This is a genomic window from Kitasatospora sp. NBC_01539, assembly GCF_045040525.1.
Taxonomy (GTDB): Bacteria; Actinomycetota; Actinomycetes; order Streptomycetales; family Streptomycetaceae; genus Kitasatospora.
This window is the reverse complement of sequence record NZ_CP109390.1, coordinates 1,716,936-1,830,890: the sequence shown is the minus strand read 5'-3', so window position 1 is coordinate 1,830,890 and position 113,955 is coordinate 1,716,936. Positions and strand designations below refer to the sequence as shown.

101 protein-coding genes, 1 pseudogene and 1 riboswitch (2 of these 103 running past the window's edge) are annotated in these 113,955 nt (G+C 75.4%); of the genes and pseudogenes, 40 read left to right on the top strand and 62 right to left on the bottom strand.

Annotated elements, in window-relative coordinates:
* The 18 genes from OG335_RS07735 to OG335_RS07650 all read right to left on the bottom strand — a co-directional run.
* Positions 1–294, bottom strand: the 5' end (the start) of a protein-coding gene (locus OG335_RS07735) for an SDR family NAD(P)-dependent oxidoreductase (protein ID WP_405010281.1). The gene continues 561 nt to the left of window position 1, outside the view; the window shows 294 of its 855 coding nt (coding positions 1–294); it begins with the start codon at positions 292–294; the stop codon falls past the left edge of the window.
* Between the two features lie 172 nt (positions 295–466).
* Positions 467–2,017 carry a PP2C family protein-serine/threonine phosphatase gene (locus OG335_RS07730; protein WP_405010280.1) on the bottom strand — a complete coding sequence of 517 codons (1,551 nt, stop codon included), beginning with the start codon at positions 2,015–2,017 and terminating at the stop codon, positions 467–469.
* A gap of 193 nt (positions 2,018–2,210) precedes the next feature.
* Entirely contained in the window at positions 2,211–3,584 is a 1,374-nt protein-coding gene (locus OG335_RS07725; RefSeq protein ID WP_405010279.1) for a diacylglycerol/lipid kinase family protein, read from the bottom strand.
* A 129-nt stretch (positions 3,585–3,713) separates the two neighbouring features.
* Positions 3,714–4,985, bottom strand: coding sequence for an MFS transporter (locus OG335_RS07720; RefSeq protein WP_405010278.1), 1,272 nt, complete (start codon positions 4,983–4,985; stop codon positions 3,714–3,716).
* A 154-nt stretch (positions 4,986–5,139) separates the two neighbouring features.
* The gene (locus OG335_RS07715; protein WP_405010277.1) at positions 5,140–5,967 is read right to left on the bottom strand and encodes an isocitrate lyase/phosphoenolpyruvate mutase family protein; all 828 of its coding nucleotides are present in this window, start codon (positions 5,965–5,967) and stop codon (positions 5,140–5,142) included.
* A gap of 125 nt (positions 5,968–6,092) precedes the next feature.
* A complete protein-coding gene (locus OG335_RS07710) occupies positions 6,093–7,346 on the bottom strand; it encodes an ATP-grasp domain-containing protein (RefSeq protein WP_405010276.1) in 1,254 nt (417 codons plus the stop codon).
* Positions 7,347–7,370: 24 nt separating this feature from the next.
* Positions 7,371–8,234, bottom strand: a complete 864-nt coding sequence (gene ddaH / locus OG335_RS07705; protein WP_405010275.1) for a dimethylargininase — start codon at positions 8,232–8,234, stop codon at positions 7,371–7,373.
* Positions 8,235–8,303: 69 nt separating this feature from the next.
* The gene (locus tag OG335_RS07700; protein ID WP_405010274.1) at positions 8,304–9,464 is read right to left on the bottom strand and encodes an acyl-CoA dehydrogenase family protein; all 1,161 of its coding nucleotides are present in this window, start codon (positions 9,462–9,464) and stop codon (positions 8,304–8,306) included.
* 92 nt (positions 9,465–9,556) lie between these two features.
* Positions 9,557–10,924 (bottom strand): FAD-binding oxidoreductase, encoded by a 1,368-nt coding sequence (locus OG335_RS07695; RefSeq protein ID WP_405010273.1) that lies wholly within the window; start codon positions 10,922–10,924, stop codon positions 9,557–9,559.
* Position 10,925: 1 nt separating this feature from the next.
* Entirely contained in the window at positions 10,926–11,252 is a 327-nt protein-coding gene (locus OG335_RS07690) for a hypothetical protein (protein ID WP_405010272.1), read from the bottom strand.
* Entirely contained in the window at positions 11,249–12,547 is a 1,299-nt protein-coding gene (locus OG335_RS07685; protein WP_405010271.1) for an ATP-grasp domain-containing protein, read from the bottom strand. Before OG335_RS07685 ends, OG335_RS07690 begins: the two co-directional genes overlap by 4 nt.
* 28 nt (positions 12,548–12,575) lie before the next feature.
* Complete coding sequence (locus OG335_RS07680; RefSeq protein ID WP_405010270.1) at positions 12,576–13,637, bottom strand: NAD(P)/FAD-dependent oxidoreductase; 1,062 nt, start codon at positions 13,635–13,637, stop codon at positions 12,576–12,578.
* 1 nt (position 13,638) lies between these two features.
* Entirely contained in the window at positions 13,639–15,174 is a 1,536-nt protein-coding gene (locus OG335_RS07675) for a class I tRNA ligase family protein (protein ID WP_405010269.1), read from the bottom strand.
* Entirely contained in the window at positions 15,171–15,539 is a 369-nt protein-coding gene (locus OG335_RS07670; protein ID WP_405010268.1) for a cupin domain-containing protein, read from the bottom strand. The genes OG335_RS07675 and OG335_RS07670 overlap by 4 nt, the downstream gene beginning before the upstream one ends.
* The gene (locus OG335_RS07665; RefSeq protein WP_405010267.1) at positions 15,539–16,822 is read right to left on the bottom strand and encodes a lysine N(6)-hydroxylase/L-ornithine N(5)-oxygenase family protein; all 1,284 of its coding nucleotides are present in this window, start codon (positions 16,820–16,822) and stop codon (positions 15,539–15,541) included. Before OG335_RS07665 ends, OG335_RS07670 begins: the two co-directional genes overlap by 1 nt.
* A 96-nt stretch (positions 16,823–16,918) precedes the next feature.
* Entirely contained in the window at positions 16,919–18,271 is a 1,353-nt protein-coding gene (locus OG335_RS07660; RefSeq protein WP_405010266.1) for an XRE family transcriptional regulator, read from the bottom strand.
* 90 nt (positions 18,272–18,361) lie between these two features.
* Positions 18,362–18,673 carry a hypothetical protein gene (locus tag OG335_RS07655; RefSeq protein ID WP_405010265.1) on the bottom strand — a complete coding sequence of 104 codons (312 nt, stop codon included), beginning with the start codon at positions 18,671–18,673 and terminating at the stop codon, positions 18,362–18,364.
* A gap of 49 nt (positions 18,674–18,722) precedes the next feature.
* Positions 18,723–18,920 (bottom strand): hypothetical protein, encoded by a 198-nt coding sequence (locus tag OG335_RS07650; RefSeq protein WP_405010264.1) that lies wholly within the window; start codon positions 18,918–18,920, stop codon positions 18,723–18,725.
* A gap of 409 nt (positions 18,921–19,329) precedes the next feature.
* On the opposite strand from OG335_RS07650, the gene OG335_RS07645 reads away from it, so the two are divergent.
* Complete coding sequence (locus OG335_RS07645) at positions 19,330–20,310, top strand: LuxR C-terminal-related transcriptional regulator (RefSeq protein ID WP_405010263.1); 981 nt, start codon at positions 19,330–19,332, stop codon at positions 20,308–20,310.
* A gap of 149 nt (positions 20,311–20,459) precedes the next feature.
* Here OG335_RS07645 and OG335_RS07640 read toward each other — a convergent pair whose 3' ends face one another.
* The 5 genes from OG335_RS07640 to OG335_RS07620 all read right to left on the bottom strand — a co-directional run bounded on the left by OG335_RS07640 (position 20,460) and on the right by OG335_RS07620 (position 23,739).
* Complete coding sequence (locus OG335_RS07640) at positions 20,460–20,762, bottom strand: XRE family transcriptional regulator (protein ID WP_380328109.1); 303 nt, start codon at positions 20,760–20,762, stop codon at positions 20,460–20,462.
* Positions 20,759–21,166: a type II toxin-antitoxin system RelE/ParE family toxin gene (locus tag OG335_RS07635; RefSeq protein WP_405010262.1), complete on the bottom strand. Its 408-nt coding sequence runs from the start codon at positions 21,164–21,166 to the stop codon at positions 20,759–20,761. Before OG335_RS07635 ends, OG335_RS07640 begins: the two co-directional genes overlap by 4 nt.
* Positions 21,167–21,570: 404 nt before the next feature.
* Positions 21,571–22,164 (bottom strand): vitamin K epoxide reductase family protein, encoded by a 594-nt coding sequence (locus OG335_RS07630; RefSeq protein WP_405010261.1) that lies wholly within the window; start codon positions 22,162–22,164, stop codon positions 21,571–21,573.
* Between the two features lie 3 nt (positions 22,165–22,167).
* A complete protein-coding gene (locus OG335_RS07625; protein ID WP_405010260.1) occupies positions 22,168–22,977 on the bottom strand; it encodes a DsbA family protein in 810 nt (269 codons plus the stop codon).
* Between the two features lie 108 nt (positions 22,978–23,085).
* Entirely contained in the window at positions 23,086–23,739 is a 654-nt protein-coding gene (locus OG335_RS07620) for a hypothetical protein (protein ID WP_405010259.1), read from the bottom strand.
* Positions 23,740–23,881: 142 nt separating this feature from the next.
* Here OG335_RS07620 and OG335_RS07615 point away from each other — a divergent pair, with 142 nt between their 5' ends.
* Positions 23,882–24,853, top strand: coding sequence for a CHAD domain-containing protein (locus tag OG335_RS07615; protein ID WP_405010258.1), 972 nt, complete (start codon positions 23,882–23,884; stop codon positions 24,851–24,853).
* Here OG335_RS07615 and OG335_RS07610 read toward each other — a convergent pair.
* Entirely contained in the window at positions 24,792–25,577 is a 786-nt protein-coding gene (locus OG335_RS07610; protein ID WP_405010257.1) for a uracil-DNA glycosylase, read from the bottom strand. The two genes, OG335_RS07615 and OG335_RS07610, sit on opposite strands and share 62 nt — an antisense overlap.
* Positions 25,578–25,644: 67 nt before the next feature.
* On the opposite strand from OG335_RS07610, the gene OG335_RS07605 reads away from it, so the two are divergent.
* On the top strand, positions 25,645–26,583 hold the full coding sequence (locus tag OG335_RS07605; RefSeq protein ID WP_405010256.1) for an SPFH domain-containing protein: 939 nt from the start codon (positions 25,645–25,647) through the stop codon (positions 26,581–26,583).
* Between the two features lie 21 nt (positions 26,584–26,604).
* Positions 26,605–27,033 carry a CBS domain-containing protein gene (locus tag OG335_RS07600; RefSeq protein WP_405010255.1) on the top strand — a complete coding sequence of 143 codons (429 nt, stop codon included), beginning with the start codon at positions 26,605–26,607 and terminating at the stop codon, positions 27,031–27,033.
* Positions 27,034–27,187: 154 nt separating this feature from the next.
* On the opposite strand, the gene OG335_RS07595 is transcribed toward OG335_RS07600, so the two are convergent.
* From OG335_RS07595 to OG335_RS07575, 5 genes are all read right to left on the bottom strand, one after another.
* A complete protein-coding gene (locus tag OG335_RS07595; RefSeq protein WP_405010254.1) occupies positions 27,188–28,072 on the bottom strand; it encodes an SGNH/GDSL hydrolase family protein in 885 nt (294 codons plus the stop codon).
* A gap of 178 nt (positions 28,073–28,250) precedes the next feature.
* Complete coding sequence (locus tag OG335_RS07590; RefSeq protein ID WP_405010253.1) at positions 28,251–28,673, bottom strand: PaaI family thioesterase; 423 nt, start codon at positions 28,671–28,673, stop codon at positions 28,251–28,253.
* Between the two features lie 146 nt (positions 28,674–28,819).
* Positions 28,820–29,812, bottom strand: coding sequence for a glycosyltransferase family 2 protein (locus OG335_RS07585; protein WP_405010252.1), 993 nt, complete (start codon positions 29,810–29,812; stop codon positions 28,820–28,822).
* 234 nt (positions 29,813–30,046) lie between these two features.
* Positions 30,047–30,805, bottom strand: coding sequence for a transglycosylase SLT domain-containing protein (locus OG335_RS07580; RefSeq protein ID WP_405010251.1), 759 nt, complete (start codon positions 30,803–30,805; stop codon positions 30,047–30,049).
* Between the two features lie 551 nt (positions 30,806–31,356).
* Positions 31,357–32,697, bottom strand: a complete 1,341-nt coding sequence (locus OG335_RS07575; RefSeq protein ID WP_405010250.1) for a polysaccharide lyase family 1 protein — start codon at positions 32,695–32,697, stop codon at positions 31,357–31,359.
* A 235-nt stretch (positions 32,698–32,932) separates the two neighbouring features.
* On the opposite strand from OG335_RS07575, the gene OG335_RS07570 reads away from it, so the two are divergent.
* Together OG335_RS07570 and OG335_RS07565 are read left to right on the top strand one after the other, a co-directional pair.
* The gene (locus OG335_RS07570) at positions 32,933–34,183 is read left to right on the top strand and encodes a metallophosphoesterase (protein ID WP_405010249.1); all 1,251 of its coding nucleotides are present in this window, start codon (positions 32,933–32,935) and stop codon (positions 34,181–34,183) included.
* 97 nt (positions 34,184–34,280) lie between these two features.
* Entirely contained in the window at positions 34,281–35,528 is a 1,248-nt protein-coding gene (locus OG335_RS07565; RefSeq protein WP_405010248.1) for an MFS transporter, read from the top strand.
* A 27-nt stretch (positions 35,529–35,555) separates the two neighbouring features.
* On the opposite strand, the gene OG335_RS07560 is transcribed toward OG335_RS07565, so the two are convergent.
* Both OG335_RS07560 and OG335_RS07555 read right to left on the bottom strand, forming a co-directional pair.
* Positions 35,556–36,341: a leucyl/phenylalanyl-tRNA--protein transferase gene (locus OG335_RS07560; protein ID WP_405010247.1), complete on the bottom strand. Its 786-nt coding sequence runs from the start codon at positions 36,339–36,341 to the stop codon at positions 35,556–35,558.
* On the bottom strand, positions 36,338–39,547 hold the full coding sequence (locus tag OG335_RS07555) for an amino acid adenylation domain-containing protein (protein WP_405010246.1): 3,210 nt from the start codon (positions 39,545–39,547) through the stop codon (positions 36,338–36,340). The genes OG335_RS07560 and OG335_RS07555 overlap by 4 nt, the downstream gene beginning before the upstream one ends.
* A 199-nt stretch (positions 39,548–39,746) precedes the next feature.
* Between OG335_RS07555 and OG335_RS07550 the strand changes: the two genes are divergently transcribed.
* Positions 39,747–42,848 carry a putative bifunctional diguanylate cyclase/phosphodiesterase gene (locus tag OG335_RS07550; RefSeq protein ID WP_405010245.1) on the top strand — a complete coding sequence of 1,034 codons (3,102 nt, stop codon included), beginning with the start codon at positions 39,747–39,749 and terminating at the stop codon, positions 42,846–42,848.
* Positions 42,849–42,929: 81 nt separating this feature from the next.
* Here OG335_RS07550 and OG335_RS07545 read toward each other — a convergent pair whose 3' ends face one another.
* Positions 42,930–44,417, bottom strand: coding sequence for a M1 family metallopeptidase (locus tag OG335_RS07545; RefSeq protein ID WP_405010244.1), 1,488 nt, complete (start codon positions 44,415–44,417; stop codon positions 42,930–42,932).
* 263 nt (positions 44,418–44,680) lie between these two features.
* A complete protein-coding gene (locus OG335_RS07540; RefSeq protein ID WP_405010243.1) occupies positions 44,681–45,028 on the bottom strand; it encodes a tetratricopeptide repeat protein in 348 nt (115 codons plus the stop codon).
* A gap of 224 nt (positions 45,029–45,252) precedes the next feature.
* On the opposite strand from OG335_RS07540, the gene OG335_RS07535 reads away from it, so the two are divergent.
* Positions 45,253–45,516, top strand: coding sequence for a dsRBD fold-containing protein (locus OG335_RS07535; protein ID WP_405010242.1), 264 nt, complete (start codon positions 45,253–45,255; stop codon positions 45,514–45,516).
* Between the two features lie 252 nt (positions 45,517–45,768).
* Positions 45,769–48,378: a SpoIIE family protein phosphatase gene (locus OG335_RS07530; protein WP_405010241.1), complete on the top strand. Its 2,610-nt coding sequence runs from the start codon at positions 45,769–45,771 to the stop codon at positions 48,376–48,378.
* 81 nt (positions 48,379–48,459) lie between these two features.
* Here OG335_RS07530 and OG335_RS07525 read toward each other — a convergent pair whose 3' ends face one another.
* From OG335_RS07525 to OG335_RS07495, 7 genes and pseudogenes are all read right to left on the bottom strand, one after another.
* Positions 48,460–48,897 carry an SRPBCC family protein gene (locus tag OG335_RS07525; protein WP_405010240.1) on the bottom strand — a complete coding sequence of 146 codons (438 nt, stop codon included), beginning with the start codon at positions 48,895–48,897 and terminating at the stop codon, positions 48,460–48,462.
* A gap of 227 nt (positions 48,898–49,124) precedes the next feature.
* Positions 49,125–49,676: a hypothetical protein gene (locus OG335_RS07520; protein ID WP_405010239.1), complete on the bottom strand. Its 552-nt coding sequence runs from the start codon at positions 49,674–49,676 to the stop codon at positions 49,125–49,127.
* 158 nt (positions 49,677–49,834) lie between these two features.
* Positions 49,835–51,235 (bottom strand): ABC transporter substrate-binding protein, encoded by a 1,401-nt coding sequence (locus OG335_RS07515; protein WP_405010238.1) that lies wholly within the window; start codon positions 51,233–51,235, stop codon positions 49,835–49,837.
* 349 nt (positions 51,236–51,584) lie between these two features.
* Positions 51,585–52,745, bottom strand: a complete 1,161-nt coding sequence (locus tag OG335_RS07510) for a GNAT family N-acetyltransferase (protein WP_405010237.1) — start codon at positions 52,743–52,745, stop codon at positions 51,585–51,587.
* A gap of 29 nt (positions 52,746–52,774) precedes the next feature.
* A complete protein-coding gene (locus OG335_RS07505; protein WP_405010236.1) occupies positions 52,775–53,740 on the bottom strand; it encodes a polysaccharide deacetylase family protein in 966 nt (321 codons plus the stop codon).
* 426 nt (positions 53,741–54,166) lie between these two features.
* Positions 54,167–54,577, bottom strand: coding sequence for a gamma-glutamylcyclotransferase family protein (locus OG335_RS07500; RefSeq protein ID WP_405010235.1), 411 nt, complete (start codon positions 54,575–54,577; stop codon positions 54,167–54,169).
* Positions 54,578–54,631: 54 nt separating this feature from the next.
* Positions 54,632–54,880, bottom strand: a pseudogene (locus OG335_RS07495) (alpha-ketoglutarate-dependent dioxygenase AlkB); the annotation flags it as partial.
* A gap of 95 nt (positions 54,881–54,975) precedes the next feature.
* Here OG335_RS07495 and OG335_RS07490 point away from each other — a divergent pair.
* From OG335_RS07490 to OG335_RS07480, 3 genes are read left to right on the top strand one after another with little or no spacing between them, the layout of a single operon-like run.
* Positions 54,976–55,941, top strand: coding sequence for a pseudouridine-5'-phosphate glycosidase (locus tag OG335_RS07490; protein ID WP_405010234.1), 966 nt, complete (start codon positions 54,976–54,978; stop codon positions 55,939–55,941).
* On the top strand, positions 55,938–56,885 hold the full coding sequence (locus tag OG335_RS07485) for a carbohydrate kinase family protein (protein WP_405010233.1): 948 nt from the start codon (positions 55,938–55,940) through the stop codon (positions 56,883–56,885). The genes OG335_RS07490 and OG335_RS07485 overlap by 4 nt, the downstream gene beginning before the upstream one ends.
* A 37-nt stretch (positions 56,886–56,922) precedes the next feature.
* Positions 56,923–57,918 (top strand): hypothetical protein, encoded by a 996-nt coding sequence (locus OG335_RS07480; protein WP_405015329.1) that lies wholly within the window; start codon positions 56,923–56,925, stop codon positions 57,916–57,918.
* Positions 57,919–57,962: 44 nt separating this feature from the next.
* On the opposite strand, the gene OG335_RS07475 is transcribed toward OG335_RS07480, so the two are convergent.
* Positions 57,963–58,742, bottom strand: a complete 780-nt coding sequence (locus OG335_RS07475; protein ID WP_405010232.1) for a helix-turn-helix domain-containing protein — start codon at positions 58,740–58,742, stop codon at positions 57,963–57,965.
* A gap of 226 nt (positions 58,743–58,968) precedes the next feature.
* On the opposite strand from OG335_RS07475, the gene OG335_RS07470 reads away from it, so the two are divergent.
* Genes OG335_RS07470 through OG335_RS07460 form a run of 3 tightly spaced genes read left to right on the top strand, consistent with a single transcriptional unit; the run spans position 58,969 to position 61,427 of the window.
* Positions 58,969–59,637 carry a DUF4097 family beta strand repeat-containing protein gene (locus tag OG335_RS07470; RefSeq protein ID WP_405010231.1) on the top strand — a complete coding sequence of 223 codons (669 nt, stop codon included), beginning with the start codon at positions 58,969–58,971 and terminating at the stop codon, positions 59,635–59,637.
* A gap of 12 nt (positions 59,638–59,649) precedes the next feature.
* Positions 59,650–60,642, top strand: coding sequence for an ATP-binding cassette domain-containing protein (locus tag OG335_RS07465; protein ID WP_405010230.1), 993 nt, complete (start codon positions 59,650–59,652; stop codon positions 60,640–60,642).
* Positions 60,639–61,427, top strand: coding sequence for an ABC transporter permease (locus OG335_RS07460; protein WP_405010229.1), 789 nt, complete (start codon positions 60,639–60,641; stop codon positions 61,425–61,427). Before OG335_RS07465 ends, OG335_RS07460 begins: the two co-directional genes overlap by 4 nt.
* A 236-nt stretch (positions 61,428–61,663) precedes the next feature.
* Here OG335_RS07460 and OG335_RS07455 read toward each other — a convergent pair whose 3' ends face one another.
* From OG335_RS07455 to OG335_RS07440, 4 genes are all read right to left on the bottom strand, one after another.
* Entirely contained in the window at positions 61,664–62,893 is a 1,230-nt protein-coding gene (locus OG335_RS07455; protein ID WP_405010228.1) for a saccharopine dehydrogenase family protein, read from the bottom strand.
* A 98-nt stretch (positions 62,894–62,991) separates the two neighbouring features.
* The gene (gene hemC / locus OG335_RS07450) at positions 62,992–63,921 is read right to left on the bottom strand and encodes a hydroxymethylbilane synthase (protein ID WP_405010227.1); all 930 of its coding nucleotides are present in this window, start codon (positions 63,919–63,921) and stop codon (positions 62,992–62,994) included.
* 17 nt (positions 63,922–63,938) lie between these two features.
* Positions 63,939–64,595, bottom strand: coding sequence for a DUF6629 family protein (locus OG335_RS07445; protein WP_405010226.1), 657 nt, complete (start codon positions 64,593–64,595; stop codon positions 63,939–63,941).
* A gap of 147 nt (positions 64,596–64,742) precedes the next feature.
* Entirely contained in the window at positions 64,743–65,402 is a 660-nt protein-coding gene (locus OG335_RS07440) for a transcriptional regulator (RefSeq protein ID WP_405010225.1), read from the bottom strand.
* Between the two features lie 498 nt (positions 65,403–65,900).
* On the opposite strand from OG335_RS07440, the gene OG335_RS07435 reads away from it, so the two are divergent.
* The 3 genes from OG335_RS07435 to OG335_RS07425 all read left to right on the top strand — a co-directional run bounded on the left by OG335_RS07435 (position 65,901) and on the right by OG335_RS07425 (position 69,005).
* A complete protein-coding gene (locus tag OG335_RS07435) occupies positions 65,901–67,748 on the top strand; it encodes a cellulase family glycosylhydrolase (RefSeq protein WP_405010224.1) in 1,848 nt (615 codons plus the stop codon).
* Between the two features lie 255 nt (positions 67,749–68,003).
* Entirely contained in the window at positions 68,004–68,312 is a 309-nt protein-coding gene (locus tag OG335_RS07430) for a cupin domain-containing protein (protein WP_405010223.1), read from the top strand.
* Positions 68,313–68,483: 171 nt separating this feature from the next.
* Positions 68,484–69,005, top strand: a complete 522-nt coding sequence (locus OG335_RS07425) for a hypothetical protein (RefSeq protein WP_405010222.1) — start codon at positions 68,484–68,486, stop codon at positions 69,003–69,005.
* Between the two features lie 200 nt (positions 69,006–69,205).
* Here OG335_RS07425 and OG335_RS07420 read toward each other — a convergent pair whose 3' ends face one another.
* The 3 genes from OG335_RS07420 to OG335_RS07410 form a co-directional block, all read right to left on the bottom strand.
* The gene (locus OG335_RS07420) at positions 69,206–70,414 is read right to left on the bottom strand and encodes a glycoside hydrolase family 6 protein (RefSeq protein WP_405010221.1); all 1,209 of its coding nucleotides are present in this window, start codon (positions 70,412–70,414) and stop codon (positions 69,206–69,208) included.
* Positions 70,415–70,912: 498 nt separating this feature from the next.
* A complete protein-coding gene (locus OG335_RS07415; protein ID WP_405010220.1) occupies positions 70,913–71,971 on the bottom strand; it encodes a transglycosylase family protein in 1,059 nt (352 codons plus the stop codon).
* Between the two features lies 1 nt (position 71,972).
* Positions 71,973–72,128, bottom strand: a riboswitch (cyclic di-AMP (ydaO/yuaA leader).
* Positions 72,129–72,758: 630 nt separating this feature from the next.
* The gene (locus tag OG335_RS07410; RefSeq protein ID WP_405010219.1) at positions 72,759–74,231 is read right to left on the bottom strand and encodes an MFS transporter; all 1,473 of its coding nucleotides are present in this window, start codon (positions 74,229–74,231) and stop codon (positions 72,759–72,761) included.
* A gap of 97 nt (positions 74,232–74,328) precedes the next feature.
* Between OG335_RS07410 and OG335_RS07405 the strand changes: the two genes are divergently transcribed.
* On the top strand, positions 74,329–75,237 hold the full coding sequence (locus OG335_RS07405; protein WP_405010218.1) for a LysR family transcriptional regulator: 909 nt from the start codon (positions 74,329–74,331) through the stop codon (positions 75,235–75,237).
* 71 nt (positions 75,238–75,308) lie between these two features.
* Here OG335_RS07405 and OG335_RS07400 read toward each other — a convergent pair whose 3' ends face one another.
* The gene (locus OG335_RS07400) at positions 75,309–76,817 is read right to left on the bottom strand and encodes a glutamate synthase subunit beta (RefSeq protein WP_405010217.1); all 1,509 of its coding nucleotides are present in this window, start codon (positions 76,815–76,817) and stop codon (positions 75,309–75,311) included.
* A gap of 334 nt (positions 76,818–77,151) precedes the next feature.
* On the opposite strand from OG335_RS07400, the gene OG335_RS07395 reads away from it, so the two are divergent.
* The 5 genes from OG335_RS07395 to OG335_RS07375 all read left to right on the top strand — a co-directional run bounded on the left by OG335_RS07395 (position 77,152) and on the right by OG335_RS07375 (position 81,055).
* A complete protein-coding gene (locus OG335_RS07395) occupies positions 77,152–77,823 on the top strand; it encodes a MarR family winged helix-turn-helix transcriptional regulator (RefSeq protein ID WP_405010216.1) in 672 nt (223 codons plus the stop codon).
* Between the two features lie 77 nt (positions 77,824–77,900).
* On the top strand, positions 77,901–78,551 hold the full coding sequence (locus OG335_RS07390) for a beta-glucanase (protein ID WP_405010215.1): 651 nt from the start codon (positions 77,901–77,903) through the stop codon (positions 78,549–78,551).
* Positions 78,552–78,855: 304 nt separating this feature from the next.
* Positions 78,856–79,899, top strand: a complete 1,044-nt coding sequence (locus tag OG335_RS07385; RefSeq protein ID WP_405010214.1) for a LacI family DNA-binding transcriptional regulator — start codon at positions 78,856–78,858, stop codon at positions 79,897–79,899.
* A 121-nt stretch (positions 79,900–80,020) separates the two neighbouring features.
* On the top strand, positions 80,021–80,563 hold the full coding sequence (locus OG335_RS07380) for a flavodoxin domain-containing protein (RefSeq protein ID WP_405010213.1): 543 nt from the start codon (positions 80,021–80,023) through the stop codon (positions 80,561–80,563).
* A gap of 21 nt (positions 80,564–80,584) precedes the next feature.
* Positions 80,585–81,055 carry a DUF3093 family protein gene (locus OG335_RS07375; protein ID WP_405010212.1) on the top strand — a complete coding sequence of 157 codons (471 nt, stop codon included), beginning with the start codon at positions 80,585–80,587 and terminating at the stop codon, positions 81,053–81,055.
* Between the two features lie 76 nt (positions 81,056–81,131).
* Here the strand turns inward: OG335_RS07375 and OG335_RS07370 are convergent, their stop codons facing one another.
* The gene (locus OG335_RS07370; RefSeq protein ID WP_405010211.1) at positions 81,132–83,372 is read right to left on the bottom strand and encodes a cellulose binding domain-containing protein; all 2,241 of its coding nucleotides are present in this window, start codon (positions 83,370–83,372) and stop codon (positions 81,132–81,134) included.
* 440 nt (positions 83,373–83,812) lie between these two features.
* Entirely contained in the window at positions 83,813–85,084 is a 1,272-nt protein-coding gene (locus OG335_RS07365) for an MFS transporter (RefSeq protein WP_405010210.1), read from the bottom strand.
* A 489-nt stretch (positions 85,085–85,573) separates the two neighbouring features.
* On the opposite strand from OG335_RS07365, the gene OG335_RS07360 reads away from it, so the two are divergent.
* The 6 genes from OG335_RS07360 (at position 85,574) to OG335_RS07335 (ending at position 90,501) form a co-directional block, all read left to right on the top strand.
* Complete coding sequence (locus OG335_RS07360; protein ID WP_405010209.1) at positions 85,574–86,242, top strand: helix-turn-helix domain-containing protein; 669 nt, start codon at positions 85,574–85,576, stop codon at positions 86,240–86,242.
* A 190-nt stretch (positions 86,243–86,432) separates the two neighbouring features.
* Entirely contained in the window at positions 86,433–87,764 is a 1,332-nt protein-coding gene (locus OG335_RS07355; RefSeq protein ID WP_405010208.1) for a cryptochrome/photolyase family protein, read from the top strand.
* A 125-nt stretch (positions 87,765–87,889) separates the two neighbouring features.
* Positions 87,890–88,276 carry a hypothetical protein gene (locus OG335_RS07350; RefSeq protein ID WP_405010207.1) on the top strand — a complete coding sequence of 129 codons (387 nt, stop codon included), beginning with the start codon at positions 87,890–87,892 and terminating at the stop codon, positions 88,274–88,276.
* 359 nt (positions 88,277–88,635) lie between these two features.
* Positions 88,636–89,592, top strand: a complete 957-nt coding sequence (locus tag OG335_RS07345) for a SigB/SigF/SigG family RNA polymerase sigma factor (protein WP_405010206.1) — start codon at positions 88,636–88,638, stop codon at positions 89,590–89,592.
* Between the two features lie 52 nt (positions 89,593–89,644).
* Positions 89,645–90,055: an STAS domain-containing protein gene (locus OG335_RS07340; RefSeq protein WP_405010205.1), complete on the top strand. Its 411-nt coding sequence runs from the start codon at positions 89,645–89,647 to the stop codon at positions 90,053–90,055.
* Complete coding sequence (locus OG335_RS07335; RefSeq protein WP_405010204.1) at positions 90,052–90,501, top strand: ATP-binding protein; 450 nt, start codon at positions 90,052–90,054, stop codon at positions 90,499–90,501. The genes OG335_RS07340 and OG335_RS07335 overlap by 4 nt, the downstream gene beginning before the upstream one ends.
* 48 nt (positions 90,502–90,549) lie before the next feature.
* Here the strand turns inward: OG335_RS07335 and OG335_RS07330 are convergent, their stop codons facing one another.
* Together OG335_RS07330 and OG335_RS07325 are read right to left on the bottom strand one after the other, a co-directional pair.
* Positions 90,550–91,695, bottom strand: coding sequence for a glutamate--cysteine ligase (locus OG335_RS07330; RefSeq protein ID WP_405010203.1), 1,146 nt, complete (start codon positions 91,693–91,695; stop codon positions 90,550–90,552).
* An 875-nt stretch (positions 91,696–92,570) separates the two neighbouring features.
* Positions 92,571–93,065, bottom strand: a complete 495-nt coding sequence (locus tag OG335_RS07325; protein WP_405010202.1) for a DUF6328 family protein — start codon at positions 93,063–93,065, stop codon at positions 92,571–92,573.
* Between the two features lie 259 nt (positions 93,066–93,324).
* Here OG335_RS07325 and OG335_RS07320 point away from each other — a divergent pair, with 259 nt between their 5' ends.
* The 3 genes from OG335_RS07320 to OG335_RS07310 are packed head-to-tail and all read left to right on the top strand — an operon-like array spanning position 93,325 to position 96,031.
* Positions 93,325–94,374, top strand: a complete 1,050-nt coding sequence (locus OG335_RS07320; RefSeq protein ID WP_405010201.1) for an ABC transporter ATP-binding protein — start codon at positions 93,325–93,327, stop codon at positions 94,372–94,374.
* A gap of 1 nt (position 94,375) precedes the next feature.
* A complete protein-coding gene (locus tag OG335_RS07315) occupies positions 94,376–95,227 on the top strand; it encodes an ABC transporter permease (protein ID WP_405010200.1) in 852 nt (283 codons plus the stop codon).
* Between the two features lie 12 nt (positions 95,228–95,239).
* Positions 95,240–96,031, top strand: coding sequence for an ABC transporter permease (locus OG335_RS07310; protein WP_405010199.1), 792 nt, complete (start codon positions 95,240–95,242; stop codon positions 96,029–96,031).
* A 57-nt stretch (positions 96,032–96,088) separates the two neighbouring features.
* Here the strand turns inward: OG335_RS07310 and OG335_RS07305 are convergent, their stop codons facing one another.
* The 4 genes from OG335_RS07305 to OG335_RS07290 all read right to left on the bottom strand — a co-directional run bounded on the left by OG335_RS07305 (position 96,089) and on the right by OG335_RS07290 (position 99,360).
* Positions 96,089–96,544, bottom strand: a complete 456-nt coding sequence (locus OG335_RS07305; protein ID WP_405010198.1) for a MarR family winged helix-turn-helix transcriptional regulator — start codon at positions 96,542–96,544, stop codon at positions 96,089–96,091.
* A gap of 56 nt (positions 96,545–96,600) precedes the next feature.
* On the bottom strand, positions 96,601–97,116 hold the full coding sequence (locus OG335_RS07300) for a hypothetical protein (RefSeq protein ID WP_405010197.1): 516 nt from the start codon (positions 97,114–97,116) through the stop codon (positions 96,601–96,603).
* Between the two features lie 66 nt (positions 97,117–97,182).
* Positions 97,183–98,382, bottom strand: a complete 1,200-nt coding sequence (locus OG335_RS07295; protein ID WP_405010196.1) for a flavin-containing monooxygenase — start codon at positions 98,380–98,382, stop codon at positions 97,183–97,185.
* 294 nt (positions 98,383–98,676) lie between these two features.
* The gene (locus OG335_RS07290) at positions 98,677–99,360 is read right to left on the bottom strand and encodes an HAD family hydrolase (protein ID WP_405010195.1); all 684 of its coding nucleotides are present in this window, start codon (positions 99,358–99,360) and stop codon (positions 98,677–98,679) included.
* A gap of 280 nt (positions 99,361–99,640) precedes the next feature.
* Between OG335_RS07290 and OG335_RS07285 the strand changes: the two genes are divergently transcribed.
* From OG335_RS07285 to OG335_RS07270, 4 genes are read left to right on the top strand one after another with little or no spacing between them, the layout of a single operon-like run.
* Positions 99,641–100,549 (top strand): hypothetical protein, encoded by a 909-nt coding sequence (locus tag OG335_RS07285; RefSeq protein WP_405010194.1) that lies wholly within the window; start codon positions 99,641–99,643, stop codon positions 100,547–100,549.
* An 18-nt stretch (positions 100,550–100,567) separates the two neighbouring features.
* On the top strand, positions 100,568–101,662 hold the full coding sequence (locus tag OG335_RS07280; RefSeq protein ID WP_405010193.1) for an effector-associated domain EAD1-containing protein: 1,095 nt from the start codon (positions 100,568–100,570) through the stop codon (positions 101,660–101,662).
* A gap of 12 nt (positions 101,663–101,674) precedes the next feature.
* The gene (locus tag OG335_RS07275; RefSeq protein ID WP_405010192.1) at positions 101,675–102,745 is read left to right on the top strand and encodes an effector-associated domain EAD1-containing protein; all 1,071 of its coding nucleotides are present in this window, start codon (positions 101,675–101,677) and stop codon (positions 102,743–102,745) included.
* Positions 102,742–105,540 carry an AAA family ATPase gene (locus tag OG335_RS07270; RefSeq protein WP_405010191.1) on the top strand — a complete coding sequence of 933 codons (2,799 nt, stop codon included), beginning with the start codon at positions 102,742–102,744 and terminating at the stop codon, positions 105,538–105,540. The genes OG335_RS07275 and OG335_RS07270 overlap by 4 nt, the downstream gene beginning before the upstream one ends.
* A gap of 3 nt (positions 105,541–105,543) precedes the next feature.
* On the opposite strand, the gene OG335_RS07265 is transcribed toward OG335_RS07270, so the two are convergent.
* The 5 genes from OG335_RS07265 to OG335_RS07245 form a co-directional block, all read right to left on the bottom strand.
* Positions 105,544–105,927, bottom strand: coding sequence for a hypothetical protein (locus OG335_RS07265; RefSeq protein WP_405010190.1), 384 nt, complete (start codon positions 105,925–105,927; stop codon positions 105,544–105,546).
* Between the two features lie 110 nt (positions 105,928–106,037).
* A complete protein-coding gene (locus OG335_RS07260) occupies positions 106,038–106,691 on the bottom strand; it encodes a fasciclin domain-containing protein (protein WP_405010189.1) in 654 nt (217 codons plus the stop codon).
* A gap of 100 nt (positions 106,692–106,791) precedes the next feature.
* Positions 106,792–108,396, bottom strand: a complete 1,605-nt coding sequence (locus tag OG335_RS07255; RefSeq protein WP_405010188.1) for a molybdopterin-dependent oxidoreductase — start codon at positions 108,394–108,396, stop codon at positions 106,792–106,794.
* 99 nt (positions 108,397–108,495) lie between these two features.
* Complete coding sequence (locus OG335_RS07250; RefSeq protein ID WP_405010187.1) at positions 108,496–110,034, bottom strand: SDR family oxidoreductase; 1,539 nt, start codon at positions 110,032–110,034, stop codon at positions 108,496–108,498.
* Positions 110,035–110,056: 22 nt separating this feature from the next.
* Positions 110,057–111,181 (bottom strand): spore photoproduct lyase family protein, encoded by a 1,125-nt coding sequence (locus OG335_RS07245; protein ID WP_405015328.1) that lies wholly within the window; start codon positions 111,179–111,181, stop codon positions 110,057–110,059.
* Between the two features lie 269 nt (positions 111,182–111,450).
* On the opposite strand from OG335_RS07245, the gene sigK reads away from it, so the two are divergent.
* From sigK to OG335_RS07230, 3 genes are all read left to right on the top strand, one after another.
* Positions 111,451–112,035, top strand: coding sequence for an ECF RNA polymerase sigma factor SigK (sigK, locus tag OG335_RS07240; RefSeq protein WP_405010186.1), 585 nt, complete (start codon positions 111,451–111,453; stop codon positions 112,033–112,035).
* Positions 112,032–112,778, top strand: coding sequence for an anti-sigma factor domain-containing protein (locus tag OG335_RS07235; RefSeq protein WP_405010185.1), 747 nt, complete (start codon positions 112,032–112,034; stop codon positions 112,776–112,778). Before sigK ends, OG335_RS07235 begins: the two co-directional genes overlap by 4 nt.
* Before the next feature lie 180 nt (positions 112,779–112,958).
* Positions 112,959–113,955 carry the 5' portion of an NAD(P)/FAD-dependent oxidoreductase gene (locus OG335_RS07230; RefSeq protein ID WP_405015327.1) on the top strand. It continues 359 nt past the right edge of the window, so the window shows 997 of its 1,356 coding nt (coding positions 1–997); its start codon is at positions 112,959–112,961; its stop codon lies beyond the right edge, outside the window.

The window sequence follows — 113,955 nt, the reverse complement described above, 5'->3', positions numbered from 1 at the left end:
GCCGACCCGGCCGGCGCCGGCGTTGTTGACGACGGCGTCGAGCCGTCCGTGGTCGGCGGCGACGGCCGCGACGCACGCCTGCGCCGACGCCGCGTCGGTGACGTCCAGCGGCCGGACCTCGATCCGTCCGGCCACCCCGGCCTCCTCCGCGGCGCGGCGCAGTGCCGTGCCGCGGCCGGTGTCGCGCATCGTCGCGACGACGTGCAGGCCGGCGCGGGCGGTGCCGATCGCGGTCTCCAGGCCGATGCCGCTGGAGGTGCCGGTGATCAGGACGACAGGGAGGTCGGTGGTCATGGGTGTGCCGCTCCGTACGGTCGGCGCGGGCCGGTCCGCCGGGGGCGGCCCGCGGGTTTCGGGGTGCCCCCATCGTCGGTGCCGGAGCGCACTCCAGGGCAAGTCGCCGTGCCGTGCGGGCTGCGGTGCAACCGTTCGGAGGCGCCCGCGGCGGACGGGACGGCCCGGGGGCCTACGGCGTGAGCCGGGCGGCGAGGACGGTGACGTCGTCGCGCTGCCAGTCGATGCCGTGCCGGTCGACGGCGAGGTAGAGGCCGGTGATGGCGCTCGCAGGGTCGCCGGCCGCGGGCTCCCGCAGCACCCGCGCCACCCGGTCGGCGCCGAACTCCTCGCCGCGCGGGCTGCGCGCCTCGGTCAGGCCGTCGGTGGCGAGCACCAGCAGGTCGCCGGCGCCGAGCGGGGTCCGGGCACTGTGCCACGGGCGGTCCGCGGGGTCGACCACCGCGCCGACCAGCGGCCCGGTGCTCCCCAGGTGCTCCACCGTGCCGTCGGCCCGCCGCAGCACCGGCGGCTCGTGGCCGGCGTTGACCCACTCGACCGTGCCCGCGGCCGGGTCGACCACGACGACGGCGAGCGTGACGAACCGCTCGTCCTCCGCCGCCACCGCTCCCCACGCGGACTCCACCGCGACCCGGGGCCCGTGGCCGAGGCGCAGCGCCGAGGAGGCCCTCGCCTTGGCGGCCGCCCCGAGCAGCCCCGCCTGCACGCCGTGTCCGGAGACGTCGCCCTGGACGAGGCCGGTGGCGCCGCCCGGCAGCGGCAGGATGTCCCAGAAGTCGCCGGCGACGAGGCCCTCCGCCGCGACGAGGTGCCCGGCGGCGTCGACCCCGGGGCCGGGGCCGGTGTGCGAGACGAGGAACTCGAAGACGCCGAGCGCCGCCTCGCCGTGCTGCACGAGCGCCTCGCGGTGGCGGCGGGCGTCCCACCGCAGCTCCTTCATCCGGGTGTGGACCTGCTCCACCTCGGCGAAGACCCCGCCGAACCAGCCCGCGTGGGCGTGCGACCCGCCGCCGGCGTCACCGCGCGCCGCCTCCTGCACCCGCCGCTCCAGGGCGGTCAGCGGCGTCACGAACCGCCGGGAGCCCAGCACGAACAGCAGGGCCACCGCGGTCAGCAGGACGGCCGTCAGCAGGGTGACGACCAGCAGCATGCTGCGGTGCTCCGACGACGTGGCCGACTGCAGCGACTGCTGCTCCTCGATCAGCCGTTCGGTCATGTGCCCGGTGGTCGCGAGGAGCCGGTGCGGGTCGCTCGCGTGGACGGCGGCCGCGCTCACCCGGTCCGGTCCGGCGTACGCCGCCGGTGCGCCGGCCGGGTCCAGGCCGCTCAGCCAGGTGGCCAGCTCGTGCTCCAGCCGCGCGAGGTCGAGGTGCAGGCCGGGTACGGAGGTGGCCCGGCCGTTGAGCTCGGCGAACGTCTCGGCGGCGTCGGCGGTGCCGGCGTTCAGCTCGGCGAGGTAGCGCGGGTCGCCGGTCAGCAGGTAGCCGCGCTGCGAGGCGGCCTGCCCGTTGACCAGGGTGCCGAGGTGCCGGGCCGCGGTGGCGGCCGGATCCAGGCGTTCCCGGATCACCCCCACCGTCCGGGCGCTGCTGGCGTGCAGGTCGGCGAAGACGAGGCTGCCCACGGCGGGCGGGACGGCCAGCACGGCTGCGCCGAGCACGATCGCGGCCCGTGGCGAGAGGCCCGCCGAGGGGTTTCCCGACGGGCTGCGGCCGATCCGCATGGCACTGCTCCTGTCCTGACCGGCCGGAGCTGCGTCCCCTGTGCTCCGCCGGTGTGTCGATGCTCCTTCGTCCCTCCGCGTCCCGGCGGGGCCCCTCCCTCCACCATGCGGGGTGTCGTCGCGGCGGTGTAGGGGCCGAAGGTCACCTGTGCCCCGGACACCACCCGTGGCCGCGGGCCGGGCCGGGCGTCGTTCAGCCGGCGGACGCCGGTGCGGGACGGCCGAGGGCCAGGTCGACGACGGCGCGCCAGCCCGCGGCCGGGGCGGCCGCCCGGGTGCCCGGCCGGTGCACCGGGACGAGGACCCGCAGGGCCCCCGGCCGGACGGTGCACGTGACGGGCGTGGGCAGGTGCAGGGCCTCGCCGTCGACGGCCACCGGGATGGTGGGCGCGGCCGAGCCGACGGTGACCTCCGGGGCGGTGAGCACGTGCAGGCCGTCCGCGCGGGTGCCGAGCACGGCGAGCTCGGCGGCCTGGGCGGCGTTGCCGACGCGTACGCCCACGACGCCCAGGGTGCCCAGGTCGAGCCGGGGCCGCCGCCCGCCCGCGCCGGTCGGGCCCGGCAGGGCGTACGGGTTGTTGCTGATCAGCAGCGCCTGCTGCGACTCCAGCCGGGCGGTGCCCGCCGAGGCGTCGAGCGGGTGGCCGGTGTAGCCGAGCAGGAGGTCGGGCAGGGCGGCCAGGATCGTCCCGGTCTTGGCCCCGCGGTACTCCGGGCGCTGCACGATCTGCGCGTAGACGCCGAACGAGACGGTGTTGACGAAGGCCCGGCCGCCGACCGCGCCCAGGTCGACCCGGAGCTCCTCGCCCCCGGCCAGCGCCTTCAGGGCGCGGGAGGGGTCGTCCCGGTCGAGGCCGAGGTCCATGGCGAAGTGGTTCCGGGTGCCGGCCGGGAGGGCGAGGAACAGCAGGCCGTGCTCGGCCGCGACCTCGGCCACCTGCGCGATCGTGCCGTCGCCGCCCGCGACGCCGAGCAGGTCGGCGCCCTCGGCCACCGCCCGGCGGGCGAGTCCGGCGACGTCCGTCTCGACGGTGGTGTCCAGCAGGACCACCCGGGCGCCCAGCGCCTCGGCCCTGGCGACCAGGCCGAAGCGGCCGACCTTGCCGCCGCCGGACTTCGGGTTCATGATCAGCACCGGATGCCGCGGCGGGGTGCACGCCCGTGCGGGCATGCCGGGCGGCGCCTGCACCCGGCGCACGGCGGCCTGCCCGCAGGCGGTCGCCGCCGCCAGGAGGAGCAGCGCCGCCAGCGAGACCGGCCACAGCCCCGCGCGGGCGTAGAGCAGCACGACGGCCACCGGCGCGCCCACCGCGAGCACCCCGCCGGCCACGCGGACGGCGCCGCGGTGCGCGAGCGCCCACCAGGCCCCGGCCCCGGCGAGGGCCAGCGCCGCCAGGCCGAGGACCGCGATCAGCAGGCCGGCCGCACCGGACTCCACGGCCAGCACCACCACGGCGGCGGCCGCGCAGAGCAGGGCCAGCCGGGCGAGCCGCCGGGCTGAGGCCGGTGCAGGGACGGGTGCCGGCGCAGGGACGGGTGCCGGTGCACGGGAGGGGGACGGTGCCATCGCGCTCCTTCGCTCCACCCGATGATGACCCCTCGCGCGGCTCCCGCGCGTGTCCACCACGCGGGCGACACGCCGCGGCACCCCGCACCGGTCCGGTGCGGGGTGCCGCGGCGGGCCTGCCGGCGCCGGTCAGGAGTCCGCCGGGACGTGACCGCGCATGCCGAGCTGCGCGCACAGGGCGGCGACCAGGCCGACCACGCCGCACAGCAGCCAGATGCCGTTGTGGAACGCGCCCCAGGCGAGCACTCCCAGGGTCGGGCCGAGGGCCATCCCGAGACCGAAGGTGGCCTGGTGCGCGGCGACGTACCGGGCCCGGACCGGGGCCGGGTGGGTGGACGGGTGGGCGAACATCGTCGGGCCGCTGACCATGACCCCGGACACGAAGACGGCGGTGCAGAGGACGAGCACCACGCCGGAGCCCGCCTCCAGCCCGTACCCGGCCGCGCCGAGCGCCATCAGCGCGGTGCCGACCGCACCGGCCAGGTACGGCTTCCAGTGCCGCACGTAGCTGGTGATCTTCAGCTCGCAGGTGATGAGGATCAGGGAGGAGGCGGTGAGCACCATGCTGTACAGGCCGGTGGAGTGGCCGTCGGCGGTGATCTTCAGCGGCAGGGCCACGGTGCACTGCACGTAGATCACCGAACCCAGCAGCACCGACGCCAGGAAGAGCAGGTACTTGTGGTCCCGGGCGAGCACCGCGTACGCGGAGCCCCGGGACGGTGCGGGCCGGGCGTCGGCCTCCTCGACGGCGCCGTCGGCCGTGGCGGCTGCCGCGGGCGGCTCGGCGGGCAGGCGGGGCAGCAGGGCGAACGCCAGTGCGGCGTAAGCGATCGCGGTCGCCGCGTCCAGCCAGAACAGCAGGTCCCAGTCGACGAGGATCAGCCCGGCGGCGATCAGCGGGCTGATCGCCGCACCGATGTTGAGCGCGATCCGCAGCATGGAGAACGCCATCACCCGGAACTCCTGCGGCATCAGCTCGCTCAGCATGAGTGCCGCCGCCGGGCGGTACGCCTGGGTGGCCAGGCCCGCGGCGGCGACCGCGGCCAGCAGCAGCCCGAACCTCCCGGGCCCGCTCAGGAAGGGGATGAGGCCGAGGATGGCCGCGGAGGCCGCCATCGCCCCGCCGATGGTGGTCCGCGGGCCCAGCCGGTGCGTCAGCTCGCCACCGAGCAGCGTGCCGAGCACCGCGCCCGCGCTGTACGCCGTGAGGGCCAGGCCGGCCCGCCCGAACGACATGCCGCGCGCCGTCAGGTACAGCACCAGGAAGGTCTGGACGAAGGCGCCCATCTGGTTCACCAGCACGCCGCCCAGCAGGTACCGGACCGGCGCGGGCGTCGCCCGGAGCGCCGCGAGGACGCCGGGCGGGCGGGCCTCCGGCTCGGTCTTCGTCGCAGTCGTCACGCTCACTGTTCTGCCCTCGTCTCCTCGGATCCCGTATGCGGCCTCGCCTCTGACGGAGCGGCGCGGAGTGCCACCGGGCACCCCGCGCCGCCGTCCGTCCCATTGCAGCCCGCCGGCCGATTGATCGACACCGTCGGGCGGAACCGCCGATCAATCAGTCCGCGAACGTGCCGTTGAGGGTGCCGAAGTCCAGCGCGCCCTCCAGCGGGCCGTAGCCGCCCCCGGTGAGGAGTTCGACGGCGGCCCGGTGCACTGCGGAGTACGCGGCCTGGGTGACGGCCGTGCCCACGCTGACCCGGCGCACGCCGGCCGCGGCGAGCGCGGCGACGCCGGGCGCGCCCGGCCCCGCCATCGCGTTGACCGGCAGCGGCGACCGCCCGGTCAGCTCGGTGAGGGTGTCGAGGTCGAGCAGGCCGGGCACGAACAGCGAGTCGGCGCCCGCCTCGGCGTACACCTTCGCCCGGGCCAGCACGTCGTCCAGCCGGCCCTCGGGCGCACCGATCCCGAACAGGAACACGTCGGTCCGCACGTTGACCACCAGCTCCGGCAGGCCCGCACGGCCCGCGGCCTCGCGGGCGGCCCGCAGCCTGGCCGCCTGCTCCTCCGGGCCGAACAGCCCGCCACCGGGGGCCCCGGAGTCCTCCAGGTTCACCCCGACCGCGCCCGCGGCCACGACCGCCTCCACGGTCGCCGCGACGTCCTCCGGCGCGGGGCCGTACCCGCCCTCGACGTCGGCGGTCACCGGCACGTCGACGGCGGCGGCGATCCGCCGCACCTGCTCGACCATCTCGTCCCGGGTCAGCCGCTCCCCGTCGGGGCGGCCGAGCGACCAGGAGACACCGCCGCTGGTCGTGGCGACGGCCCTGGCACCGGCCCGGGCGATCAGCACGGCGCTGCCCGCGTCCCACGCGTTGGGGAGGACGAGCACCCCGTCGGCGTGCAGGGCGCGGAGGGTGTCCGCCTTGGCCTTCTGGTTCTGCATTGCGTCAGCTCTCTCTTCTCGGTGTCGTGTCCGCGCGGGGCCCGCGCCGACCCGGGGCGGGCCGCGTCCTGCGGACGATGGCATGCACAACGGCCCGGCACGGCGTCACGTATCTGTCGGTTCGGTCATTCCGATGGGAGCTCGGCGGTCACCACCTTGATGGCGTCCAATGCCTCCTCGGCGACCGCCATCGCCGCACCGGAGGTCGCACCGCGGGCCGTCACCGAGCCGACCCTGTCCCAGGAACTGCGGAACTCGCCCACGGTGTCGCCGGGCCCGTAGCCGACCGAGGCGTGCAGGACGCCCGGCAGCGCCTCGGCGTCCTCCACCCCCTCGACGCGGATCACCACACCGGGGTCGGTCCGCAGGAAGCGCACCGCCGCGCCGCCCTCCGCCCGCTGCGGCAGCGGCGGAGGCTGCTCGCCCCGCATCACCGTGTAGTAGTGCGTCGCCAGGTCGACCGGGTAGGCCTCCTCGATCAGCATCGGGATGCCGTCGCCGGGGAAGCGCCCGGCGCACTCGACCAGGTAGGGCAGGCCGTCGCTGACGATCCACTCGCAGTGCACGATGCCGCTGCCGAACCCGACCGCCCGCAGTACGGCGGCGGTGCCGTCGGTCAGCAGACCGCCCAGCTCCTCGGACACCTCGGCCGGGACGAGGTGCCCGAGCTCGATCGGCCGGGGACCGGGGAACAGCACCTTGGCGGTGATGTTGGTGAACAGCGGGACGCCGTCGCGGACGAGCATCTCGACGCTGTACTCGTCGCCCCGCACGTACCGTTCGACCAGCATCCGCAGCTGGATGTCGCGGTCCGGCACGAGGTAGCCCTCGTCCTGGGCCACGCACTCCGCCCAGGCCAGGTCGGTCCCGGCCGGGTCGTGCAGCACCTTCGTGCCCACCGAGGCCTGCCGGTTGGCGGGCTTGAGCACGACGCCGCCGGGGTGCTCGGCCATGAACGCCCGGACCTCCGCCGGGCCGTCGACCGCACGGGACTCCGGGTTGCGGACGCCGGCGGCGGCGGTGACCCTGCGCAGCAGGGCCTTGTCGCGCAGGATCCGGGCGGCCCCGGCACCCGCGCCCGGCACGCCGTACCGCTCGGCGAGGCGCGCCGCGAACGGTGTCGCGTACTCGAGCAGCGGGACGACCGAGAGCGGGTCGAGGTCGGGGTGGGTGTTGAAGAACTCGTCGGCCGAGCCGTCGAGCTGGTACTCCCAGGCGATGAGCTCGCGCAGCAGCGGGGCGCCCTCCAGGGCGTCCGCGAGGTGACGCTTGCGGATCACGTCGGGCTCGTCGACGAGGATCACCGAACCGGGCTCGAAGTGCGGCACCGAGCGCAGCACGTTCACGTACCCGACGATGATCAGTGGTCGTTGCGTCATGTCGTCACTCCGGTCGCGGGGGTGTCACGGGCGGTCGGCGGGCGCCGGACGCAGTTCGAGCGTGCAGCACTTGGCGCTGCCGCCGGCCTTCAGCAGCTCCGAGAGGTCGACGCCGACCGGTTCGAAGCCGCGCTCGCGCAGCTCGGCGGCCAGGCCGGTGGCGGCCTCCGGGAGCACGACGTGCAGGCCGTCCGAGACGGCGTTGAGGCCGAAGACCGCGGCGTCCCGGTCGTCGGCGAGGATCGCGTCGGGGAACAGGCCGAGCAGTACGTTCCGGCTCTCCGGCGTGAACGCCGCCGGGTAGTACATGATCTCGTCGTCGTCGAGCACGGCGAGCGCGGTGTCGAGGTGGTAGTAGCGGGGATCGACCAGGTCGAGGCGGATCACCGGCCGGTCGAACAGCTCCTCGGCCTCGGCGTGCGCGCGCGGGTCGGAGCGGAAGCCGGTGCCGGCCAGGATCGCCCGGCGGGTGGTCAGGTAGTCGCCCTCGCCCTCGTTGGGCCAGGTGGCCTGGACGGCGGAGTCGAAGCCGTTCGCGCGGAACCAGTCGAGGTAGTGCGCGGATTCGCCGTCCCGCTGCGGGTGGCGGAACCGGGCGACGAGCGCCCTGCCGTCGATCACGGTGGCGCCGTTGGCGGCGAAGACCATGTCGGGCAGGCCGGGGCCGGGCGTGATGACGTCGACCCGGTGGCCGAACGAGACCAGCAGGTCGTGCAGCACCTCCCACTGGGCCAGCGCGAGGGCGGTGGACGTCGGCTTGGCCGGGTCCATCCAGGGGTTGATGGAGTACCGCACGTCGTAGTGCGCGGGCGCGCACATCAGGTAGTGGCGGAGCCGGACCCGGCGCCGGGCTGCGACGGGGACGACCGGGGCGAGGAGGTCGGTCACGGGGTTTCTCCCTCTTCGGTGTGGTCTGGCTTCGGGGTGGTCGGGCTTCGGTGTGGCGGACGGGACGGGTCAGCCGGTGATGCCGAGGCTCAGCGCGAACTGGGGCCTGCCGCCGAGGAGATGGGCGCCGGCGGACTGCAGGATGCGGTCCTGGGCGACGATGTGCTGGCACATGGTGGTGGTGTCGCGCAGCCAGCGGTCCAGCGGCGACGGGCGGTAGACGGAGGCGGTCTGCATCAGGTCGTACAGGCGGGTGACGATCGAGCGGGCGGTGCGGAAGGCGTGCAGGCGCGACAGCGGCAGGGCGGCCCGCTCGTCCGGGGTCAGGTCGGCGAGGGTGCCGCCGGCGGCGAGCACCTCCCACTGGCGCTGCAGCGCCCCGTAGACCGCGGCGCGGGTGGCGTTGAAGTCCGCCTCGCACGCGGCGACGGTGGTCTGGGCGCGCCAGTCGTCGGTCCACCGGCCGCCCTCGGCGATGGCCGTGCGGACGTGGTCGAGGGCCGCGCGGGCCACGCCGAGCGGCACGCCCGGCATGTTGCGCATGTGCACCTCGGGCTGCGCGAGCGGCCCGGCGGCGCCGTGCACGGTGTCGAAGGTGAGCGCGTGCTCCTCGGGGACGAACACGTCGGTGATCCGGTAGTCGCAACTTCCGCTGCCGGCCAGGCCGGTGGTGTGCCAGGTGTCGAGGATCTCCACCTCGCTGCGGGGCACCATCAGCAACCGGGAGTCCTGCGGGCCCTCGGCGGGCTCCGGCAGACCGTCGGCGAAGATGAACGCGCCGGAGATGACCCAGTCGCTGTGGGTGATGCCGCTGCCGAACTGCCAGTGCCCGGTGAGCCGGTAGCCGCCGGGGACGCGGTCGGCCCGGCCGGACGGGAAGAGCAGCCCCGCCGTGATCATGTCGAGGTGAGGGAACATCTCCTTGGCGGCGGTCTCGTCCAGGAACGAGGCGTACAGCCCGGTGTCCATGCCGATCATCGCGCACCAGCCGGCCGAGGTGTCCCCGTACGCCAGGGCCTCGACCACGGCGGTCTGCTCCATCGAGGTGAGCTCGGGACCGCCCCAACTGCGGCCGAAGCCCATCCGGAACACCCCGGTGGCGCGCAGGAGTTCGACCACGTCGGCGGGCAGCCGGCGCGCGCGTTCGATCTCCTCGGAGCGCTCGCGCAGCGCGGGGGCGAGCGCCCTGGCCCGGGCGAGGATCCCGGCTCCGTCCGGCGTACTGGTCATGTCGCTGTCCCTCTCTAGGGTTCGGGCGTACGGGGCGGCCGGTCGGGTCCGGTCAGGTCGGGCAAGGTCAGGCAGGGTCGGGCCGGGCCGGGTCAGAGGGCCTGCGGGAAGTCGAAGAAGCGGTCCGGGTCGTAGCGCTGCTTGATCTCGCGCAGCCGCCGGAGGTTGGGGCCGTGGTAGGCCGGGCCCCAGTCCTCCAGGTCCGGGTCGGCGAAGTTGAGGTAGGCGCCGTCTCCGGCGAAGTCGCCCATGGAGTCGTGGAGTCCGGTCAGCCAGTCGAGGTTCGCGCGGATCGTCGAGGGGCTGTCGCCGACACCCCAGGACGTGTCCATGGAGACCAGGAAGAGCACGTCCCGGTGCGGGAAGGCCGTCGCGGTGGCGGGCACGCGGTTCATCGCCCCGCCCCAGGTGAACAGCGCCACGCCGGCACCGTCCGGGTTGCTGCTGCCGGGCCACTTGTCGAGGGCCGTGAGGAACGCGGTGACCGCCTCGGCGCCGAGCGGTTCGGCGACCGTCCTGGTGCGGACCGCGAACGGGTCGCCGGAGGTGTTGTGGTGCAGGTAGTCCTTGGCCTCCCAGTACGTGCGGTCCTCGATGTCCGCCCGGTACGGGACGGCGACGGCCAGGGCGGGGGCCAGCATCCGGCGCAGTTCGTCGGCCGGCCCGAGGTGCTGGCCGATCACCGAGACGACGGTGGGCCCGTCGGTGGTCCGGTTGACGCCGATCCGGGCGGAGAAGGCGTCCGGGGCGTCGCGCATGACCTCCTGCATCCGGGCGAGCACCGGGGCGGCGTCCTCGCCGTGCCACAGCAGCAGGCAGGTGGAGCTCGGCCGGGTCGGGCGGGTGCGGAAGGTGAAGGAGGTGTTGACGCCGAAGACACCGCCGCCGCCGCCCCGGCAGGCCCAGAACAGGTCGGCGTTGCGCTCCTCGTCGCAGGTGAGCACGGTGCCGTCGGCGAGTACGATCTCGGTCTCCACCAGGGAGTCGCAGGTCACGCCGAAGGCGCGGGAGACGGCCGCGACGCCGCCGCCGAGCGTCAGCCCGGCCACCGACACGTCGTCGGAGTTGCCCAGCGGGATCGCCAGGTCGTGTTCCTGGAGCACGGCGTACAGCGCGTTCATCCGGGTGCCGCCGCCGGCGGTGACCAGCCCGGTGGCGGGGTCGACCGTGATCGTGTCGAGCGCCCGCAGGTCCAGGACCAGGCCGGTGGTGACGGAGGTCCCGGCGTAGCCGTGCCCGCCGCCGCGGGCGACCAGCGGCACGCCGTGGGTACGGGCCCAGCCGATCGCGGCGACGACGTCCGCGGTGTCGGCGGCGGAGACGACGAGGGCCGGGGTGGTGGTGGCGAAGCGCTTGTTGAAGGGGGCGCTGGCCTCGGCGAAGCCGTCCTCGCCGGGACGGCGGACGCGGCCGCGGACACGGCTCTCCAGGTCGGCGGTCTGCCGGTCGGTCGGTGACATCTCAGCGCACCTCTTCGAGGTAGGAGACCCCGCTGGCCGTGTGGCGGCCGTAGCGCTCCCACTCCTCGCGGAGCACCAGCCGCCCGTCGGGAGCGGGTTCGGGGGTGTTGACCGTCGCGCCGGAGATCACCGCGCCGTCGGTCATGACCAGGGTGTAGGCGAGGTGGAGGCGGCCCTCGGGGTCGACGGTGCCGTTGACGGTGCCCCGGCGCACCGGTCCGCCGGTGAAGTCCGCCCAGACGAGGTCGCCCTGCTGGTGGTAGCGGGCGACGACGCCGTCGCCGCCGCCGGCCTTGCGGAAGCGCCGGCCGTCGTAGTCGATGCTCATGCGTCCACGTCCAGGAGTCCGGCGGGCATCTCCAGGGCCGTGCCGGCCTGCTTGGCGGTCAGCGGCTCGGCGTCGAGGACGACGAGTGCGGCGGCGGCCTCCAACTGCTCCGCGCACTGCTCCCGGGTGTCGGCCGCGCAGACGACGTACGAGTGGCGGGCGATGTAGCCGCCGGGCGGCAGCCGGAGCTCGGTGCCGGGCTCGGCCATGGCGGCCGCGTGGACCAGCCCTGGCGCCTCGTCGGGCAGGGTGACCGAGCGGACGGTGGAGTCCTGGGCCGGGTAGCCGAAGCGGATGCCCGCGACGGTCTGCCGGAGCTGCGCGACCTCGGGCCGGCGGCCGAGCGCGAGGTCGACGAGGACCTCGCCGGGGTCGATGCCGGTGGCGGTGCGGCCGAGGAGGGGGATGAGGTCACCGCCGAGGCGGCCGTTGATCTCGATGACGACCGGTCCGCGGTCGGTGAGCTTCACCTCGGTGTGGGTGATGCCGTTCTCCACCCCGATCACCTGGTGGGCGCGGGTGAGGGTGTCGATCAGCACGTCGTCGGTGAGCAGCGGGTCCGCGGCGTCGACGATGTGGCCGACCTCCTCGAAGTACGGGTGGTGGCCGGTCCGTTTGCGGGCGACGAACATCGGCAGGTACTCGCCCTTGAAGACGGCGGCGTCGACGCTGATCTCCGGCCCGTCGGCGAAGCCCTCCACGATGGCGCCGCCCCGGTAGGGCTCGTCGCCGATGAGGCTGGCGCCGGACGCCGTCCGGTAGGCCGCGTCGAGTGCGGCCGCGTCGGCGGCGAGGACGACGCCCATGCTGGCGCCGAGCGCCCGGGGCTTGACCACCACGGGGTAGCCGATCCGGGCGGCGGCGGCGCGCGCCTCGTCCGGGGTGGCGGTCATCGCGAACCCGGGCTGCGGGAGGCCGGCGCCGGTGAGCAGCGAGCGGGTCCGGTACTTGTCGCGGCAGCCCTGCACACCGGCGGTGCCGAGGCCCGGTACGCCGAACTCGGCGGCGAGGTCGGCGGCGGGCATGACCAGCGGCTCGTCCCAGCAGAGCACGCCCGCGACGGTGCTGCGGGCGGCGATCTCCCGGGCGGTCGCGGCCAGCAGGCCGTGGTCGAAGACGTTGACCACGGTGATCTCGTCGAAGTACTGCTGCTGCCAGGTCGGTCTGATGTTGTTGATCAGCACCGGGCGCAGCCCGGCCGCCCTGGCCCGGGCCGAGACCGATCTGACGAGGTACTCGCGGTAGACCCTCAGCCCACTGCCGATGACCAGCAGCACGTTGTCGCCGTCGCTCATGGTGGATCTCCTCTCCGGTTGCAGGTGTTCAGTCGGGCAGTCCGTCGGCGGCCCGGACGATCCGGTCGGCGACCAGCGGTGCGGTGCGGAAGCCGTCGCCGCCGCTGGCGGACCGGGCCCACACGGCGGGGCCGATCTGCTTGAGGTGGGCCTCGCCGGTGCCGGCGTCCACCAGGTAGTGGCAGCGCCTGACGTCCATCACGCGGTAGCGCTCGGGGTCGGTGACCATGGACTCCGCCATGATCCGGTCGGCGAACGGCGCCTCCTCCTCGTCGGGCCGGTCGGTGAGCCCGTCGACCTCCCGGCAGACCGTGTGGGTGCTGACCTTCAGCAGGGCGCCCCCGCCGGGCGGGAGCAGCCAGCCGCGGCCCACGGTGCCCATCTGGCCCGCGCTGGGCGCGTCGTTCCACCAGGAGGCCAGGTCGGGCGGCGGTTTGAGGTAGAGCATGGTCTGCCGGAGCATCACCATGGGCAGTTCGACGAGCTCCTTCGACCACGGTCCGGCGGCGACGAGCACCAGGTCGCCGCCCAGCACCTCGCCGTCGGCCAGCACCACCTTGGCGGCGTCGGCCTGGACCTCGGTCACCTCCTGCCAGGGCCGCAGGGTGACCCCGGGCTGGCGGACCAGCCACTGGGCGACCGCCCACAGCACGTGGTCGGCCAGCAGGACGCCCGCGTCGTGCTCCAGCACGCCCACCGAGTCGGCGGGGAACCGGATGTGCGGGAAGTCGGCCGGATCGACCACGGTGATCGGCAGGTTGGCGGTCGCGGCCATCCGGGTGACCGTCTCGGCGCGGGCGGCCGGCCACGCGGTGAGCGCGCCCACCCGGCGGTAGATGGTGCTGCCGAGCAGCTCCTCCAGTTCGAGCCAGCGCCAGTGGGCGCCGGCGAGCCGGCGGCTGGTGTCGAGGTCGTCCGGGTCGAGGGAGCGGATCGCCCGGTGCTGGTCGTACGAGGTGGACTCCGGGTTGGGGACGGCCCCGCGGTCCACCACCGTCACCCGGTGCCCGGCCCGGGCGCACCGGACCGCGGTGAGCAGTCCGGTGACGCCGGCGCCGACGATCAGAACGTGCCGTGGGTCGGCCCTCATGTCATCCTGCCCGGCCGACCAGTCGGGGCAGGCGGCGGGGGACGATCGTGGCGGCCTCCGCCGCGGCCCGGAACGCGGTGTCGGGCAGGGCCAGTTCTGCGAGGTCGGGCAGGATCGGGGCGGCGCAGCGCAGGACGGCCTCCACCTGGTGGCAGTAGTCGCCGGCCTGGTCCGGCAGGGGCTCCCACCCGGCGAGCCGGGCGAGTTGGTCGGCGAGCGTCTCGGTGGCCCGGACGAGGCTGAAGGTGCGCAGCTCGTACGTGGCGGCGAACCGTTCGGCGATCCGGGCGGCGGCCTTGCGGGAGCGGTCGGAGACCGGCAGTTCGCCGGTGTCCGCCCAGCGGTCGACGCGGGCGGCGATGCGGTTCCAGGGTTCGACGAGGCGGGTACCGGTGACGCGTTCGAGTGCGCCGCGGCTGAAGTCGCTGCGCTGGAACTCCGGGCTGGTCGCGGCGAGATGGAAACGGATGAGGTCGCGGGGCACCTCGGTGGCGAGTTCCCGGCCGCCGATCGTGTGGCCGCGGCTGGTGGAGAACTTGCTGTTGTCGAGTTCGTAGAACTCGTTGGTGACGAACCGGTCGGGCAGCCGGTAGCGCCCGTCGTACGCCAGCAGCATCGCGACCCCGGCCACCGCGAACGGGAAGGTGTTGTCGAAGCCGAGGAAGTAGACCACCTCTGATTCGGCCTCGGGCAGCCAGAGTTCGTCGATCGAGCCGAGCACCGCCCCGCGGGCCTCCGCGGAGCGGGCGGTGACGTAGATGCTCCAGGCCATCGTCTCGGCGTTGGAGTTGACGGTCTGTCCCGGCATGGCGGGGAAGGGGATTCCCCAGGCGATCGGGTAGGTGATCTGGAAGTCCGGCAGCGGCCGGGAGAGCAGGTCCTCGACGGCCTGCGCCATGTGCGGGCGCATCGCCGCCGCGTGCTGCGTGTAGTAGGCCCGCAGTTGGTCGCGGTACTCCTCCAGCGGCAGCACCAGGACGGTGGCCGCGCGCAGCTCCAGCACGTCGTCGGGGTGCAGGGTGGAGCGCGGGTCGATGAGTTCGCCGGCGGCGATGGGGTGGCCGCAGCTCTCGCACAGGCCGGCGCAGCCGTCGGCCAGGCAGTGCGGGCAGCCGCCGCGGACGTGGCCGTCGACGAGGTACTCGCCGGTGCGCGGTGAGTACGGCAGCCGTACGGTGCGTTCGGTGAGCCGGCCGGCCTCGTACAGCCCGGTCATGAAGTCCACCACGAAGCCGGTGAACCGCGGTTCGTCGCCGGTGTACCCGTCGACGGCGATGCCGAGCGCCGCCAGCGACTTGTCGACGTCGCCCGCCGAACGCGCCGCCAGCTCCTGCGGGGTGATGCCCAGCCGGTGCGCGGTGGTGACCACGTACGTCTGGGTGTCCTGGACTCCGGTGCCGAAGAGCACCTCCCGGCCGACGGCGCGGGCGTAGCGGGTGTGCACGTCGGCGGCGAGGAACGGGCCGGCCAGGTGGCCCAGGTGGAGGTCGCCGTTGGCGGTGGGGGCCGGCGAGATCACGACGGTGCGCCTGCTCATGTCGTCTCCTCCTCGTGGCGGGCCAGGAACCGCTGCGACATGTCGGTGTCCCACCAGACGGAGTAGAACTCGAAGTCCTCGGCGGACTCGTTGACCACCTTGTGGTGGCTGCCGGGGAACAGGTGGGCGATGTCGCCGGCGGCGAACGGGCGGGTCTCCCCGTCGCTGACGAGGACCGAGGTGCCCGCCATGGCGACGAAGATCTCGTACTCGTGGTGGGAGTGCGCGGTGGACTCCTCGCCGGGCGCCACCACGCACCACGCCCCCTCGAAGGGCGCGTTGAGGGCCGGCCAGGGCAGCAGCCGCTCCGAGGCGAGGCCGTACGCGCGGGTCAGCCCGGCGCGGTCGAGACGGCGGATCTCCATCAGGCGGCCCTCGCTACGGTGAGGGCGGTCCGGCGGTCGAGCATGTCGGCGAGGATGTCGCCGGAGCGGTGCGCGAGGACGCTGAGCAGGGAGTCCGCGATGCCGTGGGTCGCCTCGTTGACGCCCTGGAGGTAGAGCGCGGCGTGCGCGGACTCGCCGAGGTCCACCCGGTAACGGCGGTCGACGGCGATGTCGTCGAGGCCGAGGCGCCAGGCGAGGTCGCGCACCAGGGCGGGCATCGCCGGCTCGTAGCCGGTGCCGAGCAGGACGAGGTCGCAGCGGAGCGGCTCGGTCTTGCCCGTCCGCCGGTCGCGGAGCTCCAGCACGATCTCGTCGCCGTCGACGGTCGCCGCGAGGATCTCGGTCATCGGACGGACGGAGGACCGGGTGACGCCGTCCAGGCGCTGGCGGTAGAGCATGGAGTACAGCTCGTCGAGGAACGGCGCGGCCAGGCCCGCGTAGTTGGTCTGCCGCATCTCCTCCAGGATCTGCGCCCGCTCCTCGGGTGCCGTGGAGTAGAACTCGTCGATGAAGGACGGGAAGAACAGCTCGTTGGTGAACTTGCTGGTCTGGTAGTTCTGCAGGCCGATGGAGCGGACCAGCAGGGTCGGCCGGCTGCGCGGCAGGTCGTGGTGGACGGCCATGAACATCTCGGCCGCGCTCTGCGCCCCGCCGATCACGACGACCCGGGTGTCCCGGTCGGTGGGCAGGCGGGCGATGCGCGAGGCGTACTGGGTGCTGTGGATCACCTTGTCGGCGGGCAGGCCCCGGAAGACCTCCGGCACCCGGGCGTCGCGTCCGGCGCCGACGACCAGGTCGCGGCAGCTGACGGTGTCGCCACCGGCCAGGGTGACCGTCCAGCCGGTGAGGGTGCCGTCGGCGGCGCGCCGGGGCTCGATCCGCTCGCTGCGGGCGTTGCACCGCACTCCGACGTGCTCCAGGGAGGCGGCCACCCAGGCGAGGTAGTCGGAGATCTCCTGCCGGTACGGATTGAAGGTGCCCTGGTTGACGAATTCGTCGAGCCGGCCCTTGCTGCCGAGATAGCTCAGGAAGGAGAAACGGCTCTGCGGGTTCCGCAGTGTCACCAGGTCCTTGAGGAAGGAGACCTGGCTGCGTGCCCAGGGCAGCAGCAGGTTGCGCTGCCATCTGATGTCCTCGTGCTGCTCCAGCACCAGCGTGTTCCTGGCCATCCCGTAGGGGCCCGACTCCTCGATCGCCACCGCCAGCGCCAGATTCGACGGGCCGGCCCCGATCGCCAGGACCTCGACCTCGTGGTCGGTCATATCCACCCCGATTCTCGCGAACTGCTCCGGTATTTCCTATGACGAGAAGTCAATCCGACGGGATTGTTGATCGACAGGACCGGTCAACGGAGACAATCAAATGACCGGCACCATCTGGTCGGCGTAGCGCGTCCGGTGGTCCGCGGTGTTCCGCCGCCCGGTCCAGGACGGTCCGTCGGGTGAAGCGGCCACCAGCCGGTACGGCGCCGGGTCCGCCACCAGCGCCCGGACCAGCGGATCCAGCCGGTACGTCCCGGACCCCCGGCCCCGGCGCAGCATCCCGGCGTCGGCGAGCTCCTCCAGCAGCCCGTCCTCGACCAGCACCGCCGAACCGCCCGCCTGCGGCCCCGGACGCTCGGGGGCGGGCCCGGCCAGCCGGTCGAGCAGGTCCCTCGCCCGGTCGTCCAGCCCGAGGTACGCCGAGAACAGCGAGTCACGGACCGACAGGTCGCCGATCCGCAGCCAGTCCAGCGCCGCGCCCGGCTCGCGCAGCCACCCGGTGACCAGGCGCAGCGGCAGGTCGGGCCGGGCGGCGAGCCGGCGCGTCGCGATGTCCAGGGCCAGCGGGAGGTCGCCGCAGAGGGCCGCGAGCCGGTCGCACTCCTCGGGCTCGGCCTCCGCCCGGTCCGGCACCCCCGCGGTGATCATGGCGATCGAGTCGACCCTGGGCAGCACGTCCAGCCGCAGCCGCCGGACCCCGCGCAGCCCCAGCAGCGAGGCCCGGCCCACCACGACGGTCACACTGCTCCGCGCGTCGGCCAGCAGCGGCCGCACCTGCTGCTCACAGCTCACGTTCTCCAGCAGCACCACCAGCCGGCGCTCCGCGAGCAGCGAGCGGTACAGCCCCGCCCGCTGGTCGGCGCCGAACGGCAGCTGCCCGTCGGGCACCCCGAGCGCCCGCAGGAATCCGTCGATCACCGTCCGGGCGGCCGAACCGTCCGGCCCGAGCAGCCCGAAGTCCGCGTACAGCTGCCCGTCGGCCGCCGCCACGTCGTGCGCGTGGTGCAGGGCGAGTTCGCTCTTGCCGACCCCCGCAGGCCCGCTGATCACCACCGGCGCGGTCGACGCGGCACCCAGCCGGCGCAGCTCCCCGGTACGGCTCACGAACCCGGACGGCCGGATCGGCAACTGCGCGGGCCGCGGCAGCGCCGGCCGGACCATCGCCAACGGCTTCGCCGTGTCCGGCTGTTCGCCGGCCACCTGCCGCCACCGCCGCTGCCAGCCCTCGCGGTCGCCGCCGCAGGCCGCCACGTAGGCGAGGGCCACCTGCAGGGTCGGCAGCCGGTGGCCGCTCGCCGCACTCGACAGCACCGAGGCGGAGTACATCGCGGCCCTGGCCATGTCACGGTAGGTGGGATTGCCCGCCTGCACCCTGAGCCGGCGGAGCTCGCTCGCGAATTCGGCGACCGCCCCGCCGGAGGCGTCGACAGGTCTCTCCGGTCTTCCCATGATGGGCCCCTCGAATCGATCGTCCGGGAACTGGGATGAAAGGCATCGGCACCACCGCGGGACTACCGGCGGAGGGCGGGTGGAGCCGGGTCACGCACCCGGCGGACGGTCGTCCTGGGGGTCGAAGGGTGTGCACGCCGCGACCGTCCAGCCGGCCAGCAACGGCGCCGTGCGGCTCACGCGTTCGCAGAGGCCGCGGGTCGCCCTCAGCGCCTGCCGGCCGTCCGGCGAGGCCACGAACAGGACCAGCCCGATGCCCCGCGGGCCGACCCGTGCCCGCAGGTGCTCCAACCGGTCCTCGCCGCGGGCCAGCGGCCAGAAGACCTCCTGGACGAGCGTGGCGGTGGGCCACGGCTCCGTGACCCCGGCCGTCGGCAGCAACTCGGCCTCGATGATGTACAACGCTCGTCCTCCCCGTGCGGCTCGGTCCTCCGGCGGTCGCCCGGGCCGGTCAGCCCCAGGAGAAGCCGTCGTTCGACGAGGGCGACGCCGAGACCGCCGGGGCGGCGGTCGCCGGGGCCTGCACGGGCACCGCGTCGCCGGCGTGCAGGGTGTGCGCCGGGCCGCCCGTGCCGACGAGCACCGCGCCGAAGGTCAGGACGGCTGCGGCGAGACCGACGGCCGGGGCGATGCGAAAGGCACGGCTCATGACAGACTCCTTCTGCGGAACGGAATGCAAGGAATTCGGATGGCATTCTGCGGGGAATTCCCGGGACTTTCTCCGCCGGGTTCCCCGTGCATCCCCATAATCGGTCCGGCCGGCATCGGGTGTCACCACGTCACGGGTGGCGCGAACCGTCCTGGCGCGATGGTGCACCGCCCCCGGGCCCGCGGCAGGCCCACGGCCTGCACGGACGCCGGGCTGGCACGGAGTGTCCAGGCACCCTCAGGCCAGCTCCGGCCGCGGCGCCGCCGCAGCATGCACATCCGCGACCCGGTTATGGAAGGCCCGCGCCCGGACGTCCCCGGCCGCTTGTGGCGCCCTCGCGCCGTCCGGCAAGCTTTTCGGAGCGTGAGGCATCACCCGCTCATCCCGTCGCAGCCCCTGGAGGGACTCGGTGCTCGAAGCTCTGGGCCTGCAGCCCTCGACCGAGACCGTCTACCGTCTCGTGCTCGACGAACCGACCTGGGGCGTCGGGCAGCTGGCCGCCCACCTGTCCTGGACCGAAGAGGCCGTCCGCGGGGCGCTCGACGAACTGGCCGACCTGCGCCTGCTCCGGCCCGGCCGGGAGAACCCGCCCCAACTCCGGCCGGTCAGACCCGAGCTGGCACTCTCCGCACTGCTCTCGCGGAGCGAGACCGAACTCCTCAGGCAGCAGCGGCAGATCGAGGCCACCCGCGCCGCCGTCGCCGAGTTCGCCGCCCGCTACGCCCCGCGCCGCGAGTACGTCGCCGACCTCGTCGAACGCCACGAGGGCCTGGAGGCCGTCCGCCGCCGACTGGAGGAACTCGCCCAGTCGGCCTGCCGGGAGTGCCTCTCCTTCCTGCCCGGCGGCGCCCAGAGCCCCGACACCATGGACGCCAGCAAACCGCTCGACCAGCAGGCCCTCGAACGCGGCGTCGTCCTGCGCAGCATCTACCAGGACAGCTTCCGCAACGACCCGTCCACCATGCAGTACGTGCAGTGGCTCGCCGGCCTCGGTGGCGAGACCCGCACGGTGCCGTCCCTGCCCATGCTGATGGTCGTCGTCGACCGCGAGGCCGCGCTGATCCCCCTCGACCCCGCCGACGGCCGCGCGGGCGCGCTGGAGATGCGCAGCCCGGGCGCCGTCGCCGCGATGACCGCACTCTTCGAACAGTTCTGGTCGATCGGCGTGCCCTGGGGCCGCACCATGCCCCGCAACGACCGCGGCCTCTCCCCGCAGGAACAGGAACTCCTGCGCCTGCTGGCCGCCGGCAACACCGACGAGATCGCCAGCCGGCGGCTCGGGGTGTCGCTGCGTACTGTCCGCCGGATGGCCTCCGACCTGATGGCCCGACTCGGCGCCCGCAGCCGCTTCGAGGCCGGCGTCCGCGCGGCCCGGCAGGGCTGGCTCTGAGCCCGTGCGGCGCGCACCCCGCCCGACGACGGACCGCCTTGGGCGAAGCTTGCCGCCGCCGTGCGGGAGTCCTGTGGGGCGCGACCGAGCGTAGGGGTTTGTGGGTCGGTTGAATGACCTCCGGCGGCGGAGTGGGGGGCGTGAGCGCGTCAGCTGATTGTCAGGGTGCGATCGCCGAAGTCGGCGACCATCCGGAGCTGGCCGCCGAGGGCTTCGACGTAGGCGCGGATCGTTGAGAGCGCTGCGGTGTCGAGCGCGCCGCTCTCGAGCCGGGAGACGTTGGGCTGGGTGATGCCGATGATCTCGGCGACCTCGGCCTGGGTGAGGTCCTGCTCGCGGCGGATCTCGGCGAGGCGGTAGGCCCGTACCTCGGCGTCGAGCTTCTCCCGGTGGGCGGATACGCGCTGCGGGTCGGTGACGACGCCGGGTCGTACGTCCTTCCAGGACTTCATGGCTTGCCCTCCTCGATGGCCTTCAGGTGTCTGCTGAACCGTTCGTCGGCGATGGGGACGTTGATCTCGTACCACTGCCGCCATGCCCCGGCCTTGTCCCCCGCCACCAGGACGATGGCCTGGCGCTCCGGGTCGAAGGCGAACAGGATCCGGATCTCGCCGGGCCCGGTTGTCCGGGGGCGGAGTTCCTTCATGTTGTGGTGCTTGGAGCTGTGGATGCGGTCCACCAGGGGCCGGCCGAGGGTCGGGCCGTCCTGTTCGAGCTTGTCGATGGCGGCCGCGACCTCGTCGGCGGTTCGCGGATCGTGCTGTGCGAGGTCCAGGAGCCATTCCTCGACCTCGCTCTCCAGTGAGACTTCCCATGCCGCACCTACAGTATGCGCTTCAGCGAATATGCGCTGCAAGTTATTCCGGAGGGCCGTCCGGAGAGCCGTCGGCAGGAGCGCCCGACTGACGATGAGATCCAGCCGTTGGCTGCTGCGAGACACTGCGCGGCACGGCCGGGGCCGAGGTCCCGTTGAAGGGCGTAGGTGATCAGGCTGTTCAGCTGCAGGAAGTCGTCTGTCGGCCGACCTGTGCCGCCTTGGGTCACCTCGGCCACGCCGACGGGCCTTCACCCTGCGGACCTATGTCCACCTGATGCCCAAGAGTGACGAGCGGGCACGGGCCGCGATCAGCGCCGCCCTGCGTGGACTGCGTTCCGCGCCCGCCCGTGAGCATCTCGGATTGTGTGCGACCTATGGGCTCGATGTGCCCCCTATGCGCCCTCCAGGGGTCGTCAGCCTGGGTGGTCGCAGGTCGGAGCGGTTCACAGGAGCGTTTGCCAGTAGTACCAGAAGCGGTTCAGCACCAGCAGGGCGATGCCGAGGTACCAGAGGGCCGGGCCCACCCAGTGGAAGCGGGTGGGGGCGGTCCAGGCGCGTGGGGCGGGCAGGATGCCGGTGCGCAGGTTGTGCAGGGTGACGTACCAGGTCAGCGGTCCGATGACGGCCCACACCACCATGCAGTAGGGGCAGAGCGCGCCGATCACGTACAGGGCCTGGGCGATCAGCCACACCACGAAGGCGAGCCCGGCGAGGGTGCCGGCCTGCAGGCCGAGCCAGTACCAGCGGCGGTGGCGGGCCCCGGCCAGCAGTCCCGCGCCGACGGCGGTCAGGGCACCGAAGGCGACGAGCCCGATCAGCGGGTTCGGGAAGCCGAACACCGCGGCCTGGCCGGTGCGCATCACCGAGCCGCAGCTGATCACCGGGTTGATGCTGCAACTCGGCCGGTAGGCCGGGTCTTCCAGCAGGCGCAGCCGTTCGAAGGTCAGGGCGGCGGACGCGGCGAGGCCGGTCAGGCCGCCGACGAGGAGCAGCCGGGCGAGGCCGCGCCCGGCGCCGACGGTGGTGGTCGTGGTCACGGGTCAGCCTCCCGTGGCCTGGCGGACGAGGGCGGTGAAGCGGTCGCCCGTCACGGGGCCGCCGTCGCCGATGACGTTCAGCGCCTTGCCGTCGAGCAGCACCGTCGGGGTGCCGTGTGCGCCGGAGGCGGAGAACGCCGCGTCGACCGCGGCCGCCCACGGCCGGTAGGTGCCCTCGGTGACGGCCTTGGTGAAGGCGGCGGTCCGCAGGCCGGGCACCTGGCCGGCGAGGTCGAGGATGCGGTTGACGTCGCCGAAGCCGTCCGTGCTCTCCGCGGGCTGTTCGGCGTAGAGCACGTCGTGGAACTTCTTGAAGGCCGCAGGGCCGCCCTGGTCGAGCGCGGCGCCGGCGGCGGCCAGCGCGGTGCGCGAGCCGCTGCCGCTGCCGCCGAGGTTGCGGTCGAGGAACGCCGCGAGGTGGTACTCGATGCGGTACGTGCCGTCGTCGGCGAGTTGCTGCACGGCCCGGCCCGCCGAGGTCTCGAACGCCTTGCAGACCGGGCAGCGGAAGTCCTCGTAGACCTGCAGGGTGTGCGGGGCGTCGGCCCGGCCGTACACGACGACGGTGCCGTCGCCGCCCGAGGCGTGCGCCGGGGTGACGACCGCGGCGCCGGCCGCCGGGTCGGAGCCGGGCGCCGTGGCGATCGCCACGGCGGTGCCCGCCACCACGGCGAGTGCGGCGACGACCGCCACTGCGACGGTGGTGCGCCGCCGGGTGACGGCGGTCTTCTGCTCGCGCCGGTGCGCCTCGCGCAGGCGCTCGCGGGCCGAGCCGGCGGACGGTCGGGGGGACTGCTGGTGCGGAGTGGTCATGGTGGGGTGCGTCCTCGCATGTGGGCACGCCACCGGGCCGAGGGCCGCGCGGTGGCACACCGGAGGGAACGGGGGTCCGTGCTCGGGCCCGCCGACCGTCCGGAGGCGTCAGCGGGCGAGGGCGTACCCGGGCGGGCCCCGGCGCGGCGCGGGCGTGGGCACCACGGACACCGGCCGGGGCGGCACGCCCACCGCACCCGGCGACGGCGCCAGCACGGCCGGGCAGGCCGGCAGCGGCGCGAGGAGCAGCAGGAGGCGGCGGCACGCATGGCCCGCTGCCGCACGGGCGGTGCGCAGCACCGCGGCGGCGCCGCCGACCGCGGCCTCGCCGAGCCGCAGCCAGAGTGCCGCGGCGAGGGCCAGGCCGAGGTGGACGAGCAGCACGGTCAGGCGTACCGCGCCGCCGCCGGGCCCGACCGGGCCGGAGAGCAGCGGGCCGGACGGTACCGAGCCGCCCCCGCAGACCAGCAGGTCCATGCCGTGCGCGCGGGCGGAGGCCGGGGCGCAGCCCGCCTGCCCGAGGTTGAACGCGGTGGTGAGGAGGAGTTGCACGGGCAGCATGACGGCGGCGGCACGCCACGGGCCGGGTCGGCCGTCGCACAGGGCGAGGCCGAGCAGCAGTACGGCGACGGTGCAGCCGAGCAGCAGGGAGGCCGGCAGCGGACGCCCGGTCAGCACGACCTGGCCCAGGGCGGCGAGCGGCACGGCGAGCGCGGTGAACACCGCGGCCCGCAGGGCCCTCGTCGCCGGACTGCCGATCATGGGCACCGAGTATGGCAGGGCGCCGGTCGGCGCCGCATAAGCGCCGGGCGCGGGCTGACGGGCCGTCGGGCGCGCCGCGACGGGCCGCCCCGGCCTACCCTGGGACACCCGGGGGGACGTGCACCGGAGGAGGCTGGTCACCGTGCCGCACACCGCCGTGCCGCCAGGCCCCGCCCCGTCCGGCCCGACCGCGGCGGAGGTGCTGGGCGCGTGGATCGCCGTGCAGACCGACACCCTCGCCGGGCTCGCCGCCGACGTCCGCGCGGACCGGCCCGACGCGGTGCACCGGATGCGGGTCACCTGCCGGCGGCTGCGTAGCACCCTGCAGGCGTACCGGCCGCTGATCGGCGCCGACACCACCGCGTTGACCTCCGCCCTCCGGGCGCTGGCCGCCGCCCTCGGCGCCGCCCGCGACACCGAGGTGATCGCCGAGCGGCTCACCGCCGCGGCGCGCACCCTGCCGCCCGAGTGCGGGCCGCGGGAGGTCGTCGCGGCGATGGAGCACTGGGCGGCCGGGCGGACGGTGCGGGCCCGGCCCGAGGCGCTCGCCGCGCTGGACGGACCGGCCTTCCCGGCCCTGCTGGCGGCCCTGCGCTCCCTCGCCGGGCAGCCGCGGTTCACCGCGCGTGCCGAGCGGCCGGCCCTCCCCGTGCTCGCCCGGACGGCCCGTCGGCAGCAGCGGCGGGTGGGGCGCCGGCTCGACGCGGCGGGCGCGGCCGAGCCGGGGGAGGCCGTCGCGGCGGCCCTGCACGAGGCACGGAAGGCCGCCAAGCGGGCCCGGTACGCGGGCGAGCCGGCGGGCGCCGCCGCGGAGCGCTTCACCCGGGGCATGAAGGAGCTGCAGGACCTCCTCGGCGCGCACCAGGACGCGGTCGTGGCCTGCGGCACGCTGCGCGGCCTGGCCGCGGACGACCCGGCGCACGCCTTCGCGTACGGCGTGCTCTACCGGGGGCAGCTCGACGCGGCGGCGCGGGAGCGGGCCCGGCTGCCGGAGGTGTGGCGGGAGGCGGACCGGAAGCCCCGGTTCCGGGGGCCGGCGCCGGCCGTGCCGGTCACCGCAGGCCCGCGGACTCCGCGGCGGCCGCGAGGAGGTCGCGCAGCATCGCCGGGGTGAGCCGACCGGTGTACGTGTTGCGGGGGCTCACGTGGTAGCAGCCGAGGAGCTCCAGCGGGGCACCGCCGTCGGCGGCCGACAGGGTCACCCGGGCGCCGTGCCCGAAGACCGGCCGGGGACGCGGGATCCGCCAGTGGGCGGCCAGCACGGGCAGCGCGGCCTGCCAGGCGAAGCCGCCGAGCGCGACGACGGTGCGCACGGTGGGGCGCAGGTGGTCGAACTCGCGGGCGATCCACGGGCCGCAGGTGTCGCGCTCCTCCGGGGTGGGCCGGTTCTCCGGCGGGCAGCAGCGCACCGGGTCGGTGATGCGGACGCCGTGCAGCACCATGCCGTCGTCGCGCCACGTCGCCCGCGGCTGGGAGGCGAGGCCGAGCTCGTGCAGGGCGGCGTAGAGCAGGTCGCCGGAGGGGTCGCCGGTGAAGATCCGTCCGGTGCGGTTCGCGCCGTGCGCGGCGGGCGCGAGGCCGAGCAGGACGAGCGGGGCGTCGGCGGGGCCGAACCCGGGGATCGGCCGGGCCCAGTAGTCGTCGGCGAGGAACGCGCGGCGTTTGGTGCGTGCCGCCTCCTCGCGCCAGGCGACCAGGCGCGGGCACGCCCGGCAGTGGGTGACGCGTTCGTCGAGGGCGGCGAGCGTGGTGCAGGCGGCCGCCGCGGCGGCTGGGTGGCCGGGGTGCTGCGGGTCGGTCCGGGCGGTGTCGTCGGCGTGCGGCTGGCGCGGCTCCATTCCGCAGATCGTAGGGGCCGGAGTAGCGTGGGCGGTGGGGGTCACTGGGTGTGCCCGAGGTGACGAGATGATCCTTCTCGACGTGGTACTGGGGGCGCTGGTCGTCCTGGCGGTGTGGGCCGGGCTGAGCGCGCGGGTGGTGCAGCAGTTCCAGCGCGGCGTGGTGTTCCGGTTCGGCCGGGTGCGCGACGAGGTGCGCGGCCCCGGGCTGGCGATGATCCTGCCGGTGGCCGACCGGATGAAACGGGTCAACGTGCAGATCGTGACGATGCCGATCCCCGCGCAGGAGGGCATCACGCGGGACAACGTGACCGTGCGGGTCGACGCCGTCGTGTACTACCGGGTGGTCGACCCGGTGCGCGCCACCGTCAACGTCCAGGACTACAACTTCGCGATCTCGCAGGTCGCGCAGACCTCGCTGCGGTCGATCATCGGCAAGAGCGAGCTCGACGACCTGCTGGCCAACCGCGAGCCGATCAACCAGGGGCTGGAACTCATGCTCGACAGCCCGGCGTTGGGCTGGGGCGTCGAGATCGACCGGGTGGAGATCAAGGACGTGGCGCTGCCCGAGTCGATGAAGCGCTCGATGTCGCGGCAGGCGGAGGCCGAGCGCGAGCGCCGGGCGCGGATCATCACCGCGGACGGCGAGTACCAGGCGTCGTCCCGGCTCTCCGAGGCCGCCGCGATCATGAGCACGACCCCGGCCGCCCTCCAACTGCGGCTGCTGCAGACGGTGGTGGAGGTGGCGGCGGAGAAGAACTCGACCCTGGTGCTGCCGTTCCCGGTGGAGCTGCTGCGCTTCCTGGAGAGTGCCACGGAGAAGGCGCAGGGCGCCGCCCCGCCGGAGCCGACCGCCGCCACCCCGGTCGAACCGGCTGATCTCCCGCCGCTGGACGAGGTGTTGGCGCAGTCGCCGCTCGCGCCGCTGGACGACGCGCCGGACGGCGAGCGGCCCGAGGTGGCGTCGCCGCGCGCCGGGGACCACGATGGAGGGGCGGGGGTCTGAGGCACGGCGGGAGGCCTGACCATGACCACAGCCAGAGAGATCATGCACCCGGGGGCGGAGTGCGTCGGCGAGTTCGAGACCCTGGCCGACGCGGCCCGCATCATGAAGGACCGCGGGGTGGGCGCCCTGCCGATCTGCGGGGAGAACCAGAAGCTGCTGGGCATCCTCACCGACCGCGACATCGTCCTGAAGTGCGTCGCCGAGGGCCTCGACCCGTCCACGGTCAAAGCCGTCGACCTGGCCGTCGGGCGTCCGATGGTCATCGAGGAGGACGAGGACGCCGAGCAGGTGCTGCGCATCATGGAGCAGCACCTGGTCCGGCGGCTGCCGGTGATCAACCATCCCGACCACAAGCTGGTGGGGATGATCAGCGAGGCGGACATCGCCCGCGGCATGCCGCAGGAACGGGTCGCCGAGTTCGTCTCGGCGATCTGCGCCGACGACGAGTAGCCGGTTCCGCGCCGGCCACGCCGTGCCGGGTCCTTCGCGCCCGGTCGCGCCACGCCGGGTCCTTCGAGCCGGGTCCTTCGCGGCGGGTCGGTCCGGCCCGGCGCGGGTCCGGCCGGGCGGGTGCCACCGCCCGGCCGGACCCGCCGCCGCGGGGTCAGATCAGTGCGAGGAAGGTGTCGGCGATGACCTGGTAGCCGGTGTCGTTCGCGTGGATGTCGCCGCGCGCCATGGCCGTCCACTGCAGGATGCGGGCGACGTTCGCGGGCACCTTCGTGTCGCCGAGGGGCACCATCGGCAGGAAGGTGTTGGTGCCGAAGGCCCGGGCGACATCCGCGGTCGGCACGCCGTGCGCGGCGTCGGCCAGGGCGATGACGGCGTTCAGCGCGTTGGAGAGCGGCACCGAGGCGAGGGCCGTGGCGCGGCCCTGCTCGCCGGTCGGCCAGGCGGCGAGGAACGGATCGTAGAGGTTCATGCCGATGATCCGGGTGCGCGGCCCGGCGGCCTCCCGCAGCCGGTCGAGGATCCCGGAGAGGCCGCGGCCGGCGGTGGCGATGCCGGCGAGGGTGCAGGGGACGTCGATCGAGCCGCCGGCCGCGCAGCGGTTCACGTCGTTCGCGCCGATGTCCAGGGTGACCAGCACGCGTTCGTCGCGGTGCTCGCGCAGGAAGCGGACAGCGGCGGCGAGTTGGGAGTCGGCGTACGGGTGCGGGTAGGGGCATCCGCCGCCGGCCATGGTGCCGGTGGTCTCGCCGGGGCAGCCGAGGTCGGTGAAGTCGAAGGCCCGGCCGCGGGCCGCGGCGCGGTCGGCGAGGGTCCTCGCGATGTCCTGGGCGTAGCCGCGGCCGACCACGTGACCGCCGTCGGGGGTGGACTGGTAGCCGGCGGCGAGCGAGTCGCCGAGGGCGAGGTAGTGCCGTGGGACGTCGTCGCGTCCGGTGCTCGCGGCCGTGGCGGGGGCGGTGCCCAGGCCGAGCACGGTGACGGCCAACAGGGCTGCGGCGACGGCGAGTCGGCTGCGTCCGGGCATGAGGGTGCGCATCGGGCCTCCGGTGGTGGGGGGCCGCACGTGGGGGTGCGGCCCGGCGAGGCTACTGCGCGGTAGGACCGGTGGGTAGGGGTCGGACGCGACCAACCGCTCGGCGGGCGGGACCGGTTGGACCGGGCGGCCGAGGCACGGGCGTGCGAGGCGCGGGCGTGCGAGGTGCGGGCACGCGGGGTCAGCCGGGGAAGGCGTACACCGCGGTCGCGTGGGCGGCGGGCTCCGTCTCGCCCTCGGCCGTCAGGTCGACGTCGACGAAGGCGATGCGGCGGCCGAGTTTGGTGACGCGGGCCGTCACCAGCACGTCCTTCCCGGTCACCGCCCGCTGGAAGGAGGTGGACTGCTGCACGGTCGTCATCGGGCCGTAGCCGCCGCGGACGGCCGACACGGCCACCGCGGCCGCGGTGTCGGCCGCGGCCATCAGCGCCTGCCCGCTCATCCCGCCGCCCTCCCTGGAGAGCCGGTCCGACCAGGGCAGGCGCAGGACGGCGTGGCGGTCGCCGGTGGCGGCGGTCGAGAGCCCGAGCGCCTGCACCCACGGCGCGAAGTTGTCGGCGAGGATGGTGTCCGCCTCGGCGGGGGAGATCGTCACGCCCGCCATTGTGCGGGCGGCCCGCCCCCGGCGTCATCACCCCGACGGGTGGCCGTGCCTGACGGCCGTGCAGAGCCCGGGCCGGGCCGGTCCGAGTGGGGCCGGGCCACCGGTCGGCGGCCCGGTCCGGCGTAGCGGCTCGGCGGCGTACGGGCTCAGCGGCGGCCGGTCACCGCGCCGCGGGCGATGTGGGAGAGCTTGGCGACCTCGAAGGCCGCGTAGGCCCCGCTCGCGAGCAGTGAGAACTTCACGCCCTCACGGCCGTCGGGCCGGCGGTAGCCCTCCGGGAAGTAGCCGCGGTAGTAGTCGGAGGCCCGCTGGAAGAACTGCGGGCGCTCGGCACGGTCGACGCACCCGGCGAGGTCGAAGACGAAGAGCAGGTGCCGGATCATCCGGGTGAAGAGGTGGGGGCGCAGCGCGTCGGCGGCCGGTGCGGCGCCGAGGAGTTCGAAGCTGCGGGCGTACTGGTCGAAGAGGTCGAAGTGGCTGGCGCCCGGGGAGCCCGTCGGGTGCAGGGTGTGGCGGCGGCGGATCGTCACGCAGGACCGCGGCAGCACGGCGACGCGGTCGGCGGCGGCGAGGGTGCCGTGCGCCACGGGGATCTCGTCGTAGTGGCCGTCCGGGAACGGCGGCACCGTGCCGCGGCGCAGCAGGCGGTCCCAGATCAGTGGCGGGGTGCCGATCAGGGCGGGGCGGTCGGCGGCCGGGCCGACCTGCGGGCCGGCCTCGGCGAGGACGGCGGTGCCGGCGCCGGGCCAGAGCCGGTCGCGGTGGAGCCGCTCGTGGCCGAAGAGCAGGACGTCGACCGCGCCGGTCTCGTCGAGGCGCTCGGCGAGGGCGCCGAAGGCGTCGGGGTCGACGAGGTGGTCGCTGTCGAGGAACAGCAGGTAGTCGCCGCGAGCCCGGGCGGCCCCGGCGTTGCGGGCCCGGCCGATGCCGACGGCGGCGCTGAGGCTCAGCACGGTGATCCGCGGGTCGCGCATGCCGTACGCCTCGGCGGTGCGCTCGGGGCAGTCGGGCGAGGGGTCGACGACCAGGACGACCTCGAAGTCGCGGAACGACTGGGCGAGCAGTGCGTCGAGGCACTCCTTCAGCTGGCCGTTCCGATCGTGGGAGGGGAGCACGACGGAGATCAGGGGTGGAGCCATGGCGGGAGGCTAAAGGTGTGTACAGGCGCACGCAACGGCCTGAACAGCAGTAAATCGGAAGATTATCGGACCAAAGCTTCGGATCGTACGCGGAACCTTCACGCCTCCGCCGTCGAACACCGACAATCGCTCACTGTCCGCCCACCCGGGGTTACCTGCTGGTACGCGGGCCGGTCGGCCACCGCCGCAGGTGCCCCGGCCCGGCCGCGCGTCGGGCGCGGTGCGCCGGGCCGGTCAGTACCAGTGGTGCGCCTGCCAGAACGACCAGGCGCCGCAGGGGCTGCCGTACCGCTCGTTCATGTAGTTCAGGCCCCAGGTGATCTGGGTGGTCGCGCTGGTCCGCCAGTCGGCACCGGCCGACGCCATCTTGGTGCCCGGCAGGGCCTGCACCAGGCCGTACGCGCCCGACGACGGGTTGACCGCGCGCACGTTCCAACTGCTCTCGTGGGCCACGATGTTGCTGAAGCACTGCAGCTGGTTCGCGGGCACCAGCCGGGCCGCGATCCGGCGCGGGCTGTCGGAGGGCGCGGCCTTGACCGCCTTGCGCTGCTGGGAACGGGAGGCCGCCTCGGCCTTCGCCTTGGCGTCGGCCGCCGCCTGTGCCGCCGCCTGTGCCTGCGCCTCGGCCGCGGCCTTGGCATCCGCGTCCGCCTTCGCCTTGGCCTCCGCGTCGGCCTGCGCCTGGTCGGCGGCCGGCCGGCTCATGGCGTCGGCCCGGGCCTTCGCGGTGGCGAGCTGCTCCGCGACGGTCGTGCCGGCGGCGGCCGCCGCGGGGGCGTCGGCCACGGCCGCCGAGGTGGTGTCCTGCGGGATGGCCAGCGCGAGGGTCGCCGTGCCGGTGATCGCGAGCGTGGCGAGGCCCGTCACGAGGGCGTGGCGGCGGTGTCGCAGCGGCACGCGATTCAGCGGCAGGCCCGCGAACGGCCGGTCGGCGAACGGCAGGGTGGGGCGGGGCAGGTTCGGGCGCGGCAGGGTCTTCGGCAGCTGCGGCATGAAGCGGGACAACCTCTCCGTCGGGCGGGGCCGATTCCGGGCACACGGGTGTCGCGGAGCGTGTTCGGGAGGAACAGCCCGCCGGCCGTGCGGACCGGCCGGGGCGCCCCGGCGACGGCCGGAGCTTGCGGGGATGCGCGGTGGAACCGGACCGCGCTCCGCGGTGACCGGCTCATTCTTCGCAGACGTGCCCGGCGGGGGCAACGACCTCCACTACGACGGGCGATCGTAGACACGGCGGGGCGCGCGGGGCCGGCCCCGGCCCCCCGGAGCCGTCGACCCTGCGCCCGCGGTCCGGGCGGGCGGTGCCGCTGACCGGCCGCGGCACCGGGTCTGACCAGCCCCGCCGCCCGCCCGGGCGGGCGGCGGTCAGCCCGGTCGGGCGCGTACGACAGCGGCCCGGCCGTGGTGGCCGGGCCGCGACGACTACGCGGGGCAGTAGGTCGGTGGATCCGTGTGGGGCGCTTCACAGCCCCTGCGGGGCCGTCGTCGGCGCTCCGCGACGGTGCGGTCACGCGCCGGTGGTCCCGGCGCGGGTGGCGGACCGGATGTCAGAGCCGGCCGGCGCCGGCGCGGGCGCCGACGACCCAGGGGAGGGCGACGGTCGGGGTGACCTCGCGGCGCAGGGTCGGCGTCCAGCCCGCGGAGTCGCCGAGCGGCGTGGCGGGGTTGGCCGTGTTGAAGGCGCCGATCAGGTCGCCCGGGCGGCCGTTGACGAGGTTGTCCGCGGCGGTGAGCCCGGTGCCGCCCCAGTTGTAGAGGACCTTCGAGGCCGGCACGTCGGCGGGCAGCTTGACGTAGTTGTGCTCGGCGACGATCTGCGAGCCCTTGCCGACGCCGATGCTGTACTCGTACGCCCCGGTGCCGACCGCGTACACGTTGTTGTAGACGTCGACCTGGCCGAAGCGGACGCGCGGCGCGCGCTGCCCGGTGTTCTGCCACAGGTTGTGGTGGAAGGTGACGCGCAGGTGCCCGGGGTCCGTGGTGGAGGTGTTGCTGCTGCCGACGAGGTTGGTCTTGTCGTGGTCCTTGAAGACGTTCCACGACGCGGTGACGTAGTCGGAGGCGTTGGTGATGTCGAGCTGGCCGTCGTGCACCTGGTAGGGGCGGTCGAAGTACAGCGGCTGGTCGGCGTCCTGGTTGGCGCCGTCGGTGAAGGTGGTGTGGTCGACCCAGACGTGGGTGGCCGTGTAGAGGGTGATGCTGTCGTACTCGGAGTTCCAGTTGCCGACGGCGGTGTCGGTCGGGTCCCACTGGGGGAAGCAGTCGGCCGCGTCCTCCAGGGTGAGGTTGCGGACGATGACGTTGTCCGCCTTCTTCACCAGGAGGTTGCCGCCGAGCAGGCGGGCGTTGCGGCCGAGGCCGACCAGGGTGGTGTTGGAGCCGACGGCGATCTGGATCTGCCGGGCCTGGGCCTTCTGTGCGGCGACCCGGGCGGTCTCCAGCTCGCCGGTGGGCTCGGCGGTGCGGCCCCAGACCGCGGGGTCGTAGGCGGCGAGGTAGGCGTCCAGGGTGTAGCCGGTGCCGGCGGCGTAGTCGTCGCAGCCGAGTGCGTGGCCGGAGTCGTCGGTGTTGAGGTCGATGGTGCCCGCCACGTAGACGAGTTTGGGGGTGGCGTTGCCGCCGTTGGCCGCGTTGTCGCCGCCGAGGGCCGCGACGAGTTCGGCCCGGGTGCGGACGACCGTGGTGTGCGCGGCGTCGGCGGCGGATCCGCCGGTGGTGCCGGTGGTGGCGGAGCCCCAGCCGTCGGACGCGGGCAGGGCGGCCCGGCCGAAGGGCGTCGGGTGGTGGTCGCCGGCCGGGGTGGCCGCGGCCGGGGCGACGGCGCCGGCGAGGGCGAGCGAGCACAGCACCGGGAGGGCGGCTGCGCGGAGGCGGCGGTGAGGGCGCATGAACGGTCTCCGGATGGTGAGGTTCAGCATGATGAACAACGATCGTGTCCGTGGATGGACCCTAGGGATTTGTTCTTACGTGAGTCAACGGCCGTGCAGCACCTTGTTCCACAAGTGGACCAATATTCATGGATATGAACCATGTGGCCGAGTGGAGTGCCGGGCCCGGCGCCGATCAGGGGCCAGGCCGCCCCCGCGCGCCGGGCCCCGCCGGCGGGCACGGATACTGGGCCGCATGATGATCGCGCTCGCCCTGCTGGTGGCCGTCGCCCTGCTCACGCTCGTCCACTGGTACGTCTGGCGCCGGGTCGTCCGGGACGTCTCGGCACCCGGCAGCGCCTGGCGGCGGACCGGCACGGTGCTCGCCGTGGTGCTGCCGCTGCTGTCCCTCGGCGCCCTGGCCGGCGGGCGCGCCCTGCCGATCGCCGCCGAGCGGTGGCTGGCCTGGCCGGGCTACCTCTGGCTGGCGGTGCTGCTCTACCTCGTGCTGGGGCTGCTGGTCGGCGAGGCCGTGCGGCCGCTGCTGCTCCGGGCCCGCCGCGGGTCCGCGCCGCAGCCCGAGCGCGAGCCGGTGCCGGCGGGCGCCGTCGGCGCGGAGCCGTCCGAGGGGGAGGCCCGCGCCGAAGGGCCCGCCACCGGTGCCCGGCCCGGGCCCGCCGACCCGTCGCGGCGATTGCTGGTGGCCCGCGGGGTGGCGATCGCCGCGGGCGGTGCCGCCGCCGCGGTGGTGGGCAACGGCGCGCACGGCGTGCTGCGCGGACCCCGGCTGAAGCAGGTGACGGTGCCGCTGGCGAAGCTGCCGCGGCAGGCTCACGGCTACCGGATCGCCGTGGTCAGCGACATCCACCTCGGGCCGATCCTCGGGCGGGCGCACACGCAGCGCATCGTCGACACCATCAACAGCGCCCAGCCCGACCTGATCACCGTGGTCGGCGACCTGGTCGACGGCAGCGTGGCCGACCTCGGCCCGGCCGCGGAGCCGCTCGCCCGCCTGCGGGCGCGGGACGGCGCCTACTTCGTCACCGGCAACCACGAGTACTTCTCCGGTGCGGCGGAGTGGGTGGACTTCGTCCGCGACCTCGGCGTGCACCCGCTGGAGAACGCCCGCACCGAGCTCACGCACTTCGACCTCGCCGGCGTGAACGACATCGCCGGCACCGCGGAGGGCCAGGGGCCGGACTACGACCGGGCCCTCGCCGACCGCGACCGGACCCGGGCGGCCGTGCTGATGGCCCACCAGCCGGTGGCCGTCCACGAGGCCGTCCGGCGCGGGGTCGACCTCCAGCTGTCCGGGCACACCCACGGCGGGCAACTGTGGCCGGGCAACTACCTCGCGGAGCTGGCGAACCCGACGGTGGCCGGGCTGGAGCGCTACGGCGACACCCAGCTGTACGTCACCCGCGGCGCGGGCGCCTGGGGCCCGCCGGTGCGGGTCGGGGCCCCTTCCGACATCACCATCGTGACGCTGGCCTCGCTCCGGGCCTGAGGCCCGCCCGGCCTCGCTCCCGCCCCGGCCGTCCGCGGGGCGGAATTCCCGGTCCGGTCGGAGGGGCCGGGGCTAGGGCGTGTCCTAGGGTCCGTGCATGACCGGGGACCGCGCGGACCGTACGCACCGCAGGTGGCTGATGCTGGCCGTCGGGACGGGCGGCCAGACCGCCGTGACCACCGCGCTCTACGGGCTGCCCTACCTCGTCCCGGCGTTCCGGCAGAGGTTCGGCGTCTCGCTCGCCGGGGCCGGGATCCTGGTCTCCGGCCCGATCCTGGGCGTCATGGTGACCCTGATCGCCTGGGGCGTGGTCGCCGACCGGCGGGGTGAACGCGCGGCGCTGGCGGCCGGCCTGCTGCCCGCCGCGGCCCTGCTCGCGGCGGCGGCCGCCGCACCGCAGGTGCACCTCCTGGCAGTGCTGCTCGTGCTGGTGGGAGCGTTCGGCGCCGCGGTCAACGCGTCGTCGGGCCGGCTGGTGATCGGCTGGTTCCCGCCGCACCGGCGCGGCGTGGCGATGGGGATGCGCCAGGCGGCCCAGCCGCTCGGCGTCGGACTCGCCGCCGCGGTGCTGCCGCCGCTCGCCCGCCACGCGGGCCTGCCCGCCGCCCTCGGCTTCTGCGCGGTGCTGTGCGCCCTGGCCGGGCTGGCGGTGCTGCTGCTGGCGGCGGACCCGCCCCGCCCGGCGGGGACGGGGCCGGTGCCCTGGCCCGGCCCGTACCGCGGCGGCCGGCTGTGGCGGCTGCACGGCGCGGCCGCCCTGCTGGCGGTGCCGCAGTTCGTGGTGACGGGCTTCGCGCTGGTGTTCCTGGTCGGGGCCCGCGGCTGGTCGGTGGCCGGGGCCGGCACGGTGCTGGCGGCGGCCAGCCTGGCCGGCGCCGCGGTGCGGCTGCTCGCGGGCTGGTGGTCGGACACGGTCGGCAGCCGTGTGCGGCCGATGCGCCTGCTCGCCCTGCTGACCGCGGCGGACGTGCTGCTGCTGGCCGCCGGGGCGCTGTGGCCCTCGCCGCTCGGCACGGCGGCCCTGCTGCTCGCCTCGGCGCTGACGGTGTCGACGAACGGCCTGCACAACACCGCGGTCGCGGAGTCGGCCGGCCCGGCCTGGGCGGGCCGGGCGCTCGGCGCGCACGGGGTCGGCCAGCACGCCGCGGTGGTCCTGGTGCCGCCGATGGCCGGTGCGCTGATCACCGCCCAGGGCTTCGCGCCGGCCTTCGCCCTGGCGGCGGCCTTCCCGCTGGTGGCCGCCGCGGTCATCCCGGGGGAGCCGGGCGGGCCGCCCGCCGCCGGGCACGCCGGCCCGGCGGCCGGGCCGGTCACCGCCGCGGCCGAGGAGGCGTCCGCGTCATGAGCCCGTGGGCCCGTGCGGGCCGGGCGTTCACCCGGGCCTCCCGAGCCGTGCCGCGGGCCGTTCCTCGCCCGGCGGCGGCCCGGCCTCGCCGCCGCCGCGGAGCAGCGCCAGGTAGTCCGCGCGCGGCATCGGCTCGGCGCCGAGGCTGCGGATGTGCGGGCCGTCCCACTGGGCGTCGAGCAGTTGCCCGCCGTTCTCCGCGAAGCGCTCCGCGAGGTCGGCGACGGCGACGCGGGCGGCGTCGGGGCGCAGCCCGACCATGGAGTCGAGGCTGAGCACGGCGCCGACGCGCACGCCGAAGACGCCGCCGACGAGCGCGCCGTCCTCCCAGACCTCCGCGCTGTGGGCCTGTCCGCGGGCGTGCAGGGCGGTGAGGGAGCCGCGCAGTCCGGCGGTGAGCCAGGCGGGGCTGCGGCCGTGGGCGCAGCGGTCGACGACCTCGTCGAAGGCCTTGTCGGCGGTGGTCGTCCAGGCGGTGTCCCGGCGGAGGCGGCGGGCGAGGCGGCGGCCGATGCGGGCGGCGCCGGGCCGGATGACGGGCCGCGGGTCGGGGCACCACCAGGCGACGCCGTACGCGGTGCCGTCGGCGGCTTCGTCGGCGGGGGCGGCGACGGTGCCGGCGGCGACCTCGTCCTCGTGGCGGGCCTCGTTCATCCACAGGGCGTACTGGTCGGCGGCGGGCAGCGGGAAGGCGCCGGCCCGGTAGCCGGCGAGCAGGGAGTCGGGGGTGAGGTCGGCGCAGAAGGCGGCGGGTGCGTCGGCGGGGGCCGGGCCGAGGTCGACGGTCGGCCACCAGGTGCTGCCCGCGGTCATGCGACGTGCTCCAGTTCGCCGCTGGCTTCCAGGCGGTCGAGGTAGAAGTCGAGGAGTTCGGCGTCGACGGGGGGCAGCGTGATGCCGGCGCCGGCGAGCGCCTTCTCGGCGTTGGTGCGGGTGAACTCGGGGAAGGTCGGCCGGAAGTACATCTCACTGATGGTCAGTTCGGTGCCCTCGGCGCGGTCGACGAACAGCGGCACGAACGCGGTGATGGGGTGGGTGGGGTGGGTGTTCGCGAAGGAGATCAGGCGGCGTACCCAGTCGGCGTAGGGGAGTTGCTCGACGGGCCGGCCGCGGGCGGTGATGCGTGCGGCGAGGTCGGCGAGGCCGGCGGGGGCGGGGTTGGTGAGGTGCAGCACCTTTCCCTCGGCGGGTTCGCGGGTGGAGACGAGGGCGAGGGCGCGGGTGAACGCGTCGGCGGGCACGAAGTCGAGCGGGAGGTCGACGTCGGGGGCGGTGCCGCTGTCCCAGAGGTAGCGGATGAGGGCGGAGAGTTCGGTTCCGGGGTTGATGACGCCGTGCCGGAGGTCGCCGGTGACGTCGTTGACCCGGTGGACGGTGACCGGCAGGCCCGCCGTGGCGGCGTGGTGCAGCAGCGCCTCGGCGACCCACTTGCTCTCGACGTAGCCGACGGAGAGCTGTTCGGGGTGGGCGAGCGGGCTCTCCTCGGTGAGGTTCCGGATGCCGGCCGGTCCGTAGCCGGCGAGGACGGCCATGCTCGACAGGTAGTGCACGGGTATCGCCCGGGAGTGCCCAGCGAGCCGGATGATCTCGCGGGTGCCGGCGACGTTCGCGGCCCGCAGCTGGTGGTAGGGGTAGAGGAAGTTGACCTGCCCGCCGAGGTGGTGGATGAGGTCGACGGTGCCGGCCAGCCGTTCGAAGCCCTGCCTGCCGAGGCCGAGGAGCGGTTCGGCGAGGTCGCCGACGACCGGGACGACCCGGTCGGAGTGCAGGTCGCGCAGCAGGTAGCGCTGCTGGGCGGCGCGCAGCCGTTCCATGCCGTGTTCGGCGTCGGGTGCGCGGACGAGGCAGTGCACCCGGGCGTCGGTGGTCTCCAGGAGTGCGCGCAGCAGGTGGCTGCCGCAGAAGCCGGTGGCGCCGGTGAGGAGGATGTCGGACGGCTGGCGCCAACGGGGGGCGGTGGCGTCGCGGCCGTGGTGGACGGGCACGCCGAGTTCGGCCTCGGCGGCGAAGTCGACCTGCTGGCCGTTCTCGGCCGGGCCGGCGCCGAGGGCGCCGAGGGCGTCGCGGGTGACGGCGGTGAAGGCGCCGAGGGTGGGGTCCTTGAGGAGGGAGCGGGTGAGCAGCCGGATGCGGTCGATGCCGATGCCGAACATGATCCGGGCCCGCGCGAGCATCTCCATGGCGAGCAGCGAGTTGCCGCCGAGGTCGAAGAAGTCGTCGTCCGGGCCGACGTGTTCGACGTCGAGGATCTGGGCCCACAGGTAGGCGAGCCCGGCCTGCACGGTGGTGCCGGGGCTGTCACCGGTGTGGTCGTGGCGCGGGCCGCGGCGGGCGAGGCCGGCCCGGTCGATCTTGCCGCTGAGGGTGACCGGCATCCGGTCGACGGGTACGAACGCGCTGGGCACGAGGTGGTCGGGCAGGCGGGCGGCGAGGTAGGGGCGGAGGTCGTCCGGCCGTGCGCCGCGCGCGGTGTAGTAGGCGGTGAGGGCCCGGCCCCCGGTGCTCTCGCCGGCGACGACGCGGACCTCGGCGACGGCCGGGTGCTCGCCGAGCACCGACTCCACCTCGCCGGGGTCGACCCGGTAGCCGCGGATCTTGACCTGGTCGTCGGCCCGTCCGATCAGCTCCAGGTTGCCGTCGGGGCGCCACCGGCCGGTGTCGCCGGTGCGGTACATGCGGCCGCCGGGGATGCCCGCGTACGGCTCCGGAAGAAACCTTTCTGCAGTCAGCCCGGGACGCTTCCAGTAACCGCGCGCCAGACCCGGACCGCCGATGTACACCTCACCGCGCTGCCCGGGCGGCACCGGTCTCAGCTCCGGGTCGAGCACGTGCACGTAGGTGCCGAGCAGCGGACGGCCCACCGGCACCGGCGCGTGCGCCGGCTGCGTCAGCAGCCCCGGGTGGACCTCGCACAGGGTCGAGGTGATGCCGGTCTCGGTCAGCCCGTAGGCGTTCAGCAGCCGGGTGCCCGGCAGCCGCGCCAGCGTCGTCCGGCAGTCCTCCGCGGGCACCGCGTCACCGCCCACCACGAGCAGCCGCAGCGAGGTCGCCGCCCGCCCCTGGTCGGGCAGCACCGACAGCAGCCGGTGCCAGTAGGTCGGCGTCAGGTCCGCCACCGTGATGCCCAGCTCCGGCAGCCGGTGGGCCAGCTCGATCGGCGCCCACGGATGCCGGCCGGCCAGCACCAGCGCGGCGCCGTTGAGCAGCGGCGTGAAGATCTGCTCCAGCGAGGTGTCGAAGCCCAGCGCACCCAGTTGCAGCACGCGGTCGGCCGGCGACAGCCCGTACGCCTCGGCCACCCGGGAGAGCGTGAAGACCATCGTGCGGTGGCTGATCGGCACCCCCTTCGGCTCACCCGTGGTGCCCGAGGTGTAGATCAGGTACGCCAGGTCGTCCGGGTGCGTCACGTCCGGCGGCGGCACCGACGTCGACGGGCCCGCCGAGCGGTACGCCTCGACCAGCACGCCCTGCGGGAAGAGACCCGCGTGCTCACGGCTGGTCACCGCCGGACCACCGCCCGCGTCCGCGGCCAGCCGGGCGAGCCGCAGGTCCGGATGGGCCGGATCCAGCGGCAGGAACGCGCCACCCGCCTTCAGCGCCGCCAGCAGCGCCACCACCATGTCGCCGCTGCGCTCCACGCACACCGGCACCACGACGTCCGGGCCGACGCCCAGCGCCCGCAGCTCCTCCGCGAGGCGGTCGCTGCGCCCGTCGAGTTCGCCGTAGGTCAGCGGGCCGTCGTCGCACACCACCGCGGTCGCGCCGGGCCTGCGGGCCGCCTGCTCCCGGAAGAGTCCGTGCACGGTGCGCCCCGGGTTGCCCGCGCCGGTGGGCCGCAGCCCCTGCCAGCGGGCCTCGACCGCGGCGCGGCACGTCTCCCGGTCGGCGGGGCCGAACACGCTGTGCCAGCCCTCGGGCACCGGGAGGCGGTCGGGCCAGAGTGCGTGCTGCCCGTCCGCGTTCGCCACGACGCGGTGACTTCCGGAACGGGACTGCTGGACACGATGCGAATGTTCCACCGGCGACGACCTCGACAGACGGCGGAAGTTGAGCAGGGGACGGGGAGTGCCGGGTGCTCCGGCACGGCCGCGGCCTCCGCCGCCCGCCACGGACCGCCCCCGACAATCTCGACTATAGGCACTCGTGCTCGGCTATGTATGATTGGAACGCCCCATTCCCGAGCGGATCAGCTCACCACCTCCGAAGGAGGTAGCTGGGTTGACACGTCGACGACAGCGGCTGATGGCCTGTTACCTGGCCTGGATCGCCCTGCTGACGCTGGTCTACTACCGCTTCCCGGCCGACCGCATCATCTGGTGGACCGGCATCGGTCTGAGCTCGTTCGTCGCCATCGTCATCGGTGTGCGACTCAACAAGCCGGTCCACGCCAGGTCCTGGTACCTGCTGGCGGTGGCGAACCTCAGCTTCACGTGCGGCGAGGTCGTCCAGGTCATCCTGACCGAATACCTCCACCAGGTGGCGTTCCCGTCACTCGCGGACGCCTTCTACCTCGCCGAGTTCGTGCTGTACGCGGCCGGTGTCTGGGGCTTCATCCGATGGCGCACGGCCCACCAGGACCGCGGCAGCCTCATCGACGCCCTGACGCTCACCGTCGGCCTCGCGCTGCTCAGCTGGATGTACCTCATCGTCCCGTACGCGCGGAACCCGGAACTGACCTGGTTCCAGAAGGCCGTCTCCATCGCCTACCCGCTCGGCGACGTCCTCGTGCTCGCCATGCTGATGCGGCTGCTGGTGCCGCGCGGCGGCAAGAGCCCGGCGATGGTGATGCTCACCGTCGGCACCATCGGCCTGCTCGTCTCCGACGTGCTGTACGGGCTCGTCCAGCTCCACGGCGTCTGGCGGATCGGCACCCCCGTCGAGATCGGCTGGGCCGTCCTCTACGCGGCGTGGGGCGCCGCCGCGCTGCACCCGTCGATGGTGGAGCTGACCAGACCCATCCCCACCCAGCCGGCCGACATCAGCCGCGGCCGGATCGCGCTGCTCACCATCGCCTCGCTGATCGCGCCGACGATGCTCGTGCTGGAGGTCACCCAGGGCGACTCCGTGAGCGCGGCGGTCATCGGCGGGTTCTCGGCGATCCTCTTCCTGCTGGTGCTCTCCCGGCTCGCCGGGGTGGTGCTGGCCCACCGCCATGCCGTCGAACGCGAACGCGTGCTGCGGATGGCCGGCGCCGAGCTCGGCGGCGCGGCCACCGTCGAGCAGGTCGCGGACGCCGTGCGCACCGCGGCCTCCGCCCTCGTGCCGGCCGAGCCCGCGCACGTCGCCCTGCTCGCCGTCCGCGGGGAGGGCACCCTGCGCGTCGGCTCCGACGGCCCCATCGAGGTCGGGGCCGTCCGTGAGAGCCGCCTGGTGCGCGTCACCTCCCTCGACGAGGACCTCGCCACCCGGCTGGACGGCGCCCCGAGCGCCCTGATCTGCCCCCTCGTGCTGGCGAAGCGCCCGTCCGGCGACCCGATGATCGGCGCTCTCGTGGTCGGCGGTACCGAGCACCGGCTCACCGCTTTATGGGGCACCCTCGACATCCTCGCCGCCCAGGCCGCCCTGGCGGTCGAGCGGGTCATGCTCAGCGAGGAGATCAACCGCCGCAACAGCGAGCTCTACTTCCGCACCCTGGTGCAGAGCGCCTCCGACGTCATCCTCATCCTGCGCGCGGACGACACCATCCGGTACGCCAGCTCCTCGGCGGACCGGGTGCTCGGCTACCCCTCGGTCGACGGGCGGCCGCTGATCGACCTCGTGCCGCCGGAGGACAGCCGGGCCGTCAACCAGGCCCTGCTGCGCATGCGCACCCGGGAGCAGGCCGAGCAGCGCGAGCACTGGCGGCTGCTGCGCAACGACCGCAGCATGATCGAGGCCGAGGTGCGCTGGAACGACCTGCGCGACGACCCGACCGTCGGCGGCCTCGTGCTCACCCTGCGCGACGTCACCGACCAGCGGCAGATGGAGCGCGAGCTCACCCACCGGGCGTTCCACGACTCCCTGACCGGCCTGGCCAACCGCGTGCTCTTCCAGGACCGCGTCGGCCACGCGCTGTCCCGCAGCGGCCGGCGCGGCACCGTCACCGGCGTGCTCTTCATCGACCTCGACGACTTCAAGGTCGTCAACGACACCCAGGGCCACGCGGTCGGCGACGAGCTGCTGGTCGCCGTCTCACTACGGATCTCCACCGCGCTGCGCACCTCCGACACCGCCGCCCGCCTCGGCGGCGACGAGTTCGCCGTGCTCGTCGAGGACGCCCTCTCGCCCGCCGACGTCGGCGCCACGGCCACCGCAGTGCTCGCCGTCTTCGAGGAGCCGTTCCGGTTGAGCTCCGGCGCGGTGCGGGTGGCGGCGAGCGTCGGTGTCGCGACGACCGAGGACAGCGAGGACGGCGCCGAGCTGCTCACCCACGCCGACCTCGCGCTGTACTCGGCGAAGGCGGCCGGCAAGCGGCAGTGGTGCCGGTACCGGCCCGCGCTGCAGGCCGGGCTCGTCGAGCGCCACGAGCTGAACGAGAGCCTGGACACGGCCATCGCGGAGTCCGCGTTCGCGCTGTACTACCAGCCGATCGTCGACCTCACCAACAGCGCCCTGGTCGGCTTCGAGGCCCTGGTGCGCTGGCCGCACGAGCGGCGCGGCATGGTGCTGCCCGAGGAGTTCATCTCGCTCGCCGAGGAGAGCGGCCAGATCGTGCCGCTCGGCGCCTGGGTGCTGGAACGCGCCGTCACGGAGGCGGCGGAGTGGCAGCGGCTCAGCGGCGGCCTGCGGGCGGCCGACGGGCGGGCGCCGCTGCGGGTGAGCGTCAACGTGTCCGGACGGCAGTTCCGCGACGCCGGGTTCGTGGACACCGTGCGCCGGGTCATCGACCAGAGCGGCATCGAGCCGGGCACCCTGGTGCTGGAGCTCACCGAGACGGTGCTGATGCGCCGCGACGAGCGCGTCCGCACCGACATGCAGATGCTCGGCGACCTCGGCGTCCGGATCGCCATCGACGACTTCGGCACCGGCTACTCCTCGCTGAGCTACCTGCGGGAGTTCCCGATCTCCATCCTGAAGATCGACAAGTCGTTCATCGACGGCCTCGGCCACTCCCAGCAGCAGTACGCCCTCGTCGAGGGCATCGCACGGATCGCCGACACGCTGGGCGTGCAGGTCATCGCCGAGGGCATCGAGAACACCGTCCAGCGCGACCTGCTCGCCGCCATGGGATGCCCGCTCGGCCAGGGCTACCTGTTCGCCCGTCCGCTGACGAACGACCAGGCCGGGCGGCTGGTGGACGACGACGCCCGTCCGGCGGGCCTGCACATCGGCCGCACCTGACGCCGCACCGGGTCGCGGCCCGCACCGGGCCGCGCGGCGTGCCGGGCCGCCGCCCGCCGCGGCGGCCCGGTGCGGTGTCCCTCAGTGCTCCTGGGCGCTGCGGATCGCCGCCCAGGAGCGAGGCTCCCGCGGCGCCGCCGCCGCCGGGCGGACCGCCGGGTCGGCCGCCACCGCCCCGCGGGCCGGCTTCGACGGCGTGAACAGCCAGGTCCGCAGCAGGTCGCCCAGGGGCCGGCCGGAGACCAGCTCCGCGTACCGGCGGAAGTCGGCGACGGTGGCGTTGCCGTAGCGGTGCTCGGCGGGCCAGCCCCGGAGGATGCGGAAGAAGACGTCGTCGCCGACCTCGGTGCGCAGGGCCTGCAGGGCGAGCGCGCCGCGGTCGTACACGGCCGCGTCGAACTGGCTCTGCGCCCCGGGGTCGCCCGGCAGGACCGTCCAGAACGGGTCGTCGGCCGGGTGCGAGGCGTACACCCAGTCGGCGAGCTCGCGGACGGTGCCCTCGTCCTCGTGCTCCGACCAGAGCCACTGCAGGTAGGTGGCGAAGCCCTCGTTGAGCCAGATGTCGCTCCAGCGCCCGACCGACACGGCGTCACCGAACCACTGGTGCGCCAGCTCGTGCACCACCACCGAGGTGTTGGAGCCGCGTGAGAACATCCGCGGGCTGTAGAACACCCGGGTCTGGGTCTCCAGCGCGTAGCCCGTGGTCCGCACGTTCGGCACGTAGCCGCCCACCGAGCCGAAGGGGTAGGGGCCCAGACGGCCGGTCAGCCAGTCGGCGAGCTCGCCGGTGCGCTCCACGCTCGCGCGCGCCGCGCCGTCGTCGGCGCCGAGGTCGCGGCTGTACGCGTTGAGCACCGGGATGCCCCCCGGACTGGTGGACCGGGTGACGTCGAACCGGCCGACGGCGAGGGTGGCGAGGTAGGTGGCCTGCGGCTTGTCCTGGCGCCAGTTCCAGCGGGTCCAGCCGGCCCGGGAGCTCTGGGAGACGAGGTCTCCGTTGCTGATCGCCTGGGTGCCGTCGGGCACGAGCACGGACACGTCGAAGGTGGCCTTGTCGGCCGGGTGGTCGTTGCTCGGGAACCACCACCAGGCGGCCTCCGGCTCACCGGCCGCTACCCCGCCGTCGGGCGTGCGCAGCCAGGCCGTGAAGCCGTACCGGGCCACGTCGGACGGGGTGCCGGCGTAACGCACCACGACGGTGGTCCGGCGGCCCCTGGCGATCGGGGCGGCGGGGGTGATCTCCAGTTCCTGCTCGCCGGTGGCGGCGAACGCCGCCGGGCGGCCGTCGACGAGCACCTCGGTCACGTCGAGGGCGAAGTCGAGGTCGAAGCGGGCGAGGTCCTGCGTGGCGGTGGCGAGCAGGGTCGTGGTGCCCTCCAGCCGGTCGGTGGCGGGCTGGTACTTCAGGCGGACGTCGTAGTGGGTGACGTCGTAGCCGCCGTTGCCGTACGTCGGGTAGTACGGGTCGCCGATGCCGGGAGAGCCGATGCCGTCGGCCGGGGCGGCGGACGCCTGACCGGTCAGCAGCAGGGCGGCGGCGGCCAGCGAGACGATCGTCCTCGTGCGCACAGGGGTCCTCCGGTGCGGTCGGGGGTGCGGACGCCTGACGGCGGGTCGGGTCCACCCTCCGTCAGGCGGGCCCAGTCTCATCTTGCTGAGGTGTCCATGCAAGGTGGCCTGCGGCCACCTGGCCGCGCGCCCGTCCGCCGCCCCGGACCCGCCCCGGCCGGTGTCCGGCCGCGACCCCGGACCCGCCCCGACCTGTACGTGCCCGGGCCGGTACGCGCGCGGGCCCCGGGCAGGGTGCCCGGGGCCTGCGGACGGGCCGGCGCTCAGGCGTCCGGCGCACCCCCGCCCTCCAGGGCGGACGCCAGCCGCAGCCAGCGGGCCGCCTCCGCGGGCCGGCCGCGGCGCTGCAGGGTGCGGCCGAGCATCAGGTGGGCGTACTGCTCGACCGGGTCGCGGGCGATCACCTCGCGGAGCTGCTCCTCGGCGCGTCCGAGCTGCGCGGAGTGGTAGTAGGCGCGGGCCAGCAGCAGGCGCGGGCCGACCTGCTCGGGGGTGCGCTCCACCACCCGGGCGAGGAGGTCGGCGGCCTGGGAGTACTCCTTGGCGTCGAAGTACAGGCCCGCCCAGCGCCACTGCTCGGCGGTGTCGTCGTTCAGGTAGTCCTGGAACACTGCGGCTCCTCTCGCTCCGGCCGGTCGGACCCCGGCTGCCTCGTTGAACATTCATCAACCCTCGCGCATTCCGGCCGCCGCGCCCGGCCCTCCGGGCCGCCCGGCGCCCCCGCCGCCGCCCCCGCCGCCGCCCCGCCGCCCCCGGCCCGGCGGCGCCGCTGGTTGCTCCGCCCCACCCGCGGGCGCACGCTGGAACGGGGACCGACCACCAGGAGGTGTGCGCGATGCACAACCAGTGGGACGTGGAGCTCAGCTTCGAGGAGGACGGCATGAACACGGCCTGCGAGGCGCGGCTGACCGGCTCGCACGCCCCGGGCCTCAACGGCCACGGCGAGGCGGTCCGCAGCCGCGACGACCGGCCGCTCGCCCGCATCGGCGAGGAGATGGCCGCCGCCCGCGCACTCGACGAACTCTCCCGCAAACTCCGGTCCGTCGCCGACGGCGAGATCGCCGACGAGGGGCACCGCCCCTCCTACCTGATCTACTGACCGCCGCCCGGCCCCCGGGCCACCCGCCGGCAGGCCCGCACGGCCGCCGGCGGCACACCGCTGCCCTGCCCGCCCCGCCCGCCCCGCGCACGCTGCGTGACCGCCCGGCCCGGCTCCGAGGCGCACCGCCGCGCCCCTTGGCCGGGCGGGGCCGCGCAGGGTACACATGGGCGTATGGTCCGGTTCACGGGCCGATCCCGGGCCGTGTCCGTCCCCGACTCCACCGGTCGACGTCCGTGGTCGGCGTTCGGAATGCGCAGCGTCGCAGGCCAGGTGTTCTTCCTCCAGGTCGTCATCGTGGTCCTGCTGGTCGTCGCCGCCGGCGTCGAACTCGTGCTGCAGGCCCGCAGCGACGCCACCCGGGAGGCCCGCAACCGCTCGCTCGCCGTCGCCGAGACCTTCGCCAGCGCGCCCGGCACGGTCGCCGCCCTCGCCTCGCCCGACCCGACCGCCGTCCTCCAGCCGAGGGCCGAGGCCGCCCGCAAGGCCTCCGGCGTCGACTTCATCGTCGTGATGAACACCGAGGCCATCCGCTACACCCACCCCATGCCGGACCGGATCGGCAAGAAGTTCGTCGGCACCGTCGCCCCCGCCCTCGCCGGGAAGGCCGTCGTCGAGAGCGTCGTGGGCACCATCGGCCCCCTCGTCCAGGCCACCGTGCCCGTCACCGCCACCGACGGCACCGTCGTCGGCCTGGTCTCCGCAGGAGTCCGCGAAGCCAGGATCGCCGACACCACCGACCGCCGGCTGCCCCTGCTGCTCGTCACCGCCGCCGGCGCCCTCGTGCTCGCCACCGTGGGCACCGCCCTCGTCGGCCGCCGCCTGCGCCGTCAGACCCGCGGCCTCGACCCGGCCGAGATGACCCGCATGTACGAACACCACGACGCCGTCCTGCACGCCGTCCGCGAGGGCGTGCTCATCCTCGACGGCACCGGCCGCCCGGTGCTCGCCAACGACGAGGCACGCCGCCTGCTGCGCCTGCCCGACGACGCCGAGCACCGCGGCCTCGACGACCTCGGCCTCGACCGGCCGCTCCACGACCTGCTGGCCTCCGGCGCCACCGTCACCGACCGGGTGGTCGACGCGGGCGACCGCCTGCTCGCCGTCAGCGTCCGCTCCACCGACGTCGTCGGCGGACCGCCCGGGCGCGTCGTCACCCTCCGCGACTCCACCGAGCTGCGGGCCCTCGCCGGCCGCGCCGAACTCGCCGACCGCCGCCTCCAACTGCTCTACGAGGCCAGCGGGGCCATCGGCACCACCCTCGACGTCGCCCGCACCGCCCAGGAGCTCGCCGACGCCGCCGTGCCCGGCTTCGCCGACTTCGTCACCGTCGACCTCGCCGAACCCGTCCTGCACGGCGAGGAACCGACCGGCACGCCCTCCGTCATGCGGCGCAGCGGGCACAGCGGGGTGCGCGACGACTCGCCGTTCATCCCGGTCGGCGAGACCGTGCCGCTCATCCCCGGCAGCCCGCGCAGCCGGTCGATGGCCACCGGCGAGGCCGTCGTCGAGGACGACCTCACCGACGCCTTCGCCGCCTGGAGCGCCCGCCACCCCGAGCGCGTCGCCGGCGTCGAGACGTACGGCGTGCACTCGCTGATGACCGTGCCGCTGCGGGCCCGCGGCGTGGTGCTCGGCATGGCCAGCTTCTGGCGCTCCGAACGGCCCGAGCCCTTCGACGACGAGGACCGCTCCGTCGCCGAGGAGCTCGTCGCCCGCGCCGCCCTCTGCATCGACAACGCCCGCCGCTACACGCGCGAGCACACCATGGCCGTCACCCTGCAGCACAGCCTGCTGCCCGGCAGCCTCCCCGACCAGGCCGCCCTCGACCTCGCCTACCGCTACCTGCCCGCCCAGGCGGGCGTCGGCGGCGACTGGTTCGACGTCATCCCGCTGCCCGGCGCCCGGGTCGCGCTCGTCGTGGGCGACGTCGTCGGCCACGGCCTGCACGCCGCCGCCACCATGGGCCGGCTGCGCACCGCCGTCCACACCTTCTCCGCCCTCGACCTGCCGCCCGACGAACTCCTCGGCCACCTCGACGAGCTCGTCAACCGCCTCGACCAGGGCGCCTCCCTCGACGGCGACGCCCCCATCACCGGCGCCACCTGCCTGTACGCCATCTACGACCCGGTCTCGCTGCGCTGCACCATGGCCAGGGCCGGACACCTGCTGCCCGCCGTCGTCCACCCCGACGGCGGCGTCCACTTCCCCGAACTCCCCGCCGGGCCGCCGCTCGGCCTCGTCGGACTGCCCTTCGAGGCCGTCGAGATCGACCTCCCCGAGGGCAGCCACCTCGTGCTCTACACCGACGGGCTCGTCGAGGACCGGCACCGCGACATCGACGAGGGCCTGGAGGCGCTCCGCTCCACCCTCGCCGCCCACCCCGACGAATCCCCCGAGCAGACCTGCGACTCCGTGCTCGCGGCCATGCTCCCGGCCAACCCCACCGACGACATCGCGCTGGTCGTCGCCCGGACCCGCGCCCTGCCCGCCGACCACGTCGACCAGTGGGACGTGCCCGTCGACCCCCGCGCCGTCTCCGCCGTGCGCGGCGAGGTCGGCCGCCGGCTGGCCGACTGGGGGCTGGACGACCTGGCGTTCAGCACCGAGCTCATCCTCAGCGAACTCGTCACCAACGCCATCCGCTACGGCGGCGGTCCGATCCGGGTGCGGCTGCTCCGCGACCGCACGCTGATCTGCGAGGTCTCCGACACCGGCAGCACCTCACCGCACCTGCGGTACGCGGCCGGCACGGACGAGGGCGGACGCGGCCTCTTCCTCGTCGCGCAGTTCGCCGAACGGTGGGGCACCCGGTACACGGAGTCGGGCAAGGTCATCTGGGCCGAGCAGACACTGCCCTGAGCGCCGGGTCCCGGGGACGTCGCGGGGTCCCGGGGACGGCCGGGCCCCCGGCGCCCGAGCGGTACCGGGACCGCCCGGGGCTCAGGACGGGTGCTGCTCGACCAGGTCGCGGAAGTGCTCCAGGTCGGCCCGCACCGTGCGCTCGACCGCGCTCGCCTGCGCGAACCCGCGCGGCGGCGCACCGAACAGTTCCTCGACCTCCGAGGGCTCGTACTCGATCCTGACCTGCACCTGCGTGCGGTCGCCGTCGAGGGCGCGCAGGGCGACGGTGCCGCGCAGGTGCGGCTCGTCGAGCGTCTGCCACGTCATCACCCGGTTGCGGCCGCGGTCGGTGATGAACGCGTCGAACTCGCGGTGCCCGCCGTCCACGGCGACGTCCAGACGGGCCCGGTGGCCGCCGCGGGCGGAGGCGTGGAGCACGCCGTCCACGAAGCGCGGATAGTCGGTGATCCGGTGCAGCTGCCGCCACGCCTCGGCGGCCGGTGCGCCGACCTCGATCTGCTCCTCCAGCGTGCTCACGGCTCTCCTCGCCTTCTCGCCCCTCGCACCCAGCCTGCCGCGCCCGCCCGGACGGCGCAAAGACACACGCCGGTGGCCCCGGGGACGGCGGCCCGGCCGCCAGGCCGCGGCGCTGCGCTGCGCGGCCTGTGCTGCGGGGCGCGTGAGGCGAGGTGTGTGCTGCGGGGCGGGTGAGGCGGGGCGGGTGAGGCGGGGCCGGGCCCACGGGGCCCGGCCCGGGGCCGGGGTCAGGCCGTGTGGTCGGTCAGCCCCGCGAACACCCCGCAGATCTCGCGGGCGGCCTCGCGCATGCCGGTGGTCTCGTGCGGCCGGGCGACGAGCTCGGTGAGGATCAGCAGGGCGGCCTGGAGCGCCGCCAGGGGCACCTCCACCGTCCGCAGACCACTGAGGACGTCGGAGGCCTGCTCCGCCGCGCTGGACGCCCAGCTCTGGGTCTGCTGGGGGCCGTGGGGCAGGTGTGCCCCGGGGTGCCGGGTCGGGCCGGGGCGTTGCGGCGTGCCGGGCGGGGTGACCGGGCCGAGCGGACGGCCGAGACCCGAGGAGCTGTCGGGGCCCGGCGTGTGGGCCGACAGGCGGGTCGGGGTGTGGCCCGGCAGGTGGACCGGCTCCGGCGGGTGGCCCGTGCCCGGCAGGTGCGCACCCGGCAGGTGTGCGGCGCCCGGCGGCGGGGGCGTGTGGGTACGGCCGGGGTCCAGGGGCCGGTCCGGCCCCGGCGGCTGCTGCGGGAGGGCGGGGGCGGCCGGGGTGCCGCCGTGTGCGGACGGAAGACAGGTGCTCATACCGGTACCAACGACGTCCGGGTGACGCGGGATGCTGCCGCGGGGCAACGTCCCGCCGGGCGGGCGGGTGCCTCCCGGTGCCGCGCCGCCGGGGTGGCGGCACGGCGCCGGGAGGCCGTCCGCGGGAGCGCTCCCACGGACCGGAGGGCCGAGACGGGTCAGCCGCCGGTGGTCTCCCCGATCGTCTTGACCGCCGCGTTCCAGGCCTTCCGCGGATCGGTCCCGTGCTTCTCCACGTCGAGCAGCGCGGTGTCGGTGATGACGGCCTTCACCGCACCGTCCAGCCGGCCGATCGGGGCCGGGCGGATGGTGCGCGCGGCGTCGGCGTAGATCCGGCCGGTCGGCGCGTTGTTGAAGTACGCGTTGGTCGCGTTCTCGACGGCGGGCAGCCCGAGCCCGGCGCTGGTCGAGGGCAGGTTGCCGGTCTTGGTGAAGACCTTCGCCTGCTGCTCGGGGGCGGTGAGCCAGGCGGCCAGGGCGGCGGCCTGCTCGGGGTGCGAGGAGTTCTTCGGCACCGCCAGGAACGCCCCGCCCCAGTTGCCGGCGACCGGCGCCGGGGCGATGTCCCACAGGCCCTCGCCGCGCTCGCCCGCGTACTTGGAGATGACGCCGGTCATCCACGAGGGGCAGACGATGGTGGCGAAACTGGAGAGGTAGAGCGCCTCGTTCCATTCCGCGGTGAACTGCTTCAGCCCGCCGGTGAGGCCGGAGCGGGCCGCGGACACGGCGAGGTCCCAGGCCTTGCCGACACCGGGGCTGTCCTTGTAGGCGAGGTTGCCGGAGGCGTCCGAGAGCTGCTCGGGCTCGCCGGCCAGCACGGCGCTGAAGAGCCCGCCGGCGGAGTCGGTGAACCGGGTCTTCGCCGGGGCGTGCGCCTTGTACTGGCGGCCGATCTCCAGGTACTTCGACCAGTCGCCGGCCCAGAGGCGGCCCACGGCGTCGCGGTCGGTCGGCAGTCCGGCCTTCTCGAAGAGGTCCTTGCGGTAGCAGACCGCCATCGGACCGGTGTCGGTGCCGAGGCCGATCAGCGCGCCGTCGGCGGTGGTGGCCTGCGCGGACTTCCACGGCAGCCAGGACGAGGCGTCGACGCCGGTGGCGTGCTTCAGGTCGAGGAACTTGTCGGACAGCGGCCCGGTGGCCTCGGCGATGTAGCCGACCTCGACGGCCTGGATGTCGGCCACGGTGCCGCTGCTGGTGCCGTTGAGCTTGGCGGTGAGGTCGTCCCAGTACTCCTTGCCGTCCTGGGTGGCGACCTCGTTGATGACGATCTCGGGGTGCAGGTCCATGTACTCGGCGAACAGGCCGGCCTCGCGGTAGCCGAAGCTGCCGAAGGTGCCGACGCGCAGCGTGGTGGTCTCCTGGAGCTGCGAGCTCTGCGGCGCGGGTCCGCCGCTGGAGCAGGCGGTGAGGGCGAGCAGCGCGCCGCCCAGCCCCGCGCCGAGCCGGAGTGTCCGGCCGGTCCGACGGGTCCGGCCCCGGGGCGCCCGGGAGGCCGCGGCGGGGCGGTCGTGGCCGGGGTCGGCCGGGGAGGGTGGCTCGGTGCGTCTGATGCCTGGCATGTACGGTGCCTCGTTCGTTTGCTGACAGTGGGTGGAGTGGGCGATCCCTGCTGATGGGAGCGCTCCCAGACCTTGCGTGCACGATCCCGCGCCTGTCAAGGGGTCGCGCCGGGCCCGGACGCCGCGCACCGGTTCCCGGAGCGCTTTCGGAGAGAGTCCAGGGGGTGTCCAGGGGTGCGGCGGCGAAGCCCGGCGGCGATGCGGCGGTAGCGCGTTCAACGGAACGTTGCAGACCTGCCGGTCGACCCGGCCGCACACCCTCCGCCACGGGGCGGCCGCGGCCGGGGCGCTGCCCGTGCTGCCCGGCCCGGTGCCCGCGCCCGGGGTCGTGGTCGCGGAGCCCGCCCGGCTACCCGGCCGGTACGGTCCGATCCTTGAGCCGGTGCTTGAGGGTGAGCAGCGCACCGCCCGGTCCCCGCGGCAGCAGGTGGGTCCCGTCCCAGCGGTCGACGGCGTCGAAGCGGTACTTGTACGGCTCGGTGCCGCGCAGGAAGTCGAAGGTGTGCAGGCCCTGTTCGGCGCAGGCGCGGACGGCCTCGGCGATGACCACGGTGCCCAGGCGCAGCGGGGCCCAGGCCGGGTCCCAGCCGATCTGGTAGTAGGCGAAGGTCCCGCCCCGGCGGAAGCCGTACAGGGCGCCGACGGTGTCGCCCTCGTGCTCGGCGAGGAGGAAGGCCGGGCCGTCGCCGTCGGGGCCGGTGACCGCGGCCGACCGCTCCAACAGTCGTACGTGGAGCGGTCGGCGGTGCCGGTCGAAGGTGGTGGGCAGGCCCAGGGCGGTACGGCGGCGCCCGTGCAGGTCGAGGACGGCGTCCAGGTGTTCGACGGCGGCCTCGGCGGGCGGCACCCACCGGAAGGTGACGCCCGCGGCGCCGAGCTTGCGCCGGTAGCGGCGCACGGACGACCGGAACTGCCGTGACCCCCGGGCGTCCTGGCCACCGGTGAGGTCGGTGCGCGGGCAGGCCGTCCCGGCGACCCGGCGGGTGCCCTCCGGGAGGAGGACGGCGGCCGAGGGGTCGAGGCCGGGGAGCCACAGGGTGGTGCGGCGGCCGCGCTCGGCGAGCCAGGCCCGGACGTCGTCGCGGCGGTGGACGGCGGTGGCCGGGGCGCAGTGGTCGGCGGCCCCCGGCCCGCTGCCGAGCAGGGTGAGGCAGCGGACGGTGAGCGGCAGGCGCGGGTGCAGCCGGAGCCGGGTGCGCAGCAGCGGCACGACCGCCTCCACCTGCCCCTGCGGGCCGTGCCAGACGGCGATCTCGGCCCGTGCGGCCGTGCCGCCGGCCTGCGGGCCGAGCGTCTCCCACCACGCGAGCACCCATTCGGGGGTGGCGAACCACGAGCCGTCCGGGTCGGTGGCGACCAGCTGCCGCCAGCCGTCGAGGAGTTCGGTGCCGAGGCCGGCGGGGGAGTGGTGGAGCACCGGCCCGCCGCGGCCGCGTGTGCCGGCGTGCGGTTCGGTCGGGTGCGGTGCGCGGCCGCTCGGCGGTGCGGCCCCCGGGTGCGGTGCGGCCATGGTGTGGTTCCCCTCCCGGGGCCGGTCGGTCACCGTCCGCCGCGCAGCCGGTGCACGGCGGGATGCAGCCCCGACATGATGGTGTCGAACCTGTGCAGGGACGTGTGGGAGTTCACCCGGAGCCGGCTGATCCGGAGGGCGCTCCGGGGCAGCCGTCGGTCGTGCCGGTGGTCGAAGAGGAACGCGGTGCGGTAGCCGAGCCGGGTGAGGGTGCGCTCGACCCGCGGATCGAGGTTGCCGTTGGGGTAGGCGAAGGAGGCCGGCGGCTCGCCCAGCCAGCCGCTGAGGCGGGTGTGTGCCTCCTCGACCTGGCGGTCGGCGGCGTCGGGGGTGCAGCGGTCCAGGCAGGGATGGTCGAGGGTGTGGTTGCCGACGGCCACTCCGGCCTCGCGCAGGGCGTGCAGGTCGGCGGGGTCGAGCTGGGGTGTCCGGGGCGCCTGGGTGCGTGCGGTGCGGCGCAGTTCGGCGAGGCGGGTGCGGCGTTCGGCGTCCGGCAGCCGCTTGAGCCGGCGGACGGCGGCGTCGGGGCCGCAGCCCGGGGCGAGGCCGGCGGCGGTGCCGCCGTGCGCGGCGAGGAAGGCCGCCTCGGTCCACCAGAAGGGCCGGTCGCTGCCGACGAGTCCGGCCAGCACGTAGGCGACGGCCGGGATGCGGTGCCGGGTGAGGGCGGGCAGGCCGTCGGTGAGCAGGGAGCGGTCGCCGTCGTCGAAGGTGACCAGCACGCTCCGGGGCGGCAGCGGACGGCCTTCGGCGAGGGCCTGCTCGACGCGGCCGAGTGTCACCGGCCGGGCCGTGCGGGCGAGCCGGGCCATCTGGGCGGCGAAGCTCCGCGGGTCGTCGATGCCGTGGTAGGCGAGGACGGCGAGGCGTCCGGCGGTGACGGCGCGGAAGGCGGGTTGCAGCGGTGAGTGGCGGAGCAGGGTGTCGATGCGGTTCCTGCGGGTGTCCGCCGGGGCCGTGCCGCTGCCGCCCCCGGCGGCGTGGTCGTCGGGCACGCCGCCCCCCTTCGTGTCACCCCCGCGCCGTTGCGGGCGGCCGGGTCGCCGGTCCCGGGGGCACGGCTGACGCGGCGTCAACGGAGAGCGACTTTACCACCGCTTGACCTTTTCCCGGGCTGGCTTTGGGATGGTTCGGCAGGGTCTTGACCTGGCCGGAAATAGGAGGAAACTGATACGTACACCGGAATACCGGACAGAGCTGAACCGTCGCCGGAGACGTCCGCCGGCCGTCCGAACAACCCTGATCCAGGCTCTGGCCAGGCCCCCGGCGGGCCGGGACGCGACGTACGCACGAGGGCGACGGCCCCGGCGGACGGACGACGCCACCGGACGCCGGGGACTGTCCTGTCTTCGGGCCCGCGGGCGGTTGCCCGGCGGGCTCGCGCGGCGCCCGCGCCGGAACGCCGCCGGACGGCCCGGGGTTCAGCGCCGGTGCCAGTCCCCCGAGGCGACGAGGTCGGGCGCGGCGCGCAGCCGGGCCGCGACCCGGGGCCCCGCGAGGTAGACCCAGGCGGCCGCGGTGGAGCCGTCGTCCAGCCGTACCGCCAGCCGCTCGCGCACGTACTCGCCCGTGCCGTCCGCCGTGCAGTCCTCCAGCCGGTCGAGGTCGGCCAGCACCTGCCCGTACAGCGCCGGGTGCACCGTGACCACCTCGCCGTGCACCGCCCGCCCGGTGTCGGGCAGCGCGTACGGGTAGCCGGGGCCCCGGTGCAGTGCGGTGTCCTCCAGAGTGGCCGCGCGGGCGCCCGTGCACCGGCCGGCCAGGTGGCGGGTGTGGTTGCGGCCGCCGGGGCGGAGCGTCCCGTAGACGAAGAAGGGCAACTGCGGCGGCACGGGCGGCACTCCTCGGGAAGCGGGTCGCACGACCGTACCGGCTGCGGGGCCCGGTCAGCGCACCCCGTGCGGGCGGTACTGGATGCTGATCCGGGGGCCGACCGGGCGGGCCGTCTTCGGCACCGCGTGCTCCCAGGTGCGCCGGCAGCTGCCGCCCATGACCAGCAGGTCGCCGTGGCCGAGGAGGCGGCGCACCACCGGGCCGCCGCCGCGCGGGCGGAGCAGCAGGGGGCGGGGCTCGCCCACGGACAGGATGGCGATCACCGTGTCCCGCAGGGCGGCGCGGCCGGGCCGGTCACCGTGCCTGCCCATGCCGTATCGAACAGATGTGCGATCGTGCGGGCGCGTCAGGCGCGCCGACAGGTTTGAAATCCGCCCGCCGACGCCAGGTACGGGACATGACCCGACCCTCACCCCCGCCCACCGCCGCGCCGGGCGCCCTGCGCCTCTCCGAGGAGGTCCGCCGGGCGCTCGCCGACGGCACCCCCGTGGTCGCCCTGGAGTCGACGATCATCGCCCACGGGCTGCCCCGGCCGCGCAACCTCGCCGTCGCCCGCGAGCTGGAGGACCTCGTCCGGGCCGGCGGAGCCGTCCCCGCGACCGTCGCGGTGCTCGACGGCGTGCCGCACGTCGGCCTCGACAAGGACGGCATCGAGCGCATCGCCACCGACGACACGCTGCGCAAACTCGGCTTCCGCGACCTCGCCCCGGCCGTCGCCACCCGCGCGAGCGGCGCCACGACCGTCTCCGGCACGGCCTTCCTCGCCGCCCGGGCCGGCATCCGCGTCTTCGCGACCGGCGGGCTCGGCGGTGTCCACCGCGACTGGGCGGCGGCCCAGGACGAGTCGGCCGACCTCGGCCTGCTCGCCCGCACCCGGATCACCGTCGTCTGCGCGGGCGTCAAGTCGATCCTCGACGTGCCCGCCACCCTGGAGCGGCTGGAGACCCTCGGCGTCGCCGTGCTCGGCCACCGCACCGCCGAGTTCCCCGGCTTCTACCTGACCGGCTCCGGCCGGCCCGTCGACTGGACGCTCGACGGCCCGGCCGCCGTCGCCGCGGTCATGCGCGCCCAGGACGCCCTCGGCGGCCTCGACTCCGCGCTGGTCGTCGCCAACCCCGTGCCGCCCGCCGAACAGCTCGACCCCGCCCTGCACGACCGGGTGCTCGCCGAGGCCCTCGCCGCGGCCGAGGCGGCGGGCGTCAGCGGACAGGCCATCACGCCGTTCCTGCTCGCGCACCTCACCGAGCACACCGGGGGCGCCTCCCTGGAGGCCAACCTGGCGGCCGTCCGCGGCAACGTCCGCCTCGGCGCCGCGATCGCCCGGCACTGGGCCGCCCCCGACGGGCCGGAGCCGCAGGGATGACGCCGGGCGCCCTGCTCGTCGTCGGCGAGGTCGTCACCGACGTCGTCGCCCTGCACGAGGGCCCGCTCGACCCGCACACCGACACCGCCGCCCGGATCGCCCTGCGGCCCGGCGGCGCCGGGGCGAACGCCGCGGCCTGGGCCGCCGCCGGCGGGGCACGGGTGCACCTGCTCGCCCGCGTCGGCGCCGACTCCGCCGACTGGCACGCCGCGCAGTTGCGCGCCGCCGGCGTCACCCCGCACCTGGCCGTCGACCCGGAGGCGCCCACCGCCGTGGTGATCTGCCTCGTCGACGAGCGCGCCGAGCGCACCCTCGTCACCGACGGCGGGGCGGCCGTCCGGCTGGGTCCGGAGGACTGGGACGGCACCCTGCTGGCCGGCGCGGCTCGCCTGCACCTCTCCGGCTACCAGTTGCTGAGCGGCCCCGGACGCCGGCTCGCCGCACTGGCCGTCCCGGCCGCCCGGGCGGCGGGTGTGCCGGTCAGTGCCGACCCGGCGTCCGCCGGGTTCGTCCGGCGGGCCGGGCCCGCGGCCGTCCGCGCGGCCCTCGACGGCGTCGGCCTGCTGCTGCCCAACGGCGCAGAGGCCGCCCTGCTCGCCGGGGCCGCCGACCCGGCCGTCGCCGCCGCCCGGCTGAGCGCCGCCCACGGCGAGGCCGTCGTCACGCTCGGCGCGGAGGGGGCGCTCGTCGCCGTCGGCGGCCGCGTGCTCGCGCACGTACCGGCCGTCGCCGGGGTCGCCGCCGTCGACTCGACGGGCGCCGGCGACGCCTTCACCGGCGCCCTGCTCGCCGCCCGGCTGGCGGGGGCCGACCTCGTCGAGGCGGCACGCGCCGGCTGCCGGGCCGGGGCGGCGGCGGTCGTGCGGGTGGGGGCCCGCCCCCCGGCCGCGGGCGGCGGCCGGCCCGGCGGTCCCGTGCCGAACGGCCGCGCCGCCGTGCGATGATCGGCCGGTGGAGCGAGCGACGAGGACCCTGCGGCGGATGCGCGGCGGCACGGCCGCCACCGCCGCGCTGCTGACCCTGCTCGGCCCGGCCGCCCTGCCGGCCGCGGCGTCCGAGCGGCCGGAGCGGGCGTTCACCCTCCAGGACAAGCGCATCACCGAGTCGAGCGGCATCACCGCCAGCCGCGCCCACCCCGGCGTGTACTGGACGCACAACGACAGCGACGACGGCCCGTACGTCTACGCCGTCGACGGCGAGGGCCGGACGGTCGCCACCGTCACCCTGCGCGGCATCGACCCGCGGGACGTCGAGGCGATCTCGCTCGGCCCCGACGGCCGCCTCTACGTCGGCGACATCGGCGACAACCTCGACGGCACCTGGCCCGAGGTGTGGATCTACGCCTTCCCCGAGCCGGCCGAACTCCGCGACCAGAAGGTCACCGCCGTCCGCTACAAGGTCCGCTACGAGGACGGCCCGCGCGACGCCGAGGCGCTGATGGTGCACCCCGTCACCGGGCGGGCGTACATCGCCAGCAAGAAGCAGTCCGGCGGCGGGCTCTACCAGGGGCCGGAGGTGCTCTCGCCGTCCGGCGTCAACACCTTCCGGCGGATCGCCGACGTGCCCTGGGTGACCGACGGCGCGTTCTCCCCGGACGGCGGCCGGCTCGTGCTGCGCGGCTACTTCTCGGCCGACCTGTACGCCTGGGAGGGCGGCGGCCCGAAACGGCTCCGCGACCTGGACGTGCCGTTCCAGCGGCAGGGCGAGTCGGTGACGTTCTCCGCGGACGGCGCCGCGGTGCTCTACGGCAGCGAGGGCGCACGCAGCGACGTCTGGCGGCTGGCGCTGGCCGCCGACCCGGCGCCGTCCGCCCCGGCCGCGGCCTCCGGGCAGGCCCAGGCCGCGCCCGCCGGGGGAGCGGCGGCCCCCGCCGGGGACGGCGAGGACGGCGGCGGCCACGCGCTGGCCGCGCTGATCGCCGTGGCCGTCGTGCTCGGCCTGGCGAGCCTGCGGAAGAGGCGCCGCACGTCCTCCTGACCGCCCGTCATGTGCCGCGCCCGCGGGCGCGGCGGTGCCCCGGGCTAGTCGCGGTCCGAAGGCGGCTCGGTCGGGGCACCGGGGGTTGTGGCGTGGGTTGCGGCGGGGGTGGCGTCGGGCTTGGTGTAGAGGATCTCGCGGGCCTGTTCCGAGGCGCGGATGATGCTCTCGCCGACGAAGTCGACGAAGCGGGCGATGTTCTCCAGCCGGGTGGCGGCCGGGGTGTCGGCGCCGAGGACGCGGACGCCCTGCCGTGCGGTCTCGGCGAGTTGGAAGTTGGACCGGGCGGCGGCGACCATCGACTGGTACCAGACGTCGTCGTCGACGGCGTACCGCTCGCGGCGGCGTTCGTCGCGCGTGCGGCGGACGAGGCCCTGGCCCTCCAGGAACGTGATCGCCTTGGAGACGGACGCCGGGCTGACCTGGAGGCGCTCGACGAGCTCGGGCGCGGTGAGGCTGCCCGCGTCGGTGGTGAAGAGACAGGTCAGCACCCGGGACGTCATCTTGGGAAGGCCCTGCTGCATGAGGAGCGTCGTGAACGTCTCCTCGTACTCGCGCACGGCCTCGGCGTCGCGCCCGTGGGCCTGTGCGGGCGCCTCCGCCCCCCGGGGTGCGGGCTGCCTGCGCTGGTGGGTGCGGCGTTCGGTGGCGCGGTGGGCCAGGTCGGCGCGGTACCCGGTGGGGCCGCCGTTCCGCATCACCTCACGCGTGATCGTCGACGTGGGACGGTCGAGACGCCTGGCGATCTCCGCGTAGGCGAGGCTGTCGGCCAGCCCCGCCGCGATCTGCTGGCGTTCCTGCTGGGTGAGTCTGCCTCCCGGCACCGCGATCTCCCTCCGTGCTTCCTGCTGTTGCCCCCAGCATAGCGTTCACTCTTCGCCGATTGCAACGAGCAGTGCGGCTGACGTTGCATTAGATGTACTCCCATTGCAACGATTATGCGCTCTTGAGCTGCACTGATGGGATTAGTGCGCAACAAGTCTCTTGATGGATCCTCGAACGCAACGTAGCGTTTGCGATGTCAGAAACAACGGGTCCAAGGAGCACACCATGCAGAAGTTCGACACCCCCGCCCCGATCACCGCCGTCCTCGACATCCCCGCCGGACGCATCCGGTTCGTCGCCACCGACGGCACCGACACCACCGTCGAGATCCTCCCCGCCGACCCCGCGAAGAGCCGCGACACCAAGGCCGCCGAGGACACCACCGTGCAGTACGCCGACGGCGTCCTGCGGATCGAGGCCGCACCGGCCACGAGCCGGATCCTCGGCCGGTCCGGATCCGTCGAGGTGACCGTCCGGCTCCCCGCCGGCTCCCACCTCGACGCCAAGGCCGCCGCCGCCGAACTCCGGGGCGTCGGACGCCTCGGCGACATCACCGTCGACGCCGCCCAGGGCACCGTCGAGCTCGACGAGACCACGAGCGCCCACCTCACCCTCCTCGCCGGCGACATCACCGTCGGCCGCCTCACCGGCCCGGCCCGGATCAGCACCCAGAAGGGCGACATCCGCATCACCGAGGCCGTCCACGGCGAGGCCGACCTGAGCACCCTCGCCGGCGACATCACCGTCGACGCCGCCCCCGGGACCTCCGCCACCCTCGACGCCGGCACCACCCGCGGCCGCATCCACAACACCTTCCGCAACACCGGCACCACCCCCGCCCTGACCGTCCACGCCACCACCGCCCTGGGCGACATCACCGCCCGCAGCCTCTGAGGAGCGCCCCCCATGACCACCCCCGCCGCGACCACCCCCGTCACCACCGCCCCCGCCATCGCCGCGAACGGCCTGCGCAAGTCCTACGGCGACAAGACCGTCCTCGACGGCATCGACCTCACCGTCCCCCGCGGAACGGTCTTCGCCCTCCTCGGCCCGAACGGCGCCGGAAAGACCACCGCCGTCAACATCCTCTCCACCCTGACCGCCCCCGGCCCGGGCAGCGGCGACATCCACGTCGACGGCCACGACCTCGCCACCCACCCGCAGGCCGTACGCGCCGCGATCGGCGTCACCGGCCAGTTCTCCGCCGTCGACGGCCTGATCACCGGCGAGGAGAACATGCTCCTCATGGCCGACCTCCACCACCTCACCCGCGACCAGGGCCGCCGCACCGCCGCCGAACTCCTGGAGCGCTTCGACCTCACCGAGGCCGCGAAGAAGCCCGCCTCCACCTACTCCGGCGGCATGAAGCGCCGCCTCGACATCGCCATGACCCTGGTCGGCAGCCCGAGCATCATCTTCCTCGACGAGCCGACCACCGGCCTCGACCCGCGCTCCCGCCACACCATGTGGGGCATCATCCGCGAACTCGTCACCGCCGGCACCACCGTGCTCCTCACCACCCAGTACCTGGAGGAGGCCGACCAGCTCGCCGACCGCATCGCCGTGCTCCACAACGGGAAGATCGCCGCGGAGGGCACCGCCGAGGAACTCAAGCGCCTCGTCCCCGGCGGCCACGTCCGGCTGCGGTTCACCGACCCCGCCGCCTACCGGAACGCCGCCCTCGCCCTGCCCGACGCCGGCCGGAACGACCAGGACCTCGCCCTGCAGATCCCCCACGACGGCAGCCAGCGGGCCCTGCGCACCACCCTCGACCACCTGGACACCGCCGGCATCGAGGCCGACGAACTCACCGTCCACACCCCCGACCTCGACGACGTCTTCTTCGCCCTCACCGGCGGCGCCGCCATCCCTCACCAGTCCGAGGAGACCACCCGATGAGCACCCTCGCCCCCGCCCTCCGCGACTCCGCCACCATGCTGCGCCGCAACCTCCTGCACGCGCGGCGCTACCCGTCGCTGACCCTCAACCTGCTGCTGACCCCGGTCATGCTGCTCCTGCTCTTCGTCTACATCTTCGGCAACACGATGAGCGCGGGCATCGCCGGCGGTGGCGACCGCTCCGACTACATCGCCTACATCGTCCCCGGCATCCTGCTGATGACCATCGGCAGCACCGTCATCGGCGCGGCGGTGTCCGTCGCCACCGACATGTCCGAGGGCATCATCGCCCGCTTCCGCACCATGGCCATCCACCGCGGATCCGTCCTCGTCGGGCACGTCGTCGGCAGCGTGCTGCAGTCCGTCGCGAGCGTGGTGCTCGTCGGTGCCGTCGCCCTCGCCATCGGCTTCCGCTCCACCGACGCCACCGCTCTGGAGTGGCTCGCCGCGTTCGGCCTGCTCGTGCTCTTCGCCCTCGCCCTGACCTGGATCGCCGTCGGTATGGGCATGGCCAGCCCGAACGCCGAGGCGGCCAGCAACAGTGCCATGCCGCTCATCCTGCTGCCGCTCATCTCCAGCGCCTTCACCCCCGTCGACGCCATGCCCGGCTGGTTCCAGCCCATCGCCGAGTACCAGCCCTTCACCCCCGCCATCGAGACGCTCCGGGGCCTGCTGCTCGGCACCGGGATCGGCCACAACGGCTGGCTCGCCGTCGCCTGGTGCCTCGCCCTCACCGCACTCGGCTACCGCTGGTCGACCACCGCGTTCAACCGCGGCCAGAAGTAACCGCCGTGGCCGGTGGGCCGGCTCACCCGCTCACAGCTCGCCCCAGGGCGGCGTACTCCCGACCCGGTGTCGGCGTGCGCCGCCCCGTCGGCGTCCCCGGGCCGCAACGGCCCCGACGGGCACCGCTGTCCGCCCGGCGCGAGCAGCCGCACGGAGCGCCCGCACCGCGAGCACCCGCACCGCGAGCACCCGCTACGGCACCGCGGGCACCCTGTGGCGGGCGGCGGCCGCGGACCTCACCGCCGACCGGTGGCCCGCCCGGGTGCCGCGGCCGGCGGGGCGTCCAGCACCGCGAACCGCAGGCCCGCGGCGACCAGGCGGTCGATCAGCGGCCGTCCCATCGCCACCGCCGTGGTCAGCTGGCCGGAGGTCTCCGGCAGGTCGTCGTAGGCCAGGCAGAGCGCAGCCTCGGCGAGCATCACCGCGGTCTCGGTGTAGCCGGGGTCGCCGCCGGACACCTCCGTGACGACCGAGCGCCCGTCGTCCGCCCGCGCCGCGAACCTGACGGTGAACCAGGAACGCGCCCGCTGCTCCGGGCCCGGGCCCTCGCCAGGCCTGCGCAGCGCCGACAGTGCCCGCCGCAGCGCGGGAAGCTGGGCGGCCGCGGCCAGCCCGGCGACGGCGGCGACCCCGGCCAGGGCGACCGGGAGCCGCCGCACCGCCGCGTAGTGGCGGTAGGTGAAGTCCGGGCCGTAGCGCTCCAGGGCGGCCGCCGACCGTCCCACGACCTGCGGGTCGATCGTCGGCAGCGGCACAACCCAGGCACGGGCCGCGCGCGACCGCCCGGGCACCCCGGGCGGCGTACGGACCAGGCGGCCCTTCGGCCGGGGCTCCACGGCCCGCCGTTCGCGGGCCGCCCGCGCCATCGCCCGCGGCCGGGAGAAGGCGGTGAGCGCGGAGGCGACGGTGCCGCCCGAGACGGTGCCGCCGGCCCGGACGAAGCCCTCCACCGCGAGCCGGCCCACCGGGCCGCCGCGCCGCAGCAGTTCGTCGACCGTGAACAGCACGCCGAGGTCGTGCGGCACCGAGTCGAAGCCGCACGCGTGCACCAGCCGGGCGCCGGAGGCCACCGCGCGGTCGTGGTGCCGCAGGTAGACGCGGTCGACGAACTCCGGCTCGCCGGTGAGGTCCACGTAGTCCGTGCCGGTCTCCGCGCAGGCGGCCACGAGCGGCTCGCCGTGCCGCAGGTACGGGCCCACGGTGGACACCACCACGCGCGCCGACGCGGCGACCGCGTGCAGCGAGGCCCGGTCGGCCGCGTCGGCGACCAGCAACGGGAGGTCCGCGCAGCGGGGGTCGACGGCGGCGAGCCGGGCCCGTACGGCGGCGAGCCGCTTCTCGTCGCGCCCGGCGAGCGCCCAGCGGCAGCCTCCGGGCGCGGCGCGGGCGAGGTACTCGGCGGTCAGCCCGCCGGTGAAGCCGGTGGCACCGAACAGGACGAGGTCGTACGGGCGCGGCGTGGCCATCACTGTCCCTACTCGCGGGTAATCGGGATCGCCACGCTAGGAGCGGGCCCGCGGCGCTGTCAACGACGGCGCCGCGGGCCGCTCCCGGCGGTCCGGTCTCAGTGCGCGATGCCGTCGATCAGCTCCTGGGCGCCCTGCCGCTTGAGCGCGAGCGCGGTCGAGGTGCCCAGGTCCTCCGGGCTCAGCGCGCCCGCCCACTCGTGGGCGTCCAGCACCCGCTTGCCGTCCGGGGAGAAGACCCGGCCGCGCATGGACAGCCGGCCGTCGTCGCCCGCGCGGGCGTAGCCGGCGATCGGCGCGTTGCAGTGGCCCTGCAGCACGTGCAGGAACATCCGCTCGGCGGCGGCCTCGCGCCAGGTCTGCGGATGGTTCAGGCCCGCGACGGCCTCGACGGTGGCGGTGTCCTCCTCGCGGCACTGCAGCACCAGGATGCCCGCACCGATCGGCGGGCACATCGCCGACTCGTCCAGCACCTCGCTGATGCGGTCGGCCAGGCCGATCCGCTCCAGGCCGGAGACGGCCAGCAGCAGGGCGTCGGCCTCGCCCGCGTCGAGCTTCGCCAGCCGGCTGTTGGCGTTGCCGCGCATCGGCACGCAGGTCAGGTGCGGGTGCGCGGCGGCGAGCTGGGCGATGCGGCGCACCGACGAGGTGCCGATCCGGGTACCGGCCGGCAGCGCGTCCAGGGTGAGGCCGCCGGGGTGCACGAGCGCGTCCCGGACGTCGTCGCGCGCCAGGTAGGCGGCGAACACCGTGCCGGCGGGCAGCGGCCGGTCGGCCGGCACGTCCTTCAGGCAGTGCACGGCGAGGTCGGCCTCCCCGGCCAGCAGCGCGGCGTCGACCTCCTTGGTGAAGGCCCCCTTGCCGCCGAGCACCGCGAGATCGCCCATCCAGCGGTCGCCGGAGGTCGTCACCGGCACCACCTCGGTCCGCAGGCCCGGGTGCAGCAGGGCGAGTTCGGCGCGCACCCGCTCGACCTGCGCGAGCGCCATCGGGGAGGAGCGGGTGACGATGCGAAGGGTGTCGGACATCCCCCCATGATAGGCCGTCAGATCGGCCCCTCCGCCCGCGCCGGGCCGCGTCCGCCGCCCGACCAGCCGACCAGCACCACCGACGCGAGCGCGGCGAGCGCGCACCACGTCGACGCGAACTCCAGCCGCCACAGGGCCGCGCACACCACCGCGCCGAAGCCCACGAGCACCCCCAGCAGGCGCAGCGTCCGGTCGGCGGCGGTCAGCAGCGACCCGACCGTCGCCAGCAGGTAGCCCGCCGTGAGCAGCACCACCGGGCCGACCCCGACGGCGTACGCCAGGGTGTGGCCGCGCACCCGGGCCGTGACCGGGCCGCCCAGCACGGCCACCGCCAGCGGCACCGCCACCGCCGCGCCCAGTACGAGCGCCCAGCCGGCACGCCGCCGGGCCGCCCCCGGCGGGGCCGCGCACCGGACGCCGAACGGCACCAGCACCGGCAGCAGGGGGAGCGCGATGAACGCCCAGGCCGTCCGGGCCGCCGTGGCGGTGTCCGCGCCGACCCGCCCCTCCGCACCCGACCACACCACCGCCTCCACCAGTTGGTGCAGGCCGAGCACCACCGGCAGGAGGGCGAGCGGCAGCCGCCGCGGATCGCGCACCCGGGCCAGGCAGGCCACGCCGAGGCCGGTCACCACGGCTCCGGCGACGAGGTCCGCCTCCGCGCTCCAGCACACCCGGGGCCACCTCCGGCCGGTCCGCCGTACGTTCGATGCCTGATGCCTGATGCCTGGTGCCTGGTGCCTGGTGCGTGGTGCGTGGTGCCGGATGCGTGGTGTCCCGAGGTGGCCCTCCTCCGATCATGTCCGTCCGCCGTCGGCGGGTCAGGACGGCAGGTCGGCGAGCGTGTTCCAGAACATCAGCTCGTAGGCCTGCAGCACCTGGCCGTAGCCGCGGCCCGTGCCGATCCGTGCGGCGTCGAGGCCGGCCGCCTCCAGGACGGCCACCGCCACCTCGTCCGCGGAGGGGTCGGGCGCGGCGAAGAAGTCGAAGAACGCGCAGTCGGCGTCGTCGAAGCCGTAGTGCCGCCGCAGGCCGCGTGCCACGGCGGCGCAGTAGCCGCCCCAGGTGGCGAAGTTGGCGGTCAGCGCGAGCACCACGCCGACCGGGTCGCCGTTCAGGGCGAGCCACGCGACGTACGAGGGGTACGCCTGGCAGCCCGGCCGTGCGCGGCGCGATGCCATCTCGCGCGGGCCGAGGCCGCAGCGGACGGCGAACGCGTCGAGCAGGCGGAGGGCCTCGCCCTCGCCGTTCGCCAGCACGGAGAACCAGTCGCCCGCCGGGGTGTCGGAGCACCGGGCGGCCAGGACGAGCAGACTGCGCCGGTCGCTCGTGAGGATGCGGTGCTGCTGGGCGGCGAGCTCCGCCAGGGCGGACAACGGTGCCTGTCCGGCCTCGATCGCGGAGACCATGCGGTTCTCGCGCTGCCCGGGCGTGAGTTCCCGACGAACGTCCTCCAGGACGCGGCGCGGAGTGCGGCCCATGGTCGGTGCTCCCTTCCCGCTGTCCGTGCGTCGGGTCGACGGCGGTCGTCGTGTGGTCAGCGTAGGTGCGGCCGAGGTCGGGGCCGGGGCGGCCGCCCCGGCGTGGCGTGGCGCGATGCTCCTGGCGGGGTGCGGCCAGCACTGCTGGGAGCGCTCCCAGAGTGGGGTTTCGGGCTACTTGTGCCCGACAGGCCTCCGTTCACTACTCGGCGCCCGAATGCCGGATTCGTCCTCCCGCATGCGTGAGTCGGGCCCAAATATTCAAGTCTTGAAGACTGTTGGGCGTATTGACGCAGTCTTCCGCCTCTGGCTTGATGATGGCGTCCAGCGGCACGGCTGCTCCTCTCGGGAGAAGAGCGACCCGGTCGCGTGGGAGCGCTCCCGCAGCGCCTCCTGCACCATCTCTGCAGCTCGCACCCTGTACGCCCCCACCCGCTCGGTGGCCGCCCACTCCCCCCGGCGGCGGCCACCGGACAGCCCACCAGAGAGGACGGGACCATGCGCCTTCAGCTGCCCCACCGGCTGACGCGCCGACTCGGCCGCACCGCCGCCGCGCTCGCCGCGGCGACGGCGGTCATCGCCGCACCCACCGGCCTGCAGGCCGCGCACGCCGACACGGCCGCCGCACCGGCGGCGGCCGCCGCCACCGCGGCGGGCGCCGGCTACTGGCACACGAGCGGCCGCCAGATCCTGGACGAGGCGAACCAGCCTGTCCGCATCGCCGGCATCAACTGGTTCGGCTTCGAGACCGGCAACTACGTCGCGCACGGCCTCTGGAGCCGTGACTACAAGAGCGTCATCGACCAGATCAGGACGCTCGGCTACAACACCATCCGGCTGCCCTACAGCGACGACATCTTCAAGGGCACCCAGCCGGCGAGCATCAACACCTCGGGCGGCATGAACGCCGACCTGGTCGGCCTCAACTCGCTGCAGGTGATGGACAAGCTGGTCTCCTACTCCGGCACCGTCGGCCTCAAGGTGATCCTCGACCGCCACCGGCCCGACTCGGGCGGGCAGTCGGCGCTTTGGTACACCGCGGCCGTGCCCGAGTCGACCTGGCTCGCCAACCTCAAGGCCATCGCCACGCGGTACACCGGCAACTCCGCGGTCGTCGGCATCGACCTGCACAACGAGCCGCACGACCCGGCCTGCTGGGGCTGCGGCGACACCGCCACCGACTGGCGGCTGGCCGCCCAGCGCGGCGGCGAGGCCGTGCTCTCGGCCAACCCCAAGCTGCTGATCTTCGTCGAGGGCGTGCAGAGCTTCAACGGCAGCTCCAACTGGTGGGGCGGCAACCTCCAGGGCGCCGGACAGTACCCCGTCCAGCTCAGCGTCCCGAACCGGGTCGTCTACTCGGCGCACGACTACGCCACCAGCGTGGCCCAGCAGCCGTGGTTCTCCGACCCGTCGTTCCCCGCCAACATGTCGGCGATCTGGGACAAGAACTGGGGCTACCTCTTCAAGCAGAACATCGCGCCGGTCTGGGTCGGCGAGTTCGGCACGACCCTGCAGTCGACGATCGACCAGCAGTGGCTGAAGGCCCTGGTGCAGTACCTGCGGCCGACCGCCCAGTACGGCGCCGACAGCATGAGCTGGACCTTCTGGTCGCTGAACCCCAACTCCGGTGACACCGGCGGCATCCTGAACGACGACTGGACGACGGTCAACACCACCAAGGACGCCTACCTCGCCGACATCAAGGCCCCGGCCTTCGGCGGCGGCGGCGGTGGCGGCGGCGGTGGCGGCGGTGGCGACGTGACGCCGCCGTCCGTCCCGGGCGCCCCCACCGTCACCGGCACCACCACGAGCGGCGTCTCGCTGTCCTGGACGGCCTCCACCGACGCCGTCGGCGTGGTCGGCTACGACGTCTACCGCGGCACCACCAAGGTCGGATCGCCGACCGGCACGACGTACACCGACAGCGGGCTGACCGCGGCGACCGCGTACACCTACACCGTCCGCGCCCGTGACGCCGCGGGCAACGTCTCGGCCGCCTCCGCCGCCGTCACCGCCACGACCTCCTCCACCGGCACGAGTTCCGGCTGCGCCGCCGTGGTCACGCTCAACGACTGGGGCAGCGGCCTGACCGCCAACGTCACGGTCACCAACACCGGCACGGCGCCCACCAAGACCTGGCGGGTCGCCTGGACGTGGCCGACCGGGCTCAAGGTCTCGGGCAGCTGGAGCGCCACCGTCGTGCAGTCCGGCCAGACCGTGACCGCCGACAGCCTCGCCTACAACGGCGCGCTGGCGGCCGCCGGTTCGACCACCTTCGGCGTGCAGGCCACCCGTACGGGGACGGCCGACGCCGTCACCACGGCGACCTGCACCGCCACCTCCTGACCCGCGGTACGGGGCGGTGCACCTGGCCCGCCCCGTACCCGGCCCAACTCCGCCGCCCGGGAACCCCGTTCCCGGGCGGCGGCATGCCGTCCGCCCCGCGTTGCCGGTCCGCCGCGCCGGCCGGCCGGATTCGTCATCAGGTTTTACCGAACGGTCGACGGATCGTCACAGTCGGCCGGGTAGCGTCCCGTCATCCGCCGATCACACGGCCGGCCCTCCCGCGGTGCGGGGGCGGCCTGCGGAAGGGGCATGCCCATGAGTCCGACCACCGACCTCGCCGACACCGCGTCCGCGCCGCCGGCCGCCTGGCCCTCCCTCCTGCTGGGGCACGTCGGCACCACCGCCGTGAAGGTCCTCCGGATGGACGGGCGTGCGCTGCCGGACGAACGGCACGCCTGCACGGAGCTCCTGCTCGTGCTCGACGGCCGCCTGGAACTCGCCGTCGAGGACACCGAGGTGACGGTGCTGCCGGGCCGGATGTTCGAGGTGGCGGCGAACGTGCGGCACGCCGTCAGACCCGGCAGCCGGGGCACGCTGGTGGTCGTGGAGGTCTTCGGGGGCTGACCCCGGCCGCCGGGCCCGCCCTCTGCGCGGGCCCGCGGGTACGGGGAACGGCCCGGACCGACCGGACGGCCGCCGCGGGAGGACCGCGGGGTCGGGGCCGGACGGGCCGTTCCGCGACGCCCTCCGCGCGGCGTGCCCGCCGGGGCCCGGTCGCCTGCTTACGGTGGGACGGTGAACCGTCCTGTCGCGCGGGAGACCGCACCGCAAGGCCCTGAACCCGCGAGCGCCCGTACGGACTACACCGGGGCCGTCTACGGGTCGCTCCTGGCGGCGTCCGTGGTCGCCACCGCGGGGACCGCCGGGGAGTTCCCGCGGCTGCAGTTGGTCGTCCTGCTGCTCGTCACCGGGCTCGTGTTCTGGGCGGCGCACGTCTACGCGCGCCTGGCCGGCGAGCGGTTCGTCGGGCAGACGACGCCCTGGTCGGAGGTCCGCAGGGTCGCCCGGCACGAGTGGTCGATCGTCGAGGCGGCCACGCTGCCCGCCGCCGCCATCGCCGTGGGCGCGGTGTTCGGAATCGACCTCGAAACCTGCGGCTGGATCGCCCTGGGCATCGCCGTCGCGCAGATGGTCGGCTGGTCGTGCCTCGGTGCCCGCAAGGCGGGTGCGTCACGCCGGCAGGTCGTGCTGGAAGGCCTCGTCAATCTCGTGCTCGGCCTGGTCATCGTCGCCGCCAAGGGCGCGCTGTCCCACTGAGCGAGGCCGGTGGGGCCGCTCCGGGGAGCGAACCCCGTCAAGCCCGTGCCCGGGCGGGTGCTGCGGTCGGGCGGGTGGAACGGCCTGGCGGGTGGAACGGCCTGGCTGGTGGAACGGCCGGGCGCCGCACGGAACCGGTGTGCGTGCGGCGCCCGGAAGCGGCCCGGGTGGGTGGAGTCCGGGCCGCTCGGGAAGGGTGGTCAGTGGCCGCCGGGGACCGGCAGGTTGAACTTCAGGGCCGGCGAGGCGGCGGCGGCGAGGCCGTGCGCCTGTGCGGGCCACCACGCGCCGGCGGCCGGGTCGGCGGAGCCGTACTCGGGGTCGATGCCGCCGGTGGTGCCGCGGGTGCAGGAGCCGTCCGACTCACCCGGCACCTTGATCCAGAGGAACGCGTCGAGGAGTGGGGTGCGGGTGTCCGCGGTCGGGCGGGTGCCGAGGCCGCGGGCGGGCGGGTTGCACCAGGTCTGGGCGTCCGGGTAGGTCGCGGTCGGGGTCCAGGGGCCCTGGCCGTTGCGGCTGGTGTCGACGACGAAGTGCGGCAGTGCGGCGTCGGCGGGCACGTGCGCGGAGTACCACGCGTCGGCGTCGGCCTGCGGCCAGTACTGGTTGGCGCAGTCGTCGGCCACGGCGCCGGGGGTGTTGGTGAGGTACCAGGAGCACTTGGCGACCTGCGTGCCGTAACGGACGAGGTCGGCGTCCTTCTGGTAGTTGGAGACGTTGAGGAAGAAGCCCTGCGCACGGTTGACGCCACCGTCGACGAGGATCTTCGCCATGGTGCCGGTGTTCTGCCAGCCGCTGTGGCCGGCGTCGAGGTAGACGGCGGCGCGCGGCTGCCGGGCGAGCCGGTCGACGGCGCCGTTGATCTCGGCGAGGCGGTCGGCCTGCTGCTGGGCGGTGCCGCCGCAGAACGTCGGGCTGAGGGCGAGGCCGTCCGGTTCGAGGACGACGACGGTCTGCCGGTTGCCGATGCCCTTGGCGAGGCCGTCGATCCAGGCGGCGTACTCGGACGAGTTGGAGGCGCCGCCCGCGGAGTACTGCGAGCAGTCGCGGCCGGGCACGTTGTAGGCGACGGCGACCGGCACCTGGTGCTGCCGCGCGGCGCGGCTCTGCAGGTCGGCCATCGCGGAGGTGGTCTCCTGCGGGGTGGCCGTGCCGTTGAACCACTGCGCCACCGGGTACGAGGCCATCTTCGCCATGGCGAGGGCGTTCGTGTAGTCGCCGGCCTTCAGGTCGGTGACGGCCTGGTGGGCGGCCTTGCTGTCGAGGTCGACGTAGAACGAGGCGCCGGGGGCGGGCGCGCGGCCGGGGCCCTGGGCCGGAGCGGCGGACGCGGTGGCGGGCAGACAGCAGACCGCGGCGGTGGCGACGGCGGCGCTCGCGGCCGCGATACGACGGCTGGGGCGTGTCACAGGGGCTCCTCGGGGTGGGCGGGCGGTGGCTGCGGGTGCATGGGCGTCGGGTCCGGCGACAGGGCGTTATGTGGGAGCGCTCCCATTCAGTCCTGTTCGTCCGGGTCGTGCCGAGCTTCTCCGGTGGGGTGGAGCGCGGCCTGCTGAGCGTGAATCCCGCAGAAGATGCGGTGGATGGTGATGCGAAGGCAGTTGTAGTCGGAGCCTTCTGAGCCGTCAAGGCTTCGCGCAGGATGAGCCATCAATTGCGGGAGCGCTCCCGCATGCTGGATGCGGGAGCGGATGCGGACCGCTTCGCCCGGGGTGCTTCGGGGTCCGTCGGGGCGACCGGAGGCGGACTCGGTAGACACCGCGCGTGCGGGCACCGGCAGGACCCGACCCGCGGGCCCGCCGACCCGCCCGGCCCGTCGACCCCGCCGGTCCGCCGCACGCGCGCCGAGGCCGTCGGCACTCCGGGGGTCCGGGGTGCCGACGGCCTCGTGGGTCGTCGGGCGGGGCTCAGCCGATCGTGAGCACCTGGCCGGGCTTGATGAGGTCGGGGTCCTCGCCGATGGTGGTCGAGTTGCCGCTGTACACGTTCTTCCAGCCGCCGAGCCGGTGGTCGGCGGAGATGGCGGAGAGCGTGTCGCCCGGCGCCACCGTGTAGGTGTCCGGTTCGGCGGCCGGCGGAGCCTCCGTCACCGTCGTGGCGGGTGCGCCCGGGTCGGCCGACTCCGCGGTGCCGGACGGATCGGTGCCGGTGGCCGGCGCGGTCCCGTCGGTGGTGGGCAGGCCGGTCGTGGGCGCCCCCGTGGTCGGGGCGTCCGTGGTCGGCGTGGGGGTGGTGGGCGCGGTGCCGGTGCCCGGCAGGGTGCCGGTGCCGTCCGTCGGGGCGGGCGCAGTGGTGACCGGTGCGGTCGGCGTGCCGGCGTCCGTGCCGGGCAGCACGGTGCCGGGGGTGGCGGTGGTCGGGGCCGAGGGGCTCGCCGTGACGGCGGTGTACGACTCGTAGACCGCCTGGCTGGTGGTCCAGTACCAGGCGCCGTCCACCTGGTACCAGTAGATGCCGTTGGCGTCGCGGCCCTGCATGCCGGGGAACACCGGGGCGGCGCTCCGGCTGCGGCCCGTCGCCGTCGTGCTGGCGGTCGGGGCGGGGGTCGCCGGGGCGGTGGCGGTGGGCTCGGCGGCCTCGGGCCGGCCCTCTCCGGTGAGCCCCGCGGTGGTGGCGCAGCTGCCCCAGGTGCGGGCGCCGCGGTCGGCGAGCACGCGCTCGGCGACCGCGATCTGCTCGTCCTTGGTGGCGTGGTCGGGGGAGGCGCCGTAGGAGCTGCCGCCGTAGGCGACCCAGGTGTCGAGGTCGAGCTGGAGGCCGCCGTAGGAGCCGTTGCCGGTGGCCCGGCTCCAGTCGCCGGCGCTGGCGCACTGGGCGACGGCGTCCCAGGTGGTGACGGGGGCCGCGTGGGCGCTGGTGGCGGCCAGGAGCGGTATGGCAAGGCCGGCGCCGGCCACACCGGCGGCCGAAACGGCACGCTCGGTCTGGGTGGGGCGGCGGTGACGGCCGGAGCCGATGAAACCCATCGAGTTCCCTCTCCGCACGCCTGCGAGGTGAGCTGTCGGGTTCGGACCGGGAGGTGGCCCGGCCGCGCGGACGCGGCTTCACCCCAAGCCGTCGGGGACGGCGACGAATCGTGGGTCCCCCGTCCCTGCCCAGGTTCTGGTTCGACGACCCGGTGGGCGCGGTGGGCAGGGTTCGGCGTGCCGCGCTTCGGGCGCCCGTGCTGTGGCGGGCTGATCGGAGATTAGAGGGATCGTCACCTCGATAACAAGCCAGCATCCCGACCATCACACAATCATCACGAGTGCTGTCCCGTCACGGTGCCGCATTTCGGCCGGACGGCCCGGGATCAGGAGCGGCGGGACCGCGGGCGTGAACGGCCGCACCACAGGTGAGGTGGTGTCGGGCGGGCCGCGGCAGGCGGATCGGGCGCCGCCGGAGGCCGGGCGGCGGTGCCTCCCGGGGCGCGCGCGGTATGCGTGGGGATTGTGCAGGGCGCCGCGGCGGGAAATGCGCCGATTGCCCTCCCAATTCCCGCGGAATTCACCGCCGGGAATTCCCGCGTCACCCGTCCGGAGCGCGTGTCCGCATTCACGTCGGGGCCGGTCCGGGTGCGCCGGGGCCTGCGGCCGGGGGCTCATCACCACACGAACGAAAGTCCGGTCCGGTGCCGCGCCGACGGTGGGGCGGCCGGTGCCGGTCGCGGCGCACGACCGGTTCGTGACGGAACGGTTCGTCCGCACCCGAGCGCTCGGGCGCGGCCGACCGGGGGCGTCGCGGACCGCCGGCCCGTCCCCGCCCCGCAGGAGGTCAGGCGCCCGTCCGGGCCCCGCCGTCCGTGCGGCCGCGCAGGCCGTGCGCGACCGCCACGGCCGCCAGCAGCACCGGTACGGCGACCACCCGCAGGCCCGCGGCCGTCGCGGACGCGAACTCCGCCGCCCCGGATCCGCCGTGGACCCCTGCGGGGCCGAGCCGGGCGGTGAGCACCGTGCCCACCACCGCGACGCCCAGGGCCGCACCGAACTCCCGGGCCGCGGTGTTCAGCCCCGCCCCCAGCCCGGCCTGCGGCGGCGGCAGCTCCGACACCACCGCGTGGGTCAGCCCGGGTGCGCAGAGGCCCAGGCCGGCGGAGAGCACCAACAGCCAGACGGCGTACAGCGGATACGGGGTGGCCGGTCCGGCGGTCGACATGCCGAGCAGCCCGGCGCCGATCAGCGCCAGCCCGCCCGCGGCGACGAACCGCACGCCGTGCCGGGCCTGCAGCCGGACGGCGAGCAGGGGCACCAGCGCCATGCCGACCGTGAGCGGCACGATCGCGAAGCCCGTCCGGGCCGGCGAGTAGCCCTTGACGTACTGCAGGAACTGCGCGTTGACGAAGAACAGCGCGAACAGGCCGAAGAAGGACGCGGCGGTGCCGAGCGCCGCCGCCCGCAGCCTGCGCGAGGCGAACAGCCGCGGGTCGACCAGGGGGCGGCGTGCGGTCAGGGCGTACCGGGTGAAGGCGGCCAGCAGGGCCGCGCCCGCCGCGAAGCCCGCGAGCACGTGTGCCGAGGCCCAGCCCCGCGACGGGCCCTCCACGATGCCGTACAGCAGGGCGCCCGTGCCCGCGGTGAGCAGCAACGAGCCGAGCGGGTCGGGGGCGGCGGGGTGCCGGGGGAGCCGGGGGACGGTGCGCAGCACGGCGGCGGCCAGCACGGCCGCGAGCGGTGCCATCGCCCAGAACAGCGCCTCCCACGGCAGGTACTGCGCGACCAGGCCGCCGCCGGCGTTGCCGGCGAGGCCGCCGAGCCCGACGGCGAGGGTCCAGGAGGCGAGGGCCTTCACGCGGCGCTCGGGGCCTGCGAGTTCGGTGAGTACCGACATGGTCGCGGGCATGATCAGCGCCGCGCCCGCGCCGGAGACCGCGCGTCCGGCGACGAGCGCCGCCACCGAGCCGAGCGGTCCGGCGGTGGCGCTCAGACAGGCGCCGCCCGCGAACAGGGCGAGTCCGGCGAGCAGGGCGGGCCGCCGCCCGTAGCGGTCGCCGCAGGCGCCGGCCGGGATCAGCAGGCCGGCGAAGACGAGGACGTACGCGTCGACCGTCCACAGCAGGCCGGTGGCGGACGGATGCAGGGCGGACGCGGCGAGCCGGGGGAGCATCAGGTTGATCGCGGCGACCATGCTCTGCGCGACCAGCACGCAGGCGCACATCGTGAGCAGGGTCGGCCGGTGCAGCGCGGCACGGCCTGGCGGGGGAGGGGCGGTGGCGGGGGCGCGCGGGGCGGACCGGCCGGAAGCGGGCATGGACAAGGAGCTCCTCCGGGAGCGGGCGGGTGTGGGTTCCCGTTCACCGTAGGGCGGGTTGTGGGATTGTCTCCAGTGCAAGTTTCGCAAGAGAGGAATGCGTCCCGTGCAATCCGGAATGGACCTGAACCTGCTGGCCGCGCTCGACGTGCTCGTCGAGGAGTCGAGCGTCTCCGGGGCCGCGGCCCGGCTCCACCTCTCCGAGCCGGCGATGAGCCGCACCCTGGGACGGATCCGCCGGGCCCTCGGGGACCCGGTGCTCGTCCGGGCGGGCCGCGGCATGGTGCCCACACCGCACGCGCTGGCGATCCACGCGGAGGTCCGGGCGGTCGTCGAACGCGCCCGCGGCCTGTTCACCGCGGCCGGGCGGGTCGACCTGCGCACGCTCGACCGCACCTTCACGGTGCTCGCCCACGAGGCCTTCGCCGCCGCGCACGGCGCCGCACTGTTCGCCCGCACCGCGGCGGAGGCACCGGGGGTGCGGCTGCGTTTCCTCGGCGAGAGCCACCTGGACGCACCGAGCCTGCGCGACGGGGTCGCCGACCTGGAGGTCGGGGTGATCGACACCACCGCGCCCGAGGTCCACGTCGAACCGCTCCACGAGGACACCATGCTGGGCGTCGTCCGGCCCGGGCACCCGCTGCTCGACGGCCCGGTCACCCCCGCCGCCTTCGCCGCGGCCCGGCACGTCGGCGTCTCCCGGCGCGGCCGGCTGACCGGCCCGATCGACGCCGCGCTCGCCGAACTCGGCCTCGCCCGGACGACGGTGGGCACCCTCGCGTCGTACCCGGCGGCGCTGTTCGTGCTGCGCTCGACCGACCTGGTCGGCCTGGTCCCCGCCCGCAGCCGGGGCCTCGCCGACGGGCTCGGCCTGGTGACCTTCGAGATCCCGCTCGACCTGCCCGCGCTGCGGTTCGGCCTGGCCTGGCACCCGCGGCACGACGCCGACCCGGCCCACGCGTGGCTGCGCGCCTGTGTCCGCGAGCGGCTGTCGGAGACGCCCTGACGGCTGCGGCGTCTCCTGCGGCGGACCGGACGGGCGGGCGCGCCGCCGCGAGCGAGCGAGCGACCGGGCGGTCAGGTCGGCAGCGGCGGCAGGTCCTCGGCGGTGATCGCGCGGTCCTCCGGGCAGATCGGGGCGGGGAGTTCGTCCCGGCCGGTCAGGTAGCGGTCGACCGCGGCGGCCGCCGCTCGGCCCTCGGCGATGGCCCACACCACGAGCGACTGCCCGCGGCCGGCGTCCCCGGCGACGAAGACGCCCTCGGGGCCGGCCGCGAAGCGGTGGTCCCGGGCGAGGTTGCCGCGGGCGTCCAGGCCGATGCCCAACTGCCCGGCCAGGCCGGAGCCGTGGTCGGTGCCCGTGAAACCGAGGGCGAGCAGCACGAGGTCGGCCGCGAGCACCTGTTCGGTGCCGGGCACCGGTGCCCGGCTGCCGGGGGCCGCCTCGGCGAAGCGGACGGCGCGGACCCGCCCGGCCGGGTCGGTGTCGAAGCGGACGGTGGCGGCGGCGTACGCGCGGATGTCGTGCTCGTCCGGACGCGGGGGCCAGAGCTCGCCGGCCTCCTCGTGGGAGGTGGTCTCGTGGCGGACCTTCGCGTGGACGGGCCAGGGCTGGGTGAGCGGGCGGGCCGCCGGAGGCTGCGGATTGATGTCCAACTGCCTGACGTCCAGGGCCTCCTGCCGTACGGCGGTGCCGACGCAGTCCGCAGCGGTGTCGCCGCCGCCGATGACGACCACGTGCCGTCCGCGGGCGTCGACCGGCGAGACGGGCAGGTCGCCGGCCACCACCCGGTTGGCCAGCGGGAGATACTCCATGGCTTGGTGCACGCCTGCGGACTCCCTTCCGGGCACCGGGAGTTCACGCCAGGAGGTGGCTCCGACAGCGAGCACCAGCGCGTCGCAGCGGGCCCGCAGCGTGTCCGCGGGGAGGTCCGTGCCCACGGCCACGCCGGTACGGAACTCCGTTCCTTCCGAGCGGAGTTGGTCGACCCGACGGTCGAGCCGGTGCTTCTCCAGGCGGAAGTCGGGAATGCCGTAACGCAGCAGCCCGCCGACCCGGTCGGCGCGTTCGTACACCGTCACGGCGTGCCCGGCGCGGGTGAGCTGCTGGGCGGCGGCGAGCCCGGCCGGTCCGGAGCCGACCACGGCCACCGTGCGGCCGGTGGTGCGGGCCGGCGGCCGGGGCGGCTCCAGCCCGTGCTCCCAGGCGTGGTCGGCGATGGCGAGTTCGATGTTCTTGATGGTCACCGCGTCGGCGTTGATGGCCAGCACGCAGGCGCTCTCGCAGGGTGCGGGGCAGAGCCGGCCGGTGAACTCCGGGAAGTTGTTGGTGGCGGAGAGCCGTTCCACCGCGTCACGCCAGTCGTCGGCGGAGACCAGGCGGTTCCACTCCGGGATGAGGTTGCCCAGCGGGCAGGCCTGGTGGCAGAACGGCAGCCCGCAGTCCATGCAGCGGGAGGCCTGGCCGCCGATGATGGGCAGCAGCGCCCGCGGCCGGTAGACCTCGTCCCAGTCGTGCACCCGGGCCGCGACGGCCCGCCGCTCGCGGAGGAGGCGCGGTGTCCTCAGGAACGCGGGGTCGGCCATCGTCGGCCTCCGGCGGTGCGGTCCGGCTGGTGACGGGGGGAGCGGCGACGGTGGGCAGCCGGGAAGGCGTGCGCGCGGGGCCGTGTGGCCACCGTACGCCTGCCCCCGCCGCTGCGACAACGGTGACCGCCGCGGGTCACGGCCCCGCCGTCGAAGGCCCGCGGCGGGCCCGCCGCCGGGCCCGCACCGACGTGGGGCCGTCCGCCGGACCGCCGCGGCCGCGGGAGTCGCGCGGGTCTCTCGACCGTCGAGAGACCGGGGGTGGGACAATGGAGCCGGCCCGCGGCCCGGCGCTAGGCTGGGGCGTTCCCGCCGTGCCGTCGAGAAGGTGAAAGTGTCCGACCAGGAGTCGACCCCGCCCCCCACGGGGACACCGGACAGCCCGGGGGCGCCGGACAGCAGGGCCTTCGGCCGCCTCCTGCAGGGCCTCGCCTCCGAGATGAACCTGCTCGGCCACGGATTCGCCGCCGCCCACGGCCTGCACGCCACCGACGTGCAGGCGCTGCTGGCGATCCTCCGCGGTTCCACCGGCGTCACCGGCCCCGCCACCCCGGGCCGGCTGCGCGAGGAGCTCGCCCTGACCTCCGGCGCCGTCACCGCGGTGCTCGACCGGCTGGAGCGGGCCGGCCACATCCGCCGCAGCCGCGACGGCGCCGACCGGAGGCAGGTCCGCCTGCACTACAACCCCGGGGCGAGCCGGATGGCCGCCGAGTGGTTCGGGCCGGTCGCCGCGTGCACGGACGCCGTCGCCGCCGAGTTCGACGCGGACGAGCTGCGCACCGTCGCCCGCTTCCTCGACCGCATGACGACGGGCCTGGAGGAGCTCCGGCACACGCGCCGCGAGGGTGCCGCGGCGGACCTCCCCGCCGCGGCCGGCCTCCCCCGGGGCGAGGACGGGCACGTCGCCCGCGCGGCCGCCGCGGGCAAGGCCCGTTCGGGTGCGGCCGACGCCGATGCCGACGCCGGTGCCGGCGATTCGGATCCGGAGCCTCCGATTCGCATATGACGAACCGTAGCGGGTAAGTCACTCCCAGTGATTGACAGGTGCGCTGCGATGCGGCGGCCCGGCACCGGGAGGCGACGATGGCAACGGTCTTCAACGCGGACTTCGGATCGAACCGGCAGTGGGTGGCGGGGCGCACCAGCGCCTATCCCCGCATGGGGCCCACCAACCGGAGCGACCACAAACTCGACCACCTCGTGCCCGCCTACTGCCCCGGCGGGGAGTTCGTCGCCACCCGGCTTGCCGGCGGCGACCTCTGGGACTGCAACCTGCTGACCACCGAGGGCAGCCCCGACAACTTCCAGCTCATGCCGGGTGACACCCTCCTGGCCCGCGTCACGCTCCCGACCGGCCTCGGCGCCTGGCCCGCGATCTGGACGTGGCGGGACGGCGGCAACGAGATCGACGTCTTCGAGTACCACCCCGACAACCCCGACCTGCTGGAGGTCTCCAACCACGTCCGCGGCGGGTACCGGTACTGGCACGGCGGTGCGGCGGGCATAGCCCCCGGCGCCACCGTCAACCTGCGGACCGTCTTCGGCCGCCGCTCCGTCGACTGGTACGCCAACGGCGTCTCCGTCTACTCCGACCGGCGCGGGGTCGGCAGCGCCTGGCACGCCCACCTGATCGTCAACCTCTCGGTCTCCGACGGCACCTACCACCCGCGGCCCCCCGCGACCGGACCCGGCCGGCTCTCCTGGACCTGCCACAGCCTCACCGTCGAACGCTGAACGGGCCGCTCCACGGCGGCGTCCCCGCGCCTGGAGCGGACCGCTCCAGGTCCGTCCCCGCGCCTCAAGCGGGCCCGCCGCCTCCACGCCCCCGGGTGCCGCCGCGAACGCCGGTCGGAGCTGAACCGGTTGAGTCCATGGCGTTGCGGCACCGGGACACGTCCGGCCTCCCCGACCACCTCCCACCTCAAGCGGTTCGTGGACACGGGCCCGGCGCGGAGCCTAGATTGGGCACCGATCTTCGCGCCGCGAGCGGGCGCACGGAGCCGATCGACGGGCGGCCACGCCCACGGAAGGGCGGGCGATGAGCCGGGACAGGTCCGACGTCAGGCGCGTGACCATCCGGGACGTCGCCGTCCGGGCCGGCGTCTCCACCGCCGCCGTCTCCCTCGCCCTCAACGACCGGGCGGGCGTCTCCGCCGCGACCCGGGAGCGCATCCTCGCCACCGCCCGCGAGCTCGGCTGGACGCCGAACACCGCGGCCAGGTCGCTCTCCGGCCAGCAGGTCGACACCATCGGCCTCGTGCTCGCCCGGCCCGCCCCCATGCTGGGTCGGGAACCCTTCTTCATGGACTTCATCGCGGGCGTCGAGAGCGTCCTCGTCGAACGCCGCTGCTCGCTGCTGCTCCGGCTGGTGGGCACCGTGGAGGAGGAGATCGAGGTCCAGCGCGAGTGGTGGCAGGGCCGCAGGGTCGGCGGCTCGCTGCTGGTCGACGTCCGGATCGACGACCCCCGGATCGAGGCCCTCGCGGCCATCGGCCTGCCCGCCGTGGCCGTCGCCCACCCCTCGCTGACCGGGCCGTTCACCTCCGTCTGGACGGACGACGGCACCGCGGTCCGCGAGGCCGTCCGCTACCTCGCCGCGCTCGGGCACCGGCGCATCGCCCGGGTGGGCGGCCCGGCCGGCCTCGGCCACAGCGCCATCCGCAGCCGCGCCTTCGCCGAGGTCGCCGAGGAGCTCGGCCTGGAGGAGGCGCCCACGCTCGCCGCCGACTTCTCCGGCGAGGGCGGCTCCCGGGCCACCCGCTCGCTGCTCTCGGCCGTCCGCCGGCCGACCGCGATCGTCTACGACAACGACGTGATGGCCGTCGCCGGCCTGTCCGTCGCCGCCGAGATGGGCCTGCGCGTGCCGCAGGACCTCTCGCTCCTGGCCTGGGACGACTCGCAGTTGTGCGAACTCGTCCGGCCCCGCCTGTCGGCGATGAGCCACGACGTCTTCGGGTTCGGCGCCCAGGCCGCCCGCTGCCTCTTCGAGGTGCTCGCCGACGGCGACGCCCCGTCCCGCCCGGCCCCCGCGCCCGTCCTCGTGCCGAGGGAGTCGACCGCCCCGCCCGTCGGCGGCCGCTGACACCGGCCGTACGCCCTGCGGAGGGCGGACCGAAGGCCCTTCCCTCCGGACGCCTCCGGGACGAGTCTGGAGGTGTCGGCGTGCCGGCCCCGGCACCCGTCGCGCACCGAGGGAGGCCGTCATGAACACCCCGACACCCGCGATCCTCGTCACCTACGGCAGCAGGCACGGCGCGACCGCCGGGATCGCGGAGGAGATCGCCGACGCGCTGCGCGAGGACGGCTTCGCGCCCGCCGTCGTGCCCGCGCGCCAGGTCACCGACGTCACCCCCTACGACGCCGTGGTGATCGGCGGCTCGCTGCACGCCGGCCACTGGAACCACGACGCCCTGCGGTGCGCCCGCCGCAACGCCGCCGCGCTCGCCGAACGCCCGGTCTGGTTCTTCAGCAGCGGCCCGCTCGACACGACCGCCGAGCAGGAGGACCTCGCCCCCGTACCCGGCGCGGCCCACGCGATGGCACGGGTGCACGCCCGCGGGCACGTCACGTTCGGCGGCTGCGTCACCGCCGACACCCCCGGCGTGGTGGCCCGGGTCCTGGTCCGCTCCGGGCGGGCGGGCGACTTCCGCAACCCGCCGCGCATCCGCCGCTGGGCCCACCGGGTCGCGGGCGAACTCCGGGCCCACCCGGGGCCGACCGCCACGCCCGACCACGCCGACGCGTAAGCACGTGGCACGATCACCGCTGTGGTGATCTACGACGAACGGCTCTCCGTGCCCGCCCGGTGGTGGCTGGTCGCGGCAGCGGCCTCCCTCGGGGCCGCCGTGGCCCTGCTCCCGCTCGGCACGGCGGCGGCCACCGGCGGCGCGGCCTGCGCGGCGGCGCTGCTCGGCTGGCTGCTCAGCGCGTACGGCGCCGCCCGGATCCGGGTGGCCGACGGCGTGCTCGTGGCGGACGGCATCCCGCTGCGCGCCGAGCACATCGGACGGGTCGAGGTGCTCGACGCCGCCGAGGCCTTCGCCTGGCGCACCCGCCGCGCGGGCCCGCGGGTCCGGCTGGTGATGCGCGGCTACCTGCCGGAGGCCGTCCGGGTGGAGGTCGCCGACCCGGCGCTGCTCGTGCCGTACGTCTACCTGTCGACGCGCCGGCCCGCCGAACTGGCGGGGGCGCTGGCGGCCGCCCGGGCCGGGTCGGGCCGCCGCCACGCCGCGGCCTGAGCCGGCGACGCGGCCGGGGGTCCTGCCCGTGCGTGCCGGTGGACCCGGCACGCACGGACGGGGTGTGCCGCCGCGGTCAGGGAGTGTGGACCTCCGGCCGGGCCGGGGTGGCCATGCCGTCGCCGAGGAAGAACCCGGTGTGCGGCGGCTGGTTGTAGGCGGTGTTCTGCCAGGCCACCGCGGTCCGGTAGGTGGTGTCGTGCATCAGGGTGGTGATCCGGCGGTCGGTCTGCACCGGGGTCGAGTAGATGCGCAGCGCGGTGTTGTCGGTGGTGGCCCAGACGACCTCCTCGCGCCAGTCGCCGAGGATGTCGCCGGAGAGGGCGGGGGTCGACTTGGTGCTGTTGTTCGAGTGGACGCCGGCGGCGGTCAGCAGGCGGGTGTCGCCGCCGGTGCCGTACTTGTCGATGTGGGTGCCGTCGAGGAGTTCGCGCACCGGGTCGGCGTCCCACCAGGCGAGGAAGTTCGTCGAGCCGGGCTTGCGGCCGATGTTCTGGCCCTTGGTGTTCAGCAGCCCGTCCACGGCGGACGACCAGGACTCGGCGCCCGCGCTGCCCGCGTACACGTCGTCGGAGACGCCGCGGCCGTTGTCGCAGCCGCAGGTGGCGTTCTGCCAGATGATCTGCCCGGTGCGGGCGTCGGCCATCCAGGCGGCGGGCTTGCTGGTGTCCTCGTCGACCTTGAAGACCTCCAGCCCGGCGCGGGCCGGGTCGAGGTCGCCGACGTGCAGGGTGTCGCCGTGGCCGTTGCCGGTGTTCCAGAGCTTGGCGCCGTTGTCGTCGATCGCCATCGAGCCGTAGACGATCTCGTCGCGGCCGTCGCCGTCGACGTCGGCGACCGAGAGCTGGTGGTTGCCCTGGCCCGCGTAGGCGCTGTTGCCGCTGGTGTTGGTGTCGAACTTCCAGCGCTCGGTGAGCTTTCCGCCGCGCCAGTCCCAGGCGGTGATCACGGTGCGGGTGTAGTAGCCGCGGGCCTCGATGAGCGAGGGGCGCTGCCCGTCGAGGTAGGCGGTGCCGGCGAGGAAGCGGTCGACCCGGTTGCCGTACGAGTCGCCCCAGGCGGAGACGGTGCCGCGCGGCGGGTCGTAGTCGACGGTCTGCATCGCGGCGCCCGTCAGGCCGTTGAAGACCGTGAGGTACTCGGGGCCGGTGAGCACGTAGCCGGAGGAGTTGCGGTAGTCGGCGGTGGAGCTGCCGATGACCTTGCCGGTGCCGTCGACGGTGGCGTCGGCGGTCTTCGCGGCGATCTCGGCGCGGCCGTCGCCGTCGTAGTCGTACACCTGGAACTGCGTGTAGTGCGCCCCGGAGCGGATGTTGCGGCCCAGGTCGATGCGCCAGAGGCGGGTGCCGTCGAGCCGGTACGCGTCGAGGTAGGTGTTGTCGGTGACACCGGACTGCGAGTTGTCCTTGGCGTTGGTGGGCTGCCACTTGAGCACGAACTCGTAGGCGCCGTCGCCGTCCAGGTCGCCGACGGAGGCGTCGTTGGCCTCGTACGCGGCGGACGGCGGCTGGATCGGCACGTCGCGGTAGCCGCTGCCGAACGCCAGCGAGGCCGGGGAGGCCGCCTGTTCGGTGCCGCCGACCACGGCGCGCACGGTGTACGAGGCGGTGGCGGCCGCGCCGGCGTCGAGCAGGTCCGTCCCGCCGGTCAGGGGTGCGGAGTTGACCTTGGTGGTGCCGCGGTAGACGTTGAACGCGACGCCGTCCGGGTCGGTGGCGAGCCAGCGCCAGGAGACGAGGTTGCCGGTGCTGCCGTGCACGGAGACGAGACCGCGGTCCAGCTTCTCGACCTGCCGTCCGGCGGTGCCCGGGGTCGGGCCGGTCGACGGCGAGGGCGAGGGTGACGGGCTTGCCGAGGTGCTCGCGGTGGGGCCCGGGGACGCGGCGGCGCCGGTGCACAGGACGCCGTTCAGGGTGAACGAGGCGGGTGCCGGGTTGGCGGTGCCGGTGAGCGAGCCGTTGAAGCCGAACGAGGCCGTGCCGCCGGTCGCGACCGTGCCGTTGTACGAGACGTTCTTCGCGGTCACCGCGGCCGTGCCGAGGGTGACGTCGGCGTTCCACGCCTGGGTCACCTGCTGGCCGCCGGTGTAGGACCACTGCAGGCTCCAACCCGACAGTGCGTCACCGAGGTTGGTGATGACGACGTTCGCGCCGAAGCCACCGGACCACGTGTTCGTCACGCTGTAGTCGACCCGGCAGCCGGCGGCCGCCGCGCCGGCGGTGTGCACGGCGAGTCCGGTGCCGGCGCCGGCGAGCACCACCGCCCCGGCCAGGGCGGTGTACCTGCGGCGTACTCTCCGACGGCTGTGCTGGGACATCTGCGCCTTCTCTCGGACGGGGTCGACGGGCGGGTGCGGCCGCGTCGTCCCAGGTCGCCGCCGCACCGCCGAAGGTTGCCGTCGTCGGAGGAGCGCGCTCCCGGGCGTGCCGGGCAGGTGGCGTCCGTCCCCGACCGCACCGGGTGGTTGCGGCGGGTGGTCCGGCCGCGGCCCCGAGGGGGAATGCACCATCCGCGATCCGCGGGATGCGAGGAACGCCCATGAGGGAAGGGGCTGTTGTGCGTAGCGCCACTCTCGCCCGGTTGAGCGCGCGGTGTCAACATTCGCGTCGCCCCGCCGGTGGATCGCCGCCCGCCGGCGGATCGCCCCCGCTGGGAACAGCAGGACGGAACGCACGACGGTCATGCGGTGACCCCGCGCGCGGCGCCGCCGGGCCCGGGCCCCCCGGCTCCGGACCCGGCGGCGCCGGTGGGGGTGGGTCAGACCGCGGTCGCCACGGCGGTGCGGCGGTCCTTCAGGAACACGCCGAGCGCCACCACCGCCGTCGCGGCGGCGAGCACGCCGACCGCGGCGGCCAGCCCGCCGAGCGGCTTCGAGAGGCCGAGCAGCACCAGCGGGCAGACGAACTCGCCGAGGAAGAAGGCCGCCGTCCACAGGCCGGTGCCGCGGCCGCGGTCGGCGTGGTCGAGCAGGGCCATCGCGCGGGTCAGCAGCAGCGGCAGCAGCACGCCGGTGCCCACACAGTTGACGACCGCTCCGACGACCAGCAGCGGTGCGCCGCCGGCCGCGCTCATGACCGCGAACCCGGCGGCGCACAGGGCCAGCACGTACGGCAGGAACGCCTGGGCGCGGGCCCCGACGCGGGCGAAGGACGCCGCGCCGGCGACCGTCGCCGCGCTGGCCACCGCCGTCGCCAGGCCGACCGCGGCGGACTTCTTCACGCCCAGGTCGTCCAGCAGGTACGACATCTCGACCGGCACGGTGTAGAAGACCACCGCGCCGAAGAAGGTGAGGCCGCAGGTGGCGGCCATCCGGCGCCAGGGGTAGGGCCGCTGCTCGACGGCGGAGGCGGCGGAGGCGGCGTCCGTGCCGGCGGCTCCGTCGGCGGCGGTTCCGGCCTTGGGCCGCAGGACGGTGGCCAGCAGCGGCGCGAGCAGCAGGCTCACCGCGTACGCCCAGAACGGCGCCCGCCAGCCGGCCGAGCCGATCGCCCCGCCGATCGCGAAGAAGGCCGTGGCCGAGACGGCCGCGCAGATGGTCTGCACGGCGAGCAGGCGGTCGCGGGCCGGGCCGCTCCAGTAGTCGCCGATCAGCGTGGTGCAGCAGGTCATGATGACGGCCTCGGTGACGCCGACCAGCGCCCGGCTGGCGACGATCGCGCCGAGCGAGTCGAGCCAGAGCGGCGCGGTGCCGACGAAGGCGTAGACGACGGTCGCCCACACCAGCAGGCGGTGCCGGCCGAGGCGGTCGATCAGCACGCCCGCGAACGGCGCGAGCAGGCCGAGCGCGAGCGCGGGTATGGTCAGCGCGATCGGGACGAGCGCGTCCGCGCCCGGTGTGCTCTCGAAGTGGTCCTGCATGCGCGGCAGGACGGGCGCCATGAGGACGGCGCCGAGGATGGGCAGGCAACTGCCGGCCATCAGCAGTACGGCCTTGAGCCGGAGCGCGGGCGTGGAGCCGGTCCCGGGGGTGCCGGCGGCGGCCGCGGCGTCGCGGGCGGCGTCGGGGGCGTCTACGAGGGGGGCGGGCAAGGGGTTCTCCGTTCACGGGGACGGTGCAGCGGGGGCGGTGCGGCTCGACTGTCGGCGTGGAACGCGCCTATTAGTACCAGCAGTTCCTTGCGTCCCTCCGATCACCCTCACCCCGCCTTCACGGGCCGCGCGCCCCTCGGACGGCCCTGAGCAGGGGCTTTGACGTGCCCTCACCCGTTCGCGGAGCGCGTATTGACGGACCGTCACCACCGGACGGTCCGGGCCGCGCGGGCGGGGCCGGTGCGCCAGATGTGTGCAGCGCGTGCGTGAACGGTGTCCACCCCGGCACCGCCCGCCTCCCGCGACGGCCCGGCCGCGCCGCCGTTCCGGCCCCGGCCGGTCGCCCGGCGGGGGCAGGAACGGCGGGTCGTTGCCGGGCGTGCCGGCCCGCCGCGCGCTCTACTGGTGGACGGACGCGACAGGACGCGCCAGGCGCGACGGCACCCCGTACCGGCGGGCGGGCCGGCCCCGACCGGGAGGACCAGAGACGTGCACGAGAACGCCGGCAGCCCCCGACCGGCCGATCCCGCAGCCATCGCCCGGCGGATCGTCGAACGCAGCGAGGCCCTCGGCATCGCCGAGGCCGACCTCGCGGCCCGCGCCGGCATGGCGCCGCGCTACCTGCACCACCTCGTCGAGGCCGGGCCCGGCTTCGACCCCGGAGGCTTCCTGCGGCTGGCCGCCGCGCTCGGCACGACCTACCGCGAACTCGTCGAGGGCGGCGCGGACCCCGCCCCGGGGCAGCGCGGGGCGGCGGCGCACCCCGTGCTCGTCCAGCTCTCCGCCCGGGAGTGCTGGGACCGCATCGGCGGCCACGGCGTCGGCCACCTCGCCCTGCCCGCCGGGCCCGGCCCCGCGGTCTTCCCGGTGAACTACGTGGTGGACGCGGGCACCATCGCCTACCGCACCCGGCCGGACGGCGCCGCGGCCGCCGAACCGGGCAGCAACGTCTCCTTCCAGGTCGACCGCATCGACGACCGCCTCAGCCGTGGCTGGAGCGTGCTGATCAGCGGCACCGCCGAGCACGTGGAGGACCCGGAGGCCGTCCGGCGGCTGGCCGGGCACGCCGGCGCCGAACCGTGGGCGGGCGGCGTCCGGCCGCTGTGGGTCCGCATCCGGCCCACCCGGGTCAGCGGCCGCAGCGTCGGCACGCGCTGACCCGCTGACCCGCTGACCCGCTGAACCGCTGGCCCCGGGCCGCTTATCCCAGGCTCCCGACCCCCGACCCCAGGCCCCGGGCCCCCGCTTCCCGGTCCGGCGCTCCCGGCCGTACGCCGGACGGGTCACCCCGACGCGCCGGACGGCGAGCCCCCGCCGGGCCCGCCGCGATCGCTAGCCTGGCGTCGCCATGACGATCGCCATCGCCCTGCTGACGCAGGACCTCCGCCTGCACGACAATCCGGTGCTGCACGCCGCCCTGCGCAGCGCCGACGAGGTCGTCCCGCTGTTCGTGCTCGACCCCGACGTCGAGGCGGCCGGGTTCGCGGCCGCCAACCGCCGGGCCTTCCTCGCCGACTGCCTCACCGACCTCGACGCCTCGCTGCGCCGGATCGGCGGCCGGCTCGTCCTGCGGCACGGCCGCAGCGCCCCGGAGACCGCCCGGCTGGCGGCCGAGACCGGCGCCGTCACGGTGCACGTCGCGGCCGGGGTCAGCGGCTTCGCCCGGCGCCGCGAGCACGCGCTCCGCGCGGAGCTCGGGGAGCGCCTGCACGTCCACGACGGTTCGCTGACCGTGGCCCCGCCCGGCGCCGTCACCCCCTCGGGGAAGGACCACTACGCGGTCTTCACCCCCTACTTCCGGGCCTGGCAGCAGACCGCCCGGCGTCCCGTGCACCGCGCACCGGCGGTGCTGCGCACGCCCGAGGGCCCGGCGGGCGCAGCCGTGCCGTCCGTCCGGCCGGACTCGCCCGGGCTGCCCCCCGGCGGCGAGAGCGAGGGCCGGCGCCTCTGGAAGGCGTACGACGTCGACCGGTACGCGGAGGTGCACGACGACCTCGCCGCCGACTCGACCTCGCGGCTCTCGCCGTACCTGCACTTCGGCTGCCTCTCCGCCACCGAGCTCACCGCCCGCGCCGGAGACCGCGGCGGCCCCGGCGCGGAGGCGTTCGTCCGCCAGCTCGTGTGGCGCGACTTCCACCACCAGGTGCTCGCCGCGCGCCCGCGGGCCGCCTGGCACGACTACCGCCCGAAGCACGACGGCTGGACGGCGGACTCCCGCGAGGCCGCCGCCTGGCGGGAGGGCCGGACGGGCTTCCCGGTGGTCGACGCGGGCATGCGGCAGCTCGCCCACGAGGGCTGGATGCACAACCGCGCCCGGCTGCTCACCGCGTCGTTCCTCACCAAGACCCTGTACCAGGACTGGCGTCCGGGGGCCCGGCACTTCCTCGACCTGCTCGTCGACGGCGACCTCGCCAACAACCAGCTGAACTGGCAGTGGGTGGCCGGCACCGGCACCGACACCCGCCCCAACCGGGTGCTCAACCCGCTCACCCAGGCGGACCGCCTCGATCCGGACGGCGCGTACGTCCGCCGGTGGGTGCCCGAACTGGCCGGGATCCCCGGCCGGGCCGTGCACCGCCCCTGGTCGCTCGACCGGCGGCCCGAGGGCTACCCGCCGCCGCTCGTCGACCCGGCCGACGTCTCCGCCCGGCTCCGGCAGGGGCGCGGCCTCGACGGGTAGCGCCCGGGCCGGCCGTGTCCGGGCGGGCCCGACCCGAAGTGTGCGGACCCGGTCGGTACGGGCGGGGGATGCGCGCGCGCAAGCCGGGCACACGGGTCGCCAGGATCCCTGGAAGGAGACCCCTGATGCTGCCCGTAGGACTGCTGCTGCTCCTGGCGACCGGTGCCTTCACCGGCCTGCTGATCGTCGAGAACGCCCGCACCGCCCCCGACCTCACACTCACCCTGGTCGGCCACGACACCACCGTGAGCACCCTGGAGGTCTTCCTGGCCGGGATCGCCCTCGCCCTGGTGTTCGCCGTGGGCTGCGCGCTCGCCCTGGCGGGCCGTCGCCGGTCCGCCCGCCGCTCCGCGGAGCTCCGGTCCGCCCGCAAGGCCCTGCGGGCGGCCCGGCCGGGCGGCGCGCGGCCGGCCACCACCTCCGTCAAGGGCCCGGCGGCCTCCGCGGCCTCCCAGGCGTCCCCTGCGTCCCCGTCGCGTCGTCGGCGGCTGGTGCAGCGGCTGGGCCTCTGACCGACGGCCCGGTCCCCGGCCGAGGCGCCGACGCGGCCGACCGCTCACGCGCGGTGGCGCGGGGAGTGGTGGGGCGGGAGTGCGGCGACACCGCGTTCCCGCCCGGCTGCCGGGCTCGGACGGCCGGGTGGACCCGGTCGATGGTTCGGGAGCAATGGTTCGAGAGCGATCGATCGGGTAGATGCGGAAGGTGGAGGCGTTCGGCCGTCGGCCCGCCTCCCCGCCCGAGGCGCCGAGCCGCCGGGCGGCCCGGAACCCCGGGCGGCAGCCACCCTCCTGGACCTCGGGCGGCCGCCACCGCCCCGCTGCAGGTCGCGCACCGCGCCGGCCTGTCGCGGACGACTCCCGCGGAGACGACCATGGCAGCTCCTCCGACCAGCGCGCCCCCGGAACCGGCCCCGGCGACCGTACCCGCGGCAACCGCCGTGCCGGACGCCGTCGTGCCGGACGCCGCCGTGACCCTCGCGCCGGACGCGGACGCCCCCTGCCGCCGGCCCGGCCCCGACGAGCTGCGGGCCATGGGCAAGGCCGAGGCCCGCGCACTCAGCGACGCGCTGTTCCGCCGGCTCGCCGGCCTCGAACCGGGCACCCGGGAGTTCAGCTACGTGCGCGGCACCGTCATCGAACTCAACATGCCGCTCGTCCGGTTCGCCGCCGCAGGCTTCCGGCACCGCAGTGCCGAGCTCGACGACATCGTGCAGGTCGGCACGGTCGGCCTGATCAAGGCGGTCGACGGGTACGACCTCGACCGCGGGGTCGAGTTCCTGACCTACGCCATCCCCACCATCACCGGGGAGATCAAGCGGTTCTTCCGCGACACCACCTGGCCCGTGCGGATGCCGCGCAGCCTGCAGGAGATGTCGCTGTCGGTCGCGCGCGCCGCCGACCGGCTCGAACAGGACCTCGGCCGGCCGCCCACCGTGCAGGAACTCTCCGACGACCTCGGCGTGGACCCCGAACGGGTCACCGCCGGCCTCGGCGCGGGCCGGGCCTACCGCTCCGACTCCCTCGACTCGCTGCGCGACGACGGCTCCGACGAGCCCGGCACCTCGCTCCTCGACCGGCTCGGCGCCTGCGACCCGGACCTCGCCCTGGTGGAGTTCCGCGAGTCCGTCCGGCCGCTCCTGCGCGACCTGCCGGAACGCGAGCGCGCGGTGCTGCAGCTCCGCTTCTGGGGCGACCGCACCCAGTCGCAGATCGCCGAGGCCATCGGGGTCTCCCAGATGCACGTGTCGCGGATCCTCGCCGGCATCCTGGAGCGGTTGCGAGAGAGCCTGGAGGACGCGCCCGGCGGCCCGGAGCGCACCGGGGAGTGAGGCGGGCGCACGCCCGCGCGGACCACCCGACCACACGGGAGGAGGCCGGCCCATGGAGGCAGGCACCGGGAACGCCGGCCCGGCCCGCGGAGCCGTACCGCTCACCGTCACCGTGCAGCGGACGGCGCTGGGCTGGACCCTGGGCCCGGTCGGCGAACTCGACCACGACACGGCCGGTCCGTTCGCCGACGCGCTCGACGCCGCGCTGCGCACACCCCGGGCCGTGGTCGTGGTGGACTGCGCCGGTCTGGGCTTCTGCGACTCGACCGGCCTGAACCTCCTGCTCCGGGCCCGCACCACGGCCGTCGCGGACGGCAGCGAGATCGTCATCGCCCGGCCCACGCCCATGATCGAACGGATGCTGGCGATCACCGGCACCGGCGCCGTCTTCCGCGTCGTCGACACCGTCGAGGCGGCCGGCGTCGCCGACGGCACCGCGGCCGGGGGAGGCGACGCCCCGTGACCGGACGCACCGGGTCACCGCTGCCCGCCGGACAGATCCGCCGGCTCGCGCTCTACGGCGCCGGCGGCGCGGTGCAGCGCTGCCGCGACTTCACCCGTGAGGCGCTGTACGACTGGGGCTGGCTTCCCACCCGGCCGGGAGATCTGCCGACCGTCGCGGAGGACGTCCTGCTCATGGTCAGCGAACTCGTCACCAACGCCTGCCTGCACGCCGGGGGCCCGCGCGAACTCACCCTCCAGCGCACCGCCGACGGCCTGCGGGTGGAGGTCGCCGACAACAGCCTCGACCCGCCGAGGCTGCGTACCGGCCGGCCGCGCACCGTCCCCGGCGGGCACGGGCTGCTCGTCGTCGACCGGCTCTCGACGGCCTGGGGCTCCGAGCCGGGCCCGGTCGGCAAGACCGTGTGGCTGGAGGTCGGTGCCCCGGTCGACCTCCGCCGGGGCTGACACCGCCGCAGCCGGCCCCAGCCGCGTCCGGGGCCGGCTGCGGCGGTGTCAGCCGGCGGCGGTGACGGCCGCCAGCTCGTCGACGACGTCGTGGAGTCGCCCGTGCCGGGCGAAGGCCGCCCGCTGGCGGTCCGCACCGGTGCCGGCCGCCCGCAGCGCGGCGAGCAGCCGCCGTACGGTCGCCAGGTCGCCGGCGGCCTCCAGTCCCGGCCGGGCCCGCTCCACCAGGCGGTCGACGAGGACGTCGATCGGCAGGATCCGGCCCGTGCCCGGGTCGCGGGCCGTCGCGCCGAGCCCGTGCCGTGCCGCCGACCAGTGGGCTTCGAGCAGTTCGGCCGGGCCGCCGCCGTGGCCGTCGGAGTCCTGCGCGGCCGCGTCGGACGGTTCGGCCAGAAGGGTGGCGGCCAGGCCCCGCAGGAGCGCCGCGACGAGCACCGTGGTGTCGACGTCCGCGTTGCTGTCGGTGACCCGGGTCTCCAGGGTCGGCACGTGCTCGGACGGCCGGGAGTACCAGTAGATCATCGCCGGGTCGAGGATCACCCCGGAGTCCAGCAGCCGTGCCACGGTCGCGCGGTAGGCGGGCTCGTCGAGCCGCGGGGACGGGCCGACGGTCGGCCACCGCCGGTAGTAGGCGTGCCGCCAGCTCGCGAAGCCGGTGTCGCGGCCGGAGCTGTACGGCGAGTTCACGGCCAGGGCCTGCACCACGGGCAGCCACGGGCGGAGCCGGTTGTTGAGCGCCAGTGCCGTCGCCCGGCACTCCACCCCGACATGGACGTGGCAGCCGCACACCGCACCCTCGGGGCTGGCCGCGACCGCCCCGACGAGCTCACCGATCTCGCGGTAGCGAGGGGTGTCGGTCACGCCGGGCGGCCGCCCGTCCGTGACCACCGGCATGCCCGTGCCGACCAGCCGGCAGCCGGCGTCGGCGGCGGCCTCGTGGAGCGTGGCACGCAGCCGCACCAGCTCGCCGCGGAGGTCCGTCAGGGTGAGCCACGGGCGGGTGCAGACCTCCGCCTGGGAGGTGAAGAACTCGCTCTGCACCTGCTCGCCCAGCTCGTCCGCCGCCGCCTTCACCACGACGGGGGCCAGCCCGGCCGGCAGCCGCGAGCGCCGGTCGACGAGGAGGAACTCCTCCTCGACGCCGACCGTCGGCACCGCGATGCCGCCGCCGGCCGGGCCGGCAGGGGGTGTCACCGGGGCCCGCCGTCCGGGGCCGTCGGGGCGGCCCGGTCCGTCGGGCGGGGTTCCGGTGCGGGGGAGGGGTCCGGCGGCACCGGGTCGGGCCCGGGTGCGGGCGGCGACGGCGGCACCGGCGCGGGCGGTGTCGGCTCCGGGGAGGGCGGCCCGGGGACCGGCGGTCCGGGCACGGGCGGGGTGGGGACGGGGGCCGGCGTCGGGTCCGGGAACGGGCCGACGTCGGGTCCGGGCGGTACGGGGACGGTCATGGGAACGGCCTCCTTGCCGACGCGGTGGCGGTGGCGGCGGCCCGGTGTGCACCGCCGTCCGCCTCGTCCATGGTCGGACGCCCTGCCCGGTGCCGCAGGGCAGGGCGCGGACCGGTACGTCCGGCGGCGCCGGACGCCCTTGTCCGGCGCGTACCCCGGACCGCCGTGCCGAACCGCCGTCCGGCCTCCCCCGGATGGGTGCGGGCCCGGCCGTGGGCGGGCCGGCGGTCGTGGGGCGCGCACCCGGCTCCGGTGGTGCCGCCGCCAGGGCGCCCGGCCTGCGGTTTCGTCCGGCGCGGGCACGGGCAGAGCCCGGACGAGGGGGCGGGAAGGAGAGCCGCCATGTCCGTCAACCCCGGCCCGCCGGAGCTCAGGCCGCACGACACGGCCGCCCCCGGGACCGCCCGGGCGGTCCCGGTGAACCCCGGGCCGCCTGCCGACACCCTGCGGGAGGCCGAGGGAGTGCCCGGCGGCGCGGGCGCGCACCACCGGCACCGCCTGTCCTTCCGGGGCCGGGGCGCCCGTCACGGGGAGTCCGGCGGGCCCGGTGCCGGGACCGGCCCACCGCCGGGGCGCGGGGGAGACCCGGCCCGCTGAGCCGCCCTAGTGTCCTGAGCCAGGACACTAGTGACGGTCGTCGTCCTGGTGCCGCCGCACCAGGAGCGGGAGCAGCAGCCAGCACACGCCGAACCAGAGCAGCACGCCGCCGGAGATCAGCCAGGCCGCGGCGCCCAGGCCCGCCACCTTGAGCAGCAGCAGGAGGGCCGCGCCGACGTTCAGGGCGAGCAGGGTGATGCCGAGTGCCACCACGCGGGCGGCGGCCCGCACCATGCGCGGCTTGAGGTGCCGCCCGGTCAGCAGCCGGTGGTAGGTGACCGGGGCCATCAGCGTGCCCGTGGCGACGGCGCCGAGCGTCACGACGACCACGTACAGGCCGCGGTCGAAGCCGTGCAGGGTGGTGAAGCGCTCGGTGAAGACGACGGTCAGCAGGAAGCCGAACATGATCTGCGCGCCGGTCTGGGCGATCCGCACCTCTTGGAGGAGTTCGGCCCACAGTCGGTCGGCGCGTTCGTCCGCGCTCTCGTCCCGACCGTCGGCCGGGCGCTGTTCGCCCGCCATGTCCTGGCGGATACCCGCTACGGCGGCGGCGATGCGCGACGGGGTGAGGGTGATCCGCGGCGGGCGCCGGTGCTCGGCCGTGCAGGACGGCGCAGTGCCGGGTCGCAGGTCGGCGGCTGCGTGACGGGTCGACAGTATCCGCCGTTCGATGGGCAATTTGCAGAAAAATATCTTGTTATTGCGATCCCGTCCTGATGGGATGGCGTCGCCCCGGCGGCGGACCGGCCGACGGGTGGGGGAGCGTCGGGAGGGGATGTCGTTGGCCGGGATCGAAGACGTCGGGCACCGGCCGGAGGCCGGGCCGCCGGCCGCCGGCCACGCGGACCCCTCCGCGGGCACGGCCACCGCGCCGGACGGCCCCGCCACCGCCGACACGCTCATCGAGGCGGTGGGGCTGCGCAAGGTGCACCCCTCCAAGGGCGGCGCCACCCCCACGGAGGCGGTCGCCGGCATCGACTTCACCGTCCGCCGGGGCCAGGCCTTCGGCTTCCTCGGCCCGAACGGGGCCGGCAAGTCCACCACCATGCGCATGATCGCCTGCGTCTCCCCGGTCTCCGGCGGCAGCCTGCGCGTGCTCGGCATGGACCCGGCCCGGGACGGCTCCGCGATCCGGGCCAGGCTCGGCTCCGTGCCCCAGGACGACACCCTGGACACCGAGCTGACCGTCCGGGAGAACCTCCTGGTGTACGGCCGCTACTTCGGCCTCTCCCGGGCCGTGATCCGCGAACGCACCACCCAGCTCCTCGAGTTCGCTCGGCTCGCGGACAAGGCCGACGAGCCGGTCGAGGCCCTCTCCGGCGGCATGCGGCGCCGGCTCACCATCGCCCGGTCCCTGATCAACCGGCCGGAGATCCTGCTGCTCGACGAGCCCACCACCGGGCTCGACCCGCAGGCCCGCCACCTCCTGTGGGAGCGGCTCTTCCGCCTCAGGCAGCAGGGGGTGACCCTCCTGCTCACCACCCACTACATGGACGAGGCCGAGCAGCTCTGCGACCACATCGTCGTGATGGACCACGGCCGGATCGTCGCGGAGGGCTCGCCCGCGGACCTCATCCGCCGCCACTCCACCCGCGAGGTGCTGGAACTGCGCTTCCCCGCCGGGGAGCAGCAGGCCGCCGCCGCACGGCTGGCCGGCACCGGCGAACGCCTGGAGGACCTCCCGGACCGGGTGCTCGTCTACGCCGAGGACGGCGAGGCGGCGCTCGCCGCCGTCCACGAACGCGGCGTGCGCCCGCTCACCGCGCTGGTGCGGCGGGCCGGCCTGGAGGACGTCTTCCTGACCCTCACCGGCCGGACGCTGGTGGACTGACGTGACCTCCGTGAACCCGGCGGCCGGGGCCGCCCCCGCCGGACGCCCCGCGCCGACCGCACCGCTGGACGCGCTCGCGGCCCGGGTGCCCGCCCTGCGCGCGTTCGGCTACTGGATGCGCCGCTACCGCCGCACCTGGCGCGGCTCGGTCGTGATCAGCGTCGTCAACCCGCTGCTCTTCCTGCTCGCCATGGGCGCCGGCCTCGGCCGGCTCGTCGACGCCAACCAGAGCGCCCAGCTCGCCGGCACGCCGTACCTCGACTTCCTGGCGCCCGGCCTGCTCGCCGCCTCGGCGATGCAGAACGCCTTCGTCGAGGCGGCCTACCCGGTCTTCCGCGCCACGCGCGGCCAGGGTGCCTACCCGGCCGCCGCCGCGACCCCGCTGCGGCCGGGCGACATCCTGGCCGGGCACCTGCTCTTCGTCGCGTTCCGGGTGCTGACCAGCGGCGTGCTGTTCGTGCTGGTGCTGCTCGCCTTCGGCGTGGTCGGGCCGGGCACCGGACTGCTGCTCCTGCCGCCGGTGCTGCTCACCGGCCTGGCCTTCGCCGCGCCGCTCGCCGCGTGGGCGGTCGGGGTCGACCGGCCCGGCCGGATCAACGGCAGCTACCGCTTCGTCGCCATGCCGCTCTACATGTTCTCCGGCACCTTCTTCGCGGTCGCCCAGCTGCCCGGGTGGCTGCAGGCCGTCGTCGGGGTCACGCCGCTCTACCAGGGCACGGAGCTCACCCGCTCGCTGGTGCTCGGCACCGCCCAGCCGGGTGCCACCGCCGCGCACACCGCCTACCTGCTGGCCCTCGCCGCCGGCGGGACCCTCCTCGCGCGCCGCGGCTACCGCCGACGCCTCCACCGCTGAAGGAACCCCACCGTGTTCGCCCAACTGCTGAGACACCCCGCGGTCGCGGGGCCCGCCGTCCTGGTGGAGCGCAACCTCGTCATCCACCGGCACAGCTGGTACCTCCTGCTGGCCGAGGTCTTCGAGCCGGTGCTCTACCTGCTCTCGATGGGCGTCGGGATCGGCGCCCTGGTCGGCGACGTACCCGGCCTCGGCACCGGCTCCGCCGGCTACGCCGCGTTCGTCGCACCGGCCCTGCTGGCGACCGCCGCGATGAACGGCGCCATGAACGAGACGACCTTCGCCATGTACGGCAAGCTGCGGGAGCTCAGGACGTACGACTCGATCCTGGCCACCCCGCTGACGGTGCGGGACGTCGCCCTCGGTGAGGTGCTGTGGGCGCTGCTGCGCGGCACTGCGGTGACGCTGGTATTCGGCGTGTTCCTCGCGGTGTTCGGCCTGGTCGGCTCGGGGTGGGCGCTGCTGGTCGTGCCGGGTGCCCTGCTGATCGGCTTCGCCTTCGCCTCGCTGGGTCTCGCCGTCGTGACGTACGTGCGCTCCTGGCAGGACTTCCAGCTGATCCAGCTGGTGATGCTGCCGATGTTCCTCTTCGCCACCACGTTCTACCCGCTGGGCGTCTACCCCCGCCCGGTGCAGCTGGCCGTCGAGTGCCTGCCGCTCTACCAGGGCATCGAGCTGATCCGCCGGCCCGTGCTGGGCACCGTGGACGCCGGGGTCGTGGTGGCCGCGCTCTACCTCGCCGTGCTCGGCACGGCGAGCCTGGCCGTCGCGCTCCGGCGCCTGGAGCGCACGCTCGCGCGCTGACGGCCACCCGGCCACCCGGCCCTGCGGCCGCCGCTTCGCGCCGCCCGGCGTCCGGGGTCAGCTCCGTCCGAGCGTCCGCAGGGCCCGCGTGAACGCGCCGACGTCCGCGCCGAGGGCGGCGAAGAACGCGGAGTCGCAGCTCTCGACCGCGACCACCGCCCGGTCGGCGAGCGCCCGCCCCTCGTCGGTGACGGCGAGGGCGCGGGCCCGGCGGTCCTGCGGGTGCGGCGGCCGGTGGACCAGGCCGCGCGCCTCCAGGGCGCGCAGCACCTGCGAGGTCATCATCGGGTCGGTCGCCGCGTGGTCGGCGAGCTGCCGCTGGGTGACCGGACCGTCGGCCTGCAGCCAGGCCAGCGAGGCGAGCAGCACGAACTGCACGTGGGTCAGCTCGTGGGGCTTCAGCGCCGCGCGCTGCGCGGCCTGCCAGCGGTTGGTGACCTGCCACAGGAGCAGGCCGGTGCTGTGCTCGGCCTCGGTGAACCCGCTGGCCAGGCGTGGGGGTCGGTCGTCCATGCGCCGACGATAGCCGCCTGCCGGGGCGGCCGGGCCGGCTGCCCCGCGCCGCGTGCTCACCGGGCCGCCGACGCCTCCCGCGCCGACCCGGTGCGCGGCGCGTCCGGGCCGGCGCGGTCGTACGCACCGGCTGCGGCCTCGGCGGCGGCGGTGTCGGCCTCGGCTGCGGCGGCGAGCCGGTCGAGGTCGTTCTGGAGGGTCGTCCGGATGCCCTTGCCCAGGACGGCGTACCAGAACAGGGCGAGCGGCCCGGTCAGGGAGACCTCGACGCGGACGCCGGTGCCGCCCTGCGGGGTGCGCTCGACGTGGTGCCGGAAGGTCAGGCGCGCGCCGAGGAGCCTCGACACGTCGGTGAACTCCCGGTCCGGCACGAGGGCGCTGACCGTGAAGGGCACCCGCGGCCCGCCCTTGGGCTTGAGGACGCCGGTCGCGCCGGCGGTGAACGGGCCGTCGAGCCGTACCCACTCGGTGTCGGCGTTCCACTCCGGCCAGGTGTCGGTGTCGGCCCAGCGGGCGAAGAAGGCGGCGGGCTGTGCGGTGGACGTGGTGCGTGCCTCGGCGATCGTCGTCATGCAAGTAGTATGCGCGCTTAGTACTTGTCGGGTCAACCCCGCCGCTCCTCGTCCGCCCGGCCGGTCTCAGACCGACGCCGTGACCCGCCCGTCCCGGTGCGCGTGCCGCCCGAATCCGTGGAGGCCGTGGAGGCCGTGCCGCTCCTGCCCCGCGATGTGCCGGGCCACGACGTCCGCGTCCCGGCCCGCACCGCCCACCAGCATCGAGCTGAAGGCCCGCTGGAAGGCCAGCCCCACGAAGTACAGGCCCGGCACCGCCCGGCAGACGCCCCGCTGCTCCTCCGGCCAGCCGTCCGCGCCGAAGGCCGGGAGGTCGATCCAGCCGAAGTCCTGCCGGAAGCCGGTGCACCACACCACGTTCGTGGCCTCCACCACCCGGCCGTCCGCCAGCACCGGCATGCCGTCCCGCACCCCGGTCATCCGCTCCGGCACCCGCTCGACGCCGGCCGCCGCGAGATCGGCGGCCCGCACCCGCAGCAGCGGCCCGCCGTGCGCACGGACCTCCGGGCGGAGCCGCCGCCCGAGGGGGTTGCCGGTCGTGAGCACGTGGTCGGCGAGCTGCCACAGCACCGGGATCACCAACCGCGTCGACCGGGCCTCCAGGCGGAACGGGATCTGGCCCGTGTCGCGCCCGCACAGCACCGTGCGGTGGCGTCCGGAGACTTCCAGGGCCACGTCCGCACCCGAGTGGGAGGCGCCGACGACCAGCACCGGCCCGTCCTGCAGCTGCGCCTCGTTGCGGTACGCGGACGAGTGCAGCTGCCGGATCCGCGGGTCGAGCTTCCCGGCGAAGGCCGGGACGTGCGGACCGCGGCCGAAGGTGCCGGTCGCCACCACCACCGTGTCGGCGAGCAGCGGGCCGGCGTCCGTCCCGACCAGGAAGCCGCGACCGCCGCCCCCGCCGCCCCCGTTCCCGTCGCCGCGGACACCGTCGTCCCCGCCCGGCGCGGCGGAGAGCCGCCGCACGCGGCTGCCGGTGCGCACCGGCAGCCGGAACCGGTCGGCGTACTCCTCCAGGAAGTCGGCGACCTGGTCCTTCCCCGGGAACGACCAGCCGTCGGCGGGGAAGCGCATGCCGGGCAGGCCGTCGTAGCGGGCGGGGCTGTAGAGCCGCAGCGAATCCCAGTGCGAGCGCCAGTTGTCCCCGATCCGGTCGTTGCCGTCGAGGACGACGAACTCCCGCCCGAACCGGGCGAGCCGCTGGCCCGTGGCGAGGCCGGCCTGGCCCGCCCCGATGATCACCGTCCCGTGCCGTTCCGTTCCCATGACTCCTCCTCCGTCATGCCGCGGACGAGCCCGTCCGGCGCCCGCCGCGGCAGGGCCGCCGCCTCCGTGAGGCGGCCGCGGGACGTGCAGGGCGCACCGGACGCGGGCGGCGGGGCCGAGGGGCCGCGAGCCCGTGACCGCCGCCCGCGCCCGCCGTCGTCGCCACCTGCTCCGGGCGCCGCGGTCCTGCCGTCGACTGCCCGTCCCGGTACCGACGCTACGCGCCCCTGCCGTCCGGGTACACCGGCAAGGCCCGGGCCGGTCCGGCGGTCCGCCCGCCGCCGCCGGGGCGGTTCAGAAGTGCGCGAGCAGCTCCGGGAAGGTCCGGATCTCCAGCGTCGCGGTGTGCGCCCCGAACTCCTCGTGCTCCAGCACCCAGGTGTGCACGTGCGGGATGAAGACGGTGCGGAGCCCGGCCCGGCGGGCCGGCACGATGTCGGACCTCGGCGAGTTGCCGATCATCCAGGTGCGGTCCGGGGCGAGTGCCAGCTCCTCGACCAGGCCGCGGTAGGTGGCGACGTCCTTCTCCGCGACGATCCGGACGTCCTCGAAGTGGTGGGCGATCGCGGAGGCGTCGATCTTCCGCCGCTGCTCCGCGGGATCACCCTTGGTGAGCATCAGCAGCCGGTGCCGGCCCGCGAGTTCGGCCAGGGTCTCGTCGACGCCCGGGATCAGCTCCACGGTGCGCGCGGTGAGCGGGGCGAGCAGCTCGTCGATGCGGTGGAGGTCGGCGGCGGTCGCGCTCCGCCCGGCCAGCTGCTCCAGGCACTCCCGCAGGCTGCGGCGGAACACCTCGGAGCCGTACCCCAGGGTGACGGCGTTCGCCGCCTCGACGGCGTCGAGGGCGGCCCGGGCGGCGGGGCGGCCGGCCTCGTCGGCGACCTCGGCCAGGAAACCGTCGATGACGCGCTCGAAGAGCACGTTGTTCTCCCACAGGGTGTCATCGGCGTCGAAGACGAGAACCTGGTCGCTGCGCACTGCCGTCCACCTCGCGGTCCGTTCGGGATCTCCTGCGGTCGCACCATTCTGACCGGCCGTCACCCGGGCGCGGCAAACGGTTTTCCCACCCGCGCGCCGGGCGGCGGCAGGTGCCGGCCGGTGGATCCGGTCACCCACCGTGCCCGGCGCCCCGGGCCTCCGGCCGTCGGTCACGCACCGTCATCAGCACGGGTGGGCGGGCCTGCAGGGCCCCGGCCGATTGAACCCGCGGCCCTGCGGGTCGACACTGGAAGGAGAGCGCAGCCGCCGGAGGCAGGCCATGGGACCCGCGATCGTCTACGTGCACGGCATCGGCAACAAGCCGCCCGAGCAGCAGTTGAAGGAGCAATGGGACGACGCCCTGTTCGGCCGGCCCCTGGGCGGGGCCTCGCGGATGGCGTACTGGGCCCCGCTGCTCCACCCGGAACCGCTGCCCGGCCCGGTGCCGGACGACGGCCTCGGCCCGCCGCCCGGCCCGCCCTCCCCGCTGGAGGCCGCCGGGCCCGGGGCGCCGCCCCCGGCACCGGAGGAGTTCCTCGCCGGCCTCCGCGCGGAGGCCGGCGGCCCCTTCGAGGCCGGCGGGCCCGCCGGCGCCGCCCCGGCCGGGCCGTTCGACGCCTGGCAGCAGGACATGACGTACGCCGCGGAAGCCCTCGCGGCAGGGGAGTCACCCGGCGCCCTGGAGGTGCTGCCGCTGCCCCGGTCGGCCCGCACGCTGGTGTTCCGCGCGCTCGTGCGGCACGCCGTCCGCGAGGTGTACGCGTACTTCTTCGGCGGCCTCCGCGACCAGATCGTCAAGATCGCCGTGCACGCCTTGGAGGAGGCCGACGGGCCGGTCGTCGTGGTCGGGCACAGCCTCGGCTCGGTCGTCGCGTACGAGGCGCTGCGCGCGCACCGGTGCGAGGTGCCGCTGCTGGTGACCGTCGGATCGCCGCTCGGCATCACCGAGATCCGGGACAGGCTGGCCGAGCCGCTCGTCGTCCCACCCGGCGTCGCCGCCTGGCGCAACGCCTGCGACCTGCGCGACATCGTCGCCCTCGACTCCACCGTCCGCCCCGAGTACGACCCCGCCGACCGCACCGAGGACGTGCTGGTGGTCAACGACAGTGCCAACCACCACGGCGCCGCCGAGTACCTGCGCAGCCCGGCCGTCCGCGACCCCGTGCGCACCCTGCTCGGAGGCCGCTAGGACACCGGGACACCCGCCATGACGATGCCCGGAGCCCAGATGCGGGAGGCCGTCGCCGCCCTCCTCGACGCGTTCACCCTCGACGCGTTCGACCGGATGCTCCGCTTCCACCTCGACCGCCGTCGTGAGGAGATCTCCCTCGGCTCCTCGCTGCGCACCGTCGCCTTCGAGGTGCTCGACACCGCCGACCGCGAGGGCTGGGCCCCGGCGCTCGTCGCGGGCGCCCGCGAGGCCAACCCCACCAACCCCCGCCTGGCCTCCTTCGCCGAGCAGTGGCGGCTGACCCCCGTGCGGCCCGAACAGCGGGCCGTCCTCGAACGCGTCCTCGCCGCCCAGCCCGGCTACCTCGACCCGGCCGACTGGCGCCGGCGTCTCGGCGCCCTCGAAGGACAGGTCGGCCGGGTCGAGGTGACCGGCGCCGCCGGCACCTCGTACGGCACCGCCCTGCTGGTCGGCCCCGCCCTCTGCCTCACCAACCACCACGTGCTCGCCCCCGTCATCGACGGCCGCTGCTCGCCCGCCGACGTCGTCGTACGCCTCGACCACAAGCGGTCCGCGGACGGCACCGTGCTCCACCCCGGCACCCCCGTCGGCCTCGCCGGCACCGACTGGCTCGTCGACGCCAGCCCGCCGAGCGCCGTCGACACCCTCACCGACCCGGCCGGCCGGCTGCCCGCCGACGACGAGCTCGACTACGCGCTCTTCCGGCTCGGCGAAGCCCCCGGCGACGAGCCGGTCGCCGCCGACCGCGCGGCCCCCGACGCACCCGCCCGCGGCTGGATCACCGCCTCCGCGGCGCCGCCCGCCACCGACGCGAGCCTCTTCCTGCTGCAGCACCCCGCCGCGGCCCCGCTCAAACTCGCCCTCGGCCCGGTGCTCGGAGCCAACGCCAACGCCACCCGGCTGCGGCACGGCGCCGACACCGAGCCCGGCTCCTCCGGCTCGCCCTGCTTCGACCGCGACCTCAACCTCGTCGCCCTCCACCACAGCGGCGACCCCGACTTCAGCCCCGGTCACCGGCCCGCCTGGAACGAGGCGGTCCCGCTGCCCGCCATCCGCACCCTGCTGGAGCGCCGCGGCGCGGCCGACGGGGTCCTCCGCGCGGCGAGCTAGGAGGTGAGGGCGGTGCGACTCTCCGGCGTCGACCGGCGCCGCCTCGTGGACGCGGTCGTCACCGACTACGCGGAGGAGGACCTCCGCCAGGAACTGTCCTACATCGACCGCAGGCTCGCGGAGATCAGCACCGACGGCGACCTGCGCAGCATGGTGCACCGCGTCGTCGAGGAGGCCGAACGCGGCGGCTGGCTGGAGCAGTTCCTCACCGCCCTGCACGACGGGCGGTTCCCCGCCGTCGCCACGCTCGCCGGCCGGCTGCTCGACGCGGCCCCGCCGGCCGGTGGGCCCGCGGCCGCCGGCGAGCCCGCGCCCGACGACGACCCGTACCTCACCGACCTGCTCGGCCAGCGGCTCTTCCTCGACCGCACCCTGCTCCGCAGCCACCTCCGCGACCTGCTCTCCGACAGCCGCAGCCGCGTGCTGCTCGTCACCGGCCCGCGCTCCTGCGGCAAGTCGTACACCTGGTACCTCGTCAGCCACGTCGCCCAGCAGTTGCAGAGCTTCAAGCCGATCCTCGTCGACCTCGGCGAATGGGCCGACCAGGCCTGCACCCCGTACGACCTGATGAGCTCCATCGCGTCGCAGCTGAAACTGCCCGAACCGACCGTCGACCACTACGCGCAGGGCGCCGCGCAGGCCCGCCGGCTGCGCGACTGGCTCGTCGGACAGCTCTACGACCAGAGCGTCGGCGCGAAGTACCTGCTCGTCGTCGACAGCCTCGACCACGTGCCGCTGCAGGCCGACACCGCCGCCCTGATCGACCACCTCGCCGGCGCCGCCGTCCGCGAACGCCTCCCCGGCCTGCGCGTCATGCTGCTCGGCTACGGCCACCCGGAGATCGACGCGCTCGACTCCGTGCTGACCGAACCGGTCGGCACGATCGACCGCCGCGTGCTGTGCGACTTCTTCGCGCGGCTCGCCGCCGGTCTGGACGTCGAGATCGACCCCGCGGTGATCGACACCGTCGTCGACCGCATGCTCACCCGGCTGCCCGCCGACCGGGCCGACGCGATCCGCCGTCTGCCGGGCAGCGTCCGCGACACCGCGAACGCGGTCTTCGACCGCGAGGTGCTGCGATGAGGCGGCACCGCGAACACCTCACCGCCGACACCGTCGAGGCACGCCTCGCCCGCCTCGCCGACAGCACCGCGCCCCCCGACGCGCCCCCCGAACCGGCCGAGGCCGCCTACCAGCAGGCCGCCGCCGTCCTCGCCTGCTTCGACCCCGCCACCCTGCGCCCGGTCGGCCGGCCGCCCGACGACGCCGCCCTGCAGAGCCTCCTCGCCGTCTGCGAGCCCGTCTTCGGCGCCGACGGCGTCCAGGAGTGGCGGCTGCCCGAACGCCGGCGCCGCGCCGTGCTCGCCGCGATGCCCGGCCCCGACGCCTACCGCGCGGCACTCCGCGCCAACCCCGACCGTCCGCAGGGCCCCGTGCAGCAGGCCCTCACCCGCTACCTCACCGGCACCGCCCCGCCCACCGCCGACCAGCCGCTCGACGAACTCCTCGCCACCGCCCGCGTCGCGGACTGGCTCGACGGGCTCGTCCCCGGCCTCCCCGCCACCACGGAGATCGCCGAACACCTGGAACACCGGCAGCTCCTCGAACCGCTCCGGCGGCTGGTCGGCGCGCACTTCGGCGGCCGCGCCGACATCCTCGCCGAGCTCGCCGACCACGTCGCCTCCACCGACCACCGGCCGCTGCTCCTCTGGGGGCCCGGCGGCATCGGCAAGTCGACCGTGCTCGCCCGCTTCATCCTCGGCGGCGCACACGACGGCACACCGGCCCGGCTGCCGTTCGCCTTCGTCGACCTCGACCGGCCCGGCATGCTCCCGCAGGAACCGCTCACCCTGCTGCTCGACGCCGTACGCCAACTCGGCATCCAGCACCCCGCCCTGCGGCCGCTCGCCGACTTCTTCACCCGCAAGTGGATCGGCCGCGCCTCCGCCCCCGACCTGGCCGCCATCGGCGCGTCCCACTCCGACTCGACCGCGGGCGCCCGCGGCACGCCCGACCACCTCACGGCCTCCGCCCGGCTCCTCACCGGCCCCGCCGACCGCGAGGAGCTCTACCGCGAGTTCGCCCGGCTGCTGCGGCTCGCCCTGCCCGAGGGGCCCGTGCTGCTGGCGATCGACACCTTCGAGACCGCGCAGTACCAGGGCCCCGAGGTCCTCGCCGAGCTCTGGCGGATGTTCGACCGCCTCGCCGAGGCCGACCCGGCCCTGCGCGTCGTACTCTCCGGCCGCGCCCCCACCGGCCTCCCCGCCCGCGAGCGGCGCGTGCCGGACTTCGACCGCGAGGCCGCCCGCGCGTACCTGCACTCCCTCCTCGGCCCGGACGCCGACCCGGAGGGCGTCGACGGCGTCATCGACCTCGTCGGCGGCAACCCGCTCAGCCTGCGGCTCGCCGCCGACCTGATGCGCGCCGACGGCCTCGCCGACCTCGCCGGCATCGGCGAGGAGCACACCCGCGCCCGGATCACCGGCGACCAGCTCCAGGGCTACCTCTACCGCCGGGTGCTCGACCACATCGAGGACCCGGACGTCTGCCGGCTCGCCCGGCCCGCGCTCGTGCTGCGGCGGCTGACACCCGGTGTGCTGCGCCACGTGCTGGCCGGCCCGAGCGGCGTGCCCGTGCCCGACGACCTCCGCGCCGAGGAACTGTTCGACCTCTTCGCCCGCGAGGTCGCCCTGCTCGGACGGGCCGCCGACGGCGCCCTCGAGCACCGGGCCGACGTGCGCCGCCAACTCCTGCCGCTGCTACGGGCGGACGCCCCCGACCAGGTCGCCGAGATCCACCAGGCCGCCGTCCTGCACTACGCGCACCGCACCGACCTGACGTCCCGCGCCGAGGAGCTCTACCACCGGCTCAGCCTCGGCGGACCCGCCGACGAGCTCGACCGGCGCTGGCAGCCCGGCGTGGAGGCCCTGCTCGTACCCTCGATCGACGAACTTCCGCCCGCTGCCCAGGCGTACCTCGCCTCCCGCTCCGGTAGGACGCTCTACTCCGCCACCCTGCGCGAGGTGCCCGCCGAGGAGTGGGAGCGGCACGCCGAGGTGCAGGTGACCCGCCTCCTGGAACTCGACGACCCCGCGGGCGCCGCCGAGGTGCTGGCCGGACACCCCGAGGGCAGCGAGCCCGGCGGCCGGCTGCTGCTGCTGGAGGCGCGGGTCCGCGCGGCGCAGGGCCTGCTCGGCCGGGCCCGCACGCTGGCCCGCCGGGGCCGCCGCCGGGCCGCCGAGCAGGGCGACCCCGCAGCCCAGCTGGAGGCGGCCTTCGCGGAGGCCCGCTGGGCGGCCGAGGACGGCAGCCCGGACGACGCCGGGCCGATCCTCGCCGAGGCCGTCCTGCTCGCGGAGGACCTCGACGACCGGCTCACCGAGATCCGGGTCGAACTCGCCCGCTGGGAGCTCGCCCGCGAGTACGGCCCCGGCGGAACGGAGGCGGTGGCCCGGCGGCTGGCGCGGCTGGTCGACGGCCGGGCCGTCGAACTCCTCTCGCAGGACCCCAAGCTGCTCCTGGCCGCCACCGGCGCGGTGGGCGCCGCCCGGCCGGAACTCGTGCGGCAGAGCCTGCGCGTCATCGGGCTGCGACGCTTCACCGCCGACCAGCGGGCGGCACTCGCCCGGGCGCTGCGGGAGTGGGACGAGGCCCTCGGCGGAGCCGCCGCCCGCAGGGTGGCGGGCACCGGGGCCGACCCGCCGGCGGCGGGGTTCTGGGAGACCTGGCTCGGCACCGCCTCGCCCGCGGAGACGGCGACGCTGCTGACCTCGCTCACCGAGGCCCTGCCCGGCGCCGACGGGGTGGCCGCCGCGCTCGCGGCGGTCTACCGGGAGTGGACGGACCGGACGGACCGGACGGACCGCGGCACCGGCTGACCGTCAGGACGGCGCGGCCGCCTCGAACTCCGCCTCGCACGCCTTCAACCGGGCGAGCAGGGCGGCGGCGGGGGCGCTCCCGGGGTCCATGCCCTGCCAGGGCGTCACCCCGGGGCCGGAGAACAGGGCACGCCGGCAGGACCAGCAGAGGGCGACCCGGAAGACCGGCCGGGCGGAGCCTCCGGCGAAGGCGCTCAGGCCGAAGCGCGGGGAGAAGCAGCGGGCGATGCCGGCGGGCGGGACTGCTGCCAGGAGGGCGAGAACCTCGCCGGCGTCGTGCCACTCCCCGATGACGGTGGGTTCGCCGGCGCCGGACCCGGCCGGTGCGGGGCCGATCCGGTACACCTCGATCCGGGTGGCGGTGGCGGCGTCGGGCGGCAGCAGCATGGACGCCATCGTGACAGGCCGTCAGGGCTCGGACAAGGAAGGGGCGAAGTGGCCCCGGGCCGGCGCGGGGGTGCGCCGGCCCGGGGCCGCGGTCGGTCGGTGACGGAGCGTCAGGAGGTCGGCATGAGCACGGTGTCGACGATGTAGACGGTGGCGTTCGAGGTGTGCACGTTGCCGCAGAGCACCTTGGCGTTGCCGTTCACGGTGAAGTCCTCGCCGGAGCCGGTCGCGGTGACCTTGCCGCCCTCCAGGGTGGTGTGGCTGCCGGGCAGGGCGGCGGGGGTGATGCTCTCCGGCGCGACGTGGTAGGTGAGGACCTTGGTGAGCTTGGCCTTGTCGGCGAGCAGGGCGTCCAGGTCGGCCTTCGGGATCTTCGCGAAGGCGTCGTCGGTCGGCGCGAACACGGTGATGTTCTTCGCCGAGTTCAGGGTGTCGACCAGGCCGGCCTGCTTGACGGCCGCGACCAGGGTGGAGAGCAGCGGGTTGTTGGACGCCGCGGTCGCGACCGGGTCCGTCGCCATGCCGGAGAAGCTGCCCTTGCCGTCCTTCGGCACGGCGGCACAGGCGGCGCCGAACGGCTGGCCGTCCATGGCCGCGGCGGTGGCGGACGTGGCGGCCGAGGACGCCGTGGCCATGGCGGAGGTGGCGGGTGCGGCGTTGGCGCCGGAGGAGGAACTGTCGCTGCTGCAGCCGGTCAGGCCGACGGTCAGGGCGCCGGCGGCGAGAAGGGCGGCGAACGTGGTGCGGCGGGTGACACGGGACATGACGGGTGCTCCTCGGTGGTGGTCCCTGCCCGGTTCCGGGCACGGGGGTGGTGGCGCCGGGCCGGTCGTCCGGGCGGCGTGGGTCGTACGGCAGGTGTGATCAGGTGACCGTCACCACGGTGCTGTGCCAGCCCGTGGCTCCGGAGGGGAACGGCGCGGTGCGCGCCTCGGTCTGGACGGCGCCGGCGGTGTCGGTGGCGCGGACCTCGATCCGGCGGGTGCCGGGCCGGGCCCCGCGCCACTCGTACGTCCACTGGCGCCACAGGTCGGGGCCGGCGTCGGTGGCGAGCCGGGCCTCGGCCCAGGGGCCGCCGTCGGTGCGGACCTCGACCGCGGCGATGCCGCGGTGCGTGGCCCAGGCGGTGCCGGCGACCGTCACGTCCCCGGCGGGGACGCGGGCGAAGGGGGCCGGGACGTCGATCCGGGAGGCGGTGCGCACCGTCCCCGTCCGGTCCCAGCCGCGCCTGACCCAGTACGGGTCGTGGGCGGCGAAGGTGGTGACCTCCAGGTCGACCAGCCACTTGGTGGCCGACGTGTAGCCGTACAGGCCGGGGACGACCGTGCGGCAGGGGAAGCCGTGGGCGACGGGCAGCGGCTCGCCGTCCATGGCGAGGGCGAGCAGGCCGCGCCGCCCGTCGAGGAGGGCGTCCATCGGGGTGCCGATGGTCATGCCGTCCTTCGAGCGGCCGAGCAGCTGGTCGGCGCCGGGCCTCACCCCGGCGCGTCGCAGCAGCCCGGCGATCGGCACGCCGAGCCACCGGGTGGTGGAGGCGTACGTGCCGCCGACTTCGTTGGAGACGCACACCAGGGTGGCGTCGAGCTCCTCCAGCGGCTGCCGCAGCAGGTCGTCGAAGGAGAGCAGGAGGGGGCGGTCGACGAGCCCGTGCACCCGCAGCGACCAGCGGCGCGGGTCGATCCGGGGCAGGGTCAGGGCGGTGTCGACCCGGTAGAAGTCGCCGTTCGCCGTGGTGAAGGGGGCGAGACCGGCGACCCCGGGGCGGACGCCGCGGGGCAGGGCGGCGGACGGCCGGGCCGGCGGCGGGAGCCGGACGGCGCCGCGGGCCGCGCCGATGTCCTGCCGGCTGTCGGCGAGCCTGCGCCCGCCGACCCCGGCCAGGGCGGCCGCGGCGACGGTGCCGCCGGTGGCGGCGAGCAGGGTGCGCCGGGCCGGGCCGGGCGCGGCCGGGGCCCCGGACCGGGGGGAGGCGGCGCGCAGCCGCCGGGCGAGCAGGTGCAGCACGGCGGCGCCGACCAGTCCGGCGGCGAGCGAGGGCAGGGCGTCCGCGGCGGTCGCGGTGGGCCGGGAGAGGGCGGCCCACACACCGAGGGCGCCGAACGCGCCGACGACGCCCGCGCCGAGGGCGGGGCGGCGCAGGGCGACGAGCCCCGCGACGGCGGCGAGGGCGGCCATGGTGAGGTGGATGCCGCCCAGCAGCACCGGCTTGTCGTTCGTGCCGAACGTCCGGACCGCGTACTCCTTGAGCGGGGTCGGGGTCAGGTCGATGGCGGCCGAGCCGACGGCGAGCACGGGGGAGGCGTCCGGCCCGGTGAGGGCGGCGACGAGCTCACCCGCGCCGACGGCGGCCGCGGCGGCGGCCAGGCCGGTGGCGGCTGCGGCGGCGAGCCGCAGCACGTGGGTGCGGCGGCCGCGCGGCTCGGTGGCCGGCTCGGTGTCGGGTGTTCCCTCGGTGCTCACACCCCCCATTCGGCCCTGTGGCCACGGTGGATTGGTGCAATCCTCCGACTCACCCGTAGGAGTGAAGGAGGCTCACCCGGGACGGCGCCGACCGGCGGTGATGCGGAGTCAGCCGGGCGGGCCTCCGGTGCCGGTGGCGGCGCTCTCGGTGATCCTGCGGGCCATCCCGCCGAAGACGACGGCGTGGAACGGCGCCACCGACCACCAGTAGGCGTGGCCGGCGAGCCCGTGCGGGTGGAACAGCGCCCGCTGCCGGTAGACGGTGCCGCCGGTGCCGTCGGGGGCGACGCCGATCTCCAGCCAGGCGGGGCCGGGCAGCCGCATCTCGGCGCGCAGCCGCAGCAGCCGGCCGGGTTCGATCTCCTCGACCCGCCAGAAGTCGAGGGAGTCGCCGACCCGCAGCCGGGCGGGGTCGCGGCGGCCGCGGCGCAGGCCGACCCCGCCGACGGCGCGGTCGAGCCAGCCGCGCAGGGCCCAGGCGAGGGGGAAGGAGTACCAGCCGTTGTCGCCGCCGATGCCCTCGACGACCCGCCAGACGGCGTCCGGGGAGGCGCCGACGGTGCGTTCGCGGACGTCCTCGTAGAGGCTGCCGCCCGCCCAGTCGGGGTCGGTGGGCAGCGGGTCGCTGGGGGTGCCCGGCAGTGAGGCCGACGACCACCGGGTGGTGACGTCGGCGTCGCGGATGCGGCGCAGGGCGAGCCGGACGGCCTCGTCGAAGCCGATCGGCCCCTGCGGGGGGTCGGGGATCCACCGGGCGATGTCGTGCTCGGAGCAGACCACCTCGTGCCGCAGCGACTCGACGAGCGGCCGGGCGATCGAGTTGGGCACCGGGGTGACGAGGCCCACCCAGTGCCCGGACAGCCGCGGTGTCAGCACCGGCACGGGCACGATGACGCGGCGGGGCAGCCCCGCCACGGCGGCGTACCGCATCATCATCTCCCGGTACGTCAGCACGTCGGGCCCGCCGATGTCGAAGACGCGGTTGACGTCGGGGGGCAGCAGGGCGGCGCCGGTGAGGTGGCGCAGCACGTCGCGGACCGCGATCGGCTGGATGCGGGTGCCGACCCAGCTGGGCGTCACCATCACCGGCAGGCGCTCGGTGAGGTAGCGCAGCATCTCGAAGGAGGCGGAGCCGGAGCCGATGATGACGGCGGCCCGTAGTTCGGCGGTGGGGACGCCGCTGTCGCGCAGGATGCGGCCGACCTCGGCGCGGGACCGCAGGTGCGGGGAGAGCTCGGCGGCGGGGACGCCCGCGGGGGTGAGGCCGCCGAGGTAGACGATGCGGCCGACGCCGGCCCTGGCGGCGGCCGCGCCGAACGCGCGGGCGGCCTCCCGGTCGGTGCGTTCGAAGCCGGGGCCGGTGCCGAGGGCGTGCACGAGGTAGTAGGCGACGTCGACGCCCTCGAAGGCGCCGGTGAGGGTGTCGGGCCGGGTGACGTCGCCGGTGGTGGTCTCGACGTCGGCCCGCCAGGGGTGGTCGCGCAGGCGCCCGGGGTCACGGACCAGGCAGCGCACCCGGTGGCCGGCGGCGAGCAGCTCGGGCACCAGGCGGCCGCCGATGTAGCCGGTCGCGCCGGTGACCAGGCAGTGCCGGGGCGGGACGTCGGGCTCCTGCGGCGGACGGTCCTGCGTGGGCTGCTCGTGCATGGCGCTCTCCCGGGGGGGTGGGTCAGAAGGCGTACCGCACCCTCAGCCAGGGCGCGTGCCGGTCGATCAGGGTGCGGAGCACGTCGAGGGCGGCGGCCTTGCCGCCGGCCCGGTAGCGGACGTTCCAGCTGCCGTTCTCGGACTTCTTGGCCTCCTGCAGGGCGGGCCGCCAGAGCAGGTCCTCGGCCTTCGGGTGCCAGCCGAGGTTCACCTCGTGCAGGTCCCGGTTGTGGGTCAGCATGATGATCTCAGCGGCGGCCTGGGCTTTCACGGAGGCGGGCAGCATGTCGTCCATCCGGTGCAGCAGTTCGGCCCAGTCGGCCTGCCAGCCGTCGCGCAGCACGACCGGGGAGAGGTTGAAGTGCACTTCGTAGCCGGCCTCCAGGAAGTCGCCCGCGGCGAGGATCCGGTCCGGCACGGGGGTGGTGCGGATGTCGAGGAGGCGGGCGTCGGCGGGCGGCATCAGGGAGAACCGGATGCGGGTGCGGCCGCGCGGGTCGAGGGCGAGCAGGTCGCGGTTGACCCACTTGGTGGCGAAGGACGCCTTGGCGGTGGGCCAGTGCCGGAAGGCCCGGACGAGGTCGGCGGTGTTGTCGCAGATCAGGGCGTCGACCGAGCAGTCGTTGTTCTCGCCGATGTCGTACACCCAGGCGTGCGGGTCGCACTGGTTCGGCGCGGGCTTGCGGCCCTGCCGGCGGACGTGGCCGGCGAGGTAGGCGACGATCCGGTCGATGTTGGTGAAGACGGTGACCGGGTTGGCGTAGCCCTTGCGGCGCGGCACGTAGCAGTAGGCGCAGGCGAGGGCGCAGCCGTTGGCGGAGCTGGGGGCGATCCAGTCGGCGGAGCGCCCGTTGGGCCGGGCGGCGAGCGACTTCTTGACGCCGAGCACCAGGACCTCGCTCTTGACCCGGGCCCACCGCTCGACGTTGCCGGCGTTGCCGTGCAGGTGCGGGATCCGCCAGTGCGAGGGCACCTCGATCACCCGGGCGCCGGGGAAGCGCTCCAGCACCTGCCGGCCGCGGGGCGAGGCGGCGGCCGCCGGTTCCGCGTAGATCTCCCGGACGTCGAACAGCGGGAGCGGGCGGCGGGGTGCGGGGGGCACGGTGCGGCCTCCTGGGGTGGCGCGGGGCGGTTCGTCCCGGGGGATCCGGAGCGGCCGGGCCGCCGGATTGGTCCATTCTCCGTCCGGCGTGGCAGCGTCGCCGACTCCGGCGGGGAATTCCCCCGGACGGGCAATCCGCCGGGGCGCCGGCTCCGAACACCACGTACCGACGACTCCTGCCGTTCCCGTCCACCGGCGCGGCCCGCACCACGTTCACGGAGGTCCTCCATGTCCGCCATCCGCCCCGCCGGCCGGCCGCGTGCCCGCACGGCACGACCGGTGGCCGGTGCCGCACGACCCCGGGGGGCGGCGCATTGAACACCGTCGTCCATCTCTCCGGTCCGCACCGGCGCGGCCCCGACCTGCAGGAGCTCGTCGCCCAGGTGGCGTTCGGCGACCAGGACGCCTTCGGCCGGCTCTACGACGCGGTGGCGGGCCCGGTGCTGGGGCTGATCCGCCGCGTGCTGCGCGACCCCGCGCAGTCCGAGGAGGTCGCGCAGGAGGTCATGCTGGAGGTCTGGCGGACCGCCGCCCGCTACCAGCCGGAGCGCGGCGAGGTCATGTCGTGGGTGCTGACGATGGCGCACCGCCGCGCCGTCGACCGCGTGCGGGCGGCGCAGGCCGCCGCCGACCGTGACCAGCGGGTCGCCGCGCGGTCGCACATGCCGGCCTTCGACGAGGTCGCCGAGCAGGTCGAGGGCCGGATGGAGCGCGAGCAGGTGCGGCGCTGCCTGAAGACGCTGACCGAGCTGCAGCACCAGTCGGTGACCCTGGCCTACTACCGCGGCTACTCGTACCGTGAGGTCGCGGACATGTTGAGCACGCCGCTGGGTACCGTCAAGACGCGGATGCGTGACGGTCTGATCCGGCTGCGCGACTGCCTGGGGGTGGGAGCATGACCATCGGAGCCGATCTTCACACGCTGACCGGCGCGTACGCCGCGCACGCCCTCGACGGCGCGGAGCGCGACGCGTTCGAACGGCACCTCGCCGCCTGCCCGGCCTGCGACCAGGAGGTCCGGGAGTTCGCCGCGACGCTGGCCCGGCTGGGTGCGGCCGAGACGGCCGTGCCGCCCGCCGAGCTGCGGGCCCGGGTGATGGCGGGCATCGGGTCGGTCCGCCAGCTCGCCCCGCCGACCGCGGCGCCGGAGAGCGGCGGGCGCCGCCTCGGGCGGCTCGCCCGGCAGTGGCCGAAGTTCGCCCTCGCCGCCTCGGTCGCGCTCGCGGCCGCCCTCGGCGGACTCGCCGTGCAGCAGCACGACCGGGCCGAGGTCGCCGATGCGCGCGCCGCGCAGCTCCAGCAGCAGCAGGACCGCTTCTCCGGCCTGCTCACCGCACCGGACGCCCGGACGGCGACCGCCGCCGCCGGGTCCGGCGTGGGCACCGTCGTCTGGTCGGAGAGCCGCGGCCAGGCCGGGTTCCTGGCCTCCGGCATGCCGGCGCTGCCGGAGGGCACGACGTACGAGGTGTGGTTCAACGACGCCGGCACGATGCGCCCCGCCGGCCTGCTGCCCGCCTCGGACGGCTCGCTGCTGCTGCAGGGCCCGATCGACGGGGCCGCCGGGATCGGCGTCACCGTGGAGCCCGAGGGCGGCTCGGCCCACCCGAGCGGCGACCCGGTGATGCTGCTGCCGTTCAGCTGAGGGCCGCACGGGCCGCGGGGCACGGCTGCACGCCGCGCCCCGCGGCCCCGGACGGCGTCCGCCGCGGAACTCGCCGCCGAACGGACCAATCCACCCCCCGCGCCGCTCCGAAGTGCCGGTGACAGGCAAGGAGTGGCCCGGCAGCGTACGGGCCCGCGCACCGGAGGGGGCCTCGTGACAGTGCCCGGTACCGTCCCGCACACCGCTGACGGCAGCACCGCCCGGCGGGACCCCGCCCGGCGCACCGTGGCGGTGGTCGGCGCCGGCGTGGCCGGGCTGACCGCCGCGTACGAGCTGGAGCGCGCCGGCGTCGCCGTGGAACTCTTCGAGGCCGACGGCCGGCTCGGCGGGCACGCCCACACCCAGGAGGCCGTCGGCGCGGACGGCCGCACCGTGCCGCTCGACACCGGCTTCCTCGTGCACAACGAGCGCACCTACCCGCACCTGATCCGGCTCTTCGCCGAGCTCGGCGTCGAGACCCGCGACAGCGACATGAGCATGTCCGTGCAGTGCGCCGGCTGCGGACTCGAGTACGCGGGCGCCCGCGGCCCGTCCGGCCTGGTCGCCCGCCCCGGCGCCCTCCTCCACGCCCGCTACCTGCGGATGCTCGCCGAGGTGCCGCGCTTCCACCGCCGGGCCCGGCGGCTGCTCGCCGACCCCGGCGCCGGCGACCCGTCGCTGCGCGACTTCCTCGCCGACGGCCGGTTCGGCCCGTACTTCGTCCGGCACTTCATGACCCCGGTCGTCGCCGCCGTCTGGTCCTGCGCCCCCGACCTCGCCGGCGACTACCCGGCCCGCTACCTCTTCGCGTTCCTGGAGAACCACGGCATGCTCGGCGTCACCGGCTCGCCGGCGTGGCGCACCGTCGTCGGCGGCTCCCGCACCTACGTCGAGCGGATCGCCGCCCGCCTCACCGCGGTGCACCGCGACACCCCCGTACGCGCCGTCCACCGGCACGCCCACGGCGTCGAGATCGCCACCGCCGACGGCCGCCGCACCACCGCCGACGCCGTCGTCATCGCCACCCACGCCGACCAGGCACTGCGCCTGCTCGCCGAACCCACCCGGGCCGAGGCCGACGTGCTCGGCGCCTTCCGGTACTCCCGCAACCCCACCGTGCTGCACCGCGACGCCTCCCGGCTGCCCACCGCCCCCCGCGCCCGCGCCTCCTGGAACT

Coding starts and splice junctions, on each gene's coding strand:
- OG335_RS07730 (WP_405010280.1), bottom strand. CDS start 2,017: ATGCGGATCGGCCGCAGCCCGTCGGGAAACCCCTCGGCGGGCCTCTCG.
- OG335_RS07725 (WP_405010279.1), bottom strand. CDS start 3,584: ATGGCACCGTCCCCCTCCCGTGCACCGGCACCCGTCCCTGCGCCGGCA.
- OG335_RS07715 (WP_405010277.1), bottom strand. CDS start 5,967: ATGCAGAACCAGAAGGCCAAGGCGGACACCCTCCGCGCCCTGCACGCC.
- OG335_RS07710 (WP_405010276.1), bottom strand. CDS start 7,346: ATGACGCAACGACCACTGATCATCGTCGGGTACGTGAACGTGCTGCGC.
- OG335_RS07700 (WP_405010274.1), bottom strand. CDS start 9,464: ATGACCAGTACGCCGGACGGAGCCGGGATCCTCGCCCGGGCCAGGGCG.
- OG335_RS07695 (WP_405010273.1), bottom strand. CDS start 10,924: ATGTCACCGACCGACCGGCAGACCGCCGACCTGGAGAGCCGTGTCCGC.
- OG335_RS07690 (WP_405010272.1), bottom strand. CDS start 11,252: ATGAGCATCGACTACGACGGCCGGCGCTTCCGCAAGGCCGGCGGCGGC.
- OG335_RS07685 (WP_405010271.1), bottom strand. CDS start 12,547: ATGAGCGACGGCGACAACGTGCTGCTGGTCATCGGCAGTGGGCTGAGG.
- OG335_RS07680 (WP_405010270.1), bottom strand. CDS start 13,637: ATGAGGGCCGACCCACGGCACGTTCTGATCGTCGGCGCCGGCGTCACC.
- OG335_RS07675 (WP_405010269.1), bottom strand. CDS start 15,174: ATGAGCAGGCGCACCGTCGTGATCTCGCCGGCCCCCACCGCCAACGGC.
- OG335_RS07670 (WP_405010268.1), bottom strand. CDS start 15,539: ATGGAGATCCGCCGTCTCGACCGCGCCGGGCTGACCCGCGCGTACGGC.
- OG335_RS07665 (WP_405010267.1), bottom strand. CDS start 16,822: ATGACCGACCACGAGGTCGAGGTCCTGGCGATCGGGGCCGGCCCGTCG.
- OG335_RS07660 (WP_405010266.1), bottom strand. CDS start 18,271: ATGGGAAGACCGGAGAGACCTGTCGACGCCTCCGGCGGGGCGGTCGCC.
- OG335_RS07650 (WP_405010264.1), bottom strand. CDS start 18,920: ATGAGCCGTGCCTTTCGCATCGCCCCGGCCGTCGGTCTCGCCGCAGCC.
- OG335_RS07640 (WP_380328109.1), bottom strand. CDS start 20,762: ATGAAGTCCTGGAAGGACGTACGACCCGGCGTCGTCACCGACCCGCAG.
- OG335_RS07625 (WP_405010260.1), bottom strand. CDS start 22,977: ATGACCACTCCGCACCAGCAGTCCCCCCGACCGTCCGCCGGCTCGGCC.
- OG335_RS07620 (WP_405010259.1), bottom strand. CDS start 23,739: ATGATCGGCAGTCCGGCGACGAGGGCCCTGCGGGCCGCGGTGTTCACC.
- OG335_RS07610 (WP_405010257.1), bottom strand. CDS start 25,577: ATGGAGCCGCGCCAGCCGCACGCCGACGACACCGCCCGGACCGACCCG.
- OG335_RS07605 (WP_405010256.1), top strand. CDS start 25,645: ATGATCCTTCTCGACGTGGTACTGGGGGCGCTGGTCGTCCTGGCGGTG.
- OG335_RS07600 (WP_405010255.1), top strand. CDS start 26,605: ATGACCACAGCCAGAGAGATCATGCACCCGGGGGCGGAGTGCGTCGGC.
- OG335_RS07595 (WP_405010254.1), bottom strand. CDS start 28,072: ATGCGCACCCTCATGCCCGGACGCAGCCGACTCGCCGTCGCCGCAGCC.
- OG335_RS07590 (WP_405010253.1), bottom strand. CDS start 28,673: ATGGCGGGCGTGACGATCTCCCCCGCCGAGGCGGACACCATCCTCGCC.
- OG335_RS07585 (WP_405010252.1), bottom strand. CDS start 29,812: ATGGCTCCACCCCTGATCTCCGTCGTGCTCCCCTCCCACGATCGGAAC.
- OG335_RS07580 (WP_405010251.1), bottom strand. CDS start 30,805: ATGCCGCAGCTGCCGAAGACCCTGCCGCGCCCGAACCTGCCCCGCCCC.
- OG335_RS07575 (WP_405010250.1), bottom strand. CDS start 32,697: ATGCGCCCTCACCGCCGCCTCCGCGCAGCCGCCCTCCCGGTGCTGTGC.
- OG335_RS07570 (WP_405010249.1), top strand. CDS start 32,933: ATGATGATCGCGCTCGCCCTGCTGGTGGCCGTCGCCCTGCTCACGCTC.
- OG335_RS07565 (WP_405010248.1), top strand. CDS start 34,281: ATGACCGGGGACCGCGCGGACCGTACGCACCGCAGGTGGCTGATGCTG.
- OG335_RS07560 (WP_405010247.1), bottom strand. CDS start 36,341: ATGACCGCGGGCAGCACCTGGTGGCCGACCGTCGACCTCGGCCCGGCC.
- OG335_RS07535 (WP_405010242.1), top strand. CDS start 45,253: ATGCACAACCAGTGGGACGTGGAGCTCAGCTTCGAGGAGGACGGCATG.
- OG335_RS07530 (WP_405010241.1), top strand. CDS start 45,769: ATGCGCAGCGTCGCAGGCCAGGTGTTCTTCCTCCAGGTCGTCATCGTG.
- OG335_RS07520 (WP_405010239.1), bottom strand. CDS start 49,676: ATGAGCACCTGTCTTCCGTCCGCACACGGCGGCACCCCGGCCGCCCCC.
- OG335_RS07515 (WP_405010238.1), bottom strand. CDS start 51,235: ATGCCAGGCATCAGACGCACCGAGCCACCCTCCCCGGCCGACCCCGGC.
- OG335_RS07510 (WP_405010237.1), bottom strand. CDS start 52,745: ATGGCCGCACCGCACCCGGGGGCCGCACCGCCGAGCGGCCGCGCACCG.
- OG335_RS07490 (WP_405010234.1), top strand. CDS start 54,976: ATGACCCGACCCTCACCCCCGCCCACCGCCGCGCCGGGCGCCCTGCGC.
- OG335_RS07485 (WP_405010233.1), top strand. CDS start 55,938: ATGACGCCGGGCGCCCTGCTCGTCGTCGGCGAGGTCGTCACCGACGTC.
- OG335_RS07480 (WP_405015329.1), top strand. CDS start 56,923: ATGCGCGGCGGCACGGCCGCCACCGCCGCGCTGCTGACCCTGCTCGGC.
- OG335_RS07470 (WP_405010231.1), top strand. CDS start 58,969: ATGCAGAAGTTCGACACCCCCGCCCCGATCACCGCCGTCCTCGACATC.
- OG335_RS07465 (WP_405010230.1), top strand. CDS start 59,650: ATGACCACCCCCGCCGCGACCACCCCCGTCACCACCGCCCCCGCCATC.
- OG335_RS07460 (WP_405010229.1), top strand. CDS start 60,639: ATGAGCACCCTCGCCCCCGCCCTCCGCGACTCCGCCACCATGCTGCGC.
- OG335_RS07455 (WP_405010228.1), bottom strand. CDS start 62,893: ATGGCCACGCCGCGCCCGTACGACCTCGTCCTGTTCGGTGCCACCGGC.
- hemC (WP_405010227.1), bottom strand. CDS start 63,921: ATGTCCGACACCCTTCGCATCGTCACCCGCTCCTCCCCGATGGCGCTC.
- OG335_RS07440 (WP_405010225.1), bottom strand. CDS start 65,402: ATGGGCCGCACTCCGCGCCGCGTCCTGGAGGACGTTCGTCGGGAACTC.
- OG335_RS07435 (WP_405010224.1), top strand. CDS start 65,901: ATGCGCCTTCAGCTGCCCCACCGGCTGACGCGCCGACTCGGCCGCACC.
- OG335_RS07430 (WP_405010223.1), top strand. CDS start 68,004: ATGAGTCCGACCACCGACCTCGCCGACACCGCGTCCGCGCCGCCGGCC.
- OG335_RS07415 (WP_405010220.1), bottom strand. CDS start 71,971: ATGGGTTTCATCGGCTCCGGCCGTCACCGCCGCCCCACCCAGACCGAG.
- OG335_RS07410 (WP_405010219.1), bottom strand. CDS start 74,231: ATGCCCGCTTCCGGCCGGTCCGCCCCGCGCGCCCCCGCCACCGCCCCT.
- OG335_RS07405 (WP_405010218.1), top strand. CDS start 74,329: ATGCGTCCCGTGCAATCCGGAATGGACCTGAACCTGCTGGCCGCGCTC.
- OG335_RS07400 (WP_405010217.1), bottom strand. CDS start 76,817: ATGGCCGACCCCGCGTTCCTGAGGACACCGCGCCTCCTCCGCGAGCGG.
- OG335_RS07390 (WP_405010215.1), top strand. CDS start 77,901: ATGGCAACGGTCTTCAACGCGGACTTCGGATCGAACCGGCAGTGGGTG.
- OG335_RS07385 (WP_405010214.1), top strand. CDS start 78,856: ATGAGCCGGGACAGGTCCGACGTCAGGCGCGTGACCATCCGGGACGTC.
- OG335_RS07380 (WP_405010213.1), top strand. CDS start 80,021: ATGAACACCCCGACACCCGCGATCCTCGTCACCTACGGCAGCAGGCAC.
- OG335_RS07370 (WP_405010211.1), bottom strand. CDS start 83,372: ATGTCCCAGCACAGCCGTCGGAGAGTACGCCGCAGGTACACCGCCCTG.
- OG335_RS07355 (WP_405010208.1), top strand. CDS start 86,433: ATGACGATCGCCATCGCCCTGCTGACGCAGGACCTCCGCCTGCACGAC.
- OG335_RS07350 (WP_405010207.1), top strand. CDS start 87,890: ATGCTGCCCGTAGGACTGCTGCTGCTCCTGGCGACCGGTGCCTTCACC.
- OG335_RS07345 (WP_405010206.1), top strand. CDS start 88,636: ATGGCAGCTCCTCCGACCAGCGCGCCCCCGGAACCGGCCCCGGCGACC.
- OG335_RS07340 (WP_405010205.1), top strand. CDS start 89,645: ATGGAGGCAGGCACCGGGAACGCCGGCCCGGCCCGCGGAGCCGTACCG.
- OG335_RS07325 (WP_405010202.1), bottom strand. CDS start 93,065: ATGGCGGGCGAACAGCGCCCGGCCGACGGTCGGGACGAGAGCGCGGAC.
- OG335_RS07305 (WP_405010198.1), bottom strand. CDS start 96,544: ATGGACGACCGACCCCCACGCCTGGCCAGCGGGTTCACCGAGGCCGAG.
- OG335_RS07300 (WP_405010197.1), bottom strand. CDS start 97,116: ATGACGACGATCGCCGAGGCACGCACCACGTCCACCGCACAGCCCGCC.
- OG335_RS07295 (WP_405010196.1), bottom strand. CDS start 98,382: ATGGGAACGGAACGGCACGGGACGGTGATCATCGGGGCGGGCCAGGCC.
- OG335_RS07285 (WP_405010194.1), top strand. CDS start 99,641: ATGGGACCCGCGATCGTCTACGTGCACGGCATCGGCAACAAGCCGCCC.
- OG335_RS07280 (WP_405010193.1), top strand. CDS start 100,568: ATGACGATGCCCGGAGCCCAGATGCGGGAGGCCGTCGCCGCCCTCCTC.
- OG335_RS07270 (WP_405010191.1), top strand. CDS start 102,742: ATGAGGCGGCACCGCGAACACCTCACCGCCGACACCGTCGAGGCACGC.
- OG335_RS07265 (WP_405010190.1), bottom strand. CDS start 105,927: ATGCTGCTGCCGCCCGACGCCGCCACCGCCACCCGGATCGAGGTGTAC.
- OG335_RS07260 (WP_405010189.1), bottom strand. CDS start 106,691: ATGTCCCGTGTCACCCGCCGCACCACGTTCGCCGCCCTTCTCGCCGCC.
- OG335_RS07255 (WP_405010188.1), bottom strand. CDS start 108,396: ATGGGGGGTGTGAGCACCGAGGGAACACCCGACACCGAGCCGGCCACC.
- OG335_RS07250 (WP_405010187.1), bottom strand. CDS start 110,034: ATGCACGAGCAGCCCACGCAGGACCGTCCGCCGCAGGAGCCCGACGTC.
- OG335_RS07235 (WP_405010185.1), top strand. CDS start 112,032: ATGACCATCGGAGCCGATCTTCACACGCTGACCGGCGCGTACGCCGCG.